The 113,274-nt window shown below is 75.1% G+C and carries 110 protein-coding genes and 1 riboswitch (2 of these 111 cut by a window edge); of the genes, 40 read left to right on the top strand and 70 right to left on the bottom strand.

The features are described from left to right. Positions 1-603 carry the beginning of a circularly permuted type 2 ATP-grasp protein gene (locus HOP40_RS16460; RefSeq protein WP_240157795.1) on the bottom strand. The gene continues 1,035 nt to the left of window position 1, outside the view, so the window shows 603 of its 1,638 coding nt (coding positions 1-603); the start codon lies at positions 601-603; its stop codon lies beyond the left edge, outside the window. A gap of 230 nt (positions 604-833) precedes the next feature. Here HOP40_RS16460 and HOP40_RS16455 point away from each other — a divergent pair, with 230 nt between their 5' ends. Together HOP40_RS16455 and rpsT are read left to right on the top strand one after the other, a co-directional pair. Continuing rightward, entirely contained in the window at positions 834-2,018 is a 1,185-nt protein-coding gene (locus HOP40_RS16455; protein WP_172159546.1) for an MFS transporter, read from the top strand. 92 nt (positions 2,019-2,110) lie between these two features. After that, complete coding sequence (rpsT, locus tag HOP40_RS16450; RefSeq protein ID WP_172159544.1) at positions 2,111-2,374, top strand: 30S ribosomal protein S20; 264 nt, start codon at positions 2,111-2,113, stop codon at positions 2,372-2,374. A 136-nt stretch (positions 2,375-2,510) separates the two neighbouring features. Here the strand turns inward: rpsT and holA are convergent, their stop codons facing one another. Next, entirely contained in the window at positions 2,511-3,476 is a 966-nt protein-coding gene (holA, locus tag HOP40_RS16445; protein WP_172168464.1) for a DNA polymerase III subunit delta, read from the bottom strand. A gap of 103 nt (positions 3,477-3,579) precedes the next feature. Next, positions 3,580-3,701: riboswitch (SAM riboswitch) on the top strand. A gap of 8 nt (positions 3,702-3,709) precedes the next feature. Here holA and thrC point away from each other — a divergent pair. Further along, a complete protein-coding gene (gene thrC / locus HOP40_RS16440) occupies positions 3,710-4,978 on the top strand; it encodes a threonine synthase (RefSeq protein ID WP_172159542.1) in 1,269 nt (422 codons plus the stop codon). On the opposite strand, the gene HOP40_RS16435 is transcribed toward thrC, so the two are convergent. From HOP40_RS16435 to HOP40_RS16385, 11 genes are all read right to left on the bottom strand, one after another. Then, positions 4,884-7,301, bottom strand: coding sequence for a ComEC/Rec2 family competence protein (locus HOP40_RS16435; protein WP_172168455.1), 2,418 nt, complete (start codon positions 7,299-7,301; stop codon positions 4,884-4,886). The genes thrC and HOP40_RS16435 overlap by 95 nt on opposite strands. Before the next feature lie 206 nt (positions 7,302-7,507). Then, positions 7,508-8,584 (bottom strand): ComEA family DNA-binding protein, encoded by a 1,077-nt coding sequence (locus HOP40_RS16430; protein WP_240157710.1) that lies wholly within the window; start codon positions 8,582-8,584, stop codon positions 7,508-7,510. Between the two features lie 139 nt (positions 8,585-8,723). Further along, the gene (locus tag HOP40_RS16425; protein ID WP_172159540.1) at positions 8,724-9,614 is read right to left on the bottom strand and encodes a DegV family protein; all 891 of its coding nucleotides are present in this window, start codon (positions 9,612-9,614) and stop codon (positions 8,724-8,726) included. Between the two features lie 9 nt (positions 9,615-9,623). Then, complete coding sequence (gene octT / locus HOP40_RS16420; RefSeq protein ID WP_172159538.1) at positions 9,624-10,358, bottom strand: diglucosylglycerate octanoyltransferase; 735 nt, start codon at positions 10,356-10,358, stop codon at positions 9,624-9,626. Beyond that, a complete protein-coding gene (locus HOP40_RS16415; protein ID WP_172159536.1) occupies positions 10,359-10,985 on the bottom strand; it encodes a histidine phosphatase family protein in 627 nt (208 codons plus the stop codon). Continuing rightward, a complete protein-coding gene (gene rsfS, locus HOP40_RS16410) occupies positions 10,982-11,380 on the bottom strand; it encodes a ribosome silencing factor (RefSeq protein WP_172159534.1) in 399 nt (132 codons plus the stop codon). The genes HOP40_RS16415 and rsfS overlap by 4 nt, the downstream gene beginning before the upstream one ends. Before the next feature lie 114 nt (positions 11,381-11,494). Next, positions 11,495-12,316: a hypothetical protein gene (locus HOP40_RS16405; protein ID WP_172159523.1), complete on the bottom strand. Its 822-nt coding sequence runs from the start codon at positions 12,314-12,316 to the stop codon at positions 11,495-11,497. An 8-nt stretch (positions 12,317-12,324) separates the two neighbouring features. Then, positions 12,325-12,921: a nicotinate-nucleotide adenylyltransferase gene (gene nadD / locus HOP40_RS16400; protein WP_172159521.1), complete on the bottom strand. Its 597-nt coding sequence runs from the start codon at positions 12,919-12,921 to the stop codon at positions 12,325-12,327. A 25-nt stretch (positions 12,922-12,946) separates the two neighbouring features. Beyond that, on the bottom strand, positions 12,947-13,537 hold the full coding sequence (locus HOP40_RS16395; RefSeq protein ID WP_172159519.1) for an alpha-ketoglutarate-dependent dioxygenase AlkB: 591 nt from the start codon (positions 13,535-13,537) through the stop codon (positions 12,947-12,949). 112 nt (positions 13,538-13,649) lie between these two features. Further along, positions 13,650-15,074, bottom strand: a complete 1,425-nt coding sequence (locus tag HOP40_RS16390) for a M20/M25/M40 family metallo-hydrolase (RefSeq protein WP_172159517.1) — start codon at positions 15,072-15,074, stop codon at positions 13,650-13,652. A gap of 55 nt (positions 15,075-15,129) precedes the next feature. Further along, on the bottom strand, positions 15,130-16,527 hold the full coding sequence (locus HOP40_RS16385) for a vWA domain-containing protein (RefSeq protein ID WP_240157793.1): 1,398 nt from the start codon (positions 16,525-16,527) through the stop codon (positions 15,130-15,132). A 74-nt stretch (positions 16,528-16,601) separates the two neighbouring features. Here HOP40_RS16385 and HOP40_RS16380 point away from each other — a divergent pair, with 74 nt between their 5' ends. From HOP40_RS16380 to HOP40_RS16350, 7 genes are all read left to right on the top strand, one after another. Next, the gene (locus HOP40_RS16380) at positions 16,602-17,036 is read left to right on the top strand and encodes an SRPBCC family protein (protein ID WP_172159513.1); all 435 of its coding nucleotides are present in this window, start codon (positions 16,602-16,604) and stop codon (positions 17,034-17,036) included. 63 nt (positions 17,037-17,099) lie between these two features. Beyond that, entirely contained in the window at positions 17,100-17,777 is a 678-nt protein-coding gene (locus HOP40_RS16375; protein ID WP_172159511.1) for a response regulator transcription factor, read from the top strand. Then, positions 17,777-18,799, top strand: a complete 1,023-nt coding sequence (locus HOP40_RS16370; RefSeq protein WP_172168451.1) for a HAMP domain-containing sensor histidine kinase — start codon at positions 17,777-17,779, stop codon at positions 18,797-18,799. Before HOP40_RS16375 ends, HOP40_RS16370 begins: the two co-directional genes overlap by 1 nt. After that, positions 18,796-20,247 (top strand): DUF4153 domain-containing protein, encoded by a 1,452-nt coding sequence (locus HOP40_RS16365; protein ID WP_172159509.1) that lies wholly within the window; start codon positions 18,796-18,798, stop codon positions 20,245-20,247. The genes HOP40_RS16370 and HOP40_RS16365 overlap by 4 nt, the downstream gene beginning before the upstream one ends. A gap of 57 nt (positions 20,248-20,304) precedes the next feature. Continuing rightward, a complete protein-coding gene (locus HOP40_RS16360) occupies positions 20,305-20,643 on the top strand; it encodes an ArsR/SmtB family transcription factor (RefSeq protein ID WP_172159507.1) in 339 nt (112 codons plus the stop codon). After that, a complete protein-coding gene (locus tag HOP40_RS16355; RefSeq protein WP_172159505.1) occupies positions 20,640-21,116 on the top strand; it encodes an SRPBCC domain-containing protein in 477 nt (158 codons plus the stop codon). The genes HOP40_RS16360 and HOP40_RS16355 overlap by 4 nt, the downstream gene beginning before the upstream one ends. Then, positions 21,113-21,733 (top strand): dihydrofolate reductase family protein, encoded by a 621-nt coding sequence (locus HOP40_RS16350; protein WP_172159503.1) that lies wholly within the window; start codon positions 21,113-21,115, stop codon positions 21,731-21,733. The genes HOP40_RS16355 and HOP40_RS16350 overlap by 4 nt, the downstream gene beginning before the upstream one ends. Before the next feature lie 29 nt (positions 21,734-21,762). On the opposite strand, the gene HOP40_RS16345 is transcribed toward HOP40_RS16350, so the two are convergent. Beyond that, positions 21,763-22,401, bottom strand: a complete 639-nt coding sequence (locus HOP40_RS16345) for a TetR/AcrR family transcriptional regulator (protein WP_172159501.1) — start codon at positions 22,399-22,401, stop codon at positions 21,763-21,765. A gap of 77 nt (positions 22,402-22,478) precedes the next feature. Here HOP40_RS16345 and HOP40_RS16340 point away from each other — a divergent pair, with 77 nt between their 5' ends. Both HOP40_RS16340 and HOP40_RS16335 read left to right on the top strand, forming a co-directional pair. Continuing rightward, positions 22,479-22,988, top strand: coding sequence for an ester cyclase (locus HOP40_RS16340; RefSeq protein ID WP_240157709.1), 510 nt, complete (start codon positions 22,479-22,481; stop codon positions 22,986-22,988). Positions 22,989-22,998: 10 nt separating this feature from the next. Then, the gene (locus HOP40_RS16335) at positions 22,999-23,217 is read left to right on the top strand and encodes a hypothetical protein (protein ID WP_172159499.1); all 219 of its coding nucleotides are present in this window, start codon (positions 22,999-23,001) and stop codon (positions 23,215-23,217) included. Here the strand turns inward: HOP40_RS16335 and HOP40_RS16330 are convergent. From HOP40_RS16330 to HOP40_RS16320, 3 genes are all read right to left on the bottom strand, one after another. Further along, the gene (locus HOP40_RS16330; protein ID WP_172159497.1) at positions 23,188-23,352 is read right to left on the bottom strand and encodes a hypothetical protein; all 165 of its coding nucleotides are present in this window, start codon (positions 23,350-23,352) and stop codon (positions 23,188-23,190) included. The genes HOP40_RS16335 and HOP40_RS16330 overlap by 30 nt on opposite strands. A 67-nt stretch (positions 23,353-23,419) precedes the next feature. After that, positions 23,420-24,304 (bottom strand): AAA family ATPase, encoded by an 885-nt coding sequence (locus HOP40_RS16325; protein ID WP_172159495.1) that lies wholly within the window; start codon positions 24,302-24,304, stop codon positions 23,420-23,422. Positions 24,305-24,419: 115 nt separating this feature from the next. Continuing rightward, on the bottom strand, positions 24,420-25,316 hold the full coding sequence (locus HOP40_RS16320) for a hypothetical protein (protein ID WP_172159493.1): 897 nt from the start codon (positions 25,314-25,316) through the stop codon (positions 24,420-24,422). Positions 25,317-25,479: 163 nt separating this feature from the next. Between HOP40_RS16320 and HOP40_RS16315 the strand changes: the two genes are divergently transcribed. Continuing rightward, on the top strand, positions 25,480-27,630 hold the full coding sequence (locus HOP40_RS16315) for a RecQ family ATP-dependent DNA helicase (protein ID WP_172159491.1): 2,151 nt from the start codon (positions 25,480-25,482) through the stop codon (positions 27,628-27,630). A 6-nt stretch (positions 27,631-27,636) separates the two neighbouring features. Here HOP40_RS16315 and HOP40_RS16310 read toward each other — a convergent pair whose 3' ends face one another. Continuing rightward, positions 27,637-28,698 (bottom strand): phosphotransferase family protein, encoded by a 1,062-nt coding sequence (locus tag HOP40_RS16310; RefSeq protein ID WP_205347208.1) that lies wholly within the window; start codon positions 28,696-28,698, stop codon positions 27,637-27,639. Positions 28,699-28,822: 124 nt separating this feature from the next. Here HOP40_RS16310 and HOP40_RS16305 point away from each other — a divergent pair, with 124 nt between their 5' ends. From HOP40_RS16305 to HOP40_RS16290, 4 genes are read left to right on the top strand one after another with little or no spacing between them, the layout of a single operon-like run. After that, positions 28,823-29,851, top strand: a complete 1,029-nt coding sequence (locus tag HOP40_RS16305; RefSeq protein ID WP_172159487.1) for an LLM class flavin-dependent oxidoreductase — start codon at positions 28,823-28,825, stop codon at positions 29,849-29,851. Next, positions 29,848-31,383 carry a long-chain-fatty-acid--CoA ligase gene (locus HOP40_RS16300; protein WP_172159485.1) on the top strand — a complete coding sequence of 512 codons (1,536 nt, stop codon included), beginning with the start codon at positions 29,848-29,850 and terminating at the stop codon, positions 31,381-31,383. Before HOP40_RS16305 ends, HOP40_RS16300 begins: the two co-directional genes overlap by 4 nt. 41 nt (positions 31,384-31,424) lie before the next feature. Next, on the top strand, positions 31,425-32,234 hold the full coding sequence (locus HOP40_RS16295; protein ID WP_172159483.1) for an alpha/beta fold hydrolase: 810 nt from the start codon (positions 31,425-31,427) through the stop codon (positions 32,232-32,234). Between the two features lies 1 nt (position 32,235). Further along, the gene (locus HOP40_RS16290; RefSeq protein WP_172159481.1) at positions 32,236-32,979 is read left to right on the top strand and encodes an SDR family NAD(P)-dependent oxidoreductase; all 744 of its coding nucleotides are present in this window, start codon (positions 32,236-32,238) and stop codon (positions 32,977-32,979) included. Here the strand turns inward: HOP40_RS16290 and HOP40_RS16285 are convergent. Further along, positions 32,969-33,577, bottom strand: coding sequence for a TetR/AcrR family transcriptional regulator (locus tag HOP40_RS16285; RefSeq protein WP_172159479.1), 609 nt, complete (start codon positions 33,575-33,577; stop codon positions 32,969-32,971). The two genes, HOP40_RS16290 and HOP40_RS16285, sit on opposite strands and share 11 nt — an antisense overlap. Before the next feature lie 100 nt (positions 33,578-33,677). Further along, a complete protein-coding gene (locus HOP40_RS16280) occupies positions 33,678-34,769 on the bottom strand; it encodes an LLM class flavin-dependent oxidoreductase (protein WP_172159477.1) in 1,092 nt (363 codons plus the stop codon). A gap of 116 nt (positions 34,770-34,885) precedes the next feature. On the opposite strand from HOP40_RS16280, the gene HOP40_RS16275 reads away from it, so the two are divergent. Genes HOP40_RS16275 through HOP40_RS16265 form a run of 3 tightly spaced genes read left to right on the top strand, consistent with a single transcriptional unit; the run spans position 34,886 to position 38,297 of the window. Beyond that, positions 34,886-36,547 (top strand): PucR family transcriptional regulator, encoded by a 1,662-nt coding sequence (locus tag HOP40_RS16275; RefSeq protein WP_172159475.1) that lies wholly within the window; start codon positions 34,886-34,888, stop codon positions 36,545-36,547. A gap of 10 nt (positions 36,548-36,557) precedes the next feature. Next, entirely contained in the window at positions 36,558-37,853 is a 1,296-nt protein-coding gene (locus tag HOP40_RS16270; protein WP_172159473.1) for an acyl-CoA dehydrogenase family protein, read from the top strand. Positions 37,854-37,865: 12 nt separating this feature from the next. Beyond that, positions 37,866-38,297 (top strand): nitroreductase/quinone reductase family protein, encoded by a 432-nt coding sequence (locus HOP40_RS16265; protein ID WP_172159471.1) that lies wholly within the window; start codon positions 37,866-37,868, stop codon positions 38,295-38,297. 903 nt (positions 38,298-39,200) lie between these two features. Here HOP40_RS16265 and HOP40_RS36430 read toward each other — a convergent pair. From HOP40_RS36430 to HOP40_RS16205, 11 genes are all read right to left on the bottom strand, one after another. Continuing rightward, positions 39,201-40,361, bottom strand: coding sequence for a methyltransferase domain-containing protein (locus HOP40_RS36430; RefSeq protein ID WP_172159469.1), 1,161 nt, complete (start codon positions 40,359-40,361; stop codon positions 39,201-39,203). A gap of 39 nt (positions 40,362-40,400) precedes the next feature. Further along, on the bottom strand, positions 40,401-41,456 hold the full coding sequence (locus HOP40_RS16250; protein WP_172159467.1) for a class I SAM-dependent methyltransferase: 1,056 nt from the start codon (positions 41,454-41,456) through the stop codon (positions 40,401-40,403). Between the two features lie 86 nt (positions 41,457-41,542). Then, positions 41,543-43,426: an ATP-binding protein gene (locus HOP40_RS16245; RefSeq protein ID WP_172159465.1), complete on the bottom strand. Its 1,884-nt coding sequence runs from the start codon at positions 43,424-43,426 to the stop codon at positions 41,543-41,545. 62 nt (positions 43,427-43,488) lie between these two features. After that, on the bottom strand, positions 43,489-44,622 hold the full coding sequence (proB, locus tag HOP40_RS16240; protein WP_172159463.1) for a glutamate 5-kinase: 1,134 nt from the start codon (positions 44,620-44,622) through the stop codon (positions 43,489-43,491). Continuing rightward, positions 44,619-46,193, bottom strand: coding sequence for a GTPase ObgE (gene obgE / locus HOP40_RS16235; protein WP_172159461.1), 1,575 nt, complete (start codon positions 46,191-46,193; stop codon positions 44,619-44,621). The genes proB and obgE overlap by 4 nt, the downstream gene beginning before the upstream one ends. Before the next feature lie 82 nt (positions 46,194-46,275). After that, positions 46,276-46,533: a 50S ribosomal protein L27 gene (gene rpmA / locus HOP40_RS16230; protein WP_172159459.1), complete on the bottom strand. Its 258-nt coding sequence runs from the start codon at positions 46,531-46,533 to the stop codon at positions 46,276-46,278. 29 nt (positions 46,534-46,562) lie between these two features. Continuing rightward, positions 46,563-46,871 (bottom strand): 50S ribosomal protein L21, encoded by a 309-nt coding sequence (gene rplU, locus HOP40_RS16225; RefSeq protein ID WP_172159457.1) that lies wholly within the window; start codon positions 46,869-46,871, stop codon positions 46,563-46,565. A 122-nt stretch (positions 46,872-46,993) separates the two neighbouring features. Continuing rightward, positions 46,994-50,536 carry a translation initiation factor IF-2 N-terminal domain-containing protein gene (locus tag HOP40_RS16220; protein ID WP_172159455.1) on the bottom strand — a complete coding sequence of 1,181 codons (3,543 nt, stop codon included), beginning with the start codon at positions 50,534-50,536 and terminating at the stop codon, positions 46,994-46,996. Between the two features lie 126 nt (positions 50,537-50,662). After that, entirely contained in the window at positions 50,663-51,445 is a 783-nt protein-coding gene (locus HOP40_RS16215; protein WP_172159453.1) for a TIGR03936 family radical SAM-associated protein, read from the bottom strand. Further along, entirely contained in the window at positions 51,433-51,975 is a 543-nt protein-coding gene (locus HOP40_RS16210) for a GNAT family N-acetyltransferase (protein WP_240157707.1), read from the bottom strand. The genes HOP40_RS16215 and HOP40_RS16210 overlap by 13 nt, the downstream gene beginning before the upstream one ends. Positions 51,976-51,983: 8 nt before the next feature. Further along, positions 51,984-53,924, bottom strand: coding sequence for a TIGR03960 family B12-binding radical SAM protein (locus HOP40_RS16205; RefSeq protein ID WP_172159451.1), 1,941 nt, complete (start codon positions 53,922-53,924; stop codon positions 51,984-51,986). 101 nt (positions 53,925-54,025) lie between these two features. On the opposite strand from HOP40_RS16205, the gene HOP40_RS16200 reads away from it, so the two are divergent. Genes HOP40_RS16200 through HOP40_RS16190 form a run of 3 tightly spaced genes read left to right on the top strand, consistent with a single transcriptional unit; the run spans position 54,026 to position 57,346 of the window. Next, complete coding sequence (locus HOP40_RS16200) at positions 54,026-54,841, top strand: class I SAM-dependent methyltransferase (RefSeq protein WP_172159449.1); 816 nt, start codon at positions 54,026-54,028, stop codon at positions 54,839-54,841. A 38-nt stretch (positions 54,842-54,879) separates the two neighbouring features. Beyond that, a complete protein-coding gene (locus HOP40_RS16195) occupies positions 54,880-56,424 on the top strand; it encodes an AfsR/SARP family transcriptional regulator (RefSeq protein ID WP_172159447.1) in 1,545 nt (514 codons plus the stop codon). Positions 56,425-56,470: 46 nt separating this feature from the next. Beyond that, positions 56,471-57,346, top strand: coding sequence for an alpha/beta fold hydrolase (locus tag HOP40_RS16190; RefSeq protein ID WP_172159445.1), 876 nt, complete (start codon positions 56,471-56,473; stop codon positions 57,344-57,346). Positions 57,347-57,434: 88 nt separating this feature from the next. On the opposite strand, the gene dapA is transcribed toward HOP40_RS16190, so the two are convergent. Continuing rightward, positions 57,435-58,313: a 4-hydroxy-tetrahydrodipicolinate synthase gene (gene dapA / locus HOP40_RS16185; RefSeq protein ID WP_172159443.1), complete on the bottom strand. Its 879-nt coding sequence runs from the start codon at positions 58,311-58,313 to the stop codon at positions 57,435-57,437. 130 nt (positions 58,314-58,443) lie between these two features. Between dapA and HOP40_RS16180 the strand changes: the two genes are divergently transcribed. Then, on the top strand, positions 58,444-60,741 hold the full coding sequence (locus HOP40_RS16180) for a hypothetical protein (RefSeq protein WP_172159441.1): 2,298 nt from the start codon (positions 58,444-58,446) through the stop codon (positions 60,739-60,741). Between the two features lie 16 nt (positions 60,742-60,757). Here the strand turns inward: HOP40_RS16180 and HOP40_RS16175 are convergent, their stop codons facing one another. From HOP40_RS16175 to HOP40_RS16125, 11 genes are all read right to left on the bottom strand, one after another. Then, a complete protein-coding gene (locus HOP40_RS16175; protein ID WP_172159439.1) occupies positions 60,758-61,549 on the bottom strand; it encodes a tryptophan-rich sensory protein in 792 nt (263 codons plus the stop codon). Positions 61,550-61,624: 75 nt separating this feature from the next. Beyond that, positions 61,625-62,416, bottom strand: a complete 792-nt coding sequence (locus HOP40_RS16170; protein WP_172168447.1) for an ABC transporter permease — start codon at positions 62,414-62,416, stop codon at positions 61,625-61,627. 14 nt (positions 62,417-62,430) lie between these two features. Continuing rightward, positions 62,431-63,270, bottom strand: coding sequence for an ABC transporter permease (locus HOP40_RS16165; RefSeq protein ID WP_172159437.1), 840 nt, complete (start codon positions 63,268-63,270; stop codon positions 62,431-62,433). Then, the gene (locus tag HOP40_RS16160) at positions 63,270-64,193 is read right to left on the bottom strand and encodes an ABC transporter ATP-binding protein (RefSeq protein ID WP_172159435.1); all 924 of its coding nucleotides are present in this window, start codon (positions 64,191-64,193) and stop codon (positions 63,270-63,272) included. The genes HOP40_RS16165 and HOP40_RS16160 overlap by 1 nt, the downstream gene beginning before the upstream one ends. A gap of 52 nt (positions 64,194-64,245) precedes the next feature. Further along, positions 64,246-64,758, bottom strand: coding sequence for a GNAT family N-acetyltransferase (locus tag HOP40_RS16155; protein WP_172159433.1), 513 nt, complete (start codon positions 64,756-64,758; stop codon positions 64,246-64,248). Then, positions 64,743-65,153 carry a nucleoside-diphosphate kinase gene (gene ndk / locus HOP40_RS16150; RefSeq protein WP_172159431.1) on the bottom strand — a complete coding sequence of 137 codons (411 nt, stop codon included), beginning with the start codon at positions 65,151-65,153 and terminating at the stop codon, positions 64,743-64,745. Before ndk ends, HOP40_RS16155 begins: the two co-directional genes overlap by 16 nt. A gap of 67 nt (positions 65,154-65,220) precedes the next feature. Beyond that, positions 65,221-65,784, bottom strand: a complete 564-nt coding sequence (locus HOP40_RS16145; RefSeq protein WP_172159429.1) for a DM13 domain-containing protein — start codon at positions 65,782-65,784, stop codon at positions 65,221-65,223. Positions 65,785-65,819: 35 nt separating this feature from the next. Further along, positions 65,820-66,224: a DUF4233 domain-containing protein gene (locus HOP40_RS16140; RefSeq protein WP_172159426.1), complete on the bottom strand. Its 405-nt coding sequence runs from the start codon at positions 66,222-66,224 to the stop codon at positions 65,820-65,822. Beyond that, positions 66,221-67,681, bottom strand: a complete 1,461-nt coding sequence (locus HOP40_RS16135; protein WP_275691358.1) for a bifunctional folylpolyglutamate synthase/dihydrofolate synthase — start codon at positions 67,679-67,681, stop codon at positions 66,221-66,223. Before HOP40_RS16135 ends, HOP40_RS16140 begins: the two co-directional genes overlap by 4 nt. After that, a complete protein-coding gene (locus HOP40_RS16130; RefSeq protein WP_172159424.1) occupies positions 67,678-70,308 on the bottom strand; it encodes a valine--tRNA ligase in 2,631 nt (876 codons plus the stop codon). Before HOP40_RS16130 ends, HOP40_RS16135 begins: the two co-directional genes overlap by 4 nt. A gap of 58 nt (positions 70,309-70,366) precedes the next feature. Then, on the bottom strand, positions 70,367-71,104 hold the full coding sequence (locus HOP40_RS16125) for a hypothetical protein (protein ID WP_172159415.1): 738 nt from the start codon (positions 71,102-71,104) through the stop codon (positions 70,367-70,369). Between the two features lie 132 nt (positions 71,105-71,236). On the opposite strand from HOP40_RS16125, the gene HOP40_RS16120 reads away from it, so the two are divergent. After that, a complete protein-coding gene (locus HOP40_RS16120) occupies positions 71,237-71,659 on the top strand; it encodes a PPOX class F420-dependent oxidoreductase (RefSeq protein ID WP_172159413.1) in 423 nt (140 codons plus the stop codon). A 4-nt stretch (positions 71,660-71,663) separates the two neighbouring features. Here HOP40_RS16120 and HOP40_RS16115 read toward each other — a convergent pair whose 3' ends face one another. From HOP40_RS16115 to HOP40_RS16080, 8 genes are all read right to left on the bottom strand, one after another. Continuing rightward, positions 71,664-71,978 (bottom strand): DUF6457 domain-containing protein, encoded by a 315-nt coding sequence (locus HOP40_RS16115; RefSeq protein ID WP_172159411.1) that lies wholly within the window; start codon positions 71,976-71,978, stop codon positions 71,664-71,666. A 38-nt stretch (positions 71,979-72,016) separates the two neighbouring features. Continuing rightward, complete coding sequence (locus tag HOP40_RS16110) at positions 72,017-72,157, bottom strand: MFS transporter small subunit (RefSeq protein ID WP_172159409.1); 141 nt, start codon at positions 72,155-72,157, stop codon at positions 72,017-72,019. Beyond that, positions 72,154-73,545 (bottom strand): OFA family MFS transporter, encoded by a 1,392-nt coding sequence (locus tag HOP40_RS16105; protein ID WP_172159407.1) that lies wholly within the window; start codon positions 73,543-73,545, stop codon positions 72,154-72,156. Before HOP40_RS16105 ends, HOP40_RS16110 begins: the two co-directional genes overlap by 4 nt. Positions 73,546-73,683: 138 nt before the next feature. Then, positions 73,684-74,964, bottom strand: a complete 1,281-nt coding sequence (clpX, locus tag HOP40_RS16100) for an ATP-dependent Clp protease ATP-binding subunit ClpX (protein WP_172159405.1) — start codon at positions 74,962-74,964, stop codon at positions 73,684-73,686. Between the two features lie 189 nt (positions 74,965-75,153). After that, positions 75,154-75,798, bottom strand: coding sequence for an ATP-dependent Clp protease proteolytic subunit (locus HOP40_RS16095; RefSeq protein WP_275691357.1), 645 nt, complete (start codon positions 75,796-75,798; stop codon positions 75,154-75,156). Further along, positions 75,795-76,424, bottom strand: coding sequence for an ATP-dependent Clp protease proteolytic subunit (locus HOP40_RS16090; RefSeq protein WP_172159403.1), 630 nt, complete (start codon positions 76,422-76,424; stop codon positions 75,795-75,797). Before HOP40_RS16090 ends, HOP40_RS16095 begins: the two co-directional genes overlap by 4 nt. A 172-nt stretch (positions 76,425-76,596) precedes the next feature. Beyond that, on the bottom strand, positions 76,597-78,099 hold the full coding sequence (gene tig / locus HOP40_RS16085) for a trigger factor (protein ID WP_172159401.1): 1,503 nt from the start codon (positions 78,097-78,099) through the stop codon (positions 76,597-76,599). 117 nt (positions 78,100-78,216) lie between these two features. After that, complete coding sequence (locus tag HOP40_RS16080) at positions 78,217-78,549, bottom strand: hypothetical protein (protein WP_172159399.1); 333 nt, start codon at positions 78,547-78,549, stop codon at positions 78,217-78,219. Positions 78,550-78,734: 185 nt separating this feature from the next. Between HOP40_RS16080 and HOP40_RS16075 the strand changes: the two genes are divergently transcribed. The 3 genes from HOP40_RS16075 to HOP40_RS16065 are packed head-to-tail and all read left to right on the top strand — an operon-like array spanning position 78,735 to position 80,307. Further along, complete coding sequence (locus HOP40_RS16075; RefSeq protein WP_205347207.1) at positions 78,735-79,358, top strand: RNA polymerase sigma factor; 624 nt, start codon at positions 78,735-78,737, stop codon at positions 79,356-79,358. After that, positions 79,349-79,933: an Asp23/Gls24 family envelope stress response protein gene (locus HOP40_RS16070; protein WP_172159397.1), complete on the top strand. Its 585-nt coding sequence runs from the start codon at positions 79,349-79,351 to the stop codon at positions 79,931-79,933. Before HOP40_RS16075 ends, HOP40_RS16070 begins: the two co-directional genes overlap by 10 nt. A gap of 5 nt (positions 79,934-79,938) precedes the next feature. Further along, positions 79,939-80,307: an Asp23/Gls24 family envelope stress response protein gene (locus tag HOP40_RS16065; RefSeq protein ID WP_172159395.1), complete on the top strand. Its 369-nt coding sequence runs from the start codon at positions 79,939-79,941 to the stop codon at positions 80,305-80,307. A gap of 66 nt (positions 80,308-80,373) precedes the next feature. On the opposite strand, the gene HOP40_RS16060 is transcribed toward HOP40_RS16065, so the two are convergent. Beyond that, positions 80,374-81,099 carry a (2Fe-2S)-binding protein gene (locus tag HOP40_RS16060; protein ID WP_172159393.1) on the bottom strand — a complete coding sequence of 242 codons (726 nt, stop codon included), beginning with the start codon at positions 81,097-81,099 and terminating at the stop codon, positions 80,374-80,376. Positions 81,100-81,476: 377 nt separating this feature from the next. Here HOP40_RS16060 and gltB point away from each other — a divergent pair, with 377 nt between their 5' ends. Together gltB and HOP40_RS16050 are read left to right on the top strand one after the other, a co-directional pair. Next, on the top strand, positions 81,477-86,027 hold the full coding sequence (gltB, locus tag HOP40_RS16055; RefSeq protein ID WP_205347206.1) for a glutamate synthase large subunit: 4,551 nt from the start codon (positions 81,477-81,479) through the stop codon (positions 86,025-86,027). Then, on the top strand, positions 86,020-87,471 hold the full coding sequence (locus tag HOP40_RS16050; protein ID WP_172159391.1) for a glutamate synthase subunit beta: 1,452 nt from the start codon (positions 86,020-86,022) through the stop codon (positions 87,469-87,471). The genes gltB and HOP40_RS16050 overlap by 8 nt, the downstream gene beginning before the upstream one ends. Positions 87,472-88,793: 1,322 nt before the next feature. Here HOP40_RS16050 and HOP40_RS16045 read toward each other — a convergent pair. Then, positions 88,794-89,051, bottom strand: a complete 258-nt coding sequence (locus tag HOP40_RS16045) for a hypothetical protein (protein WP_172159389.1) — start codon at positions 89,049-89,051, stop codon at positions 88,794-88,796. Positions 89,052-89,190: 139 nt separating this feature from the next. Here HOP40_RS16045 and HOP40_RS16040 point away from each other — a divergent pair, with 139 nt between their 5' ends. The 3 genes from HOP40_RS16040 to HOP40_RS16030 all read left to right on the top strand — a co-directional run bounded on the left by HOP40_RS16040 (position 89,191) and on the right by HOP40_RS16030 (position 93,253). Continuing rightward, complete coding sequence (locus HOP40_RS16040) at positions 89,191-89,940, top strand: 3-hydroxybutyrate dehydrogenase (RefSeq protein ID WP_172159387.1); 750 nt, start codon at positions 89,191-89,193, stop codon at positions 89,938-89,940. A 17-nt stretch (positions 89,941-89,957) separates the two neighbouring features. Then, positions 89,958-91,295 carry an MFS transporter gene (locus tag HOP40_RS16035; protein ID WP_172159385.1) on the top strand — a complete coding sequence of 446 codons (1,338 nt, stop codon included), beginning with the start codon at positions 89,958-89,960 and terminating at the stop codon, positions 91,293-91,295. Positions 91,296-91,456: 161 nt separating this feature from the next. After that, positions 91,457-93,253 (top strand): helix-turn-helix domain-containing protein, encoded by a 1,797-nt coding sequence (locus HOP40_RS16030; RefSeq protein ID WP_205347205.1) that lies wholly within the window; start codon positions 91,457-91,459, stop codon positions 93,251-93,253. Between the two features lie 39 nt (positions 93,254-93,292). Here HOP40_RS16030 and HOP40_RS16025 read toward each other — a convergent pair whose 3' ends face one another. After that, positions 93,293-94,108 (bottom strand): DedA family protein, encoded by an 816-nt coding sequence (locus HOP40_RS16025; RefSeq protein WP_172159381.1) that lies wholly within the window; start codon positions 94,106-94,108, stop codon positions 93,293-93,295. Between the two features lie 176 nt (positions 94,109-94,284). On the opposite strand from HOP40_RS16025, the gene HOP40_RS16020 reads away from it, so the two are divergent. From HOP40_RS16020 to HOP40_RS35475, 3 genes are read left to right on the top strand one after another with little or no spacing between them, the layout of a single operon-like run. Further along, complete coding sequence (locus HOP40_RS16020) at positions 94,285-94,620, top strand: STAS domain-containing protein (protein WP_172159379.1); 336 nt, start codon at positions 94,285-94,287, stop codon at positions 94,618-94,620. 56 nt (positions 94,621-94,676) lie between these two features. Continuing rightward, on the top strand, positions 94,677-95,177 hold the full coding sequence (locus HOP40_RS16015; RefSeq protein WP_172159377.1) for an ATP-binding protein: 501 nt from the start codon (positions 94,677-94,679) through the stop codon (positions 95,175-95,177). Positions 95,178-95,205: 28 nt separating this feature from the next. Further along, on the top strand, positions 95,206-95,724 hold the full coding sequence (locus HOP40_RS35475) for a hypothetical protein (RefSeq protein WP_205347204.1): 519 nt from the start codon (positions 95,206-95,208) through the stop codon (positions 95,722-95,724). Between the two features lie 5 nt (positions 95,725-95,729). Here HOP40_RS35475 and HOP40_RS16005 read toward each other — a convergent pair whose 3' ends face one another. Beyond that, a complete protein-coding gene (locus tag HOP40_RS16005) occupies positions 95,730-96,122 on the bottom strand; it encodes a hypothetical protein (RefSeq protein WP_172159375.1) in 393 nt (130 codons plus the stop codon). A gap of 394 nt (positions 96,123-96,516) precedes the next feature. On the opposite strand from HOP40_RS16005, the gene HOP40_RS16000 reads away from it, so the two are divergent. The 4 genes from HOP40_RS16000 to HOP40_RS15985 all read left to right on the top strand — a co-directional run bounded on the left by HOP40_RS16000 (position 96,517) and on the right by HOP40_RS15985 (position 100,674). Beyond that, positions 96,517-97,419 carry a TauD/TfdA dioxygenase family protein gene (locus tag HOP40_RS16000; protein ID WP_172159373.1) on the top strand — a complete coding sequence of 301 codons (903 nt, stop codon included), beginning with the start codon at positions 96,517-96,519 and terminating at the stop codon, positions 97,417-97,419. 138 nt (positions 97,420-97,557) lie between these two features. Beyond that, positions 97,558-98,517, top strand: coding sequence for a glycine betaine ABC transporter substrate-binding protein (locus tag HOP40_RS15995; RefSeq protein ID WP_172159364.1), 960 nt, complete (start codon positions 97,558-97,560; stop codon positions 98,515-98,517). Continuing rightward, a complete protein-coding gene (locus HOP40_RS15990; protein ID WP_240157705.1) occupies positions 98,502-99,746 on the top strand; it encodes a quaternary amine ABC transporter ATP-binding protein in 1,245 nt (414 codons plus the stop codon). Before HOP40_RS15995 ends, HOP40_RS15990 begins: the two co-directional genes overlap by 16 nt. A 1-nt stretch (position 99,747) precedes the next feature. Further along, a complete protein-coding gene (locus HOP40_RS15985; RefSeq protein WP_172159363.1) occupies positions 99,748-100,674 on the top strand; it encodes an ABC transporter permease in 927 nt (308 codons plus the stop codon). Positions 100,675-100,683: 9 nt separating this feature from the next. On the opposite strand, the gene HOP40_RS15980 is transcribed toward HOP40_RS15985, so the two are convergent. The 15 genes from HOP40_RS15980 to HOP40_RS15910 form a co-directional block, all read right to left on the bottom strand. Next, the gene (locus HOP40_RS15980; RefSeq protein WP_172159362.1) at positions 100,684-100,818 is read right to left on the bottom strand and encodes a LuxR C-terminal-related transcriptional regulator; all 135 of its coding nucleotides are present in this window, start codon (positions 100,816-100,818) and stop codon (positions 100,684-100,686) included. A gap of 68 nt (positions 100,819-100,886) precedes the next feature. Continuing rightward, entirely contained in the window at positions 100,887-102,236 is a 1,350-nt protein-coding gene (locus HOP40_RS15975; RefSeq protein WP_172159361.1) for an MFS transporter, read from the bottom strand. A 43-nt stretch (positions 102,237-102,279) separates the two neighbouring features. Then, positions 102,280-103,755, bottom strand: a complete 1,476-nt coding sequence (locus tag HOP40_RS15970) for a class I adenylate-forming enzyme family protein (protein ID WP_172159359.1) — start codon at positions 103,753-103,755, stop codon at positions 102,280-102,282. After that, a complete protein-coding gene (locus HOP40_RS15965; protein WP_172159357.1) occupies positions 103,752-104,072 on the bottom strand; it encodes an EthD family reductase in 321 nt (106 codons plus the stop codon). The genes HOP40_RS15970 and HOP40_RS15965 overlap by 4 nt, the downstream gene beginning before the upstream one ends. Positions 104,073-104,095: 23 nt before the next feature. Beyond that, positions 104,096-104,461 (bottom strand): hypothetical protein, encoded by a 366-nt coding sequence (locus tag HOP40_RS15960; RefSeq protein WP_240157704.1) that lies wholly within the window; start codon positions 104,459-104,461, stop codon positions 104,096-104,098. Then, positions 104,458-104,823 (bottom strand): nuclear transport factor 2-like protein, encoded by a 366-nt coding sequence (locus HOP40_RS15955; RefSeq protein ID WP_172159355.1) that lies wholly within the window; start codon positions 104,821-104,823, stop codon positions 104,458-104,460. Before HOP40_RS15955 ends, HOP40_RS15960 begins: the two co-directional genes overlap by 4 nt. 93 nt (positions 104,824-104,916) lie before the next feature. Further along, positions 104,917-105,579 carry a TetR/AcrR family transcriptional regulator gene (locus HOP40_RS15950; protein ID WP_172159353.1) on the bottom strand — a complete coding sequence of 221 codons (663 nt, stop codon included), beginning with the start codon at positions 105,577-105,579 and terminating at the stop codon, positions 104,917-104,919. Positions 105,580-105,665: 86 nt separating this feature from the next. Beyond that, on the bottom strand, positions 105,666-106,769 hold the full coding sequence (locus HOP40_RS15945; protein WP_172159351.1) for an acyl-CoA dehydrogenase family protein: 1,104 nt from the start codon (positions 106,767-106,769) through the stop codon (positions 105,666-105,668). Next, positions 106,766-108,076, bottom strand: a complete 1,311-nt coding sequence (locus HOP40_RS15940) for an acyl-CoA dehydrogenase family protein (RefSeq protein ID WP_172159350.1) — start codon at positions 108,074-108,076, stop codon at positions 106,766-106,768. Before HOP40_RS15940 ends, HOP40_RS15945 begins: the two co-directional genes overlap by 4 nt. Positions 108,077-108,090: 14 nt before the next feature. Next, complete coding sequence (locus tag HOP40_RS15935) at positions 108,091-109,236, bottom strand: thiolase family protein (protein ID WP_172159349.1); 1,146 nt, start codon at positions 109,234-109,236, stop codon at positions 108,091-108,093. Next, positions 109,233-109,655 carry a Zn-ribbon domain-containing OB-fold protein gene (locus HOP40_RS15930; RefSeq protein ID WP_172159348.1) on the bottom strand — a complete coding sequence of 141 codons (423 nt, stop codon included), beginning with the start codon at positions 109,653-109,655 and terminating at the stop codon, positions 109,233-109,235. Before HOP40_RS15930 ends, HOP40_RS15935 begins: the two co-directional genes overlap by 4 nt. After that, positions 109,652-110,446, bottom strand: coding sequence for an SDR family NAD(P)-dependent oxidoreductase (locus HOP40_RS15925; protein ID WP_172159345.1), 795 nt, complete (start codon positions 110,444-110,446; stop codon positions 109,652-109,654). The genes HOP40_RS15930 and HOP40_RS15925 overlap by 4 nt, the downstream gene beginning before the upstream one ends. Before the next feature lie 52 nt (positions 110,447-110,498). After that, complete coding sequence (locus HOP40_RS15920) at positions 110,499-111,722, bottom strand: acyl-CoA dehydrogenase family protein (protein WP_172159343.1); 1,224 nt, start codon at positions 111,720-111,722, stop codon at positions 110,499-110,501. Next, positions 111,719-112,498, bottom strand: a complete 780-nt coding sequence (locus HOP40_RS15915) for an SDR family NAD(P)-dependent oxidoreductase (protein WP_172159341.1) — start codon at positions 112,496-112,498, stop codon at positions 111,719-111,721. Before HOP40_RS15915 ends, HOP40_RS15920 begins: the two co-directional genes overlap by 4 nt. After that, positions 112,495-113,274, bottom strand: partial view of a phosphotransferase family protein gene (locus tag HOP40_RS15910; protein ID WP_172159339.1) — the 3' portion only. The gene runs 249 nt beyond the window's last position; only the last 780 of its 1,029 coding nucleotides appear in the window; the start codon falls outside the window, past its right edge; its stop codon occupies positions 112,495-112,497. Before HOP40_RS15910 ends, HOP40_RS15915 begins: the two co-directional genes overlap by 4 nt.

Genomic DNA, 113,274 nt, shown 5'->3' with positions numbered 1-113,274 from the left:
GTCGCCGACGGCGCGCACGCGCTGGCGGCTGAACAGGTCGGGGAAGACCCGCGCCATCGTGCGGCGGTTCTCCATCACGTACGACACGCCCGAGGGGTTGCGGAGGTTGTCCTCCAGCACCCGGAACGTGCCGGCCTCGTCGCGGACCAGGTCGATCCCGGCGACGTGGATCCGCACGCCGTTCGGCGGGTTCAGCGCGTGCGCGGCGCGGTGGTAGTGCTCGCAGCTGGTGATCAGCCGGCGCGGCAGCACGCCGTCGCGGACGATCTCGGCGTCGCCGTAGATGTCGGCGAGGAACGCCTCCAGCGCCTGCACCCGCTGCACGATGCCCTTCTGCAGCTTGGCCCACTCCCCCGCGCTGATGACGCGCGGCACGATGTCGAGGGGGAACGGCCGCTCCTGGCCCGACAGCGAGAACGTGATGCCCTGGTCGACGTAGGCGCGGTCGAGCGCCTCGGAGCGCACGGCCAGGTCGGCCGCCGCGGTGGGGGCGATGGCGTCGTGCAGGGCGCGGTAGTGCGACCGGATCCGGCCGTCGGAGTGGAACATCTCGTCGTACGCACCGGCGTAGGGGCGGTCGGGCTCCAGGTAGCCGTCGAACAGTGCGGAGCCCTCGACCGGCGCGCCCTGCTCCGCGACGTCCCCCGACCTGGGATCGCCGGTCCGCTCGGTGGCCTTGGCGGGCGCGGGGCGACGGCGCTCGGTTGCGCGGCTCACGGTCCTCCTCGCCGCGGCCGCAGGGTGCGGCCGACGGTGGTCATCCTCGCCCAGCGCGGCGCGCCCGAGCCAGTTCGGGATGCTACGGCCACGTAACGGCACGTAGTGTCCCCGCGGTGGACGGGCGCAGCGGGTGGATCACCGTCGCGGTGGCGTTCACGTCCATGGCCGTCGTGTTCGGGGTCGCGTACAGCTTCGGGGCGTTCTTCGCGCCGATGGCCGCCGAGTTCGGCACCGGCAGCGGCGCCACCTCGCTCGTCTTCGGGGTCACGGCGTGCTGCTGGTTCGTGCTCGGGTCGGTCAGCGGCCGCGCGGTCGACCGGTTCGGGCCGCGCCCCGTGCTGCTGGTCGCGGCGCTCGCGCTGGGCGCCGGGCTGCTCGTCACGGCGGCGGTGCGCGACCTGTGGGTCGGCTACCTCACCTACGGCCTCGGCGTCGGGGTCGCCGTCGCCTGCGGGTACGTGCCGATGGTGGCGGTCGTCGGCGCCTGGTTCGAGCGACGGCGGGCGATCGCGCTCGCCGTGGCCGTGTCCGGCATCGGGATCGGGACGCTCGCCGGCGCGCCGCTGGCCGCCGCCCTGATCGACGCCGTCGGCTGGCGGCAGACGCACGTCGTCTTCGGGATCGGCGGCGCGGCGCTGCTGCTGGTGTGCGCGCTCGTCGTGCGCCGCCCGCCCGCGCCCACGTCGGGCCCGTCGATGCCGGTCGGGGAGCTCGTGCGGACCGTCGCGTTCCGCTCGATGTACGCCGCCACGCTGCTGTCCTCGCTCGCGCTGTTCGTGCCGTTCGTGTTCCTGCCCGCCACCGCGCTCGCCCTCGGCGCGTCGGCGGTCGCCGCGGCCGCGCTCGTCGGCGTCATCGGGGTGTCGAGCGTCGTCGGGCGGCTGGCGATGGGCACGGTGGCCGAGCGGTTCGGGCGGATCGCCACGTTCCGGGCGTCGTTCGCGGTGCTCGGCGCGAGCTTCGCGATCTGGTTCGTGGCGGGCTCCTACCCGGTGCTCGTGGTCTTCGCCGCCGTGCTCGGGGTGGGCTACGGCGGGTGGATCGCGCTGCAGCCCGCCGTCATCGCCGAGCTGTTCGGGCTGCGCGGACTCGGCGGCGTCGTCGGGCTCGTCTACACCTCCGGCGGGATCGGCGCGCTGCTCGGCGCGCCGGTGGCCGGCCTGCTGGTCGACGTCACCGGCGGCTACGGGTGGGCCATCGTGTTCGCGGGCGTGTGCGGGGTGGGGTCGTTCCTGGCGCTCATCCCGCTGCGGGGCCCTGCACGGGGTGATGTCGTGTCCGCGGAGACCCCGCTGTAGCATGGATCGTCGAGCGCCCGGCGAGATGTGTGAAACCGCCGCCAGGGCCTTCCGAACAGACACCAGCGGCAGGAAGAACCGAGGCACAGCGCGTGGCGAACATCAAGTCCCAGATCAAGCGGGTCAAGACCAACGAGAAGGCGCGTCAGCGCAACAAGTCGGTCAAGTCCGCCGTCCGCACCGCGGTGCGCCGCTTCCGCGAGGCCGCGGCCGCCGGCGACACCGAGAAGGCCGTGGAGCTGCAGCGCGCCGCCGCCAAGGCTCTGGACAAGGCCGCCAGCAAGGGCGTCATCCACAAGAACCAGGCGGCCAACCGCAAGTCGGCGATGGCCAAGAAGGTCACCACCGCCGCCTGATCACGGCATCCACGACGGCGCCGTCCCCTGTGGGGACGGCGCCGTCGTCGTGCGCGGGCCGGGTCGTCGTGCGCGGGCCGTGCCGCGCACGGGCCGCGGCGACGCGCGCGGGCGCCGGCGGCGCCGGCGTCGTGCGTCAGCGCCGGTCCCGGGCCGCGCAGATGCCGAGGACCGCGCGCTCGAGCGCGTAGCCCGGCTCCGGGGACGCGCCCTTGACCTCGGCGTTGAGCCGCGCCGTCGCGGCGAACGCCTCCACCAGACCGTTCGGGTGCCAGTCGCGCACCTGCTGCTGAGCGCGGCGGACCTTGCCCGGCGGCATCCCCAGCGCACCCGCGATCCGGTTCGGGTCGCCGCGGCCGGCGGAGCTGACGCGGGCCAGCGCGCGGATGCCCGCCGCCAGCGCGTCGGCGATCACGACGGCCGGCACGCCCAGGGACTCGGCGGACCGCAGGGCCTCCAGCGCGCCGGCGCGGTCGCCCGCCACCGCCAGGTCGGAGATGTCCCAGCCGAAGACCTCGGCCCGACCGCGGTGGTAGCGCCGCACCGCGGCCTCGTCGATCCGGCCCCCGGTGTCGGCGACGAGCTGGGACGCCGCCGAGGCGAGCTCGCGCAGGTCGGAGCCGACCGCCTCGACGAAGACCTCGGCCGTGCGCGCCGACATCGTGCCGCCCAGGCGCTTGATCTCCGACCGCACGAACGCCGTGCGCTCGTTGGGCCAGCGGACCTGCGGGCACACGACCACCTCGGCGCCCCGGGCGCGCAGCGCCTCCACGAGGGCCTTGTTGCGGGCGCCGCCCGCGTGCGTGACGACGAGCGTGATGCCCTCCGCGACGTCGGCGGCGTGCTCCGCGATCGCCGTGGCGAGGTCCTTGCCCGCCTCGTGCGCGGACGCCACCACGACGATCCGGGCCTCGGCGAACAGCGAGGGGCTCAGGGCGTCGGCCAGGTCGACCGGCGAGAGCTCGGTGGCCCGGTAGCGCCGCAGCTCCGCCCCCGCCTCGCCGGCGCGCACCTCCGACGTGACGTCCTGCACGGCGCGTTCGACCAGCAGTTCCTCCTCGCCGAGGACGAGCCGGACCGGTGCGGGAGCCACGCCCGCCATCGTCGCGCACGGCACCGACGACCGGTGATCCGGCTCCCACATGCCGGACAAGTGTTGGGATCGGGGTCGCTCATGTCGTAGCGTCATCGGCACAACTGCACATGGCTCATCCAGAGGGGCAGAGGGAACGGCCCGTTGAAGCCCCGGCAACCGGCGAGACACGCACCAGCGGCGTGCTCGATCACGGTGCCAATTCCGACCCGCACGGTGCGGGGAAGATGAGGAGATCTTCGATGTCGCTGCTCGCTGACGTGTCCACGTCCACCTCCACGTTCGATCTCGGGCCCGCTCGTGCCCTGTCCTGCCGGGAGTGCGGCCACCGCATCCCGCTGGCCGCCGAGTTCGCCTGTCCCCAGTGCTTCGGCCCGCTCGAGGTCGCCTACGAGTTCGGCGACGTCACCCGCGCCTCCATCGAGGCCGGCCCGCAGTCGATCTGGCGCTACCGCGGCCTCCTGCCCGTGCCCAGCACCGTGCAGGACGTGCCCAACACCGAGCCGGGCATGACCCGCCTGATCAAGGCCGACCGCCTCGGCGCCGCCCTCGGCATCCGCAACCTGTGGGTCAAGGACGACACCGGCAACCCGACGCACTCGTTCAAGGACCGCGTCGTCGCCGTCGCGCTGGCCGCGGCCCGCGAGCTCGGCTTCACCGTCCTGTGCTGCCCCTCCACCGGCAACCTCGCCAACGCCGTGGCCGCCGCGGCCGCCCGCGCCGGGTGGGACTCCGTCGTCCTCATCCCGAAGTCGCTGGAGCAGGCCAAGGTCCTCACCACCGCGGTGTACGACGGCACGCTGCTCGCCGTCGACGGCAACTACGACGACGTCAACCGCCTGGCCACCGAGCTGGCGGCAGAGCACGAGGACTGGGCGTTCGTGAACGTCAACGTGCGGCCCTACTACGCCGAGGGCTCCAAGACCCTCGGCTACGAGGTCGCCGAGCAGCTGGGCTGGCGCCTGCCGGAGCAGATCGTGGTGCCGGTGGCGTCGGGCTCGCAGCTCACGAAGGTCGACAAGGGCTTCCAGGAGTTCGGCTCGCTCGGGCTCGTCGAGGCCACGCCGTACACGATCTTCGGCGCCCAGGCCACCGGCTGCTCGCCGGTCGCGAAGGCCTTCGACGACGGCCACGACTGGATCCAGCCCGTGCGGCCGGACACCATCGCCCGCTCGCTCGCGATCGGCAACCCGGCCGACGGCCCCTACGTCCTCGACGCCGTGCGCCGCACCGGTGGCGCGGTCGGGCACGTCAGCGACGAGGAGGTCGTGGAGGGGATCCGGCTGCTGGCCCGCACCGAGGGCGTGTTCGCCGAGACCGCGGGCGGGGTCACCGTGGCCACCACCCGCAAGCTGCTCGCCGAGGGCAAGCTCGACCCGGACGCCGAGACCGTCCTGCTGATCACCGGCGACGGCCTCAAGACCCTCGACGCCGTGGCCGGGCAGATCGGGCCGACCGCCACGGTGCCCGCCACCAGCGCGGCGGTGCGCGAGGCGCTCGAGAACCGCTGACGAGCACGCGGCGGCGGCGGGCCGGCAACGGGTCGCCCCGCCGCACCAGCTCGGCCGTCCCCGTGCCCTCGGGCCCGAGCACGGCGACGTCGCCGGCCTGGTCGGTGCGCGCCACCGCGACCCCGGCGCGCTCCAGCCCGGACATCAGCCCCGGGTCGGGGTGGCGGTAGATGTTGCCCTGCCCGACGCTCACCAGCACCGCGCGCGGCGCGACCGCGTTGAGGAACTCGACGCTGGTGTAGCGGCTGCCGTGGTGCGGCATCTTCAGCACGTCGGAGCGCAGGTCCGTCCCGGACGCCACGAGGTCGGCCTGCGCAGCGAGCTCGACGTCGCCGCTGAGCAGGACCGTGCCGGCGGCCGTGCGGGCGCGCAGCACGAGCGAGCCGTCGTTGACGGCGGTGCCGTCGTCGGGGTCGAGGTGCGGGTCGGGCCGCAGCGGGCCGATCACGTCGAGGACGAGGCCGGGCCACTCCAGGCGCTGCCCGGCCGCCAGCGCCACCACCGCGACGCCGTGCGCCGCCGCCGCCCGCCCCACCCCCGCGAGCCCGCCCGCGGGCAGGAGCACCGGCCCCACGGCCACGCCGCCGGTCGGCCGCCCGCGCAGCGCGCCGTCGAGCCCGCCGATGTGATCGGCGTGCAGGTGGCTGAGCACCACCAGCGCGAGGCTCCGCACCCCGAGGCGGTCGAGGCACGCGTCGACCGGGCCGGTGTCGGGGCCCGCGTCGACGAGCACGGCCCGGCCCGGCTCCCCCGTGGCGAGCACGATGGCGTCCCCCTGCCCGACGTCGCACGCGACCACCGCCCAGCCCGGCGGCGGCCAGCCCGGCGGCACCACCCGCGTCGGGACCAGCACGAGCGCCAGCCCCAGCAGGACCGCGAGGAGCAGCGCCCGCCCGCGTCGCGCCCGCCAGAACAGGACGAGCACGACGAGAGCCACGGCCAGCAGCAGGGCGCCCGGCACGCCGTCGGGCCAGGGCAGCGCCGCGTCCGGCACGGCCGCCGCGCGGTCGGCCACCTCCACCAGCCACCCGGCGAACGGCCACGCGAGCCAGGCGCACACCTGCGCCGCGCCCGCGCTCACCGGCGAGACCAGGGCGGCCAGCACGCCGAGGACCGTGGCAGGCGCGACGGCCGGCACGGCGAGCAGGTTGGCCAGCACCGCCACCGGCGCGACCTGACCGGACAGCCCCGCCACCACCGGTGCCGTGGCCAGGAACGCCGCCGCCGGGACGACGACGGCCTCCGCCGCCCACCCCGGCGTCCCGCGCGCCCGCAGCGCCGCCGCCCAGCCCGGCGCGACGAGCACCAGCGCGCCCGTGGCCAGCACCGACAGCGCGAAACCCGGGTCGACGGCCAGGGCGGGGTCGGCGAGCAGGAGCGCGAGCACGGCGACGGCGAGCGCCGGCACCGCCGAGCGCCCGCGGCCCAGCGCCAGGGCGAGCAGCACCACCGCCCCCATCGCGGCAGCCCGTACCACGCTGGGCGAGGGCCGGGCCAGCACGACGAACCCGAGCACCGCCAGCCCGCCCGCGACGGCCGACACCCGGGGGTCGGCCCGGAACAGGCGCAGCAGCGCGAGCACGGCCCCTGCGACGATGGCGAGGTTGGCGCCCGACACCGCCGTGAGGTGCGTGAGACCGGACGCGCGGAAGTCGTCCTGCACCTCGGTGGTCATCCGGGTCGTGTCGCCGACCGCGAGTCCGGGCAGCAGCCCGCCCGGGGCCTCGGGCAGCGCGGACGCGGCGTCGCGCAGGCCGGTGCGCAGCGCGCCGGCGCCGGTCTGCCACCACGGCGGCGGCGTGACGTCGTCGGGTGCGCCGCGGGCCCGCAGGACGGCGACGGTGAGGTCGGCGCGCCCGGCCGGAGCGAGCAGGCCGTGCGCGGTGAGGGCCTGGCCGGGCAGCAGCCCGCGCCACTCCTCGCCCGGCGCGATGAGCAGGACCCGGCCACCGGCGTCCCACACCCCGCCCGCCGCCTCGGCGCGCACCAGCCGGGCCGCGACGAGCACCTGCGGCTCCCCCGGCACGGCCGACCGGATGGGCTGCGGGTCGTCGGTGGTGACGACGTGCAGCGTGGCCGCCGCCCCGGCCTCGGCCGCCGCGCGCACGGGGTGCCCGGCGACGAGGACGCCGTGCGCCGCGACCACCAGGCCGGCCGCGGCGGCGCACCCCGCGGCCGCGAGCAGCACCGCCGACCGGCGGCGCACCCCGACCGCCGCGGCCACGGCGGCCAGGGCGGTGACGACGGCCGCGGCCACCGGCCCGAGCACCAGCCCGACGAGGACCACGGCCCACGCGGCCAGGGCGGCCGGGACCAGGCGCAGGTCGGGCGGGCGGAGCTGGTCGGGCGTTCGGCGCTGGTCGGCTGGCCGGCGCGGGTCGGCCGGGCGGCGCGGGTCGGCCGGGCGGCGCGGGTCGGCCGGGCGGCGCGGGTTCGCTGGACGCCGCGGATCTGCCGGACGGCGCGGGTCGGACGGCCGGCCCTGGCCGGGTGGCGGACGTGGCGCCGGCGGCGGGCGCCCGGGCGTGCTCACACGACCACCAGCTCGCGGAGCTGCGCGAACCGGCGCTCGCCGATCCCCTCGATCTCCCGGAGCTGCTCCACCCGGGTGAAGCGCCCGTTGCGCCCGCGCCACTCCAGGATCCGCTGCGCGGTGACCGGCCCGACCCCGGGCAGCGCGTCGAGCTGCGCATGCGTGGCGGTGTTGAGGTCGACCGGGCCGGCCGCCGCGCCCACCCCCGCGGCGTCGCCACCCCCGCCGCCGGGGTCCGCCGGCGCCGGGGCGGCGTCCACGGCCGCCGGCACCCCGACCGCGATCTGCTCCCCGTCGACGACGCGGCGGGCCAGGTTGAGCGTGGAGAGGTCGGTGCCGGGCAGCGCGCCGCCCGCGGCCTGCAGCGCGTCGGCCACCCGGGAGCCGTCGGGCACCTCGACCAGGCCCGGGCGCGCGACCTTCCCGGACACGCTGAGCACCAGCGGCCCGGCCGGGGCCGCGACCGTCGCCGAGGCGGCCGGTCCGGCGCTCGGCGCGGGCGCGTCCGGCGCCGACGTCACCACCACGGCCGGCAGTGCCGCCACCGGTTCGGACCGCGGCCGGTCGAGCCACACCCCCGCGGCGGCGACGGCCGCGGCCAGGGCCGCCACCAGGGCCAGCGCCGTGGCGCCCGGCCGGCCCGGGTCGACCCGGGCCCCGCGCCAGGCCGCGGGGACGACCGCGGCCAGAACCCGAGCCCGCCACCCCGACGGCGGCTCGCCGCCGAGCCCCCCACCATCGGACCCGCCACCATCGGACCCGCCACCGCCGGACCCGCCACCGCCGAACCCGCCACCGCCGAACCTGCCACCGTCGCCCGCGGCGCCGCGGGACACCGCACCGGCGACGCCACGGCGGCCGGAGACCGGGCCACGGCCGACGCCGGAGCCGGCATCGGCGTCAGGGGTCGGACCAGGCGCGAACCCCGCCAGCAGCAGCGGCACCGTCGGCGGGTCGATGGAGCCCCCGGGCTCCCGCAGCCCCGGCGGCCACGCCCCGCCCGGTGGCATGCGCTCGGGCACCGGCCCGACCGCCGCCGCGAGCCGGCCACCGGGGTCTCCTCGTCTGGCCACCCCCCGACGCTAGGACCGGATCGGCCCCGCGGACGGACGAGTCGTTCCCCTGTGGACGGAGCGGGCCCGATGTGGACAACTCCCCCGCGACGGCCCGTGGCCCGCCGGTCCGCCTGCGACGATCGTGCGGCGGCCGGGGTCAGCCCGAGCCGACCGCCGGCGCCGGCGGCTCACCCGGCACCACCACGACCCCGAGCACCCCGAGGCCCACGTGCGCACCGATCACCGCTCCCACCTCGCTCACCAGCAGCCGGGCGATCGCCGGCACCCGCTCCCGCAGCCGGGCCGCCACCTCCTCGGCCCGCGCCGCCGCCCCGAGGTGGTGCACGGCGAGGTCGACCGGGCCGTCGCCGGCCGCCCGCACCGCCAGGTCGACGAGACGCTGCGCCGCCCGCGCCGTGGTGCGCACCTTCTCCAGCGGCACGATCCGGCCCTGCACGACGTGCAGCAGCGGCTTCACCGCGAGCGCCGTGCCGAGCAGCGCGGCGGCGGCGCCGATGCGGCCCCCGCGGCGCAACCGGTCGAGCGTCTCCACGGAGAAGAACACCCGGCACCGCGCGGCGACAGCGGCGGCGGCCGCCTCGGCCTCGGCACCCGAGGCTCCGGCGTCGGCCGCGTCGGCGGCGGCCAGCACCGCGTACCCGAGCCCCATCGCCGCGGCGCGCGAGTCGACCACCCGCACGCGGTCGGAGCCCACCTCGTCGGCCGCGATCCGCGCGGCCTCCCACGTGCCCGACAGCTCCCGCGACAGGTGCACCGACACCACCGACGCGGCCCCGGCGTCGAGCGCCTCCCGGTAGCACGCGGCGAACTGGGCCGGCGCCGGCCGCGAGGTCTGCACGTCGACGCGGTGGTCGGCGAGCGCCGCCGTGAGCGCGGCGGTGTCGATGTCGACGCCCTCACGCCCCGTGCGCGACCCGAGGCGGACCTCCAGCGGCACGATCCGCACGCCGCGCTCGTCGGCCACGCCCGGGGGCAGGTACGCGGTGGAGTCGGTGACGATCGCCGTCGGACCGGAGGAAGGGGACACGGGCGGACACTAACCGGCCCGGAGCAGGCCGCGCACGACGTCGGCGCAGGCCCGGCCGACGGCGGCGTGGGCCTCCCAGCCCCAGTGCATGCCGTCGGGGTTGCCGTGGCCGCCCAGCACGTGCTCGCCGACGAGTGCGCGCAGGTCCAGCAGCGGCACGCCGGCCGGCCCCGCCCAGGCCCGGATCGCCCTCTCCGCCGCGGGGCGCCCGGGGTGCACCGGCCCGTAGACCGCCGCCCGGTGCACCGGCGGCACCGACGCGACGACGGGGATCCCGGGGCGGATCGCCCGCACGGCCGCGGTGGTCCGCTCGAGGTACTCGACGGTGAGGCGCGGGGGCAGCGCCACCGGCCCGCCGCCGGGCAGCGTCCGCGCGAACGCCCGCGCCAGCCGCGGCTGGGCACGCAGGTACCCGGACCGGACGCGGCGGCGCAGGCCCTCGGGGCGCAGCACCGGGATGAGCTCGCGCAGCGCGGTCGGCAGCGGCGAGGGCAGCGTGTCCATCCCCCCGATGCCGAACACCAGGACGTCGACGTGCGGCAGCAGCGTCCAGACGTGCGGGTCGTGGGTGAGCGCGTGCCAGGCGTGACGCGCCGTCCACCCGATCCCCGCCACGAGGTCTGCCCGTCCGCCGAGCGCGGCGGCGGCCACGTTGGGCCACAGCCGCGGCTCGTCGGCGGGCTCGGCGCGGTCGGGGCCGTGGAAGCTCAGCGAGTCGCCGAACACCAGGAGCCGGGGGGACACCTACCCCTCGGTGCCGACGTTGTAGGCGACGAGGCGCCAGCGGGGGTGGTCGGCGCGGCGGGCGAGCGCGGCCCACCGGCAGTTGCCGATGCCCCCGATCGCGGGCCACGACTCGATCGGCATGGCCAGCAGCCCGCAGACCAGTCCGGCGATCATGCCGCCGTGCGCCACCAGGACCGCGGTGGACGACTCGGAGCCGTCGGCCAGCGAGTCGTCGAGCTCGTCGACGACCGGCGTGCACCGGCGGACGACCTCGATGCGCGACTCCCCGCCGGGCGGTGCCCAACCCGGGTCCTGGCGCCACGCGGCGATGGCGCCGGGCCACTGCTCCTCGATCTCGGGGACCGTGCGGCCCTGCCAGTCGCCCAGGTGGGTCTCGCGCAGCCGCGGGTCGATCTCGACGTCCAGCGCGCACGCCTTGGCGACGATGTCGGCCGTGGCCGCGGCCCGCAGCAGGTCGGAGCTGATCAGCCGCGCCGGCTTGAGCCGCGCGACCTCCGGCGCCACCACGGCGGCCTGGGCGAGGCCCTCCTCGGTGAGGTGGGAGTTGAGGTGCCCCTGCATGCGGCCGGTGGCATTGAAGTCGGTCTGCCCGTGCCGCAGGAGCACGAGCTGGCGCAGGGTCACTCGACGCCGGTCTCGAGCGCCGGCCCGTCGGGCGTGAGCGCCTCGGGGAACTCGATGCGCGGGCAGTCCTTCCACAGGCGGTCGAGCCCGTAGAAGCCGCGCTCCTCGGTGTGCTGGACGTGCACCACGACGTCGACGAAGTCCAGCAGCACCCAGCGGCCCTCGCGGGTGCCCTCGCGCCGGGTCGGCTTGGCGCCGTGCAGCCGCAGCTTCTCCTCGACCTCGTCGACGATGGCCTGCACCTGGCGCTCGTTGGGCGCCGAGGCGATCACGAAGCAGTCGGTGATGACGAGCTGCTCGGACACGTCGAGCACGACGATGTCCTGGGCCTTCTTGTCCGCGGCGGCCGTCACGGCCACCCGGGCCATGTCCAGCGCCTGGTCGGTGGCGGTCACGCGTCCCCTCTCCCGCGGGTGGGGCCACCCGGGTCTCACCCGCCAGTGTCCCAGCCGCCGGTCGAGCCGACCCGACGGGTGGGGGCCGACGGGTCCGGCGGAGGTGACGAGGACCTACGCGTGCCCCACCAGCGCCGAGATCCGCTCGCGGAACCCGGCCAGCAGCTCGTCGCGCTGAGCCGGGGTCATCGTGGTGGGGCGCACCTCGTCGCGCCAGCGGTAGTCCTCGAGCCAGGTGGCGACGGGCAGGGCCTCCCAGCGCAGGCCGCCGGTGCCGACGAACTCGCGCAGCGCGTCGATGCTGCGCGCCGCGGGCGAGGACCCGCCGGGGCCGTGAGTGGCCCGCAGCGCCGGCAGCTCGGGCACGTAGAGGTCGCTCTTGGCCAGCGCCAGCACGAGCCAGCGCGGGCGTCGGTGCGCGGCGATCGCCATCTTGAGGTGCGTGAGCGTCTCGTCGAGCTCGGCCTGCTCCTCGCGGCGGTGGTGCTCGACGAGCTCGTCGAGCGAGAGCGCGGCGGTGGCCGGCTCGGCGCCGTCCTCGCGACGGCTGCGGAACCCGTTGGCGACGACGTGCACCACGCCGACGACCGGCTCCGTGTGCAGCAGCCGCGCCAGCGACGCGTAGCGCACGCCGCCCTCGCCGTGCCCGGGGACGACCCGGAACCGCACGCCCCGGCCGCGCCACAGCGGCTGGTCGATGTGCTCCTCCTGCTCCGACCGCGCCTGCGACGGCGTGTAACTCCGCAGACGCGAGCGCTGCAGGTGCTGGGCGAGCACGGTCTTGCCCGACCCCGCCGCCCCCGTCACCACGACGAGCGGGAAGCGCTTCCCGCGGGCCTCGGTGACGGCCCCGAGCGCGTCGCGCCCGGCCTCGGCCGCGAGCCGCGCGAGCCCCGCCGCGGTGCCGATGACGGCTCCGCCCCCGGCCCTGCTCACTGGTCTGGTCACTGCTCCCCCTGCTCCCGGTACAGCCCGCGCTTCGCGATGTACTGCACCACGCCGTCCGGAACGAGGTACCAGACCGGGTGCCCCTCCGCCACGCGGCGACGGCAGTCGGTGGACGAGATCGCCATCGCCGGCACCTCGACGAGCGTGACCGCGCCCTCGGGCAGGTGGTCGTCCTCGAGCTCGTAGCCGGGCCGCGTGACCCCGACGAAGTGGGCGAGGGAGAACAGGTCCTCGACATCGCGCCACGACAGGATCGCGCCGAGCGCGTCGGCGCCGGTGATGAAGAACAGCGACGCGTCGGGCATCTCCGCGTGCAGGTCGGTCAGCGTGTCCTTGGTGTAGGTGGGGCCGGAGCGGTCGATGTCGACGCGGCTCACCCCGAACCGCGGGTTCGACGCCGTCGCCACGACCGTCATCAGGTAGCGGTCTTCGGCCGGGGTGACCGACCGCGCGCCCTTCTGCCACGGCTGCCCCGTGGGCACGAAGACGACCTCGTCGAGACCGAACAGGTCGGCCACCTCACTGGCGGCCACGAGGTGGCCGTGGTGGATCGGGTCGAACGTCCCGCCCATCACTCCGATCTTGCGCTGCACGGGCGAAGCGTAGTGCGCGACGGGATCAGCGCTGGTAGGCGTGCCGGAACTGCACGCTGATCCGCGGCCCGGACACCGCGCACCGCGGCACCGCGTGCTGCCAGGTGCGCTGGCAGGACCCGCCCATGACCAGCAGGTCCCCCGGCCCGGGGAGGTAGCCGACCGACGCGCCACCGCCGTGCGGGCGCAGCCGGAACGGGCGCACCGCACCCAGCGACACGAGCGCGACGACGGCCGAGGGCAGCTCCCGCGCGACCCGGTCGCCGTGCCAGGCCACCGCGTCGTCGCCGTCGCGGTAGAGGTTGGCGCCGACCTGGGTGAACGCGACGCCGTAGCGCTCCCCCAGCCGCGCGGCCATGACCCGCAGCCGCTCCGGCGCGTCGACGGCTTCCCAGCGGTGCGTCAATCGCGGCTCGGCGACGACCCGGTCGTACATCCGGACCCGCCGCTGCGGGCCCCAGGGCGTGTGCGCGAGCAGGTCGGCGAACAGGTCGTCGGCGTCGGGGCACCAGCCGGGCTCGTGGTCGACCCACGCGCCGCCGGCCAGCTCCTGCCGCACGCACCCGCCGCCGACCTCCGCACCGTCGAGGAGGGCGGGCTGCCAGGCGAGGTCCACGAGCCCAGGTTAGCCGATATCGAACATCAGTTCGACCCCCTTCTCGCGAGCGAACGGCACTCTCGCCCAAGCACGTTGGGAGAAAGTGCCGTTCGCGCGGGGAGGGGGTGGGTCAGGAGGCCAGTGTGTACGTCGCGTACGCCACCGCATCGGCGTTCTGGTCGAGCACCGCGGTGTCGACGTTGTCGAAGGTGTCGCACGCGGCGTGGTAGCAGGGGTCGTAGGCCTCCCCCGCCGTGCCGCCGTGGCGCTGCGCCTGCTCCGGGGTCTTCACGCCCTCGGCCCCGGTGAACAGCCCGCCGGCCGGGATGCCCGCGGCGATGAAGGGGCCGTAGTCGGAGCGGCCGTTGAAGTCGGTGCCCTCGTGGGTCAGGCCGCGGTCGTCGTAGAACTCCTCGAACACGTCCTCGATCGCCGCGGAGCCCTCCGGGCCGGCCGGGGCGCCGACGGCGTCGGAGTCGTCGCCGTCGTAGACGAAGCGGACCGCGTTGGGCGAGCCGACCATGTCGAAGTTGAGGTAGGCGCTGATCCGCGCGCGCTCGGGCTCGGGCAGGTTCGTCACGTAGGAGGTGGCGCCGACCAGGCCCAGCTCCTCGGCGCCCCACCAGGCGAACCGGACGGTCCGCGCGGTCTCCGCTCCCGCCATGGCCTGCGCGACGGCGAGGACCGCGGCGCTGCCGCTGCCGTTGTCGTTGATGCCGGGACCCTCGGGCACCGAGTCGAGGTGCGCGCCGACCATCAGCACCTCGTCGCCGGTGCCGGGCTTCTCCGCGAGGACGTTGGTGGTGGTGCGGGTGCCGCTCTGCGAGGTGGTCGCCAGCGAGACGGTGGCCCCGGCCAGCGCGTCGGCGAGCGCCGCCGTCGCGCCGACGACGGGGAGGTCGACCGGCTCGCCCAGGGTGGCCTGCAGGAGCCCGGAGTTCTCCGGCGTCTCCCCGGAGTTGACGACGATCGCAGCCGCGGCACCGGCGTCGAGCGCGTTGGCCGCCTTGACCCCGAACGGGCACGTGCCGCGCTGCAGCAGCGCGATCTCGCCGTCGGGGAAGTCGGCGAAGTCGACCGGCTCGCACCCGCTGGTCGACGAGCCGCGCGGCGGGACCTGCAGGTCGACGGGCACCGCGGTGCCCGTGACGTCGCCGCTCCCGGAGAACGACATCGTGGCGAAGTCGGTGCCGGCCACGTACTCGGTGCCGTCGGACTCCAGCGACTCGCTCTCCACCTCGAAGAACGGGAACTCGAGGGCCTCGGTGGTGACGGTCAGCCCGGCCTCGCGCGCGGTGCGCACCACGTACTCCACCGACGCGTCGTAACCCGGCGTGCCCGACGCGCGGTTGCCGCCGTTCGCGTCGGCGACGTCCTGCAGCGCCCGCTGGTGCGCCCGCACGGTGTCGACGGTGACGCACTCCAGCAGCGCCGCCGCGTCCGCGGGCGCGGCGCCCTCGCACCCGGGAGCGCTCGACGCGGCGGTGGTGGCGACGACGGAGGCGGCGAGCCCCACGACCGTCGTGACCGCGATGGCCCAGCCTCGTACCGACATCCGTCAGACAGTGCCGACACCGCCCGTGGGCCGTCAAATCGGCTCGCCCGGCGGCTCACACGGGCAGCAGCGCCTCCACGACGTCGGCCAGCTGGGCGGCCGTGCGGCACTCGTGCATCGGGAGGACGTCGGCGTAGCGCAGGGCCGCGGAGTCGCCGCTGCCCCACTGGCGGCGGGGTTCGGGGTTGAGCCAGTGGGCGTGCCGGGCCGCGCCGGTGATGCGGCGCAGCACCGTGAGGTTGGGGTCGCGGTAGTTGGTGCGGCCGTCGCCGAGGATGAGCAGCGAGGTCTTCGAGGTGATCGCCTCGCCCCAGTGCTCGGCAAAGCCGCCGAAGGAGCTGCCGTAGTCGCTGTGGCCGTCGAAGGCGACGAGCTCGGCCTCGCGCAGCACCCGCTGCATGACGCCCGACAGCTCGGCCCCGGGCTCGAACAGGTGCGTGACCTCGTCGGCGCGCTCGACGAACGCGAACACCCGCACCTTGGAGAACTGCTCGCGCAGCGCCTGGACCAGCAGCAGCGTGAAGTGGCTGAACCCGGCGACGGACCCGGACACGTCGCAGAGGATCACCAGCTCGGGGCGCCCGGGGCGGCGCGTGCGGTAGGCCGGGCGCATCGGCACGCCGCCCGTGGACATCGAGCGCCGCAGCGTCCGGCGCATGTCCAGCGTGCCGCGCTTGGCGTGCTTGCGGCGCACCGCGAGCCGCGACGCGAGGCGCCGGGCCAGCGGGTGCACGGTGCGGCGCAGGGCCGTGAGCTGCTCGGCGTAGGCGGAGAGGAACTCGACCTGCTCGGTCTGCTTGGGCACCGCGGTCTTCGCGACCTGGTCGCGCCCGCGCGTCTCGGCGGTCCTGCGGCGCACCTCGTCGGTGATCATCTTCCGGAAGGCGGCGATCCGGTCGCGGATCTCGCGGCGCAGGACCTCGTCGGCGAAGGCGTTCTCCCCGTCCTCGCCGGACCGGAGGTCGGCCATGATCCGGGCCAGCAGCGTCTCCGGGGAGAGCATCCGCAGTGCCTGGTAGGCCGACCAGCTCGGCTGCCCGCCCGTGCCGCGGATGCCGGTGCCCGCCGCGCCGGCGCTGCCCAGGGCGTCGACGACGGCGCGGGCGAGGTCCTCCAGCGCGGCGGTGTCGCCGTCGCGGAGCAGGTCGGCGAGGATGTCGCGCAGGGCGTCGATGTCGACGGGACCGCCCTCGGCGTCGTCGACGCGCGGCACCTCCACCTCCCCGACGCCCCCGCCCAGCGCGGCCGGGAAGTACAGCTCGAAGAGCGTGTCGAACACCTGCCGCTGCCCCGACCGGCGCAGGACCGCGCTCGCGAGGCCCTCGCGCAGGTGCTCGCGGTGCAGCAGGTCCAGGGCGGCGAGCACCCGGGCGGCGTCGATCGTCTCCCCCGGCCCGACGGCGACGCCGTGGCGGCGCAGCGCGGCCACGAAGTCGACCAGGTGCCCGGGCATACCGTGGTCGGAGGCGATGCGCGCGGTGTCCACACCACCATCATGCATCGCGGGGAGCGACGGGAGGAGGTCCGATGGGTGTCGACGTCCGCACGGAGACCGTGATCCGCAGGCCGGTCGAGGAGGTGGCGGCGTTCGCGGCGGACCCGTCGAACGCGCCGCGGTGGTACGCGAACATCTCCTCGGTGGAGTGGGAGACGGCCCCGCCCGCCGCCGTCGGCTCGCGGATCGCGTTCGTGGCGCGGTTCCTGGGCAGGCGCATCGCCTACACCTACGAGATCACGGAGCTGGTCCCCGGCGAGCGGCTGGTCATGCGGACCGCGCAGGGCCCGTTCCCGATGCGGACGACCTACACGTGGGAGCCCGTCGAGGGCGGCACCCGGATGACCCTGCGCAACGACGGGGAGCCCGGCGGGTTCGGCGCCCTCACCGCTCCGCTCCTGGAACGGGCGATGCGTGGCGCCAACCGCAAGGACCTGGCCGCGCTCGCCGCGATCCTGGAGGGCTGACCTCCACAGGATCTCCACACCGGTCCCGGGACCCCTCCACGGATCCTCACTAGGTTTCCCGGCATGGCTGCACGCAGGGTCCTGGTCGTCGACGACGAGCCGACGATCGCCGCGTCGGTCGCCGCGCGGCTGCGGTCGGAGGGGTTCGCGGTCGAGGTGGCGCACGACGGGCCCTCGGCGATGGCCGCGTTCGAGGCCGTCGAGCCCGACCTGGTCGTCCTCGACGTCATGCTCCCCGGGTTCGACGGCCTCGAGGTCTGCCGCCGCATCCAGGCCCGCCGGGCGGTCCCCGTGCTCATGCTCACCGCGCGCGACGCCGAGACCGACCTGCTCGTCGGGCTCGCCGTCGGCGCCGACGACTACCTCACGAAGCCGTTCTCGATCCGCGAGCTCGCCGCGCGGGTGCACGTCCTGCTGCGGCGCGTCGACCGGGCGCAGGAGCGCGCGGAGACCCGGATCGTGCTGGGCGAGCTGGAGATCGACGTCGCGCAGCGCCGGGTCGCGCGCGCCGGGGAGGCCGCGCACCTGACGCCGCTGGAGTTCGACCTGCTCGTGCACCTGGCCGGGCGACCGCGCACGGTCGTCACGCGGGAGGCGCTGCTGGCGAGCGTGTGGGGCTGGTCGGACGGCGCGGGAGCGCGGACCGTCGACTCCCACGTCAAGGCCCTGCGCCGCAAGCTCGGCGCCGACCTGATCCGGACCGTGCACGGCGTCGGCTACGCGTGCGAGGTGCCGGCGTGATGCGACCGCCGAGCATCCGACCGCTCGACCGCGTGCGGTCGATCAAGCTCAAGATCAGCATCCTGCTGCTCGTGTCGGGCGGGGTGGGCCTGGCCTACCTCTACCTCGAGTTCCGGTGGCAGCCGCCGATCCCGACGACGCTGGTGACGATCGCACTGGTCCTGCTGACCGCGCAGGTGCTGGGCAACGGGATGACCCGCCCGGTGCGCGAGATGATCGACGCCGCGCGCGCGATGGCGTCGGGCGACTACACCCGGCGCGTCCGCGCGACCTCCCGCGACGAGGTCGGCGAGCTGGCCGCGGCGTTCAACCGGATGGCCGCCGACCTCGCCGAGGCCGACCAGCGGCGCCGCGAGCTGATCGCCAACGTCTCCCACGAGCTGCGCACGCCGATCGCGGCGCTGCAGGCCGTGCTGGAGAACGTCGTCGACGGGGTGGCCGAGCCCGACCCGGCCACGCTCGGCACGGCGCTGGCGCAGACCCAGCGGCTGGGGCGGCTGGTGACCGAACTGCTCGACCTGTCCCGGATCGACGCCGGCACGCACGTCCTCGACGCCCACGACGCCGACCTCGAGCCGCTGCTGGCCCAGGCCGTCGCGGAGGCGGAGGTGGCGGCGCGGGTGGCCGGGCGCGGCATCCGGTTCGTCGTCGACGTCCCGCCGGGCACGTCGGTGCACGCCGACCCGGAACGACTCCACCAGGTGGTGGTCAACCTGCTCGACAACGCGGCGCGGCACGGGCCGCCCGGCAGCGAGGTGCACGTGAGCGGACGGCGCGAGGGAGGGGACATCGTGATCGAGGTGCGCGACGAGGGCCCGGGGATCGCCCCGGAGGACCGGGAGCGGGTGTTCGGCCGCTTCACCCGCGGCGAGCGGGCGGTCGGCGGCGGCACGGGGCTGGGGCTGGCGATCGCGCGGTGGGTCGTCGACCTGCACGGCGGGCGGATCCAGGTCGCGCCGACGACGCCCGGCTGCCGGATCCGCGTGACCCTGCCCGTCGCCGGTGTGCGGAGCGCCGCGTGAGCGCCCCGGCCGTCGACCTCGTCAAGCGCGCCCCGGAGCGGCTGCTGCCGCCGGCTCCCCCGCTGTTCCCGGCGCGCTGGCCCGGCCCGCCGCCGCCCGCGCCGCGCACGGTGCTCGCGGTGTGCGGCGTCGCGGGGCTGGGGGCGGCCGTCGCGGTGCCGGCGGGGGCGCCCGGGCTGGGCTGGGCCGTCGTCGCCGTGCTGCTGGCCGCGCTGACGGCAGTGGTCCGGCGCCGTCCGCACCCCGTCGACGCGGCGTGGGGGCTGCTCGCCGTCGCGCTGGCGTCGGTGGCCGCGGTGCGCGACGCGCAGTGGCTCGTGGAGCTGTGCCTGCTGGCGGCGTGCGGCGCGGGGTCGCTCGCCGTCGCGGGCCGCTCGTTCCGCGGCGTCCTCACCGGCGCGCTGGTGCTGCCGGTGGCCGCCGTGCGCGGGCTGCCGTGGGTGGTGCGGGGGCTGCCGGGATTGCGCGGCCACGCCCGGCTGCTCGTCTCGGGCGCCGTCGGGATCGGGCTGGTGGCGGTGTTCGGGGCGCTGCTGACCTCGGCGGACGCGGCGTTCGCCGGCCTCGTCGACGGGCTGGTGCCCGCCGTCGACCTCGACGGCGCCGCCCGCGGCCTGTGGCTGTCCGGGCTGGGCGCCACGGGGATGGCCGGCGCGTGCTTCCTGCTGGCCGCGCCGCCCGACGCGCCCGAGCCGCGCGCGCCGGCGCCGTCGCGGCTGCGCCCGGCGGAGTGGGCGCTGCCCGTCGGGCTGCTGGTCGGGCTGTTCGCGGCGTTCGTCGCCACGCAGTTCGCGACGCTGTTCGGCTCCGACGCCCACGTCCTCGCCACCACCGGCCTCACCTACGCCGAGTACGCCCGCAGCGGCTTCTGGCAGCTCCTCGCGGTCACCGTGCTCGCGCTCGGCGTCATCGTGCTCGGGGCGCGCTGGGCGCCGCCGCGGGCCGGGCGGCGCGGGCTGCTCGCGGCCCTCGCCGTGCTCACGCTGGTGATCGTGGCGTCGGCGCTGGGCCGGATGTGGCTCTACCAGGAGGCGTACGGCTTCACGGTGGCGCGGCTGCTCGTGCTGGCCTGCGAGCTGTGGCTGGGGTTCGGGTTCGTGCTGGTCCTGGGCTCGGTGCTGGCCCGGCGCCCGCGGCGGCCGCTGCGCGGGATGGTCGTCTCGGGGGCGGTGGCCCTGCTCGCGCTGGCCGTGCTCGACCCGGAGCGGTTCGTGGCGCAGCGCAACGTCGAGCGGTTCGCGGTGACCGGGCAGATCGACGTCGGCCACCTCTCCGGGCTCTCCGCCGACGCGGTGCCGGTGCTGGCCGGGCTGCCCGAGCCGCTGCGCCTCTGCGCGCTGGGGCCGATCGCGGCGAGCACGGGGTCGGGTGACTGGCGGTCGGCCAACCTGAGCCGGGCGGCGGCGCAGGAGGTGCTGACCGGCGTTGCGCCGTCGCGGGGGTGCTGAGCACGGCTCGATGCTGTGCCCTTGAGCTAAGTGTGTTCCTCTGCCACACTTAGCCGCGTGGCACAGTATTCGACGGAGCTCGACGGCGTGCTCGTCGCACTCGCCGACCCGACGCGGCGCGGCGTCATCCGACGCCTCGGCCGCGGCCCGAGGAGCGTGGGCGACCTCGCCGGCGAGTTCCCGATGACCCTGCCGTCCTTCATGAAGCACGTGCGCGTGCTGGAGACGAACGGCCTGATCAGCACGGTCAAGCACGGCCGGGTGCGCACCTGCGCGCTGCGGCCCGGACGCCTCGCGCTCGTCGACGACTGGCTCGCCGAGCAGCGCCGCATCTGGGAGGACCGCACCGACCGGCTCGAGCACCTCCTCACCGATCCCCCGGAGGAACGACGATGAACCCCGATCTCGACCTGACCCTGGAACGGGTCATCCGCGCCCCGCGGGACGCCGTGTGGAGCGCGTGGACCGACCCGTCCCGCCTGGAGCAGTGGTGGGTCCCGGCCCCGACGGCGTGCCGCGTCGACCGCCTGGACGTCCGGTCCGGCGGCGCGTTCGTGACGCGGATGAGCGAGGACGGGGCGCGGTTCGTCCCGCAGATCGACGCGACCTTCCTCGTCGTCGACGAGCGGGAGCGGATCGTGTTCACGAACGCGATCGACAGCGCGTGGCGGCCCGCGGTCCCCGCCCCGGTGGCCATGACGGCCGAGATCACGCTCGCCGACCACCCGGACGGCACCCGCTACCGGGTGCTCGTCCGGCACGGCGATCCGGCCGCCCGCGCCCTCCACGCGGAGCTCGGGTTCGCCGACGGCTGGGGCACGGTCACCGGCCAGCTCGCCGGGGTCGTCGAGAGCCGGGCCGTGCGATGAGGGTCGTCCTCACGGAGTTCGTCACCCTCGACGGCGTCAGCCAGGGCCCCGGCTCGCCGACCGAGGACACCAGCGACAGCTTCACCATGGGCGGCTGGCTCGTCCCCCACCTGGACGACGTGTTCGTCCAGCGCACCTCCGAGTGGCTGGACCTCGCCGACGGCCTGCTGCTCGGGCGGCGCACCTACGAGGCGTTCGCCCGGGACTGGCCGCGCATCACCGACCCGGACCCGTTCACCGAGCGGATGAACGCGCTGCCGAAGTACGTGGTCACCAGCACCCTCACCGAGGGGTCCTGGCACCCGACGACCGTGCTCCGCGGCGACCCGGTCCGGACCGTCGGGGAGCTCCGGGACCGTCCGGGACGGGAGCTGCAGATCCACGGCAGTGCGCGCCTGGGCCGCACCCTGCTGGCGGCCGGCCTCGTCGACGCGCTCCGGCTCGTCGTCGCACCGACCGTCGTCGGGTCCGGGCGGCGGCTGCTCGACCCGGGCGGGCCCGTCGGCCTCCGGCTCGTCGGTCACGAGGTGACGGGGAACGGCCTGCTGCTGCTGGAGTACGAGGCGGTCGGCGCCGCCCCGGTGGCGGAGTACGAGGGCCTCGCGGCCTTCGTCTGACGCCGGACAGGCCGCCCCCTCGCCGTGCGTCAGGCCGTCACGGGGGCGCCGAGCAGGGCGTCGGCCGTCGTCCGAGCCAGCCAGGACTCGAAGCGGTCCCAGCCCCAGCCGCGGCGGCGGACGAGCCGGTCGGCGAGGTCGGGGGCGGTCAGGGCCCAGAGCACGGCCGCCGCGTCCTCGACGTCGAGGGCGTCGCGCAGCCCGAACCGCTGCGCGACCAGCCCCGCCACGGCGCGGGTGCCCATCGCGCGCTCCTCCTCCACGGTCTCGGCGAACGCCCGCAGGTCGGGGTCGTCGGCCGTGAGCAGCACCCGGAGCAGCGGATGGGTGCGCTCGCCGACGGCGCGGGCCGTGCCGGCGTAGAGGGCCAGGCACTCCCGTCCGTCGACGGCCGCCCGCATCGCCCGCGCGGCCGGGCGCTCCGCCATCGGCACGGGGTCGTCGTCGCCCGCGAGCGCCACGTCGTAGACCGCCTTGAGCAGCGCGGGCTTCCCGCCCACCGCGTTGTAGACGGTCTGGACGCTGACCTGCGCCGCCGCCGCGACGGCGGCGAGCGTGGTCCCGGTGTAGCCGCCGTCGACGAAGGCGGCGTGCGCGGCCTCCAGGACGCGGCGGCGGGCCTGCGCGGCCTGCTCGGTGCGCAGGGCCGTGGAGTAGCGGCGGACCATCCGGACCCCCTTGCGTTCTCGGTGGAACCAGGATCAAATGGATTGAAGCAGGTTCCATCGTAACTCCGGGAGCGACCGTGATCAGCACCGATGTCCGCGAGGTCGCCGTCCGCTCGATCGGGCTGATGGCCCGGGGCACCCTCGCCGAGTTCGCCGAGGTCGTGCACCCCGACGCCGTCAACCGCGAGGCCGCCTCGGAGCCGCCCGCCTGCCGTGGCCGGGGCCCCGCCGCCTTCCACGCGACGGCGGAGTGGATGCGCGGGATCTTCGACGACCTGGCCTGGGAGGTCCACGAGGCGGTGGTCGACGGCGACCTGGTGGCCGTGCACACGACGATGTCGGGCCGCCAGACCGGCGTGTTCGTCGGCTACGGCGCCGACGGCCGGCCCGCGCAGGCGTTCCCGGCCAGGGGGCGGTCCTTCGCGACCACGCAGACGCACTGGCTGCGCGTGCGCGACGGGAAGGTCGTGGAGCACTGGGCGAACCGCGACGACCTGGGCACCTCGCAGCAGCTCGGCTGGACGCCCCCGTCCCCCGCGTACCTCGTGCGCGTGCTGCTGGCCACGCGCAAGGCCCGGCGGGGCTAGCCTCTCCGTCGTGGAGGCCCTGCTCACCGTCGCCGTGCTGGGTGCGCCGCTGGCCGGGCTGGTCTGGCTCGCGCGCCGCGTCCGGAACCGGGGCACCTCCGGCGGCTACTCGCTGATGGGCCCGTTCGACGAGCTGTGGCACCCGGCGGCGGTGGCCGCCCGGGTGGAGGTGCAGGTGCAGGAGGAGCGCCAGGAGCCGTCACCGGCTCCCGGCGACCGCCTCCTCTGAGGCGCGCTCCCACGCCCCGCGCCGCTGCGCGGCCAGCTCACGGCGGGCCGGGGCCCCCACGACGTCGACGACGGTCACGACCAGGGCCAGCAGCACCATCAGGGCCGCGCCCACGCACATCAGCAGGATCACCATGCGCAGAGCGTGCGCCGGTCGAGCGCTCCGGAGATCGTCCCCGGACCGGCCCGAACGTGCATTTCTCCTAGTTGAGCCGCAGCTCCGACGCCGCCTTCACGGTGTCGGACTGGTGCTTGAGCACGACGCCCAGGGTGGCGCGGACGGCGTCGTCGTCGAGGGTGTCGAGGCCCAGCGCGAGCAGGGTGCGGCCCCAGTCGATCGTCTCGGCCACGCTGGGCGACTTGCGCAGCTCCAGCGTGCGCAGCACCCGGACCGTGCGGACCAGCGCGTCGACCATCGCCTCCGTCAGCTCCGGCACCCGCGACGCCACGATGCGGCGCTCCAGGTCGGCGTCGGGGAAGTCGAGGTGCAGGAACAGGCAGCGGCGCTTGAGCGCCTCCGACAGCTCGCGGGTGGAGTTCGACGTCAGCAGCGCGAACGGGCGGCGGGTGGCGCTGATCGTGCCCATCTCCGGGACGGTCACCTGGAAGTCCGACAGCACCTCCAGCAGCAGGCCCTCGACCTCGACGTCGGCCTTGTCCATCTCGTCGATGAGCAGCACCGTCGGGTCGCTGCGCCGGATCGCGGTGAGCAGCGGGCGCGGCAGCAGGAACTCCTCGGAGAACACGTCGTCGCGCGTCTCGTCCCACGACTCCTGGCCCTGGCCCGCGGTGATCCGCAGCAGCTGCTTGGCGTGGTTCCACTCGTAGAGCGCGCGGGCCTCGTCGATGCCCTCGTAGCACTGCAGGCGCACCAGGCCCGAGCCCGTCGCCTGCGCCACGGCCTTGGCCAGCTCGGTCTTGCCGACGCCCGCGGGGCCCTCGACGAGCAGCGGCTTGCCGAGGCGGTCGGCCAGGTAGACCGTGGTGGCGACGGCGGTGGAGGCGAGGTACCCGACCCCGGCCAGCCGCTCGGCCACGTCGGCCACGGACCCGAACAGCGGCGACTGGGGAGCACTCACGCGGCCCATCCTGCCTTGAGCGCCGCCGATCCGCCCAGGGCGGCCGTCACACGTCACTGCACCGCCGTCGTGGGGTCCGCACCGCTGTTGCGGCGGCGGTGCGGACGACGAGACGGCGGTGCGGTCAGCGCGGCAGCCGGCGCGCCACCTCCGCGAAGGCGGCGAGCTCGCCCCACGTCCACCGGGTGAACCCGCGCAGGACCGTGCGCATGGCGTCCTCGCGGCGCTTCTCGGCCACGACGACGTCCGCCGCCTGCTGCCCGGTCCGTCCGTACTTCACGAGACCGTCGAACTCCCCCGCCCACCCGTGCTCCGGCCAGCCGAAGTCGGCCGTGCCGAGCACCACGCCGCCGGGCGAGCGCACCTCCCACTGCAGCACCGGCGTCGCCACACCGAGCCGGGCCATCGCCACCCGGCTGCGCGACTCCCCCGGGCTGTCGGCACCCGGGTCGGCGAACGCGACGGCGCGGCGCGCCGCCGGGACGCCCGGCCAGCGGGGCATCCGCGCGAGCACGGCCTGCAGCTCCTCGCGGGTGACCAGGTGCCGGCGCAGCGCCGCGTCGAGGACCACGACGGCCTGCTCGAACGCTGACGTGCGGGCGACGTCGGCGAGCGTCCGCGCCACCGACGTCGCGCGGACGCCGCCGACCTCGCAGACGTCCTCCGCGCGGAGCGGGGCGGTGTGGACGTGCAGCCGCCCGGTGCGCACGGCGCTCGTGCGCCGCGGGCGGGTCGTGTGGACGCGGTCCAGCGCGATGGCCCAGACCGGCAGGCCGTGCAGCACGGCCGCGGACACGTGGCTGACGACCGCGTCGGCCGCGACCCGCGGGACCGCGGCGGCGACGAGCAGGGCGTGCCGGTCCTCGGGACGGCGCAGGCGGGGGTCTGCGGGGTCGGCGTACGCGCCGCGGGCCAGCACGGCCAGCCCGCCGGTGCGGCGCAACCGGCGCAGCTCGTGATCGGTGACGCCGGCGGCGAGCAGGCCGGGCCTCAGCAGGGGCCCGGAGAGCGGGAGGTCCACCGGCGCAGCATGCGCGGGGCACCACGTCGTCCGTGGCCGTTCCGCAGATCCCCTCCACCGCACCGCCGCCCTGGGCACCGCACCGCCGTCGGAGCGGCGGTGCGGACGCGGCAACGGCGGTGCGGTGCCCGGACTGTCGGACCCCTGGTGAACCATCGACGCCATGACCACCACCGAGCAGGACCTGCGCGCCCGGGCCGAGGAGGTCCTCACCACCCTCGCCGGGCCGGAGGCGCGGCTGCGCGAGGACCAGTGGACGGCGATCCACGCGCTCGTCGCGGAGCGGCGGCGGGCGCTGGTGGTGCAGCGCACGGGGTGGGGCAAGTCCGCGGTGTACTTCGTGGCCACCGCGCTGCTGCGCGAGCAGGGCGCGGGCGCCACGGTGATCGTCTCCCCGCTGCTCGCGCTGATGCGCAACCAGATCGACGCCGCCGCGCGGGCCGGGATCCGCGCGGCCACGGTCAACTCCGCCAACACCGCCGACTGGGAGCGCACCTACGCCGCGGTCGAGGCCGGGGAGGTCGACGTGCTGCTGGTCAGCCCGGAGCGGCTCAACAACCCCGACTTCCGCGACCGCGTGCTCCCCCGGCTCACCGCGTCGGCGGGGATGCTCGTCGTCGACGAGGCGCACTGCGTGTCCGACTGGGGCCACGACTTCCGCCCCGACTACCGCCGCCTGCGCGCGCTGATCGCCGAGCTGCCCGACGGCATCCCGGTGCTCGCCACCACGGCCACGGCCAACGACCGCGTGGTCGTCGACGTCACCGAGCAGCTGGGGTTGGCGGCGGGTGAGCCGCTGGTGCTGCGCGGCTCGCTCGACCGCGAGAGCCTGCGGCTCTCGGTCGTCACGCTCCGCACGGCGGCCGACCGGCTGGGCTGGCTCGCCGCGCAGATGGACGCACTGCCGGGCGCCGGCATCGTCTACACGCTCACGATCCAGGCGGCCGAGGAGGTCGCGGAGTTCCTGCGCGAGCGCGGCCACCCGGTCGCCTCCTACACCGGCAAGACCCCGCCCGAGGAGCGCCTCGCCGCGGAGGGCGACCTGCTGGCCAACCGCGTCAAGGCGCTGGTGGCCACGTCGGCGCTGGGCATGGGGTTCGACAAGCCCGACCTCGGCTTCGTCGTGCACCTGGGCGCACCCGCGTCGCCGGTGGCCTACTACCAGCAGATCGGCCGCGCCGGCCGCGCCGTGGAACGCGCCGAGGTGGTCCTGCTGCCCGGCCACGAGGACCAGGACATCTGGCGCTACTTCGCCTCCCTGGCGTTCCCGCCCGAGCCCGTCGTGCGCCAGACGCTGGCCGTGCTCGGCGACGAGCCGCTGTCCACCGCCGCCATCGAGACGCGCGTCGACCTCTCGCGCACGCGGCTGGAGATGCTGCTCAAGGTCCTCGACAGCGACGGCGCGGCGAAGCGGGTCAAGGGCGGGTGGGTCGCCACCGGCCGGGACTGGGTCTACGACGAGGAGCGCCACCGCCGGATCGCGCAGGCCCGCAAGGCCGAGCAGCAGGCGATGCTCGACTACCTCGCCACCGACCGCTGCCGGCTCGTGTTCCTGCGCGAGCAGCTCGACGACCCGGGCGCCGCCCCGTGCGGGCGCTGCGACGTGTGCGCGGGCACGGCGTGGAGCACCGACGTCGACGCCGGGGCGGCCGAGGCGGCCGCCGAGCGGATCGCGCGCCCGGGCGTCGAGGTGGCGCCCCGCAAGCAGTGGCCCACCGGCATGGCCGAGCTCGACGTGCCCGCGTCCGGGAAGATCCCGGCCGGCGAGCTGGCCGGCACCGGCCGGGTGATCGGGCGCCTGTCCGACATCGGCTGGGGCACCCGGCTGCGCGAGCTGCTCGACCCCACCCCGCCCGCCGACGACGAGTTCGGGCCCGACGTCGACCCGGAGACCGGCGAGGCCGTCAGCGGTACCGACCTCCCCGTGCCCAAGGACGTGCTCGACGCCGTCGTGCGCGTGCTCGCCGGGTGGGGCTGGGAGGAGCGACCGGTCGGGGTCGTCGGCATCGGCTCGCGCACCCGCCCGCACCAGCTCGAGCACCTGGCCCGCCGGATCAGCGAGATCGGCCGCCTCCCCCTGCTCGGCACGCTCGTGCCGGCCGGGCCGCGGCCCGGCGCGCACGCCAACTCGGCGCAGCGGCTCGCCGCGGTGTGGCACGGGTTCGAGGAGCCGTCGTTCGCGCTGCCCGACGGGCCGGTCCTGCTCGTCGACGACCTCATCGACTCGGGCTGGACGATGACGGTCGCCGCCCGGCTGCTGCGCCGGGCCGGGGCCGGGTCGGTGCTGCCGTTCGCGCTGGCGCAGTCGGGGTGAGCCGGGTCAGACGCCGGCCACCGAGGCGGCCCGCTCCAGCAGGTCGACGGCGTTGCGGTGCAGCCGGTCGCCGACCGCGCGGTCGGCCTGCCCGGCCTGCGCGCGGGCGTGCGTGCCCTCGATGACGATGGCGAGCTTGAAGCCGGCGAGGACGGTGTACCAGTCGAGCGCGGAGAGGTTGCGGTCGCTGCGGGCGCCGTAGTGGGCGGCCAGGTCGGCGGGGGCGGGCAGGCCGCCCAGCGCGGCCAGCGCGCCCCCCGCGATCGGGTCGGCGAACCCGTCGGGCCAGGTGACGAGCAGCCAGCCGAGGTCGAGCAGCGGGTCGCCGATGGTGCACATCTCCCAGTCGACGACGGCCGCCACGCGCGGCGCGTCGAGCGCGAGCAGCACGTTGTTGAGGTGGTAGTCGCCGTGCACGATGCCGGGCCGCCCGTCGGGCGGGCGGTGGTCGGTGAGCCAGCGGGCCAGCGCGTCGACGTGCGGCAGGGTGGAGCCGGGGTAGCCCTCGATCCGGTCGTAGGACGCCAGGTGCTCGACCCAGCGCGGCACCTGCCGGGCCAGGAACCCCTCGGGTCGACCGAGGTCGCCGAGCCCGACGGCCTCGTGGTCGAGGGCGGCGAGGCGGGCCAGCGCGGCCGCCGTGTCGAGCGCGGCGGCGTGCCGGGCGGCCGGGTCGGTGGCGCAGACGCCGCGGATCCCGTCGCCCGGGTTGATCCCGTCGACGGCCTCCATCAGGTAGAACACGACGCCGCCGAGCACCGACTCGTCGTCGCAGCCCAGGACGAACCCGGGGTGCGGCACGTCGGAGCCGGCGAGCGCGGCCAGCACCCGCATCTCGCGGCGGAGCACGCCGTTGCTGGAGGGGCGCGGGTGCTCGGGCGGGCGGCGCAGCACGAGGTCGCGCCCCGCCCACGTCATCCGCAGCACGATGTTCTGCGTGCCGCCGCCGATCCGCCGCACGTCCTCGACCGGGCCGTCGGGCAGGCCGCACTCCGCGCCCCAGCGGACGACGGCGGCGAGGTCGACGACCTCCGGGGGGAGCCAGTCGGGCTGGGCCGTGGTCGTCACGCCCGCCACCGTATCGGCGGCGCCGGGCGCGGGCCGGGCACCGGGAGCGCGGCGTTGGTGGAGTCGACAACGGCCCGCACCCGGCGGTCGTGACACGCGCCACAGGGGCGGCCACGCTGCGGGCATGACCGAGCAGAGCGCGGCGAGCGGCCCGACCTTCGGACTCTGGTACGACTTCCGCAACCCCGACCCCGACCGGCCGTTCAGCTCCTTCTACGCGGAGGTCCTCGACCAGATCGCGTGGGCCGAGCAGCGCGGCCTGGACTCGGCCTGGCTCACCGAGCACCACTTCTGCGCCGACGGCTACAGCCCCTCGCCGTTCGTGCTGGCCTCGGCGATCCTGCAGCGGACCTCGCGGATGCACGTCGGGACGAACCTCATCGTGTCGCCGCTGCACGACCCGGTGCGACTGGCCGAGGACTCCGCGACGCTGTCGCTGCTCTCGGGCGGGCGCTTCGACCTCGGCGTCGGCCAGGGCTACTGGGTGCGCGAGTTCGAGGCGTTCGGCAAGCAGGTCCGCCAGCGGCCGAGCCTGCTGGAGGAGGGCGTCGAGGTCATCCGGCGCGCGTGGTCGGGATCGGCCGAGGGCTTCGCGGGCAAGCGGTACACGCTGCCGCCCGTCGCCGTCACGCCCGTGCCCGAGCGCACGCCGCAGCTGCTGGTGGGGGCCATGGCCGACGTCGCGATCGAGCGCGCCGCCCGCATCGCCGACGGCTTCCTCAGCACCCAGAACGCCCACCACGCCACCTACCTCGCCGCCGTCGAGCGGACCGGCGGGTCGGTGGCCGACGCGAGGATCTACGCCGGGCAGTGGTCGATCATCGCCGAGGACCCGGAGGAGGTCTGGTCGCGGATCGGGAAGCACGCGCTCTACCAGCTCAACGAGTACATCTCCTGGGGCGCGTTCGGCCCGCCGGACGACGTCCCGCGCTTCGCCGACCCCGCCCAGATCCTGGAGGCGGGCGCCTACCGGCTGATGGACGCCGAGACGGCCGTGACCGAGCTGACCGACATGCTGCGCGCCTGTCCGCAGATCAAGGACGTGCACTTCTGGGCGCAGCTGCCCGGCGAGCCCGTCGACTCGGGGTCCGAGCGGATCGCGTACCTGGCCGACAAGGTGGTGCCGGCCGTGCGGGAGCGGCTGGCGGGATGAGCGAGCTGCTCGTCACCGACTTCCTGGAGCGCGCGCGGCGCCACCACCCGCGCCGCGCGATCGTCGGCTACGACGACGGCGCCGAGGTCGTCCGCTACGACTACGGCGCCTACGCGGCACGGGTGTCGCGGCTGGCCGGGGCGCTGCGCGCGCTCGGGGTCCGGCCGGGCGACCGCGTGGCGAGCCTGTCCTGGAACCACCACCGCCACCTCGAGCTGTACGCCGCGGTGCCGCTGGCCGGGGCCGTCCTGCACACGCTCAACCTGCGCCTCTCGGCAGAGGAGATCGCCTACATCGCCGGCCACGCCGACGACCGGCTGATCCTCGCCGATCCCGACCTCGTGGGCCTGCTCGACGGCGTGCACCCGGAACTGGGCGTCATCGACACCGGCGACGCCTACGAGGCGCTGGTCGCGGCCGGGCCGGAGCTCACCGAGCCGCCGCCGCGCTCCGAGCACGACCTCGCCGTCCTCTGCTACACCTCGGGCACCACGGGCCGGCCCAAGGGCGTCGGCTACACCCACCGCGGGCTCGTCCTGCACACCTTCGCCGCCTGCCTCGCCGACGGCCACGCGATCTCCGCGCGCGACACCGTCCTGCACGTCGTGCCGCTGTTCCACGCCAACGGCTGGGGCGTGCCGTTCGCGGCGACGATGGCCGGGGCGGCGCAGGTGCTGCCCGGCCCGCACCCGACCGTCGCGCAGATCGCCGACATCATCGCCCGCGAGCGCGTCACCTACGTCGGGATGGTGCCGACCGTCGCCGTCGACCTGCTCGACCACGTCCGCACCCACGGCGGCGACCTGTCGAGCCTGCGGGCGCTGGTGCTCGGCGGGTCGACGCCCCCGCTGGACCTGGTCCGCGGCCTCGACAAGCTCGGCGTGCCGGTCTTCCAGGGCTGGGGGATGACCGAGATCTCGCCGATGGCGACGTTCACGCGGCCGCCCGCGCCGATCGAGGACGCCGAGGAGCGGTACCGCGACACCCGCACCCAGGGCAGGCTGCTGCCCGGGCTGCGGTGGCGGATCGTCGACGACGCGGGGCACGAGCTGCCCTGGGACGGCACGGCCGTCGGCGAGCTGCACGTCCGCGGCCCGTGGGTGGCCACGTCCTACTACCTCGGGGAGGCGCCCGACCGGTTCGACGACGGCTGGCTGCGCACCGGGGACGTCGCGACGATCGACGGGCAGGGCCGGCTGCACGTCGTCGACCGCACCAAGGACCTCATCAAGAGCGGCGGCGAGTGGATCAGCTCGGTGGCCCTGGAGCAGGCGCTGCTGGCCGACCCGGACGTCGCCGACGCCGCGGTGGTGGCGGTGCCCCACCACCGCTGGCAGGAGCGGCCGCTGGCGGTCGCGGTGCTGCGCCCGGGCGCGGGCGCCACCGGGGCGGAGCTGCTCGCGCGGCTGGAGGAGCGCGTACCGCGCTGGTGGCTGCCCGAGGAGGTGCTGGTGGTGGACGCGCTGCCGCGGACCAGCGTGGGCAAGACCGACAAGCGGCGGCTGCGCAGCCGGTACGCCGGACGCACCTGACCCGACCACGAACCCGATCACGACGACGAAGGAGGCAGGACATGGCGTTCCTCGAGGTGGAGGACGGCAAGCGGGTCTACTACGAGCACCACGCGGGCGCGGGTCGCCCGGTGGTCCTCGTGCACGGCTGGGGCGTGACCTCGCGCTGCTGGGACACGACGCTGCCCGCGCTGCGCGCCGCGGGCCACGCGGTGGTGACGTTCGACCACCGCGCCTGCGGGCGGTCGGACAAGGACTTCGCCGACACCTCGATCGCGGCGATCGCCTCCGACGTGGTCGCGCTCGTCGAGCACCTCGGGCTGCGCGCGCCGGTGCTGAACGGCTGGTCGCTGGGCGGCGCGGTCGCCACCGAGGCCGCGGCCCGGCTGGGTTCGAACATCAGCGGCCTGGTGCTGACCGGTGGCGCCACGCCGCGGTACACGTCGGCGGAGGGGTGGCCCTACGGCGGCACGCCCGCCGACGTCGAGGGCGTGCTCGCCGGGCTGGCCGCCGACCGGGCGTCGACGTTCCGGGCGGTGGCGGGCGCGGTCTGCGTGAAGCCGGTCGGGGCCGACGTCGTCGAGTCGATGTGGCTGCAGTTCATGGAGTCCGGCCCCCGCGCCGACGACACGCTGCGCGACCTCGCCGGCATCGACCAGCGCGAGATCCTGCCGGAGCTGCCGTGCCCGGTGCTGCTGCTGTGCGGGCGCGAGGACGGGTTCGTGTCCTTCGACGGCGTGAGCGCGTCCCGCACGCTCTTCCGCGACGCCCGGCTGGTCGAGTTCGGCGGGGTCGGGCACGCGCCGTTCGCCGAGGACGGCGAGACCTACCGCACCGAGCTGCTCTCCTTCGTCGGCGGGCTGCCGGACTGACATGGGTCGCACGTGGGTGGTCACGGGGGGATCCCGCGGGATCGGGCGCGCGGTCGTCGACCGCGCGCTCGCCGCGGGCGACGCGGTCTACGTGCTGGCCCGGTCGGCGGCGCGGGCGGGGTGGCCGGCCGGGGGGCGGGTCGTGCCGGTGCCCGTCGACGTGGCCGACCCGGAGTCGGTGGCGGCCGCGTTCGCGCGGGTCCGGGAGGGCACCGGCTCCGTCGACGTGCTCGTCAACTCCGCGGGGGTGCACCGCGGCGGGCTCATCGAGCAGGTCGGCGACGCCGCCTGGAACGAGGTGCTCGCCACCAACCTGACCGGCGCGTTCACCGTGGTCCGGGCCGCGCGTCCGCTGCTCGCGGCGGGCTCGTCGGTCGTCAACATCGGGGCGGTGGTCGGGCTGCGGGGCTTCGCGGGCGACGTCGCCTACGGCTCGGCGAAGGCCGGGCTGTCCGGGCTGACGCAGACGCTCGCGATGGAGTTCGCGCGCGACGGCGTCCGGGTCAACCTGGTCGTGCCCGGGTTCGTGGAGACCGACATGACCGACGGCATCCCGCCCGCCGCGAAGGCGCGCATCATGGCCGGCATCCCGCTGGGGCGCCCCGCGCGGGCCGAGGAGATCGCCGACGTCGTGTGGTCGGTGGCGGGGTCGTCGTACATGACCGGTTCGACGGTCGCGGTCGACGGCGGGCTGCTCGCCTCGTTCGGCGCGCCGGCGGGGCGGCCGAGGACCGTCAGGGAGTGAGCTGGCGCACCGCGAGGGAGGCGTAGCGGTCGGCGATCTCGTCGATCGTGAGCCGTCCGGCGGGGTCGAACCACTCGTTGAGCCCGTTGATCATGTCCAGGATCGCGAGGCTGACCAGCCGCGGGTCGTCGCAGTCGAACTCGCCGGCGCGGACGCCGTCGGCCAGGTGCTGCGCGATCCGGTGCTGGTAGCGGCGGCGGTAGACCTGCACCTCGTCGAACCGGTCGGGCGAGAGCGCCCGCAGCTCGCGCGCGGCGACCCACCAGGCGTCGCGGTTGTCGGCGATGTGGCGGACGTGCCCCCGCACGAGCCGGACGAGCCGCTCGCGGTGCGTGCCGGGGCCGTCGAGGATCGGGAGCTGGTCGGCGATCAGGTCGCGGTCGACGACGAAGATCGCCTCGAGGAGCAGCTCCTCCTTGTTGCGGAAGTGGTGGTAGAGCGAGGCGGCCTGCATGTCGGCGGCCTCGGCGAGGGTGCGCATGCCGACGCCGTGGTAGCCGCGCTCGCGGAACAGGCGGCTGGCCAGCGCGACGAGCTCCGCGCGCCGGGCGCCGCCGCGGCGGGCCGGGGGCGTCTCGCGCTCCTCGGCGGTGGTCATCCCCGGTCCTTCCGGTCGTGGTGGCGCGGGACCCGGTGCGCCGGGGCGCACCAGGATCCCACCCCGGGACGGGCGGCGGTCACCGCCCGCCCCGCGACCGTCAGGCCGGTACGGCGGTCTTGACGCCCATCTTGTGCAGCTCGGGCACGACCTTCTCGGCGAACAGCTTGAGGCTCGCGCGCACCTTGTCGAACGGCAGCCCGGCGAACGAGGGCGCGACGTTGGGCTGGTGGTCGCCGAACAGCTCCACGCGGTGGCGGTACTTCTCCACGATCTGCTCGGGCGTGCCCCAGATCTGGGTGTCGGCGTAGCCCGCGCCGGCCGCCTCCATGCCCGCCTCGCGGATCATGTCGGCGCCGGACTGGTAGGCCTCGTAGCCCTTGGTCTCGCGCCAGTGCTTCCCCGCGAAGTCGTAGTGCTTGATGACGGAGAGGAAGTAGCGGCTCAGGTGCTCGCGGGCGGTCTGCTCGGCGACCTCGGCGTCCTCGTGGCAGTAGATGAAATCCTGGGTGAGGACCGGGCCCGGCTCGCGGTGGTGGGTCTCGCGGTAGACCTCGCGGTAGCGCTCGATGGCCGGCACGTGCATCTCCGCCGGGTACTGCATGAACGTCATCATCCGGGCGCCGAGCTTGGCGACGGCGGGCACCGAGTCCGGCGACATCGCGACGCCGTAGATCCGGTCGGCCCACTGCGTGCCGGCCTCCGGGCCGGGGCGGACGTCGACCCGCGGCTGCACGTAGATCGGGCCGTCGTTCTCGACGTAGCCGTTCTCCAGCCCGCGGATGATCAGCTCGGCGGCCTCGTCGAACCGGCCGCGCGAGGTGTTCATGTCGACGCCGAAGCCCTCGTACTCCATCTTCGCGAGGCCGCGGCCCATGCCGAACAGGGTGCGCCCGTTGGACAGGATGTCGAGCATCGTGACCTTCTCGACGACCCGCAGCGGGTCGTTCCACGGCAGGATCACCGCGCCCGTGCCGAGCTTGATCCGGCTGGTCCGCGCCGCGAGGTAGCTCATCAGCTGCAGGTTGTCCGGGCACATCGAGTAGTCGTCGAAGTGGTGCTCGGCGGCCCAGACCGAGTCGAAGCCGTACTCCTCGGCCAGCACGCCCAGCTCGGCCTCCTGGCGGAACATTTCGCCGTCACTGAGGTTCTCGTGCCAGTTCTGGAAGACCAGCAGTACACCGACGTCCATGGGGGTGTCCTTTCCCGACAGATCGAGCCCAGGGGCTTGCCTAACGATCGTTAGGGCTGTCACGGTAGTGCGGTTGCTCACACGGGGCAAGCACACCGACGGAGGTGACCGGACGCATGCCGAGCCCGACGGCGGTCGACCCGGTCGCGCCCGCAGCCCCGACGCCGGGGGCGGACCCGGTGCTGTCGTTCCTGGTCGGGGCCGTGCGCGACCGCCTGCGCCTGGCCCGCTGCGCCGTGCTCCTCGGCGAGGACGGGGGCGCGTCCGCCGGTGACGGCGACGTCTCCCCCGCCGCCCGCGCCGCCCTGCGCGACCGCGTCACCGTGCGGGACGCGGGTGCGCTGGCCGTGGCGCTGCGGGTCGGCGGCGAGGTGCGCGGGGTGCTGGAGCTGGTGCCCGGCCCCGTCGACGGGCCGGACCTGGCGGGCGCCGTCGCGCTGGCGGAGGCGGCGCTCGGGCGGTGCGCGCGGCCGTCCCTCCCCGATCCCCTGCGCTCGCTCCCGGCCCGGCTCTCCCGCGCGGTGCTCGGCGGCGCCGAGCCCGACGACGTCGTCGCGCTGCTGGCCGAGCTGCTCGGCCGGCCCGTCGCCCTGCTCGGCCCCGACCTGCGCGTCCGCACCTGGGCGGCGCCGCCCGTGCTGCACCTGGTCGAGCCGCCCGCCCTGCCGGCCGCACTGCCCGCCGCCGCGGCCGGGGAGCTCGACGCGCTCGGCCCCGACCGGCCGTCGACGGTGCTGCTGCCCCGTCCGCTGTCCGGGCTCACCCGCCGCCACCTCGTCGCGGTGCTCGTCGCCGAGGGCGCGACCGCGGGCTACCTCGACCTGATCGAGATGGGGCGCCCGCTGGCCCCCGCCGAGACCCCGCTCGCCGAGCACGCCGCGACGCTGCTGTCGCTGCAGGTCCTGGGCGAGACCCGGCGGCTGCGGGCTGCCGCGCTCGCCCGCGACGACGTGCTGGCCGACCTGCTGCTCGGCTCCCGCGGGGGCAGTCCCCGGTCTCTGGACGACCTGCGCCGCCTCGCCGCGCACGTCGGCCTGGACCTGACGCGCCCGCAGCTCGTCGTCCGCCTGCCGGTGGCACCGCACCGCTCCCCCGCCGCGTGCCGCGACGCCGTCGCCGACGCGCTCGCGCCCGTCCTCGACGGGCCGCCGCCCGCCCACGCCGGGCCCGACGACGTCGTCCTGCTCGTCGCGCTGCCCGCCGACGCCGACCCGTCGGCGCTGCGGCGGGTGCACGCGGCCCTGCGGACCGGCCTGGACGCGGTGGCCCGGCACACAGGCGTCCGGCGGGCGGTGGTGTCGGGCGTCTGCCACGACCTGCCCGACCTCCCGCCCGCGCTCGCCGAGACCCGGGAGGTCGACCGGATCGTCGACGCGCTGGGCGGGCGCGCCGACGTCGTCGCGGTCACCGAGCTGTCGACGCTGCGGCTGGTCGTCAACGGCGACCGGGCGGACGTCGCCCTGCGCTTCGCCGAGCAGTGCCTCGGGCCGCTGCGGCGGAGCGACGAGACGGGTGGCGGCGACCTCGTCGAGACGCTGCGGCGCTACCTCGACTGCGGCGCGCAGGTCCGCGCGACGGCGAAGGCGCTGGGCGTCCACGAGAACACCGTGCGGTACCGGCTCGGGCGTATCGAGCACGTCACGGGCATGGACGTCCGCCGCTTCGACACCCTGCTCGCCGCGCAGCTCGCGTTCCAGGTCGAGGGGCTCGGAGCCGGCCTGGAGACCTCCACAACCGCCGCGGCCGACGCGGTTGCCGCCCGCGGCGCCCGCTCCTAGCGTCGCGACGATGTGGGACTTCGAGACCGAGCCCGGCTACCAGCGCGACCTGGACTGGGTCGACGCGTTCGTGCGCGACGAGGTCGAGCCGCTCGACCTCGTCCTCGGCGACCCCTACGACAAGACCGACGAGCGGGCGCGGCGGCTGGTCCGCCCGCTGCAGGACCAGGTGCGCGAGCGCGGGCTGTGGGCGTGCCACCTGCGTCCCGAGCTCGGCGGCCAGGGCTACGGGCAGGTGCGCCTGGCCCTGCTCAACGAGCTGCTCGGGCGCTCGCGCTGGGCGCCGTCGGTGTTCGGGTGCCAGGCGCCCGACTCGGGCAACGCCGAGATCCTCGCCCGCTACGGCACCGAGGAGCAGAAGGCGCGCTACCTGCAGCCGCTGCTCGACGGCGAGATCTCGTCGTGCTACTCGATGACCGAGCCGCACGCCGGGGCCGACCCGACGCTGTTCACGACCCGCGCGGTCCGCGAGGGCGACGAGTGGGTGATCGACGGCGAGAAGTGGTTCTCCTCCAACGCCCGGCACGCCGCGTTCCTGCTGGTCATGGTCGTGACGAACCCCGAGGCCGGGCCGCACCGCAGCATGTCGATGTTCATCGTGCCGGCCGGCGCCCCGGGGCTGGTGAACGTCCGCGACGCCGGGATCGGCACCGAGTCCCCCGAGCACTCCAGCCACGGCTACCTGCGCTTCACCGGCGTGCGGGTGCCGGCGGAGAACCTGCTCGGCGAGCCCGGTGAGGCGTTCGCGATCGCGCAGACCCGCCTGGGCGGCGGGCGGATCCACCACGGCATGCGGACCATCGCGCAGATGCGGCGCGCCTTCGACCTCATGACCGAGCGCGCGGTCTCGCGCACCACCCGGCACGGGCGCCTCGCCGACATGCAGTCGACGCAGGACAAGATCGCCGAGAGCTGGATCGACATCGAGCAGTTCCGGCTGCTCCTGCTGCGCACGGCGTGGCTGATCGACCGGCACCAGGACTACCGGGCCGTGCGCAAGGACATCGCGGCGGTGAAGGTCGCGATGCCGCGGGTCTACCACGACGTCGTGCAGCGGGCGATGCACCTGCACGGGGCGCTGGGGATCTCCAACGAGATGCCGTTCTCGGCGATGATGGTCGACGCGCAGGTGATGGCCACCGCCGACGGCCCCACCGAGGTGCACCGCCAGACCCTCGCGCGCCAGGTGCTGCGCGACGTCGCCCCCGGAGAGCCGCTGTTCGGCTCGGGCCACCTCCCCACCCGCACCGAGGCGGCCCGGCGCCACGTCGCCGCCCGGCTCGAGCACGAGGTCGCCGCGCTCTGACAACATCGGGGAATGCCCGCCGACTTCGTGCTCAAAGCCATGAACACCGCGCACCGCCTGCTGGTGAAGGTCACCGGCGGCCGGGTGGGCTACGACGCCATGGGCATGGACGTGGTCGAGCTGACGACCGTGGGCCGCAAGTCCGGCGAGCCCCGCTCGGTGATGCTCACCGTGCCGCTGCACGAGGACGGCCACCCGGTGGTCGTGGCCTCGCGCGGCGGCGACGACCGCCACCCCGCCTGGTTCCACAACCTGCGCGCCCGGCCGGAGGTGGAGGTCTCGGTCAAGGGCGGCCCCCGCACCCCGATGACCGCCCGCGTCGCCTCGCCGGAGGAGCGGGCGCGGATGTGGCCGCAGATCGCGGGGAAGTACCGCAACTACGCGGGCTACCAGCAGCGGACGGAGCGCGAGATCCCGCTGGTGGTGCTGGAGCCGCGAGCCTGACGCCCGCCACCCCTCCCGCCCCTCCCGCCCCCGCCCCCCGCCCTCCCCGCCAGTCCCTCCCCACCCTGCCCCCGCCCCGCCCCCGCCCCGCCCCGCCCCGCCCCGCCCCGCCCCGCCAGAACTTTGCAGCAAGGCCACCTTGTGGACGCTTCATGGCATGAAGGTGGCCTTGCTGCAACGGGGGACGGGTCGCGTTCCGCGGAACGCACGGATCGGCGGTCGGCGCATCCCTCCGGGGTGACAGCTGCCGAGGAGCGGCCCGGTGATGCCGCCAGCCGCACCTCACGGTCCTCACCGCGACGGGTGTTGTGCGGTTCGCGGTCGATCCGCGTTCCGCGGAACGCGACCTGCGCGCGACGGCAGCGTTCCGCGGAACGCACTCGACGTCGGCAGTCCGCCCCGCCAGGACTTGCAGCAAGGCCACCTTGGGGACGCTTCCCGTCATGAAGGTGGCTCTGCTGCACCGGGGTCAGGGCTGCGCTTCCCGCCGACCTCCCGGCCTGCGTTCCGCGAAACGCGATCCACTCCGCGTCGGCAGCGTTCCGCAGAACGCACGGATCGGCGGTCGGCGCATCCCTCCCGCATGACGGCTGCCGAGCACCGGCCCGGTGATCACCGTCGACCGCACCTGACGGGGGTCCGAGCAGCCGTGGTGTGCGTCCGGCGACGACCACCACCGCGGCGATCACCACGCACCGCACCTCACGGTCCTCACCGCGACGGTGCTGTGCGGTTCGCGGTCGGTTCGCGTTCCGCGGAACGCGACCTGCTCCGTGGCGACTGCGTCCCGCGGAACGCACTCGACGTCGGCAGCCCTCCCCGCCCGAACTTGCAGCAAGGCCACCTTGTGGACGCTTTACGTCATCAAGGTGGCCTTGCTGCAACAGGGAGTGGGGCGCAGGGCTACCGCGCCAGCTCCAGCAGCAGGTGGTTGTGCGCCGTCCGCACGACCCGTGAACCCGACGGCGGATCGCCGAGCCCCGGCACCACCACCACCCTCCAGTCCGGTCCACCCGGCGAGCCGGCCGCGCTCCACGCCCGCAGCGCCGATCCCAGCCGCCGGCCCACCTCGGCACCCTCCGACCCGAACACGTGCACCCGCGCCCCCGCCCCGGGCACGACGGCGGCCACGCCCGCGGGCTCCACCAGCACCAGTGCCGGCGAGTCGAGACCCGGTGGCGGCTCGGCGGCCGGCAGCAGGCGCCCCGCACCCGGCTCGGTCAGCGCGAGCCACAGCCCGAACCCGTCCCACAGGTCGGCGCGGCCCAGGGAGACCGGCGGGCCGGAGGCTCCGCGGGGGTCGGCCAGCACCGCCGCCACCGCCTCGGCGTCCACCCGCGGGCCGTCGGAGGGCACCAGCAGCGACCCCACCCCGGGCACCTCGACCGCCCCCTCGTCGACCGCGCCCATCCCCCGCAGCCGGATGAACCCGCAGCTGCGCACGGAGTGGCTGCGCAGCACGCCGTCGGGGCCGAGGTCCAGCGCGGTCGAGAGCTGGGTGCCGCGCACGGCCAGCGGCAGCAGCAGCCGCCCGCCCGGCGCGAGCTGCTCCACCCAGGCCGGCCAGACGTCGTCGCTGCCGACGGTCAGCACGATCCGGTCGTAGGGCGCGCCGTCGGGGACGCCCAGCACCCCGTCGCCGCTGCGCAGCCGCACGTCGGTGACGCCCGCCGCGGCGAGGTGCCGGCCGGCGGAGTCGACGAGGTGCGGGTCGATGTCGACGGTCGTGACCGACCCGGTCGGCCCGACGATCCGCGCCATCAGCGCGGCGTTCCAGCCCGTGCCGGCGCCGATCTCGAGCACGCGCATCCCCGGCCGCAGGTCGAGCTGCTCCAGCATGATCGCCACCATCGACGGCTGCGACGCCGAGCTGGTCGCCACCCCTTCGACGTGCTGCACCGCGATCGCGTCGTCGGCGTAGGCGGTCTCGACGGTGGCGTCGGGCAGGAACAGGTGCCGCGGCACCGACCGGAACGCGTCCTCGACGGCCGGGCTGCGGATGCGGCCCGACGCCCTCAGCGCATCGACGAGAGCGGCGCGGGCGACGTCCTCGGCGGCGGGCACCCCACCGAGTCTGCCGCTCCGCGCCGATCACGCAACCCGCTAGGGCCGTATCTCGTAGACGTGGTTGAAGGGGGTCTCGGCCGCGCGCCGGAACCGGGTGAAGCCCGCGTCGGTGGCGACCTGGCGGATCGCGGCCTCGCCGGCCTGCGCGCCGAGCGCGTAGCCGCCGGGCTGCGACAGCCCGTTGGGGACGCACAGGAACGTCGACGCCGAGTAGTACAGCCGGCCCACCGGGTTCATGTTGTCCTCGGGCCGGTCGGCCGCCGCGGGCTCGACCACCATCCAGGTGCCGTCGTCGGCCAGCGCCCCGCGCACGTGCTGCGCGGCACCGAGCGGGTCGCCCATGTCGTGCAGGCAGTCGAAGGAGGTGACGAGGTCGTAGCCGGTGCCGGTGAACGTCTGCGCGGACGCCTCCTCGAAGCCCACGCGCGACGCCACACCGGCCTCGGCCGCGGCCTTGCGCGCCCGCTCGATCGACGGGCCGTGGTAGTCGGAGCCGACCAGCCGCGCGCGCGGGTAGGCCTGCGCGAGGAGCACCGTCGACGCCCCGAGGCCGCAGCCGATGTCGGCGACGGCGGCCCCGTCGATGAGCTTGTCCACCACGCCGTCCAGGGCGGGCAGCCAGTTCGTCGTCAGGTTCGCCAGGTAGCCGGGCCGGAAGAACAGCTCGGTGCCGATGAAAAGGTCCTCGTGGTGCTCGTGCCAGCCGACGCCCTCGCCCGTGCGGAACGCCTGCGTGATCGCCGGCTCCGACCGGAGCATCGCCAGCGCCAGGACGAACGCCCCGGGCAGGTACACCGGGCCGTTCGGGTCGGTCAGGGCGAAGGCCTGCTCCTCGGTCATCGAGAACGCGCCGGTGGCGGCGTCGTACTCGACGTAGCCGCCGGCGGCCTGGCCGCGCAGCCACTCGGTGAGGTAGCGCGGGTGGCACCCGGTGCGCCCGGCGAACTCCTCGGGCGTGGCGGGACCCTGAGCCAGGGCCGCGTAGAGGCCGAGCCGATGCCCGACGACCACGTTCCCGGCGGCGGCCGTCGCACCCATGTCCCCCACGAACTTGCCCAGCAGGTCCATCAGCCTGCCCTCGTCGACGGCCATCCCGGCGCTCCCGTCCTCCCGGGCGGCGCGCCGGGCGGACGGCCCGCCGGTCACGCTCGCCGCGCGCCACCCTCGGCCGGAGTGTTTCACCGCTGTCGCAGCCGGACCGCAACCTCGCGTGGCCGCACCGGCCCGGCGCGCGGCCCGGCGAGGACGGACGCGTGGTCGGCGGCCCGCACCGCGACGGGCGTCGAGGCGCGCAGGACCTCGTGGACGACCTCGTTCGCGAACGCGTAGGAGCGCCCGGCCGGCACGAGCAGCCCCGCGTCGGCGGCCCGCTGGCACCTCCGCGCGGCGACGTGCGGGGCGACGGCGAGCACGCCGGCCAGGACGAGGGGGTCGACGACGTCGCCGAGCACCGCCCCCGCGCGCAGCAGCTCCTCGACGCCGGCACCGAGGCGTCGGGCGCGCGCGAGCACGACGGCCCGCACCACCTCCGGCACGCCGCGCTCCCCCGCGGCCCGGCGGCGCAGCTCCTCGACGACGAGCAGCGTGTGCCCGCGGGTGCGGCGCAGCACCTCCGGGGCCCGCGCGCCCTGCCCCGCGTCCGCGGCCAGCACCGCCACCGCCTCGGCGGGCAGCGGGCCCAGGTCGATCCGGTCGACGAGGCCCCCGAGGGCGTCCCAGACGGCCGTGCCCTCCTCCGGGCGCACCGTGGCGAGGACCAGCAGCCGCGAGCGGCCCCGGTGCCGGGCCAGGAAGTGCAGGAACTCGACGGTCGCCGGGCCCGCGTCGTGCAGGTCGTCGAGCACGAGCAGCGTCGGCCGCAGCGCCGCCATGCCGCGCAGCGCCGCCGCCACGACCTCGTAGGCCCGCCGCACCGCGACGTCGGCCGGATCGGGGCCGGCGGCCGGGCCCACCGCGTCGGCGAGGTCGGGGAACAGCCCGGCGAGCGCGGCCGCCCGCGGGCCGGCCAGCTCCCGCAGCCGCGCCACCGGCAGCCCCGCCAGCGCCGGCCCGAGCCCGTCGACCAGCGGCTGCAGGAACATCCGGCGCTCGCTGCGGAAGCACCGCGCGCCGACGACCTGCCCGCCGGTGGCCCGCACGACGGCCTCGACCTCGGCCACCAGCCGCGTCTTGCCGATGCCGCACTCGCCGACCACCAGCACGACGCCGCCCTCGCCCCCGGTGGCGGCCGCCCAGGCGCGGGTCAGCGCGGCGATCTCGCCCGACCGCCCCGGGAGCGGCCGGGAGGTCGGCACCGCGACCGGGCGCGCGGCGGGCGGCCCGGCGTCGGCCAGCACGGCGAGGTGCAGGGCGCGGGTCTCCGGGGCGGGGTCGACGCCCAGCTCCTCGGCCAGCTCGGCTCGCAGCCTCTCGAACTCCGCGAGCGCCCGCGCGGGCTCGCCCGCGGAGCGGTGCGCGGCCATGAGCAGGCGGTGCGCGGTCTCGTCGAACCGGTCGGCCGCGACGGCCGCGGCGGCGATCCCGGCCGCGCCGACGGGGTCGGCGGCCTCGAGCAGCGCCCGCGCGGTGGCGTGGCGCGCCGCGCGCAGGAGGGCGCCGTGGCCGGTGCGGACGTCGCGGACCCACGCCGCGTCCGGCTCGCCGGCCAGCGCCGGACCGTCGCCGAGCAGGTCGCAGGCGCGGCGACCGGCTGCGGCGGCCAGCCGCGGGTCACCGCGCGTCCGGCACTCGCCCACGAGCCGCGCCGCCTCGTCGACGTCGACGTGGATCGCGGGCGGGCGGCCCAGCCGGTAGCCGTGCGGGCCGCCCTGCACCGCGTCGGGCCCCAGCGCCGCCCGCAGCCGGCTCACGAGCGTGGCGACCGCGCGGGGTGGCCGTGCCGGCGCGCCGGCCGGCCAGAGGACCTCGACGATCGTGTCGACGGGAACCGGCCCGCCCCCGCGGGCGGCGAGCAGCGCCAGCAGTGTGCGGGCCTTCCGACCGCACACTGCCGTCCCGGAACCCGGAGCACCGTCCCGCAGCACCTCGACGGGCCCGGCCAGCCGGACCGTCGGCCCGCCCATCCGGAGAGGGTAGCGACGCCGGGACCCGCCGCGGGAGGGCCGGACGGCCCATCCCGGCGTCCCTAGGGGCCGGTGAGCGGCACCAGGTCGTCGGCGTGGACGACCTCCCGGCGCTGCTCGGGGGCCAGGTCGCGGCTGCGGCGCCCGATCAGGGCGGGCAGCTCGGCGGCGTCGAACCCGACCACCCCGCGCGCGACGACCGTGCCGTCGGCCCCCACGAGGTCGACGACGTCGCCCGCCACGAAGTCGCCGGAGGTGCCGTGGATGCCGGCCGCGAGCAGCGAGCGCCGCTTGCCGATCACCGCGGCGACCGCGCCCTCGTCGAGGTCCAGGCGCCCGCGGACGTCGGCGGCGTGGCGCAGCCAGAACCGCCGGGCCGACATCCGCCGACCCGACGGCCGGAACGCGGTGCCCACCTTCGGGCCCGCCGGATCGAGCGCGTCGGCGACGTCCTCGGCCGCGGCCAGCAGCACCGGGATCCCCGACGCCGACGCCATCGCCGCCGCGGTGATCTTCGTGGCCATCCCGCCGCGGCCCAGGCTGCCCTGCCCGGGGGCCGCGATCCGCACCGCGTCGAGCTCGTCGGGCGCCCCGACCTCGGGGATCAGCGCCGACCCCGCGCGGCGGGGGTCGCCGTCGTAGAGGCCGTCGACGTCGGAGAGCAGGACGAGCGCGTCGGCGCCGATCAGGTGCGCGACCAGCGCGGCGAGGCGGTCGTTGTCGCCCACCCGGATCTCGTCGGTGGCCACCGTGTCGTTCTCGTTGACGACCGGCAGCACGTCGAGCCCGAGCAGGCGCTCCAGCGTGCGCTGGGCGTTGCGGTAGTGCGCGCGCCGGATCATGTCGTCGGCGGTGAGCAGCACCTGCCCGATCGCGCGGCCGTGCCGGGCGAACGACGCCGCGTAGGCCTGCGCGAGCAGCAGCTGGCCGACGGCGGCCGCGGCCTGCTGCGTGGCGAGGTCGCGGGGGCGCCTCGTCAGCCCGAGCGGCGCGAGGCCGGCCGCGATGGCCCCGGAGGAGACGAGCACGACCTGGCTGCCGGCCGCGCGGCGGGCGGCGAGGGCGTCGACGAGCCGGTCGAGCCTGGCGGGGTCGAGCCCGCCCGACAGGGACGTCAGCGACGACGACCCGACCTTGACGACGACCCGCCGCGCCGCGCCCAGCAGCGCCCGGGGCGCGGGCGCGGCGCCCGTCATCGGGTGGAGGGCGGGGCGGCCTCGGCCGGGCGGGCGTCGTCCCAGACGCCCTCGTCCCAGGCGTCCTCGCGCTCGGCGGCGGCGAGGCGGTCGCGCTCGTCGGCCGCCTCCGCCTCGGCGCGCTCCTCGGCCAGCTCCGCGTCGGTGCGGTGCAGGCGGCGCGCGTTGCGGGCGACCTTGCGCTCGGAGGCGGGGATGCGGTCGTCGGTCTCCAGGCGCCGGTCGGTGCCGCGCCCGGACATGAGGACCGAGACCCCGGCCGGGGTGGTCGGCTCCCAGTCGAACGTGACGTCGCCGATCGTGACCGGCGAGCCGCGGTGCGCCCCGGCCCGGGCCAGCGCGTCCTCGACGCCGAGGCGGGCGAGGCGGTCGGCCAGGTAGCCGACGGCCTCGTCGTTGTCGAACGACGTCTGGCGGATCCAGCGCTCGGGCCGCGCGCCGAGCACGAGGAACCCGCCCTCGTTCTCCGGGTCGGGCTCGATCGTGAACCCGGCGTCGTCGACGGCGGTGGGCCGCAGCACGATCCGGGTGGCCTCGACGACCGGCTGGGCGGCGCGGAACGCCGCGACCTCCTCGGCCATCGCGAACGTCAGCTCGCGCAGGCCCGCGTGGCTCGCCGTGGAGATCGGGAACACGCGCCAGCCGAAGCGCTCGTGCAGGTCGGCGGCGACGATGTCGGCCATGTCGCGGGCGTCCGGGACGTCGATCTTGTTGAGCGCGATCAGCCTGGGCCGGTCGGACAGCTCGCCGCCCAGCGCGGGCGTGTACTGCGCGAGCTCGTCCTCCAGCGCCTGCACGTCGGCGGCCGGGTCGCGGCCGGGCTCGAACGTGGCGCAGTCGACGACGTGCACGAGCACCGAGCAGCGCTCGATGTGACGCAGGAAGTCCAGGCCCAGGCCGCGGCCCTGCGAGGCGCCGGGGATGAGCCCGGGCACGTCGGCGACGGTGAAGACCTCGGAGCCCGCGGTGACGACCCCGAGCTGCGGGACGAGCGTGGTGAACGGGTAGTCGGCGATCTTCGGCCGGGCCGCCGACAGCGCCGCGACCAGGGACGACTTGCCCGCGGACGGGAACCCGACCAGGCCGACGTCGGCCATCGAGCGCAGCTCCAGCACGAGGTCGCGCTGCTCGCCGGGCTCGCCGAGCAGGGCGAAGCCGGGCGCCTTGCGCGCGGCGGAGGCCAGCGCGGCGTTGCCCAGCCCGCCGCGACCGCCCTCGGCGGCGACGAACCGCGTGCCGGGCCCCACCAGGTCGGCGACGATCTCGCCGTCCTCGGAGAACACGACCGTGCCGTCGGGCACGAGCATCTCGACGTCCTCGGCGTTGGCGCCCGCCTTGAACCCGCCCTGCCCCTGCTTGCCGTTGCGCCCCATCGCGTGCGGGCGGTGGTGGAAGTCCAGCAGCGTGTGCACGCCGGGGTCGACGACGAGCACGATCGACCCGCCGCGCCCGCCGTTGCCCCCGTCGGGACCGCCCAGCGGCTTGAACTTCTCGCGGTGCACCGAGGCGCAGCCGTTGCCGCCCGCCCCCGCCGTGGCGTGCAGCACCACGCGGTCCACGAACCTCGACATCGACCTACTCCTTCAACAGACGAACGGCGGGCCACCCCCAGGGCGGCCCGCCGTCGTCAGGAACTCTGTGGTGGTGCTGGTCTCAGACCGAGACCGGCACGATGTTGATGACCTTGCGGCCACGCGTGTAGCCGAACTCGACGGCGCCCGCGGCGAGGGCGAACAGCGTGTCGTCGCCGCCCCGGCCGACGTTGACGCCCGGGTGGAACTTGGTGCCGCGCTGGCGGATCAGGATCTCGCCGGACTTGACGACCTGGCCGCCGAAGCGCTTGACGCCCAGGTACTGGGCGTTCGAGTCGCGGCCGTTGCGGGAGCTGGACGCACCCTTCTTGTGTGCCATGGAACTAGTCTCCCCTGCGCAGTTAGTCGTTACCGCGAGATCTTGGTGACCTGGACCTTCGTCAGGGGCTGACGGTGCCCCTGACGCTTGTGGTACCCGGTCTTGTTCTTGAACTTGTGGATGCGGATCTTCGGGCCCTTGGTGTGCTCGACGACCGTGGCCGTCACCGCCACCGAGGCCAGCGCGTCCGCGGCGCTGGTGACGTCGTCACCGTCGACCAGGAGCACGGCCGGGAACGAGATCTCCGCGCCGGGCTTGCCGACGATCTTCTCGACGGTGAGCACGTCGTCGACGGCCACCTTGTACTGCTTGCCGCCGGTCTTGACGATCGCGTACATGGACGCACTGCTCCTGAAGCTCGGGGGACGAAGCGGGGAGTCACCTCTCCGCGGGCCGCGACTCGCAGGGTGCACGGAGTGCGGCGCAGGGGTCCCAGAGTACGGAAGGGCTCACGCAGGGGTCAAACCGGGTCTCCCCCACCCGTCTGCGCGGTCGTGCCCGCGTCGGCGGGCGGCGGTCCGGCCGGCCGTGACGCGGTCCGCCGGGTGCGGCGCACCCGGGTCGTGGCGGGGGCGGGCTCCGGCTGCGGGGGCACCGCGGCGAGCGCGGGGTCCACGACCGGGGCCGGGGCCGGGTCGGCCACCGGGGCGGCGGCCGGGGCCGCCTCCGGGGTGCTCGACGAGGTGGCCGACGGCGTGCTCGGCGGGGTGGCCGGCACCGTGAGGACCACGGCGGCCGGGGTGTCGCCCGCGGTGGCCGTGGGGGCCCCCGCGGTGCGGGTGACGCGGCCGCGGCGGCGGGCGGGCCGGGCCTGGTGGCCGGCCTCTTCGCCGATGCCGGGGTCGACGTCGGTCAGCGCCGCCGGGGCGGGCGAGGCGGCCGCGGGCGCAGCAACGACCGGCACGGGCTCGGCGACGGCGGGCTCGGCCACGGCGGGCTCGGCGACGGCGGGCTCGGCCACGGCGGGCTCGGCCACGGCGGGCTCGGCCACCGGCTCGCTCCGCGCCACCGACCGCTCCACCACGGCCTCCTCCACGGCGTCCTCGACTCCCCCGGCGACGACGCCGGTGGTCTCGGGCTCCGGGGCGGCCGCGGGCGCGCCCACGTCCAGGGAGGCGGTGGCCGACGACGCGGCGACCGTGGACCCGGCGACCGTGGACCCGGCGACCGTGGACGCGGCACCGGCGATCGCACCGGCCGACGCCGCCGCCACCTCGGCCACGCCGTGGCGGGCGTGCCCGTTGCGGCCGTTGTCGGCGGGAACCGGGTCGTGCCCGTTGCGGTCTGTGCCGTTGCGCTCCTCGTCGCGGCGCCCGCGGCCCCCGCGGGAGCGACGGGCGGGGCCCTCGCCCGGGCGGGGCTGCTCGCGCCCGGCGTCGACCTTCTCCGGCGCCGGGTCGGCGTCGATGAGGACGCCGCGGCCGCGGCAGTGCTCGCAGGTGGTCGAGAAGTGCTCGAGCAGCCCGCCGCCGACGCGCTTGCGCGTCATCTGCACCAGGCCCAGCGAGGTGACCTCGGCGACCTGGTGCCGCGTGCGGTCGCGCGAGAGGCACTCGGTGAGGCGCCGCAGCACGAGGTCGCGGTTGGCCTCGAGCACCATGTCGATGAAGTCGATGACGATGATGCCGCCGATGTCGCGCAGCCGGAGCTGGCGGACGATCTCCTCGGCCGACTCCAGGTTGTTGCGCGTGACCGTCTCCTCGAGGTTGCCCCCGGAGCCGGTGTACTTGCCGGTGTTGACGTCGATGACCGTCATGGCCTCGGTGCGGTCGATCACCAGCGTGCCGCCCGAGGGCAGCCAGACCTTGCGGTCGAGCGCCTTGAGCAGCTGCTCGTCGATGCGGTACTCGGCGAAGACGTCCTTCGTGCCCACGTGCCGGTGCATCCGGTCGACGAGCTCGGGCGCCACGTGGCCGATGTAGTTGTGCAGCGTGTCCCAGGAGTCGTCGCCCTGGATCACGAGGCTGGAGAAGTCCTCGTTGAACTGGTCGCGGACGACCTTGATCAGCAGGTCGGGCTCCTCGTAGAGCAGCACGGGCGCCTTCGGCTTGCTCGGGCCGGTGGCCTTCGCCTTGGCGTCGACGACCTCCCACTGCGCCTGCAGGCGGCGGACGTCGCGCTCCAGCGCCTCGTGGCTGACGCCCTCCGACGCGGTGCGGATGATCACCCCGGCCTCCGGCGGGACGATCTCCTTGAGCATGTCCTTGAGCCGCTTGCGCTCGACGTCGGGCAGCTTGCGGCTGATCCCCGCCGCACCGCCGCCGGGCACGTAGACCAGGAAGCGGCCGGCCAGGCTGATCTGGGTGGTGAGGCGCGCGCCCTTGTGCCCGACCGGGTCCTTGGTGACCTGCACCAGGACGCTGTCGCCGCTGCTCAGGGCCTGCTCGATGCGCCGGGCCTTGCCGCCGAGACCGGCGGCGTCCCAGTCGACCTCGCCCGCGTAGAGCACGGCGTTGCGGCCGCGGCCGATGTCGACGAACGCGGCCTCCATCGACGGCAGCACGTTCTGCACGCGGCCGAGGTAGATGTTGCCGACCATGGAGCCGCCGTCGCGCCCGGCGACGAAGTGCTCGACGAGGACGCCGTCCTCCAGGACGCCGATCTCGACGCGGTCGCCGCGCTCGCGGGCGACCATCACCCGGTCGACGGCCTCGCGGCGCGCCAGGAACTCGGCCTCGGACAGGATCGGGACGCGGCGGCGGCCGGCGTCGCGGCCGTCGCGGCGGCGCTGGCGCTTGGCCTCCAGGCGGGTCGACCCGCGGACGCCCTGCACGCCGTCGCCCTCGACGTCCTCGGAGCGCTCGGAGCGCTCCGGACGCTCGCGCGGGGCGCGGATGCGCGTGACGGTGCCGGGCGGGTCGGACTCGTCGCCCGCGTCGTCACCCGATCCGCGACGGCGGCGGCGACGCCGGCGGCGCGACCCGGAGGCGCGCTCGTCGTCGCCGTCCTCGTCGGAGCCCTGGTCGTCGGAACCCTGGTCCTCGGACCCGGAGTCCTCGGAGCCTGACTCCTCGGACGACCCGCCGGACCCGTCGGCGTCGGACTCCTCGTCGGCCTCGGCGTCGCCGGTGGAGGCGTCGTCGTCGGCCCCGGACTCGGCGCCGTCGGTGGTCTCGTCGTCGGACTCGTCGTCGGCACCGCGGCCGCGGCCCCGGCCGCGACGGCCCCGGCGACGGCGGCGGCGCGCGCCGTCGTCCCCGTCGTCGTCGCCCTCGGGCCCGCCTGCGGGCGCCTCGGACGCGGCCTCGGGCTCGTTCTCGGGGGCGGCCTCGGCGGGCTCCACGACCTCGGGCTCGGGGGCCGCCTCCTCGGCGGGCTCCTCCACGACCGCGCGGCGGCGGGTGCGCGTGGGCCGCGACGGGGCCTGGAACAGCGGCGCGGGCGGCGCGAACAGCGGCGCGAGCGCGGAGGGCTCGGCCGTGGCGGAGGGGGCGGGCTCGTCGGCGCCGAACGGCACGGCGACGCCGGGCACCGGCACGCCGGACGCGGCGGGGACGGCGTCGGCGAGGTCGGAGAGGGAGAGCTCGGAGAGGGCGGCGTCGACGGAGGCCTGGCCCGGGTCCGCGGGGGCCTGCTCGGCGGGCGTCGTGTCGGCGGGCGGCGCAGCGGCGGAGGCCGGCTCGGCGGTGGCCGGCTCCCCGGGCGCCGTGGTGGCGCCGGCCGCCCGCGTGGCGCGGCGGCGGCGGGCCCGGGGCGCCGGGGCGTCGGCGGGGGCCTCGGCGGGGGCCTCGGCGGCCGGCTCCTCGAGGACGGGCGCAGGCGCCTCGACCACCGGGGCCTCGGCCACCGGCGACTCGGCCACCGGCGCGGCGGGCTGCAGCGCCGACACCACCTGCTCGGCGGCCTTGCGGTCGATGCTCGACTGGGGGCTGCGCGCCGCGATCTCGAGGTCGGCCAGTGCGGCCAGGACCTCCTTGCTGGTGCGGCCCAGCAGCCGGGCGAGCGCGTGCACCCGCATCTTGTCGGGCAGTTCGGGCAGTTCGGGTACTGCGTTGTCAGACATCGAGCTCCTCCGCCCCCGGGCGCCTCCGGTGAGGGGGGCGGCCGCTCAGGGGCCACGTGCGTCTCTCCCCGCGCGGTGCGCGGGCAGCAATCCTGGTCTGCTCGGCGGCGTGGGCGTCCGGGCCGCTCAGGCCTGGGTGGTGACCCGGGGCGGACCGAGCGGATCGGCGAGGTCACCCCGGTCGTCGAGCAGTCCCTGAGCCATCCGGGTCGCCTTCGCGGGGACCGGAGGCCTGAGGCCTGCGACAACGTCGAGTGCACCCAACACGTCGTCGGGCCGAACGGCGGGTGTCGTCTGCCGCACGACCGCGGTCAGTATCGCACAGACTCCGGCTCCCCCGGTCGTGCTCGCGCGAGAGTCGTCCGACGTCACGTCGACCGAGGCCGAGGCGACGGCGGCCCGGACGTCGATCTGGCGACGTCCCGAGGGCATCACGCGGTCGACGACGAGCGTCTCCAGCGCGAGCAGCGCGTCGACCGCGGCGCGCAGCTCGGCGGGGTCGACGCCGGGCAGCTCGACGACCCAGCGGCTCGCGTCGATCCGGTCGGGCAGCGACGGGGCCTCGGCGACCACGGCGTCGAGGATGTCGAGGCCGTCGGGCAGCGCGGCGTCCAGCGCGGAGACCAGCGCCGCGGGCTCGACGGGCGAGGTCAGCCCGATCTCCAGGTACTCGGCCTCGCTGGCCGTGCCGGTGGGGGCGGCGCCGACCCAGGACAGCCGCGGGTGCGGGCTGAAGCCGTGGGAGTGCGCGACGGGGACGCCGGCGCGGCGCACGGCCCGCTCGACCGAGCGCGCGACGTCGCGGTGGGACAGGAACCGCAGCCGCCCGCGCTTCGCGAACCGGATGCGGATCCGCTGCACCGTGGGTGGGGCGGGGTTCGCCGCCTCCCCCGCCTTCACTCGGGCCATGGGCCCAGCCTACTGACCGCGGTCGCGCCCCTCGGCGGGCGCCGCGGACTCCGGGCCCAGTACCAGCAGCGTCTCGCCCGCGGGGGCGACCCGGCGCGCCGGTAGAACGGGGCGCTGCCCGGCGTGGGCGCGAGGACGAGGCGGCGGTAGCGCCGCTGCCGGGCGTGCGCGACGGCGCGGGCGAGCAGCGCGCGGGGCACCCCGCGGTCGGCCCAGGAGGCGATCACGAACGCGTTGCCGACGTGCCCGATCGCTCCTCCGCGCGCGCCCGGGCGGGGCATGTGCACGATCTCGACGACGTTGAGCGAGCCCACCGCGACGAACCCGGTGCGCTCCGTGCCCGTCTCGGCGATCCAGAACGTCCGCCGGGGCAGCTCCGAGCGCCACCACTGCGCGAACGCGGGCTCGAACGCCGGGTCGTCGACGGGCCGGCCGACCCGCTCCTCCAGCCAGGCGCGCCGGAGCCGGGCCAGCGCGTCGACGTCGCGCTCGTCGGCGACGCGGACGGTGAAGTCCGGCCTGTCCGCCACCCCGCCGGTCAGCGCTGCGTGAGCGGGTTGACGACGGTCAGCGGGAGCAGGGTCGTGCCGCTGGGGCCCACCTCGATGTCGGTGCCGGTCGACGGGCACACGCCGCAGTCGAAGCACGGCGTCCAGCGGCAGTCGTCCTGCTCGCGGCCGGCCAGCGCGTCCTGCCAGTCGTCCCACAGCCAGTCGCGCTCGAGGCCGGAGTCGAGGTGGTCCCAGGGCAGGACCTCGTCGCGGCCGCGCTCGCGGGTGGTGTACCAGTCGACGGAGACGCCGAGCGGCTCGAGCTCCGCGGCCGCCGCGGTCATCCAGCGCTCGTAGGAGAAGTGCTCGCTCCAGCCGTCGAACCGGCCGCCCTCGCGCCACACCCGCTCGATGACCGCGCCGACGCGCCGGTCGCCGCGGGCCAGCAGGCCCTCGACCAGCGACGGCTGCCCGTCGTGGTAGCGCATCCCGATGTTGCGGCCGATCTTGCGGTCGGCGTTGACGGCGGCGCGCAGCTTGCGCAGCCGGTCGTCGACGACGTCGGGGTGCGCCTGCGCGGCCCACTGGAACGGGGTGTGCGGCTTGGGCACGAACCCGCCGATGGAGATGGTGCAGCGGACGTCGTTGCGCCCCGACGCCGCGCGCCCGGCCTTGATCACGCGGTGCGCCATGCCCGCGATCTCCAGGACGTCCTCGTCCTCCTCGGTGGGCAGCCCGCACATGAAGTACAGCTTCACCTGCCGCCAGCCCTGGGCGAACGCCTCGGAGACGGTGCGGATCAGGTCCTCCTCCGACACCATCTTGTTGATCACGCGGCGGATGCGCTCGGAGCCGCCCTCGGGGGCGAAGGTGAGCCCGGAGCGGCGGCCGTTGCGGGAGATCTCGTTGGCGAGGTCGATGTTGAAGGCGTCGACGCGGGTGCTCGGCAGCGACAGCGAGGTGTTGGTGCCCTCGTAGCGGTCGGCGAGGCCCTTGGTGATCTCGGCGATCTCGGAGTGGTCGGCGCTGCTCAGCGACAGCAGGCCGACCTCGTCGAACCCGCTCGCGCGCACCGAGGCGTCGACCATCTTGCCGATGCCCTCCAGCGACCGCTCCCGCACCGGACGCGTGATCATCCCGGCCTGGCAGAACCGGCAGCCGCGGGTGCAGCCGCGGAAGATCTCGACCGACGCGCGCTCGTGCACCGTCTCGGCCAGCGGCACCAGCGGCGCCTTCGGGTAGGGCCACTCGTCGAGCTCGGTGGTGGTGCGCTTGGTGACCGTGCGCGGCACCCGGGCGTCGACGGGCTCGACCGCGGCGATCCCGCCGTCCTCGCCGTACGTGACCTCGTAGAGCGAGGGCACGTAGCAGCCGTCGGTGGCCGCGAGGCGCAGCAGCAGCTCGCGACGCCCGCCGGGGCGGCCTTGGGCCTTCCAGTCGCGGACGACGTCGGTGATGTCGCCGACGACCTCCTCGCCGTCGCCGATCGCCGCCACGTCGACGAAGCGCGAGACCGGCTCCGGGTTGAACGCCGCGTGCCCGCCCGCGACGACCACGGGGTGGGTCTCGTCGCGGTCGACCGCGTGCAGCGGGATGCCGGCGAGGTCGAGCGCGGTGAGCAGGTTGGTGTAGCCGAGCTCGGTGGAGAAGCTGACGCCGAGCAGGTCGAACGCGCCCAGCGGGCGGTGGCCGTCGACGGTGAACGCGGGGACGCCGTGCTCGCGCATCAGCGCCTCGAGGTCGGGCCACACGGAGTAGCAGCGCTCGGCGAGGGCGTCGACGCGCTCGTTGAGGACCTCGTAGAGGATCTGGACTCCCTGGTTGGGCAGCCCCACCTCGTACGCGTCGGGATACATGAGCGCCCACCGGACGTCCGCGGCGTCCCAGTCCTTCAGCTGCGCGTTCAGCTCACCGCCCACGTACTGCACGGGCTTGGAGACGCGCGGGAGCAGGGCTTCGAGGTCAGGGAACACGGACGCGGCAGTCACGCTGCCCCAGGGTAGCCCCCGACCCGGAGGCGCACGCCCCCGCACGACGCACACGCCCGACGCACACGCTCCCGCACACGCCCGGCCGCCACGGTGGGCCCATGACCACGACCACCACCCCAGACCTGTCCGCCATCGGCACCAAGCACCGGGCCCTGTGGGCGTCCGGCGACTACCCGGCCGTCGCGGCCGACCTCATCCCCGACCTCGGGCCGACCCTCGTCGAGGCCGCCGGGGTCGCCGCGGGCCAGCGCGTCCTCGACATCGGCGCGGGCACCGGCAACGCGGCCATCCCGGCCGCGCTCACCGGCGCCGACGTCGTCGCGTCCGACCTCACCCCGGAGCTGCTCGCCGCGGGCGAGCGGATCGCCGCGGAGCGCGGGGCGCGCCTGCAGTGGGTCGAGGCCGACGCCCACGCGCTGCCGTTCGAGACCGGCGAGTTCGACACCGTGCTGTCCTGCGTCGGCATCATGTTCGCGCCCTTCCACGACCGCTCCTCGGCCGAGCTGCTGCGCGTCTGCCGGCCCGGCGGCACGATCGGCCTGCTCAGCTGGACGCCGGAGGGCTTCGTCGGGCGGCTGTTCGCGACGATGAAGCCGTTCGCGCCCGCGCCCCCGCCCGGCGCCTCGCCCGCGCCGCTCTGGGGCAGCGAGGACCACCTGCGGACGCTGTTCGGCGACGGCGTGCGCGAGCTGCGGGCAGAGCGGCGCACCACGACCTTCGCCGTGTCCGACTCCCCGGAGGCCTTCCGCGAGTGGTGGAAGCAGAACTACGGGCCCACCATCGCCGTCTACCGCAGCCTGGACGCCGAGCGGGCGGCCGAGCTCGACGCGTCGTTCCTGCGGATGCTGGAGGAGACGCGGTCGGACGGCACGTGGGAGGCGGAGTTCCTGCTGGTCACCGCCGTTCGGGCCTGATCAGGGGTATCGTCCGGCCAGCACCTTTCGGAGGCGCCATGACCGTCGTGCGTCTGCTGGGCCCACCCCACCTGCCGGGGGCCGCGCCCGTGCCCGGGCGCGGCCGCAAGCCGTGGGCGCTGGTCGCGCTGCTGCTGTGCTCCACCGGTCCGGTGCCGCGCAGCCGCGTGATCGACCTGCTGTTCCCCGACGCCGCCGACCCGCAGGCGGCGCTGCGCTGGACGCTGAGCCAGGCGCGGCGCACCCTCGGCGACGCGGTGCGGATCGGCGGCGACCCGCTCACCTGGGAGCTCGCCGACGGCGTGCGCGTCGACCTGCTCGACGTGCTCGCCGGCCGCACGCCGGTCGGGTGGCCGACGTCGGAGGCCACGCTGCCGCTGCTGGAGGGCGCCGAGCCCGACGTACCGGAGTTCTCGGCGTGGCTGCACGGCCGCCGGCTCGACCTCGCGGCGGCCGGGGCGCGGCTGCAGCGTGCGCAGCGCTCGCGGACCTGCTCCCCCGCGGGGCGGGGGGCGGTCCGCGACCTGGTGCGGGTCGGCGAGCAGGTGATGGACGCCGGCGCGCCCCGCGACGGGGCCTCGATCCTCGCCGGGGCCGTGCGGCGGGCCCGCGCCCTGGGCGACGACGCCGTGCTGGCGGAGGCGCTGGCGCACTACGGGCACGGGGTCGTGCACGCCGTGGCGAGCACCGACCCCGGCGCGGCCGCGGCGCTGCGGGAGGCCGACCGCCTGGCCACCCGCCACGGGCTGGCCGACGTCGCCGTGCTCGCGCGCCGCGAGCTGGGGTTCGTCGCCACCGCCACCGGCGACCAGGCGGGTGCGCTGCTCCAGCTCGCCCGGGCCGACGCCGCCGCGGAGGGCCGCCCGGAGCAGGAGGCCGGCGTGGCCTGCGGGCGCGGGTTCGCGCTCGTCGACACGCTCGCCTCGGGCGGCGCGGTGCGGGAGCTCGACCGCGCGGTCGCGCTCACCGAGGCCGCCGACCGGCCCCGCGCCGCGGCCGCCGCGCTCGCCATGCGCGCGCGGGCCCGGCTGCAGCGCGACGAGGAGGAGCTCGCCGAGGAGGACGTCACCCGGGCGCGCGTCCTGGTCGGCGAGCTGGGCTGGACCGCGATCCGCCCGTGGGTGGAGTTCCTGCACGGCGAGGTGCTGATGCGGGCCGGCCGGCCCGCGGAGGCCGAGGCGGTGTTCGCCGACGCCCGCACGCTGGCCGAGGTCCTCCACGACGCCTGCTGGATCGCGCTGAACGCCCGCGGCGTGGCGTCGGCCCGGGCCCGGCTGGGCGACCCGGCCGGCGCGGCGGCCGCGCTGCGGGCCGTCTGCGACGCGCTCGTCGCCGACGCCGACATCTGCTGCTGGATCGAGCTGCACGTGCGCGACACGCTGTGCGCGGTCACGGGGTCGTTCGACGGGCCCGCGGCCGTCGCGGAGTCCCGCCTGCTGGCGGAGCGGGCCGAGCGGACCGGGTTGGGCGAGTTCGCCGTCCGCGCGGCGCGCCACCGGGCCCGTCTCGGCGATCCGGACGCCGCCGGCGAGCAGCGGGTGCGGGCCGGGCGGTTCGACAACCCGGCGCTGCTGCGCGTCTGACCGCGTCCCCCGAACCGGACCGGGCGCGGCGCCGAACGCCGGGTCGATGAACGAGCGATTCGTGCGGGTCGGGGACGTCGAGCTCTGCTACGAGTCCCTCGGCGACCCCGCGCACCCCACCGTCCTGCTGGTCATGGGCCTGAACCTGTCGATGGACTGGTGGCGCGACGACTTCTGCGCCGACCTCGCCGGGCGCGGGTTCCACGTCGTCCGCTTCGACAACCGCGACGTCGGCCGCTCCACGCACGTCGGCGGTCCCGGGATCACGGCGTGGCAGTTCCTGCGCCGGCGGGCCACGCCCGTCTACACGCTCGGCGACATGGCCGACGACGCCGCGGGCCTGATCGCGCACGTCGACCCGCGCGGCGCGCACGTGGTCGGGGCGTCACTGGGGTCGATGGTGGCGCAGGAGGTGGCGATCCGGCACCCGCGGCTGACGCGGTCGCTCGTGTCGATCATGGGACGGCCCGGCGACGGGCGCACCGGCAGGGTGCACTGGACGCGCGTGCCCGACTTCCTGCGCCCGCCCGCGGCCGACCCCGTCGAGGGGATGGTGGCGGCGTTCCGCCGGATCGGCTCCGAGGACCGGACCGCGCAGGACGACGAGGACGTGCGCGTGACGATGCGCCGGTCGATGGCCCGGGAGACCGGCGACGGCAGCAGCCGCCAGCTCGCGGCCTGCGTCGGCGAGCGCGACCGCACCGCCGACCTGCGCGGGCTCCGGGTGCCGGCGCTGGTGCTGCACGGCGAGCGCGACCGGGTGATCGTCCCGTCCGGCGGGCGCGCGACGGCCGCGGCGATCCCGGGCGCGGAGCTCCTGGAGGTGCCCGACATGGGCCACGACCTGGCCCGCTGGGTGTGGCCGACGGTGCTCGACGGGATCGAGCGGACGGCGCGGCGGGCGCCGGTGGCGCCGGGTTGAGTCCGGCTCGCACACACCTCCGGGGGCTCGCACACAGCTCCGGCCCTGTGTGCGGACCCCGGAGCCTGTGTGCGAGCGCTGCACACCGTCAGCTCAGCAGGCCCGCCGACCGCAGCGCCGCCCGCACGTCCTCGTGGTGCACCGGGTCGAGCGGCACCAGCGGCAGCCGGATGCCCGGCGGGATGAGCCCGAGCTCGGCCAGCGCCCACTTCACCGGGATCGGGTTGGGCTCGGCGAACAGCGAGCGGTGCAGCCCGGCCAGGTCGGCGTCGATCTGCGCGGCGAGCTCGGCGTCGCCCGCGAGCGCGGCCGCGCACATGCGCGCCATCGCCCCGGGCGCGACGTTCGCGGTGACGGAGATGTCGCCGTGGAAGCCCGCGAGGATGCTCGCGCGGGCCGTGGCGTCGTCGCCGGAGTAGAGGGCGAAGTCGGGCAGGCCGAGCGCGACGAGGTCGCGGACGCGGTCGAGGTCGCCCAGCGCCTCCTTGAGCCCGACGATGTTGGGCACGGCGGCGAGCCGCTCGACGGTGGAGGGCAGCATGTCGCAGGCCGTGCGGCCGGGGACGTTGTAGAGGATCTGCGGGATGTCCACGGCCTCGGCGACGGCCTTGAAGTGCCGGTACAGCCCCTCCTGCGGGGGCTTGTTGTAGTACGGCGTGACGAGCAGGGCGGCGTCGGCACCGGCGGCCTTAGCGGCGGCGGTGAGGTGGATCGCCTCGGCCGTGGAGTTCGCGCCGGTGCCCGCGACGACCGGCACCCGCCCGGCGGCGACGTCGATCGTGCGGCGGATGACGTCGGTGTGCTCGGAGACGTCGAGCGTGGCCGACTCCCCCGTCGTGCCGACCGACACGATGGCCGCGGTGCCCGCCTCGATCGCGCGGTCGACGACCTTCGCGAGCGCCTCGTGGTCGACCGCACCGTCCTCCCGCATCGGGGTGACCAGGGCGACCAGACTTCCGGTGATCATGACTCTCCTCCGCGCTCCGTCGGACCGGCACGCTACCTCCTCGCGCCCCCGCGGTCACACGATCGTGACCCGGTACCGGCGCGGGGGCGGCTACCGTCGCGGCGCCGGTCCACACCGGCCGGGAGGGGCGATGGCGGGGCGAGCGGAGGGCCGTCCGGGACTGCCGTGGGTCGTCGCGGCGACGGTCCTGGCCGCGGGTTCCGCAGCGGCGCTGCTCCTGCCCTGGTGGCGGGCCGGTGGGCCGCCCCCGGTGCTGCTGACCGACGGCCTCCCGCTCCCCCTCCCACCGGACGCCCGCGCCGGGTGGGAGGTCGTCGGGGGGCCGGTGGCGGTGCTGCTCGTGGCGCTCGCACCGGTGGCCGTGGTGGCGACGGCGGTGGCCGTGCTCGCGCGGACCGGGCTCGCCGGGGCGCGGACCGCTGCCGCCGCAGCGGGCGCGGCCGGTGTGGCCGCGGCCGGCACCGGGCTGGTGGCGTGGCCGGGCAGCACCGCGGGCGGGGCGTGGGTCACGGGACTCGCCGGGCTGGCGGCGGTGGTCCTGGCCGTGCTCACGCCGGGCGGGAACGGCCGGCGCACCGGGCGGGAGCGGCGAACCCGGCGGGTGGGGGTGGTGGTCACCGCGGTCGCCCTCGTCACCGCCGTCCTCACGGCGCTGCTGCCCGGCGTCCCGCGCGTGCCGGGGCCCGCGGCGGAGGGCCCGTTCGTCCGCCTCGCCGTCCTCGACGCCCGGGCGCCGCTGCGGGCGGGTGAGCCCGCACTCGGCCTCGACCCGGGCTCCGCCCTCACCCTCGCCCTCGACGACGGCGGGCCGGTCGTCGTCGGCGACCGCGGCGTCGTCGGCCTCGACCCCACCGGCCGGGCGCGGGTCGTGGCGCGCACGGAGGAGGACGTGCGGGTCGGGGACGGTGGCCGGGTGCTCGGCGTCGCGGCCGGCCGGGTGGCGCGCCTGCTCGGCGACACCGTGCTCGTCACCGGCCTCGCCCCGGGCGACCCGACGCTCGTCGCGGTGCCGGAGGTGGCGGCGACGAGCCCCGTCGGCTCCGACGGCTCCGTGTGGCTGCGCGGTCGCGCCGACCCGCCCGGCACGCTGCGCCGTCTCGACCTCGACTCCTACGACGGCGGGCAGCGCCTCCCGGTCGTCTACCTGCCGGTGGTCACCGTCCGCGAGCCCGAGGACGGCGTGCCGGTGGACGTCACCGAGGTCCGGCCGGTCGACGCCGGCGCGCTCCGGGTCGTGCGCGAGGGACCCGGCACCCGTCTCGAGCGCCTCGCCCCGACCGCCACCGGCCTCGACGCCACTAGGCTCGCCGGCGCTCCCGACCCGGCGTGCGGGCTCACCTCCGGCGGCCCGACGAGCCTGCTCCCCGACGGTGGTCCGGTCGCCGTCGACGCGGGCGGCGGCACCTGGCTCCCCGCCGGCGGGCGGCTCGTCCGCCTCGCGCCCGACGGCGTGCTCCGCGCGGTGCCCGCCGCGCTCCCCGGCCCCGTCACCGCCCTGCTCGCGACGCCCGACGGCGCCGTCGTGCTCGCCACCCGCGGCCCCGGGGCGGCGCTGTGGCGCATGCCCGACGCAGCCGCCGCGCTCGCCGACCTCCCGCCGGTCCCCGCCGACTGCGTCGCCGACCCCCCGGCCGTCGGGCCGCCGGTCGTGCTCGTGCCGGTGGCGAACACGGCGGGCGACCCCGTCGGCTCCCCGCTCGGTGCCGACGGGCGCTTCGCGAGCGGCGACCGCGGCACCGGCGCCGTCGCCGCGGTGCCCCCGGGCGGCGCTCCCCCGGTGCCCCTGGGCACCCGCGACGACGGCGCGACCGGCCCGGTCTGGCCCGACGGCAGCGGCGGGGCGTGGTGGCTGGAGACCGCCGACGAGCTCCTGACTCCGGTGCACGCGCCCGCCGGCGGACCGCTGCAGCGGCTGGCGCCCGTACCGGACCCGGCACCCCGCGAGGGCGCGGTCCTGCTCCCCGACCTCGGCGGCGCCGTCCCGCTGCTGGCCGGCGTCGCCGGGGCGTTCGCGCTCGACGGCGGCACCGCCGCCCGGGTCGCCGACGGCCCCGTGACGGGCGGGGTCGTGCGGGCCGACGGCCGCGGCTGGGTCCTGTCCGACGGCCGCCTGCTCGCCCTCGACGCCGGGCGCGTGACCGGCGCGGTGATCGACGCCGGCCCGCAGCGCGGGGCCGGCGTCCCGGTCGTCGTGCAGCTCGCCCGCGGCGTCGCCCCGGACCGGCTCGACCTCCCCGGCGCCTCGGTCGGCCTCGACGCGACCGGGCGGGCGGTGGTGCTCAGCGGCGGGGTGGTGCTGGCCGTCGACGACGCGGGCGCGGTGCGCGTGGTGGCGCAGGACCGCCGGCTCGACCGGCTCGTCACCGTCGAGGGCGGGCTGGTCGACGTCGAGGACGGCGTGCTGCGCCGGGTGGAGCTGCCGGGCTGACGCCCGGGCGGGAGGGTCAGCCGAAGGCCGCGCGCACCGGGTTGCCCGCCGTGGTGATGCGGCGGGCGGTGGCGGCCAGCACCGCGATGATCGCGACGAGCGCGGTGGCGGCGACGGCGGCGGGCGGCTCGTTCAGCGCGATCCCGGACAGCGCCCACACGGCCGCGGCCGTGTAGCCGACGACGGCCGTGCCCGACAGCACGACCCACATCAGGATCGCGGCCGCCGCCAGCAGGACGACGACGGCGGCGATGGTCGCCAGCGCTCCGGTGCCCGGGAGCCCGGCCCACACACCGGTGGACGCGGTGCCGAGCACCGTGGCCAGCGAGACCCACCCGGTGTAGAGCGCGATCGACCCGCGGAAGACCACCCGCTCGAGCACCCCGGAGGCGGGCTCGCGGCTGAGCCGGCCGAACACGACCGCCAGGCAGACCAGCAGCGCGATGATGAGCAGCTCGGCGACCGGCACCCAGCGCGCCCCGAACGCGAGGATCCACGCGGGGTTGAGCACGGCCGACGCGACGAGCCACCAGCCCGTGGTGCGGTGCACCTGGCGGCCGCGCTGCGACGGGAGGAGCTGGTAGCCCGCGTAGGCGAGGAACCCCAGGTAGATGAGGCCCCAGATGGAGAACGCCCAGCCGGCGGCGAGCAGCGGCGTGGCGTAGTCACGGGCGACGACGCCGACCGACTCGCCGACCGTCCCGCTGCCCCCGAGGGCGGACACCACGATCTGCACGACCGCGAGCACCGCCACGGTGGAGCTCCGGACGAGGTCGCTGGTGGCGGAGCGCCGGGACGTGACGGTCATAGGGCCATCATCGCCCCGATCCGACGGCCCCGGCCACCCGAGTCGCCCGACGGGCGCAGTACCCGGCGCGTCGCGCTACCGCAGGAGCAGCGCGTCGAGCCGCCGGGCCGCGACCGCCACCCCGACGACGATCATCACCCCGAAGTAGGCCAGGTTGCCGAGCATCCCGACGTGCACCGCCCCGGTCGTGAGGCCCCGCATCAGCTCGACGGCGTGGTAGAGCGGCAGGCACTGCACCACGGTCTGCAGCACCGGCGGGTACACCGAGAGCGGGTAGAAGGTGGTGGAGAACAGGAACATCGGCAGGATCGCGAGCGTGACCAGGTCGAAGTCCTGCCAGGACCGCATGAACGACGTGGCCGCCATCCCCACCGCGGCGAACGCGAACGCCACCACCAGCGCGGCGGGCAGCGCGAGCAGCGCCCACGGCGAGACGAGCAACCCGAAGCCGGCCATGACCGAGAGGAAGCCGAGCGCGTAGAGCCCGCCGCGGATCAGCGCCCAGCCGATCTCGCCCAGGGCGATGTCGACCGGCCCGAGCGGCGTGGCCAGCATCGCGTCGTAGAGCTTGGCGTACCTGAGCTTGAAGAAGACGTTGAAGGTGGAGTCGAACACCGCCCCGTTCATCGCCGACGCCGCGAGCAGCCCGGGCGCGATGAAGGCCGCGTAGCTGATCGGGCTGCCGTCGGGGCCGGGCAGCGTGCCGACCAGCGACCCGAGCCCCTGCCCCATCGCCACGAGGTAGAACACCGGCTCGAAGAACCCGGACACGAACGCCAGCCAGCCCCGCCGCGACACGATCGCCGAGCGCTCCAGCAGCACGCCGGGCCGCCCCGCGTAGTTGGTGCCCGGCATGAGCCGCAGCATCCCGACCGCCCCCGTCACCGCGTCAGCCTCCGCCGGTAGAGCCGCGTGACCAGCACGGTCCCGACGGCGAGCAGCCCGAGCAGCACCGCCGTGTGCCCGAGCACGGCGAGCGGGCGCCACACGCCGAGGGCGGCGTCGCGGGCGAGCTCGGTGCCGTGCCACAGCGGCGAGAGGACGGTGAGCGGGCGGATCCACTCGGGCAGCCGGTCGACGGGGAAGAACGTGCCCGAGAACAGCGTCATCGGGATGACGACGAACCGGAACAGCGCGTTGAACGGCCCGCCCTCGTTCTCGACGGTGGACGCGAACGCCATCACCAGCGACGCCACGGCCGCGCCGGTGAGCACGGCCGCCAGCAGCGACAGCACGATCCCCGGCCCGACGACGCCGCCGAACACGGCGATGACCGCGACGTAGATCGCACCGGACAGGGCCATCTTCGCGACGGTCCAGGACAGGTGCCCGAGCGCGATCTGCGCCGGCGTGATCGGCCCCGCCGCCATCGCGTGGTAGACCCGCTGCCACTTGAACGCCGAGAGCACCGGGTAGGTCGACTCGAACGCGGCGCTCTGCACGGCCGACACCGCGAGCAGCGCGGGCGCCAGCCACACCAGGTACGGGGCGCCGCCGGTGGCCTGCGCGGCCTGCCCGCCGCCGGCGACGAGCGAGCCGAACCCCACCCCGAACGCGAGCAGGAACAGCAGCGGCTGCAGCACCGACGAGACGGCGGTGGCCCGCCAGTTGCGCCGGTACCAGGTCCAGAAGCCCTCGACGACGATGAGCACGCCGCGCGGCCAGGACGGGACGCGGCCGGTGGAGCGCGGGGCGAGGACACCCGCGGGGACGACGGCCATCAGTCGACCAGCGTCCGGCCGGTGAGCCGCAGGAACACGTCCTCCAGCGACGCCCGGCGCACCAGCGCCGAGAGCGGGTGGTGCCCCGCGGCCGCCACCTCGGCCTGCGTGCGCTCGCCGTCGGCGGTGTAGAGCAGCAGCCGGTCGGGCAGCTCCTCCACGCGGTCGGCCACGCGGGCGAACGCGTCGGCCGGGGGCCGGTCCTCCGGGGCGAACCGCAGCTCCAGCACCTCGCGGGTGGCGTGGCGCTCGATCAGCTCGGCGGGCGAGCCCTCGGCGGCGATCACCCCGCCGTCCATGACGACGAGCCGGTCGCACAGCTGCTCGGCCTCGTCCATGTAGTGCGTGGTGATGATCTGGGTGACGCCCTCGCGCTTGAGCCGGTAGAGCCGCTCCCACAGCAGGTGGCGGGCCTGCGGGTCGAGCCCCGTGGTGGGCTCGTCGAGCAGCAGCAGCTCGGGGTCGTTGACCAGGGCGCGCGCGATCGTCAACCGCCGCTTCATGCCGCCCGACAGCGGCTCCACCGCGTCGTCGGCGCGGTCGGTGAGCTGTGCGAACTCCATCAGCTCGACGGCCTTGCCGCGCACGTGCCGCTTCGACAGCCCGAAGTAGCGCCCGTAGACCTGCAGGTTCTGGCGGACCGTGAGCTCGGCGTCGAGGTTGTCGAGCTGCGGCACGACGCCGATCCGGGCGCGGATCCGCGGGCCGTCGACGTCGGGGTCCATCCCCAGGACCTGCAGCGTGCCGCCGGTGCGCGGCGACACGCACGCCACCATCCGCATCGTCGACGACTTGCCGGCGCCGTTGGGCCCGAGGAACCCGAAGACCTCCCCCGGCGCGACGTCGACGTCGATGCCGCGCACCGCCTCGAACTCCCCGAAGCGCTTGCTCAGGCCGCGGGCCTGGACCAGTCCGTCCCCCATGCAGGCACGGTAACCGCCACCCCCGACACCCGCCTTGGACGTTCCGGAGCTGCTAGAGGGCGAGCTGGAACCAGTGCTCGTCGCGGAACTCCCCGGGGTGCAGCTGCAGGGCGTCGGGGAAGACGCCGACCTCGGTCCAACCCCGGGCGGCGTAGAACGCGGGCAGCGCGGTGCCGCCGCGGGTCGAGAGGCGCAGCTGGCGGAGCCCGAGCCGGCGGGCGTGCGCGGCGGCCGCGTCGAGCAGGGCGCCGCCCCACCCCCTGCCCTGGAGGCCGGGGTCGACCATCAGCCGGACCACGTCGGCCCGGTGGGTCATGCGCGGACCGGTGCCCGGGCGCAGGAAGACGGTGCCGACCAGCGCCGGCCCGTCGTCGAGGGTGAGCAGGGCCAGTTCGCCGGACCGGACCTCGGCGACGGCGGCCTCCGCGGCCGTGCGGATCTCGGACTCCGGGGAGTCGGTCAGGAAGTTCACGGCCCCGCCCGCCCGGCTGACGGCCAGCCACAGCCGGTGCAGCTGCTCCACCGGCGGCGGCTCGGACCGCAGGCGGATCAGAGGTTCGGCCACCAGAGCTTGATCTCCCGGGCGGCGGACTCGGGCGAGTCCGAGCCGTGGACCAGGTTGAACTGGGTCTCCAGGCCGAAGTCGCCGCGGATCGTGCCGGGCGTGGCCTTCTCGACGGGGTCGGTGCCACCGGCGAGCTGGCGCCACGCCGCGATCGCGCGGGGTCCCTCGACCACGGCCGAGAGCACCGGGCCGGAGGTGATGAACTCCAGGAGGGACTCGAAGAAGGGCTTGCCGTCGTGCTCGGCGTAGTGCTGGGAGGCCGTCTCGCGGTCGACGGTGCGGAGCTCGAGGGCCACGAGGTGCAGGCCCTTGCGCTCGATGCGGGCGAGGACCTCGCCGACGAGCTTGCGCTCCACGCCGTCGGGCTTGACGAGGACCAGGGTGCGTTCAGTCACGCGGACGAGGGTAGCGAGGGGCTCTGCGGCCGACCGCACCGCCGTCACCCCGGACGGGGTGCGGTGCTCAGGCGACCGGACGCAGCTCCGCCGCGGCGAAGGAGACGTCGAACCGGTCGCACCAGATGCTGACGCTGGTGAGGGCGTCGAGGTCGGCGTCCGCCGGGACCGGGTAGTTCGAGCTGCCGATGTTGCCCTTGAGCTCGCCGAGCTCCACGTGCGCGCCGTCGTCGAAGACGTGCCAGCCCGCCCGGCCCTCGACCACCGGGGCGTCGGTCAGCCACACCTCCAGCTGCGGGCCGTCGCTGGTCTCGAGGTCCTCCAGCCGCAGCACGCGCGAGCCGTCGGGCAGCTCCAGGAGCACCACCGCACCGCTGCTGGCGTGCTCGTGGCTGATCAGCTCCCCGCGCGCGAGCTCCACGGGCCCGGACGCGACGGCGGGCGCGGCGACGGGTGCGGCGGCGACCGGTGCCGCGGCGACCGGGGCCGCGGCCACGGCCACGGGCAGCGCCTCGTCCACCGTGCGGTCGACGAACAGCTTCCACGGCTGGAACACCGACAGCGCGACGACGAGGAGGACGGCGGCGACGCCGAGCCCGGTCAGCACGACGGGGCGGCGGAGGAGGGTCACGAGCCGATCCTGCCGCGTCCGGCCCCCGGTGCTCCTTACGGCTCGCGTACCTGCTGGCTCGGCAGCTCGCCGCGCTCCATCCGCAGGGCCACGTCGCGGCGCAGGAGCAGCAGGCCCGCCCAGACCAGCACGAACACCACCCCCACGATCACCAGGGCCGGCACCAGGAACCCGCACAGCAGGACGGCGACCTGCAGCGCCAGCGCGAGCCCGAGGCCCCACGGCCGCCGCTGCAGCCCCGCGGCGACGATCATGCCGACGGCCACCGCCGTGATGGCGAGGACGGCGGGGGCGGTGGCGCCGCCGCCGAACTTGGGCAGCACCAGCAGCGCCAGCAGGACCACGATCGACTCGAGGACCAGCGTGGCCGCGAAGACGCCCCGGATCCCCTTCATCGGGTCCGGTGGGGCCGGGGTCGCCGAAGGGTCGGGAGCCGTCACGACGGCTCCTTGCCGAAGACCGTGCGCGTCTCCCCCGCCGTGACGACCGACCCGGTGACGACGACGCCGACGCCGGACTCCCCGCCCTCCTCCGCGAGCTCGCCCGCCTGCTCGACGGCGGCGCGCAGCACCGGCTCGACGCTCACGCGGTCGGGCCCGAACACCTCGGTGGCCAGCGCGCCGAGCTCGTCGGCGTCCATCGCGCGCGCCGAGGAGCTCGAGGTGACGACGACCTCGTGCAGCACGGGCTCCAGCTCGGTGAGGATGCCGCGGGCGTCCTTGTCGCGCATGACGGCCAGCACGCCGACGAGCCGCGTGAAGCGGAACTCGGTGGTGAGCGCGGCGGCCAGCGCACGGGCGCCGTGCGGGTTGTGCGCGGCGTCGACGAGGACCGTCGGCACGCCCTGCCCGGCCGCGAGCCGCTCCAGGCGCCCGGGCGAGGTGACGCCGGCGAACGCGGCGCGCACGGCGTCGGGGTCGAGCGGCTGCTTGGGCCCGGCGCCGATGAGCGCCTCGGCCGCGGCCAGGGCCAGCGCCGCGTTCGACGCCTGGTGCTCGCCGTGCAGCGGCAGGAAGATGTCGTCGTACATGCCGGACAGGCCGCGCAGCGCGATCCGCTGCCCGCCCACCGCGATCTCCCGCTCGGCCACGCCGAACTCCGCGCCCTCGCGCGCCACCTGGGCATCGACCTCGACGCAGCGCTCCAGCAGCACCGCCGCCACGTCCTTGTCCTGGGTGGCGAGCACCGCGACGGAGCCGGGCTTGATGATCCCGGCCTTCTCGCGCGCGATCCCCAGGATGTCGGAGCCCAGGAACTCGGCGTGGTCGAGCCCGATCGGCGTGATCACGGCGACCGTGGCGTCGGCGACGTTGGTGGCGTCCCAGCGCCCGCCCAGCCCGACCTCGACGATCCCGGCCTCGACGGGCGCGTCGGCGAACGCCGAGAAGCCCATCGCGGTGAGGACCTCGAACTTGCTGAGCCGGCCCGCCTTCGCGTCGATGATGTCGAGGAACGGCTCCACGTCGCGGTAGACGCCGACGTAGCGCTCGGGGGTGATCGGCCGGTTGTCGATGTTGATGCGCTCGGTGGCCCGCTGCAGGTGCGGGCTGGTGTAGCGGCCGGTGCGCAGGCCGATCTCGGTGAGCAGCGCGTCGACCATCCGGGCGGTGGAGGTCTTGCCGTTGGTGCCGGTCAGGTGCACGACGGGGTAGCCGCGGTGCGGCTCGCCGAGCACGTCGACCAGCGCCGCGATCCGCTCCGTCGAGGGCTCCATGACCGTCTCGGGCCAGCGCCGGTCGAGCTCGGCCTCGACGGCCAGGAACTCCGCGAAGCTCGCGACCGTCGACGTCGGCGGGACGACGTCGGGCGAGTCGCCGCCGCGGATGGCGTCGAGGACGTGGGAGATGACCGCGTCCTCGGGCTCCGGGACCTCCCCCTCGCCCTCGGGGCCGGTCACGACGACGGGTCGGCGGGCAGCGCGGCGAGGCGCGCGGTGACCCGCTCGATGTCGGCGACGGCCGTGGCCCGCCGCGCGCGGATGCCCTCGACGACGCTCGAAGGGGCACCCCCGACGAACTTCGGGTTGCCGAGCTTCTTGTCGGCGGCGTCGAGCTCCTTCTGCGCGGCGGCGAGGTCGCGGCCCAGCCGGGCGCGCTCGGCGGCGACGTCGATCGCCCCCGAGGTGTCGAGCTCGACGTGGACCGACGTGCCGCCCAGCGCGACCTCCAGCGTGGCCGTGGCGGCGAAGTCGTCGCCCGGCGCGTCGAGCCGGACCAGCGACGCGATGGCCGCGCGGTGCCCGCCGAGGCCGGCCTCGTCGAGCCCGACCAGGCGGGCGGCGACGCGGCGGCTGTCGGGGACGCGCTGCTCGGTGCGGAATCGGCGCACCTCGGTGACCAGCTTCTGCAGCGCCACGATCCGCTCGGTGGCGGCGGCGTCCACGGGCCGCCCGGCCGCCGTCGGCCACTCGGCGACGACGACGGAGCTGCCGTCGCCGTGCAGGCCCTGCCACAGCGCCTCGGTGATGAAGGGCATGACGGGGTGCAGCAGCCGCACCAGCGCGTCGAGGACGTGGCCGAGCACGGCGCGCGTGCCGTCGGCGGTGGCCCCGTCGGCGAGCTGGGGCTTGGCCAGCTCCAGGTACCAGGAGCAGAACTCGGTCCACGTGAAGTGGTAGAGCGCCTCGGTGGCCTTGGCGAACTGGTAGTCCTCCAGCAGCGCGTCGACCTGCTCGCGCACCTGCGACAGGCGCCCCAGGATCCAGGCGTCGGCGTCGGTGGGCTCGGCCGGCAGCGGCAGGGCGGGCGAGGCGTGGTGGCTCAGCGCGAGGCGCGTGGCGTTCCACAGCTTCGTGCCGAAGCTGCGCGCGGCGAGCACGGCGTCGTCGCCGATGGGCATGTCGGTGCCGGGGTTGGCGCCGCGGGCGAGCGCGAACCGCAGCGCGTCGGTGCCGTAGGCGTCCATCCACTGCAGCGGGTCGACGGTGTTGCCCGCCGACTTCGACATCTTCTTGCCGAACTGGTCGCGCACCATGCCGTGCAGCGCGATGGTGTCGAAGGGCCGCTCGCCCATCGCGTAGTGGCCCATCATCATCATCCGGGCGACCCAGAAGAAGAGGATGTCGTAGCCCGTGACCAGCACGGACGTCGGGTAGAACTTCTCCAGGTCCGGGGTCTGCTCCGGCCAGCCCAGCGTGGAGAACGGCCACAGGCCCGAGGAGAACCAGGTGTCGAGGACGTCCTCGTCCTGGGTCCAGCCCGCGGGCGGCTCCTCGTCGGGGCCCAGGCACACGACCTCGCCGTCGGGGCCGTACCAGACCGGGATGCGGTGGCCCCACCACAGCTGCCGGGAGATGCACCAGTCGTGCATGTTGTCGACCCACGCGAACCAGCGCGGCTCCATCTCCTTCGGGTGGACCGCGACCGACCCGTCGCGGACGGCGTCGCCGGCGACCTGGGCCAGCGGCCCGACCTTGACCCACCACTGCAGCGACAGGCGCGGCTCGATGGGCTCCTTGTTGCCGCGGCTCGAATGCCCGACGCTGTGCAGGTAGGGCCGCTTCTCGGCGACGATCCGGCCCTGGGCGGCGAGCGCCTCGCGGACCTTCACCCGGGCCTCGAACCGGTCCATGCCGTCGAACTCGGTGCCCGTGCCGCTGATCCGGCCGGACTCGTCCATGATCGTCGGCATCGGCAGGTCGTGGCGGCGGCCGATCTCGAAGTCGTTGGGGTCGTGCGCCGGCGTCACCTTGACCGCGCCGGTGCCGAACTCCGGGTCGACGTGCTCGTCGGCTACGATCCTGATCATGCGCCCGACCAGCGGGAGCTCGATCTCGGTGCCGACGAGGTGGGCGTACCGCTCGTCGTCGGGGTGCACCGCGACGGCCGTGTCGCCCAGCATCGTCTCGACCCGGGTGGTGGCGACGACGACGGCGTTCTCGCCGTCGCCGTAGCGCATCGAGACGAGCTCGCCCTCGACCTCGCGGTGCTCGACCTCGACGTCGGAGAGCACGCTGCGCATCTCCGGGGACCAGTTGACCAGCCGCTCCGCGCGGTAGATCAGGCCCTCGTCGAACAGCCGCTTGAAGATGGTGCGGACCGCGCGGTTGGAGCGGTCGTCCATGGTGAAGCGCTCGCGGGTCCAGTCGACGCTGTCGCCCAGGCGCCGCATCTGGGCGAGGATCGCGCCGCCGTGCTCGGCCTTCCACTCCCAGGTGCGCTCGATGAACGCCTCGCGGCCGAGCTCGCGGCGGCTCGTGCCCTCGGCGGCGAGCGCCTTCTCGACGAGCGCGTGCACCGCGATCGAGGCGTGGTCCATGCCGGGCAGCCACAGCGCCTCGTAGCCCTGCATGCGGCGGCGCCGGACCAGGACGTCGATGAGCGTGTGCTCGAAGGCGTGCCCGATGTGCAGGCTGCCGGTGACGTTCGGCGGCGGGATGACGATGCAGAACGGCGGCTTGTCGCTCGTGGCGTCGGCGGTGAAGTAGCCGGCGTCGACCCAGCCCTGGTACATGCCCGCCTCCACCTCGCCCGGGTTCCACTGGGCAGGGAGGTCGGCAGTGCGCGGAGGGAGGGTGTCGGTCACCCCGCCAAGTCTACGAGCCGCCGTCGAACCCCTTGCCCAGGAGGGTTCGGCAGGGGTGTCAGGAGGGCAGCAGCGCCGCGTGCAGCCGGTCGAAACCGAGCAGCCTCCCGAGCGTGCGGCGCCCCACCAGGGACGGGTCGACCGCGCGGATCTGCCCGCTCGTGGGCTCGTAGACCTTCCACGCGCCCTCGTGCAGGCCCACGGCCATGACGTAGTGGCGCGGCACCATCGCCCCGACCAGCAGCGGCACCGGCCGGCCGGACCGCAGCGCCGACTCCACCGCCGCGACGACGCCGGCGACGTCGCGGGCGTCGACGTCGTCGACGAGCCGGACGCGGTAGGGCCCCGCCGACGGCAGGTGGCGCCGCAGCCACGCCACCATCCCCCACGGCGACGTGCCCAGCGCCTGCGGCCAGAACCGCGTGGACTCGCGGTGGACCTGCTTCTGCCGGGCGTCGTAGCGGGAGCCGAAGAGCACCGGCGCGGTGGCGGGCGCGGCCACCGGTGCGCCGACCGCGGCGCGGCCGTCGGGGGCGTCGTCGCCGGGGCCGTCGAGGCGGCGCACCTCGGCCGGGTCGGCCCACGCCGCGAGGGCCACGAGCACGGCGCTGCCGCACGTCGTGCCGTCGACCTGGTCGAGCGGCACGCCGGCGCGGCGCTGGTCGCCGAGGCGCTCGGAGAGCAGGGGGTTGCGCCCCGCGGCGAGCGGCCGCACCGCCGCCACCGGGACGACGGCGGGGCGCCAGGCCCCGACGAGCACCTGCACCCGCCGCGCCGTGCCGCAGACCGTCCGCATCGCCCGTGCTCCCCTCGCCGACCCGGTGCCGATCCTAACGATCCGCGGGCCCCGTGCGCGCGCCGTGCGACGGCTCCGCGACGGATCGTCACCACCCGGGGACCGGGTCCGCCTCGGGCCTACGCTCGCCCCATGAACGAACTGACCCCCGAGATCCGCGCGTTCCTCTCGGCCGGCACGCGGACGGGCAAGCTCGGCTTCGTCGCCGCCGACGGCCGGCCGCTGGTGGCGCCGGTCTGGTTCGTCGTCGACGGCGACGACCTGCTGTTCAACACCGGGGCCGGCACCGCCAAGGGCCGGGCGATCGCGCGCGACCCGCGGCTGGTGGTCTGCGTCGACTCCGAGGTGCCGCCGTTCGCGTTCGTCCAGGTCCAGGGCGTCGCGGAGACGTCGGAGGACCCGGACGAGCTGCTGCGCTCGGCCACCGAGATCGGCGGCCGCTACATGGGCGCCGACCGGGCCGAGGAGTTCGGGCGGCGCAACGGCGTGCCCGGGGAGCTCCTCGTCCGGCTGCGGCCCACGAAGGTCATCGCCGAGCTGGACATGACGGCCTGACTCCTCAGCCGCGCTGCTCCTGGTCGTTGGCCGGCTCGGCGCGCTCGGTGTCGGCGCCCCAGCCCTCGGCCAGCTTGCTGATCTTCCCGGCGTAGTCGCGCGCGGCGACCGCCGGGTCGTCGGCGCGGCCCGCGGCCACGCCGATCAGGAACGCTGTCACGGGCGCCCCGGGACGGCTGACGCCGTGGGCGACGTCGGAGGTCAGGTCGAGCACCATGTCCACGGTGCTCGCCGACTCGACGGCGTCCTCGAGGCCCAGCTCCCGCGAGACCGCGGTGACCCACTCGGACAGGGCGTTGGCATCTGCGCTTCCACTCACGCCTCCGACGGTAGCCGCGATGCCGCGACCCCGCCGGGTCAACCGGCGAACAGCGCCGGGATCTTGACGACCAGCTGGTAGAGGCCGTAGCCGAAGGGCACGACGACCCAGAGCCAGGCCAGGACGAGCAGGACGTAGTAGACCGGGGTGCGGTTCCCCGTGGTGCCGAGTGTGCTCATGCCTGCGCTCCCGCGGTCGCGGAGTCCGTCGTCTCGGTCTCGTGGAACTTCTCGTTCACCGGCCTGATCAGCTCGTTGCAGACGAACGCGACCACCAGCAGCCCGATCATGATCGAGAACGCCAGCGTGTAGCGCCCCGGCCCCTCGACCCCGGCGGCGATCTGCGCGTCGGCGATCGCGTTGACGATCACCGGCCCGAGCACGCCCGCCGTCGACCACGCCGTGAGCAGGCGGCCGTGGATGGCGCCCACCTGGTAGGTGCCGAACAGGTCGCGCAGGTAGGCCGGCACGGTGGCGAACCCGGCGCCGTAGAAGGACAGGATGAACAGCGCGCTGATCAGGAAGACGGCGCGGTTGGTGTTCGTCGTCAGCGTGATGAGCAGGTACAGCAGCGCGCCGACGCCCAGGTAGATCCGGTACATGTTCTTGCGGCCCAGCACGTCCGACAGCGACGACCACAGGATCCGGCCGAGCGCGTTGGCCAGCGACAGGATCGCGACGAAGCCGGCGGCCGAGGCCGCGATGGTCTCGGCGGGGCTGGAGTCCTTGAAGAAGTCCTGGAAGATCGGCGAGGCCCGCTCCAGGATGCCGATGCCGGCCGTGACGTTGAAGCAAAGCACGACCCACAGCAGCCAGAACTGCGGCGTCTTGATCGCGTTGGACGCCGACACGTTCGCCGTGCTGATCAGCGAGCCGGTCTTCTGCTTCTCGGGCTGGAAGCCCTCGGGCTTCCAGTCGGGCGCGGGCACGCGGATCAGCAGCCAGCCCACCGACATGAACACCGCGTAGATCAGGCCCATGACGAGGAACGTCTGCCCGATGCCGGCGGCCTGCGCGCCGTCGCCGGAGCCGCCGAACGCGCCCAGCAGCGACGTCGTCAGCGGGGTGGCGATGAGCGCGCCACCGCCGAAGCCCATGATCGCGATGCCGGTCGAGAGACCGGGGCGGTCGGGGAACCACTTGATCAGCGTCGACACCGGCGAGATGTAGCCGACGCCCAGCCCGATGCCGCCGACGAAGCCGTAGCCGACGATCACCAGCCAGTACTGGCCGAGGTACATGCCGGCCGCGGAGATGAGGAACCCCGCGACGAAGCACGAGCTGGCGACGACCATCGCCCAGCGCGGCCCGTTGGCGTCGACCTTCGTGCCGAACAGCGCCGCCGAGAGGCCGAGCATGATGATGCCGAGCGTGAACGGCAGGGCGCTGAGCACGCCCGCGCTCGGGTTGCCGGCCAGGATCGTGTCGGCGAGCGGCGTCTTGAACACGCTCCACGCGTACGCCTGCCCGATCGCCAGGTGGATCGAGAGGGCGGCCGGGGGGATCAGCCACCGGCTCCAGCCCGGAGGGGCCACGATCCGCTCACGTTGCAGGAAACCTGCTGCCATCGTCTCGCCCCTCTGCGGCCGGCGTACCGGGTCGGGCCGAAACTAGGTGCGACCCGGGTCACCCGCAACCGCAGGCCCGGGACGTGCCGAACGCCGGCCCCGACGTGCGGGACCGGCGTTCGGAGGGTGATCGGACTGCTACGCGGAGCGCTCGCGCCGCTCCCGGCGGGCCGGGGTGCGGGGCACGATCGTCGGGTTCACGTTGCTGCGGACCGTCTGTTCGGTGACCACGACCTTGGCGACGTCGTCGCGGCTCGGGATGTCGTACATCACGGGGAGCAGGACCTCCTCCATGATGGCGCGCAGCCCGCGGGCCCCGGTGCCGCGCAGGATGGCCTGGTCGGCCACCGCCTCCAGCGCGCCCTCGGTGAACTCGAGCTCCACGCCGTCCATCTCGAACAGCTTGCAGTACTGCTTGACCAGCGCGTTCCGGGGCTCGGTCAGGATCTTGACCAGGGCCTCCTTGTCGAGCGACGTCACCGAGGCGACGACCGGCAGGCGGCCGATGAACTCGGGGATGAGGCCGAACTTGATGAGGTCCTCGGGCATGGTGTCGCCGAAGCTCTCGGCCGCGTCGAGGTCGTTCTTCGAGCGGATCTCCGCGCCGAAGCCCAGCCCGCGCCGGCCGACCCGGTCGCCGATGATCTTCTCGAGGCCCGCGAAGGCCCCGGCCACGATGAACAGCACGTTCGTCGTGTCGATCTGGATGAACTCCTGGTGCGGGTGCTTGCGCCCGCCCTGCGGCGGCACGCTCGCCGTGGTGCCCTCGAGGATCTTCAGCAGCGCCTGCTGGACGCCCTCGCCGGACACGTCGCGCGTGATCGACGGGTTCTCGCTCTTGCGGGCGATCTTGTCGACCTCGTCGATGTAGATGATGCCGGTCTCGGCGCGCTTGACGTCGTAGTCGGCCGCCTGGATGAGCTTCAGGAGGATGTTCTCGACGTCCTCGCCGACGTACCCGGCCTCGGTGAGGGCGGTGGCGTCGGCGATCGCGAACGGCACGTTGAGCAGCTTCGCCAGCGTCTGCGCGAGGTAGGTCTTGCCGCAGCCGGTCGGGCCGAGCATGAGGATGTTGGACTTCGACAGCTCCACGCCGTCGCCGTCGGCCCCGCGCGCCTTGTCGCCCGCCTGGATGCGCTTGTAGTGGTTGTAGACCGCCACCGAGAGCGTCCGCTTGGTCCGGCTCTGGCCGACGACGTACTGGTCGAGGAAGTCGTGGATCTCGGCGGGCTTGGGCAGCTCGTCGAGCTTGACCTCACCGGCCTCGGCCAGCTCTTCCTCGATGATCTCGTTGCAGAGATCGATGCACTCGTCGCAGATGTAGACGCCAGGTCCGGCGATCAGTTTCTTGACCTGCTTCTGGCTCTTGCCGCAGAACGAGCACTTGAGCAGGTCACCACCATCACCGATGCGTGCCATGAGTGCAGACCCCAAATCTCATCAGCGCGACCCCAGCCGGCGTGCCCGGTAGGCGCGGCCCTCGTGACGGTACCCGCCCGACCCGTCCCCCGGGGAGCACCAGCGTGCTCCGATCCGGGGGCGTGTCGGCGGACGGCCGGTGCCGGGCGTCAGGAGCCCCGCACCGACCGGGTGGTGCAGCCGGCCCGACTAGGAGACGGCGGACAGCTTCCGGCTCTGGATGATCTCGTCGACGATCCCGTACTCCTTGGCCTCGACGGCCGTCAGGATCTTGTCGCGCTCGACGTCGCGGCGGACCTGCTCCTCGCTCTTGCCCGTGTGCTTGGCGAGCGTGGCCTCCATCAGCTTGCGGACCCGGGAGATCTCCGCGGCCTGGATCTCGAGGTCCGAGACCTGGCCGTAGGTGCCCTCGGTGGCCGGCTGGTGGATGAGGACCCGCGCGTTCTGCACCGCGAGGCGACGCCCCGGGGTGCCGGCGGCGAGCAGGACGGCCGCGGCCGACGCGGCCTGCCCGAGGCAGACCGTCTGGATGTCGGGACGGATGAACTGCATCGTGTCGTAGATCGCCATCAGCGACGTGAACGAGCCGCCGGGCGAGTTGATGTACATGCTGATCTCGCGGTCCGGGTCGGCCGACTCCAGGCACAGCAGCTGCGCCATGACGTCGTTGGCCGACGCGTCGTCGATCTGCACGCCGAGGAAGATGATGCGCTCCTCGAACAGCTTGTTGTACGGGTTCGACTCCTTGACCCCGTAGCTCGTGCGCTCCACGAAGGACGGCAGCACGTACCGCGACTGCGGCGAGTGGAACTGGCTCCCGCTGGAGATGGTCACTGTGCGCTCCCGTTGCCGTTGCTCTCGACGCCGATGCTCTCGTTGCCGGCGGGCAGCTGCCCGGCGCGGGTGATGACGTGGTCGACGAAGCCGTACTCCAGCGCCTCCGGGGCGCGGAACCAGCGGTCGCGCTCCGAGTCGGCCGTGACCTTCTCGACCGTCTGCCCGGTGTGCTGCGCGATGAGCTCGGCGAGCTCCCGCTTGAGCAGCCGCGACTGCTCGGCCTGGATGACGATGTCGGACTCCTGACCACCCACGCCGGAGGACGGCTGGTGCATCATGATCCGCGCGTGCGGCAGGGCGTAGCGCTTGCCCCGGGCACCGGCCGAGAGCAGGAACTGCCCCATCGACGCGGCCAGGCCCATCGCGAACGTGGCCACGTCGCAGGGCACGAACTCCATGGTGTCGAAGATGGCCATGCCGGCCGACACCGACCCGCCGGGTGAGTTGATGTAGAGCTGGATGTCCGACTCGGGGTCCTCCGCGGACAGCAGCAGCATCTGCGCGGCGATCCGGTTGGCGATGTCGTCGTCGACCTGCTGGCCGAGCACGATGATCCGCTGCTGGAGCAGGCGCTCGTAGACCGAGTCCGACAGCGTCAGCGACGAGGGCGCGCCCCGTCGCATCGACGCTCCGTCGAGGCGGTCCGCGGTACGCGAACCGGTTTCGTGGGTCGTCACTTCACCCTCTGCTTTCTGGTGCTGGTCAGCTCGCGTGTGCATCGTGGCCGACCCTACGCGGACGGGCGTCGCGCCCGCCGCGTTCGGACCGGTTGTTCGCTCTGGGCGTGTCCGCGGCTCAGGAACCGCTGGTCTTCCCGTCCTCGGTGGACGCGGTGGCGGCCTCGTCGGTGGCCTCGTCGGCGTCCTCGTCGGTGACCTCGTCGCTCGCCTCGACGGCCGCGGCCTCCTCGGCAGCGGCGGCGTCCTCGGCCTCCACGACCTCGCCGGGGACCTCGGTGACCTCGATGCCGTCGCCCTCGTCACCGAGGAGGTCGGACAGGTCGACCGGGGCGCCCGAGGCGTCGGTGACCGTGGCCGCGCGGACCGCGGTGATGAGGGCCTTGGTGCGGCGGACGTCGGCGTAGATCGCGCCGAGCTGGCCGGCCTCCTGGATGCGGCGCACGAACTCCTCGGGCGGCATCCGGTACTGCTGGGCCTGGTAGACGATGCGCTCGGTGAGCTCCTGGTCGTTGACGCTCACCTGCTCGGCGTCGGCCAGCGCGTCGAGGACGAGGCGCGTGCGGACCGACTTCTCGGCCTCCTCGCGCGTCTCGGTGTCGAACTGCTCGCGGGTGCGGCCGTCACTGGCCAGCGCCTGCGCGAAGCGCTCCTCGTCGTGGTCGAAGCCGTGCACCGCGTCGTGGGTGACCGACTCGACCTCGGCGGCGACGATGCTCTCGGGCAGCGGCACCTCGGTGCCGTCGACGAGGGCCTCGAGGATCCGGTCGCGGGCCTGCGAGACCTGCTCCATCCGCTTGACGCGCCCGAGGCGCTCGCGCAGGTCGGCGGTGAGCTCGTCGAGGGTGTCGAACTCGCTCGCCAGCTGGGCGAACTCGTCGTCGGCCTCGGGGAGCTGGCGCTCCTTGACCGCGGTGACCTTGACGGTGACCTCGGCGTCGGAGTCGGCGTGCTCGCCGGCCACCAGCTTCGTGGTGAAGGTCTTCTCCTCGTCGGCCGACAGGCCCTGGACGGCCTCGTCGAGGCCGTCGATCAGGCCGCCCTGGCCCACCTGGTAGGAGAAACCGCTGGTGGTGGCCTCCTCGACGGGCTCGCCGTCGACGGTGGCGGAGAGGTCGATGAGCACGAAGTCGTCGGTGCCCGCGGCGCGCTCGACGCCGGTCAGCGTGCCGAAGCGGGCGCGCAGGCTCTCGAGCTGCTCGTCGACGTCGGCGTCGGTGACCTCGACGTCGTCGACGGTGACGGCCAGCGTGGAGAGGTCGGGCAGCGCCAGGTCGGGGCGGACGTCGACCTCGGCGGTGAACGCGAGGCGCTCCCCGTCGGCGATCTCGGTGACCTCGATGTCGGGGCGCCCGATCGGGTTGACCTCGTCGGCCGCGGTGACGGCCTCGGTGTACTTGTTCGGGACGGCGGCGTTGACGACCTCGTCCAGGACGACCCCGCGGCCCAGGCGGGCCTCGATGATGCGCGCCGGCACCTTGCCCTTGCGGAAGCCGGGGACGGAGACCTGCTGCGCGATCTTCTTGTAGGCGCGGTCGAAGTCCGGCTTGAGCTCGTCGAACGGCACCTCGACGTTGATCCGGACCCGCGTCGGGCTCAGCCGCTCGATGGTGCTCTTCACGGTGGGGACACTCCTCATTCTGCGAACACGGCGCATGGCGGGGCACGGGCACGGGACCCGTGCCGACGGCAGTCCGCCGAGTCTAGGTGAACCGGCGCCGGGGCCGTCGCGCGGCCGCTACGCCCTGGGGGCGGCGGTGACCGCGGCGACCACGTCGGAGAACGTCACGTCGACGGGCACCGGGCCCAGCACCCCGCGCACGGCGGCGGCCAGCTCGTCGGCCAGCTGCGGCAGCGGGACGCCCAGGCGGGCGACGACGGCGATCTCCACGGGCTCGGTCCCGGCACCGAGGCGGACGCCGTCGACGCGGGCGCGGCCGGGCAGGTGCGACGCGACCGTGCCCCACGGGCCGCCGTCCAGGCGGGCGACACCGGGGTGCGCCGACACGGCCGCGGCGACCGCGAGCGCGGTGGCGGCGGTGGGGTCGGGGGCGCGGTGGGCCGGGTGCACGTGATCACGGTAGACGTGGTCGCGGTGGTCCGGGGACGACGACCGGCGGCGCGCCCCGGGGCGCCGGTCCTCCTCGTCGCCAGTGGTGCCGGGAGGGACTACCGTGGCCGGTGGTGGTGGGACCTCGCGCCGACCGCCGTCATCCCGGTGGAGCGCGTCGCACGCGGTCCACGGATCGGAGCGCGGTGCAGCTGAGCCAGGGTGTCGCGGCCTCCGCCGCACCGGTGCGGCGCGCGCCGGAACCCCCCGTCCCGGAGGCCGGACCGCCCGTGCCCGACGAGCTCGACGAGCAGACGCTGGTGGTGCGCGCCCAGGAGGGCGACGCGCGGGCCTTCGAGGCCCTGGCCCGGCGCCACCAGGACGCGCTCTACCGCGTCGCCGTGCGCGTGATGGGCGACCGCGCCGAGGCCGAGGACGCGCTGCAGGAGGCCCTGCTGGACGCGTGGCGGCGGATCGGGCGGTTCCGCGGCGAGTCCGCGTTCTCCACGTGGATGTACCGCGTCGTCACCAACCGGTGCCTGGCGATGCTGCGCAAGCGGCGCCCGGTCCCGGTCGAGGAGATCGAGGCCCCGGCACCCGCGCAGGACTCCCCCGAGCGCACCGCCGAGCGCGACGCCGGCATGGCCGCGCTGCACCGCGCGATCGCCGCACTGCCCGACGACCTGCGGGTCTGCTGGGTGCTGCGTGAGGTGGAGGGCCAGGGGTACTCCGAGATCGCGGAGATCACCGGGGCCACCGAGGACGCGGTGCGCGGGCGCATCCACCGGGCCCGCACGAAGCTGGCGGAGGCGATGCGCTCATGGCGGTGAACCCCGCTCCCCTGCCCGGCCCCGACGGCCGACTGGCCTGCGGCCGCGACGCCGCGCTGGTCTGGGACCGCGCCGCCGCGGGCGAGGCCCCCGACGAGCACGAGCGCGGGTGCCCGCACTGCCGCGCCGCGGCGGCCGACGCCCGGGGCCTGGACGCGCTGGTGCACCGGCTGGCCGACGAGCGGCCGCAGCCGCCGCCGTCGGTGCTCGACACGGTGATGGTCGCGGTGCGCACCGAGCTGCGCCCGCACGACGTCCTCACCCTCCCCTCGCCGTACGGGCCGGCCCGGCTCTCACGCGCCGCGGCGGCCGCGGTGCTGCGGCACACCGTCGACGCGATGGAGGGCGTGCGCGCCCGCAGCTGCCGGATCGAGCAGGTCACCGACACGTCCTCCGGCGGGCCCGGCCACGCCGCCGACGTGCGGATCACGGTGACCGCGCGGTTCGGCGTCGACCTGGCGTCGGTCACGGCGCGCGTCCGCCAGATGGTGGCGGCGGCGGGCGAGCAGGCGCTCGGGGTGCCCGTGCGGCGGGTCGACATCGAGGTCGTCGACGTGTTCGGGGGCGAGTGGTGAGCGGGGTGGCGGAGGGCGCCCCGGAGGTGCGCGTGCACGTCGGCGACGCCGTCGTGGCGCGGGTGGCCGCGCACCGCGCCCGCCGCGTGCCCGGGGTCGTGGCCCTGCGCGCCGACCTCACCCAGGCCCTGCTCGGGCTGGCCGGCTCCTGGCTCGACCCCGCCCGCGACCGCGGCTCCCTGCCCGCCGGCGGCGTGCACGCGGAGGTGCGCGGCCACACCGCGGACGTCACGATCACCCTGGCCACCCGGCTGGGGTTCACCTGCCGCGACGTCGCCCAGGCCGTGCAGCGCGAGGTGGCCGCCGAGGTCGGGGCCTACACCGGCCTCGACGTCGTCGTGACCGTCGTCGTCGCCGAGGTGCTGCTCGACTAGGAGCGTGCTGAAGAACTCCGGTCGTAGCGAGCGGCGCGCAGTAGGCCCGAGTTGTTCAGCGCGCTCCTAGTCCGCCGGGCGCGGCGCGAGCACGCAGTCGCCGCACAGCCCGCCGTCGCGGGCCCGGTAGTAGAGGCAGCAGGACCGGCGGCGGAAGCTCCACCCGCGGTCCGGCGGCCGCGGCGCGAGCCGCTCCCCCGTGCCCGCGAGCACCCCGGTGTCGAGCAGGCGCTCGGCCACCTCGGTGGCCCGGTCGTGCACCGCGGGCCACTGCGCGACGACCAGCCGCCGCGTCGCGGCCACGGTGGACGCGGTGTTGCCGTGCAGCACCTTCTCCGACACCGCCACCCGCTCCCGGACCGCCGCCGCGAGCGGGCGCAGGTGCTGGTCGAGCAGCAGGTCGGCGAGGCCGGCCGCGGCGTCGGCCGGGTCCGGCACCGGACGGCCGCCGGGGTCGGCGCACCACAGCTCCCACGGCCCGTCGGTGCGCGGGGCCCAGTGCAGCGCCGACGGGCTGAGGGCGGGCAGCACCCCGTGCACGACGGCCGCCGCGAACGGCGCCGCCACGAGCAGCGCCGCGAGCCCCTGGAACGTGACGGACGCCGCGACGCGGTCGTCGGAGCCGAGGACGGTGCGTACGTGCGCGATGCGCCGGACGAGTGCATCGGTGCGGCCTGCACAGGCGTCGGCGACGGGGTGGGCGCCGTCCGGGGCGGAGCCGGCGGGGCCGGTGGCGACGGTGAAGAAGGGGCCGGCGCGGGCCACGTCGTGCAGGGCTCCGGCGACGTCCACGGCGCCAGTCTGACGGGTCGGGCGCGGTGGCGCCCCCACCGGCGCCGCTGCAGGTCACCGGGCTCACGTCCCTGACCACTGGCGGATCGTCGGCGTCGCGTGCGACGCTGGTGGGCGCGCCAGAGCACCCACTGCAGCGTGCCTGCGCACCACGGAGCACCACCGGCCGACGCCCACCCCCGGCGTCAGGTCGTCGTGCCGGCACCGGGTCTCCACCACGACCTCTCGTCGGCGCATCCAGATGCACCCGTTCGGACCAGGACCGGCCAGCGGACGGGCGTGTCGCTTATCCTTTCCCCTCAACCATCACGTCGTCCCGATTGCCCCAAGCAGTAGTGGGTCAGTGTCGGGGTGCACCGAGACGACAGGAGGCACTGTTGGCTGCCACGACGAACGCGACCGGCACCGCGGTCCCCTCGGAGGGGCTGTACGCCCCGGACTTCGAGCACGACGCGTGCGGTGTCGCCATGGTCGCCGATCTCTCCGGGCGGCGCGGCCACTCCATCGTCCGCAAGGCCCTGACCGCGCTGCTGCGCCTGGAGCACCGCGGCGCACGCGGCGCCGAGGCGAACACCGGCGACGGCGCGGGCATCCTGATCCAGCTGCCGGACGCCTTCTTCCGCGAGGTCGTCGACTTCGCGCTCCCCGAGGACGGCTCCTACGCCGTCGGCACGGCGTTCCTGCCGGCCGACCGCGAGGCCGCCGACGCCGCCGTCACCGAGATCGACCGCCTCGCCGCCGAGGAGGGCCTCACCGTCCTCGGCTGGCGCGAGCTCCCCGTCGACCCGGACGGCGCCGACATCGGCCCGTCCGCGCGCGCCGCCATGCCCGGCTTCCGCCAGCTGTTCGTCGCCGGCGCGCAGGGCGAGACCGGCATCGCGCTCGAGCGCCTGGCGTTCTGCCTGCGCAAGCGCGCCGAGCACGGCACCGGCACCTACTTCCCGTCGCTCTCGCCGCGCACCATCGTCTACAAGGGGATGCTGGCCGAGCCGCAGGTCGAGGCGTTCTACCCCGACCTCTCCGACGAGCGCGTGACGTCGGCGCTGGCCGTCGTGCACTCGCGCTTCTCCACCAACACGTTCCCGGCGTGGCCGCTCGCGCACCCCTACCGCTACGTCGCGCACAACGGGGAGATCAACACCCTGCGCGGCAACCGCAACTGGATGGCCTCCCGCGAGGCGCTGCTGCAGTCCGACGTCATCCCCGGCGACCTGGCGCGCCTGTCGCCGATCGTCACGCCGGACGCGAGCGACTCCGCCACGTTCGACGAGGTCCTCGAGCTGCTGCACCTGGGCGGGCGCAGCCTGCCGCACGCGGTGCTCATGATGATCCCGGAGGCGTGGGAGAACCACGACGAGATGGACCCGGCCCGCCGGGCCTTCTACGAGTTCCACTCCACGCTGATGGAGCCGTGGGACGGCCCCGCGCTCGTCGCGTTCACCGACGGCACGCTCGTCGGCGCGGTCCTCGACCGCAACGGCCTGCGCCCCGCGCGCTACTGGGTCACCGACGACGGCATCGTCGTGCTGGCCTCCGAGGTCGGCGTGCTCGACGTCGAGCCGTCGTCCGTCGTCCGCAAGGGCCGCCTCGAGCCCGGCCGGATGTTCCTGGTCGACACGGCCGCGGGCAAGCTCGTCGACGACGCCGAGATCAAGGGCGCGCTGGCCGCCGAGCACCCCTACGCCGACTGGCTGCACGCCGGCCTGATCCGGCTCGAGGACCTGCCCGCGCGCGACCGCGAGGTCCCGAGCCACGCCGCGCTGACGCACCGCCAGCAGTCCTTCGGCTACACCGAGGAGGAGCTCTCGCTCCTGCTCAAGCCGATGGCGGCGGCGGGTGCGGAGCCGATCGGCTCGATGGGCAACGACGCCCCGATCGCGGCGATCTCGGAGCGGCCGCGGTCGCTGTTCGACTACTTCATCCAGCTGTTCGCGCAGGTCACCAACCCGCCGCTGGACGCGATCCGCGAGGAGCTCGTCACCTCGCTGCAGAGCCAGCTCGGGCCGGAGCAGAACCTGCTCGACGCCACCCCGGCCAACTGCCGCACGATCCTGCTGCCGTTCCCGGTGCTCGGCAACGACGACCTGGCCAAGATCGTCCACATCAACGACGACGGCGAGCTCCCCGGCTTCGCCTGCGTCACGGCCAAGGGCGTGTTCCGGGCTGCCGACGGCGGTGCCGGCATGAAGGCGCGGCTCGCGGAGATCTGCCGCGAGGTGTCCGAGGCCATCGAGGACGGCGCGCGGCTGATCGTGCTGTCCAACCGCGGCGTCGACGCCACCCACGCGCCGATCCCGTCGCTGCTGCTCACCGGCGCGGTCCACCACCACCTGGTGCGCGAGAAGACCCGCAGCCGGGTGGGCCTGGTCGTCGAGTCCGGCGACGCCCGCGAGGTGCACCACATCGCGCTGCTCATCGGCTACGGCGCGGCCGCCGTCAACCCGTACCTGGCCATGGCCACCGTCGAGGACCTCGCCGAGCGCGGCGACATCCCCGGCGTCGACCCGGCCACCGCGGCGAAGAACCTCGTCAAGGCGCTCGGCAAGGGCGTCCGCAAGACGATGTCGAAGATCGGCGTCTCCACCGTGGCGTCGTACACGGGCGCGCAGATCTTCGAGGCGATCGGCCTGGGCAAGGAGGTCGTGGACGAGTGCTTCTGCGGCACCACCTCGCGCCTGGGCGGCGTCGGCTACGACGTCCTCGCCGAGGAGGTGCTGCGGGCCCACCGCCGCGCCTTCCCGCGCGACGAGGTCCGCGCGCACCACCGCGCGCTGGAGGTCGGCGGCGAGTACCAGTGGCGCCGCGAGGGCGAGCTGCACCTGTTCAACCCGCAGACGGTGTTCAAGCTGCAGCACTCCACGCGGGCCGGGCGCTACGACATCTTCAAGGACTACACGCGCGCGGTCGACGAGCAGGCGCACCGCCTGATGACGCTGCGCGGGCTGTTCGCCTTCAAGGAGGGCCTGCGCCCGCCGGTGCCGCTCGACGAGGTCGAGCCGGTCGAGGAGATCGTCAAGCGCTTCGGCACCGGCGCCATCTCCTACGGCTCCATCAGCCAGGAGATGCACGAGACGCTGGCGATCGCCATGAACCGGCTCGGCGGCCGGTCCAACACCGGCGAGGGCGGCGAGGACTCCGAGCGCTGGACCCCCGACGCCAACGGCGACTCCCGCCGCTCCGCGGTCAAGCAGGTGGCCTCGGGCCGCTTCGGCGTCACGAGCGAGTACCTCGTCAACGCCGACGACATCCAGATCAAGATCGCGCAGGGCGCCAAGCCCGGCGAGGGCGGCCAGCTGCCCGGCGGCAAGGTCTACCCGTGGATCGCCAAGACCCGCTACGCCACCCCCGGCGTCGGGCTGATCTCGCCGCCGCCGCACCACGACATCTACTCCATCGAGGACATCAAGCAGCTCATCCACGACCTGAAGAACGCCAACCCGCGGGCCCGCATCCACGTGAAGCTGGTCAGCCAGGTCGGCGTCGGCACGGTCGCGGCGGGCGTGGCGAAGGCCTACTCCGACGTCGTGCTCATCTCGGGCCACGACGGCGGCACGGGCGCGTCGCCGCTGTCGTCGATCAAGCACGCGGGCGGCCCGTGGGAGCTCGGCCTGGCCGAGACGCAGCAGACGCTGCTGCGCAACAACCTGCGCGACCGGATCGTCGTGCAGGCCGACGGGCAGCTCAAGACCGGCCGCGACGTCGTCATCGCCGCGCTGCTGGGCGCGGAGGAGTTCGGCTTCGCCACGGCCCCGCTCGTCGTCAGCGGCTGCATCATGATGCGCGTCTGCCACCTCGACACCTGCCCGGTGGGCGTCGCCACGCAGAACCCGGAGCTGCGCAAGCGGTTCGACGGGCGTCCGGAGTACGTCGTCAACTTCATGCGGTTCATCGCCGAGGAGGTGCGCGAGTACCTGGCGGCGCTGGGCTTCCGCTCGATCGACGAGGCCGTCGGCCACGCCGAGGTGCTGGAGACCGACGACGCCGTGCGGCACTGGAAGACCGAGGGCATCGACCTGTCCCCGATCTTCGCGACGCCCGACGTCGGCCCCGACACGGTCCTGCACCGGACGAAGGCGCAGGACCACGGCCTGGAGAAGGCGCTCGACAACACGCTGATCCAGCTGTGCGAGGGCGCCCTGCGCTCGGGCGACAAGGTGCACCTCGACCTGCCCGTCCGCAACGTCAACCGCACCGTCGGCACGATGCTGGGCTACGAGCTCACGAAGCAGTGGGGCGGCGAGGGCCTGCCCGACGACACGATCGACGTCACGCTCACCGGCTCGGCCGGCCAGAGCTTCGGCGCGTTCGTGCCGCGGGGCATCACGCTGCGGCTGGTCGGCGACACGAACGACTTCTTCGGCAAGGGCCTGTCCGGCGGGCGGCTCACGCTGCGGCCCGACCCGACGGCGCCGTTCGCCGCCGAGGACAACATCATCGCCGGCAACGTGATCCTGTACGGGGCCACGTCGGGCGAGATCTTCGTCCGCGGCATCGTCGGCGAGCGGTTCTGCGTCCGGAACTCCGGTGCGCTGGCCGTCGTCGAGGGCGTCGGCGACCACGGCTGCGAGTACATGACCGGTGGGCGCGTCGTCGTGCTCGGCCGGATCGGGCGCAACTTCGCGGCGGGCATGTCCGGCGGCGTGGCCTACGTGCTCGACCTGCCGGCGCACCGCGTCAACCCCGAGATGGTCGACCTCGACCCGCTCGACGACGACGACCGCGCGTTCCTGCGCGAGGCCGTCGAGAAGCACTACGCGGAGACGGAGTCGGCCGTCGCGAAGAAGCTCCTCACCGACTGGGACGACAACGTAGCCCGCTTCGGCAAGGTCATGCCGCGCGACTTCAAGCGGGTGCTGCAGGCCCGCGAGGCCGCGGAGCGCGAGGGACGGAACGTGGACGAAGCCGTTATGGAGGCCGCTCATGGGTGACCCGAAGGGATTCCTGACCACCAAGCGGGAGGGGCCCACCCGCCGCCCGGTCGACCTGCGGCTGATGGACTGGCGGGAGGTCTACGAGGACTTCCCCCGCGACCACCTGGAGAAGCAGGCCGGGCGCTGCATGAACTGCGGCATCCCGTTCTGCCACCAGGGCTGCCCGCTGGGCAACCTCATCCCGGAGTGGAACGACCTCGTCTACCGCAAGGACTGGCGCGAGGCCACCGAGCGGCTGCACGCCACGAACAACTTCCCGGAGTTCACCGGCACGCTCTGCCCCGCCCCGTGCGAGGCGGCCTGCGTGCTGGCGATCAACGACGACGCCGTCACGATCAAGCAGGTCGAGATCGAGATCGTCGACCGGGCGTGGGACGAGGGCTGGGTGCCGCCGCAGCCGGCGCGGACGAAGACGGGCAAGAAGGTCGCCGTCGTCGGTTCCGGGCCGGCCGGGCTGGCCGCCGCGCAGCAGCTCACGCGCGTGGGCCACGACGTCGTGGTGTTCGAGCGCTCCGACCGCATCGGCGGCCTGCTGCGCTACGGCATCCCCGAGTTCAAGATGGAGAAGGCGCGGCTCGACCGGCGCCTCAAGCAGATGCAGGACGAGGGCACGATGTTCCGGGCGTCGGTCGACGTCGGCACGGACATCACCGTCGAGCAGCTGCGCGACGAGTTCGACGCCGTCGTGCTCGCGGGCGGGGCCACGGCGTGGCGCGACCTGCCCGCCGCCGGCCGCGAGACCGAGGGCGTCTACCAGGCGATGGAGTTCCTGCCGTGGGCCAACCACGTGCAGCAGGGCGACATCGACGCACCGCCGATCACGGCCGAGGGCAAGGACGTCGTGATCATCGGCGGCGGTGACACCGGCGCCGACTGCCTCGGCACGAGCCACCGGCAGGGCGCCCGCTCGGTCACCCAGCTCGAGATCATGCCGACGCCCCCGGAGAAGCGCACCGAGGGCATGCCCTGGCCGACGTACCCGATGGTCTACCGGGTGTCGAGCGCGCACGAGGAGGGTGGCGACCGGCTGTTCTCGGTCAACACCACCGAGTTCGTCGCCGACGACGAGGGCAAGCTCGCCGGCATCCGCATCGTCGAGGTCAAGCGCGGCGAGAAGGGCTTCGACCCCGTCGAGGGCACCGAGAAGCTCCTGCCCGCGCAGCTCGTGCTGCTCGCGATGGGCTTCGTCGGGCCGGAGAAGGGCAAGCTGCTCTCCGACCTCGGGGTGGAGCTCGACGAGCGCGGCAACGTCGCGCGCGACCGCAGCTTCATGACCAGCGTCGACGGGGTGTTCTCCGCGGGCGACATGGGCCGCGGCCAGTCGCTGATCGTGTGGGCCATCGCCGAGGGCCGGGCCGCCGCGGCCGGGGTCGACGCCTACCTCACCGGGCGCGACGTCCTGCCCCGGCCGATCGAGCCGACCGACCGGCCGCTGACGTGACAGCGCTGTTCTGACGTGACGGTGCGGGCCGGGGGCGTCTACGCCTCCGGCCCGTACCCCTTCCCCACCCTGCTCGACCTTCAGCCCGCGCCCGGCGTGCGCCAGCCGCGCGATGAGCAGGTGCTTGTTCGTCGGCCTCGGTGAGCACCGCGGCGGAGCCGGTGAGGATCCCGGCCATCCGGGCCGGTGATCACCGAGACCGCACCAGCACGGCCCTCCCGACGACCCTGACGTCACACTCTCGACGATCACCGCCCGGTGATCACCGAGACCGCACCGGCAGGGCCCTCCGCACGACCCCCACGTCACACTTCCGACGATCACCAGATCGGGCCGCGGGCTGGCGCGGTGGGGCGCGGGCGGCGGAGCGCGGGCGGCTGCCGCGAGGCGGTGGGGCGCGGGTTGGTGGGGCGCGGGTTGGTGGGGCGCGGGTTGGTGGGGCGCGGGTTGGCGGGGCGCGGGTTGGCGGGAGCTTCCGGTGATCACCGAGACCGCACCGCCAGGGCCCTCCGCACGACCCCCACGTCACACTCCCGACGATCACCGCCCGGTGATCACCGAGACCGCACCACCAGGGCCCTCCGCACGACCCCCACGTCACATTCCCGACGATCACCGGTGGGCCCGGGCCCGGGGGCGGGGTGGTGGGGCGGTTGGCGATGGGGCGCGGGGCGATGGGGCGCGCAGTGAGTGCGGCCGGCAGGCCGCGACGCGATCAGGCGCCCCGTTGCGGATCACGACCCGCACCACGTCGCGCGGAGCGGACGCGGCGGTGGGGGTTGGCGGTGGAGGCCGGGCGATGGAGCGCGAGCGGCCGGCCGCGGGGCGATCAGGCGCAAGCCGATCAGGCGCGGAAACCCGGAACCCAGGGACCGAGGGCGGTGATCACCGGGACCGCACCACCACGGCCCTCCCCACGACCCTGGCGACACACTCCCGGCGATCACTGCCCGGTGATCACCGAGACCGCACCCTCAGCGCCCTCCGCAAGACCGCCAGGTCACACTCCCGACGATCACCGGTGGGTGGGCGGGTGGGGCAGGTGCCGGACGGGCGCGAGGGCGAGCGGGGGCGGCCCCGAGGACCCGACCCCGCGTGCGGAGCGGCGGCACCGGTCGAGACGGGCTCCCCGATGCCCCGCACACCAGCCACGTACGCCCCACACCGGCTCCAGACGGTGCGTGGGGTGCGGAACCGGTGTGCAGCCGCGTCCGGCGTCGGGGGGCAGCACCGCTACCCAGGTCGGCAACCCCGCCGTCGGCACACAGGTCACCTGGCCGCAGCCGCCCGACGGTCGCCGACGGCCCCCGCCGCCGAGCGCGTCAGACCTCGATCTCCTCCAGCTCGAACGCGTCGTCCCCGATCCACACCCGCAGTCCCTCGGCGTCGTCGGTGAGGTAGCCGTCCTCCTCCTCCCCCAGCTCGCGGGCCGAGCCGAGGGCGCGGTAGCTGTAGCTGATCCGGCCGTCGCCCAGGTCCACCGGGCGGTACTCGCGGGCGAGGCGGGCGGTGCGGCTCTCGGTGGCGAGCCAGGTGGCGTTCTCGGCGCCGACGTCGGCGACCCAGCTGCTAGTGCGCATGCGGCGCAGTATGAGCCGCCCGCTGCCGCAGATGGATCTCATCCTGAGATCGTCGGGGCGCGGACCACATGATCGGCACCGGGAATGTGGGTGCGCGCCACACAGCGGAGCGCCTCACTCTGTCTTAACGTTCCCGGTCATGACGATCCTGGACGGTCGGACGGCGCTGGTCACGGGCGCGGCGTCCGGCATCGGCAAGGCCATCGTGCAGCGCATGGCCGCCGACGGTGCGCACGTCGTCGCCGTCGACCGTGACGAGGCGGGCCTCAAGGCGCTGGCGGACGAGGTGGCGGGGGTCGAGACGGTCGTCTGCGACCTCTCCGACCTCGACGCCGTCGACGCGCTGCCGTCCGCCGTGGACGTGCTCGTCAACAACGCCGGCATCCAGCACGTGGCGCCGGTGCACGAGTTCGACCCCGAGCGGTTCGGCCTCATCCTGCGCGTGATGCTGGAGGCGCCGTTCCGGCTCTCCCGGCGGGTCCTGCCGCACATGTACGAGCGCGGCTGGGGGCGGATCGTCAACGTCTCCAGCGTGCACGGGGTGCGCGCGAGCCCGTTCAAGTCGGCCTACGTCAGCGCCAAGCACGGGCTGGAGGGGCTGTCGAAGGTGATCGCGCTGGAGGGCGCCGCGCACGGCGTCACCAGCAACTGCCTCAACCCCGCCTACGTGCGGACGCCGCTGGTCGAGAAGCAGATCGCCGACCAGGCGCGCACGCACGGCATCGACGAGTCGCAGGTCCTGGAGCAGATCATGCTCACGCCCGTGGCCGTGAAGCGGCTCGTCGAACCCGCCGAGGTCGCCGAACTCGCCGCCGTGCTCTACGGCCCGGCGTCCGGCTCGATCTCCGGCACCTCCTACCTCATGGACGGCGGCTGGACCGCCCACTAGCCAGAAAGGGTTGCCCCATGGCTGAGAACCAGCCGCGCAGCTCCATCGTCAAGATCGTCGGCGCGAGCATGGCCGGCACCACCGTCGAGTGGTACGACTTCTTCCTCTACGGCGTCGCCGCGGCGCTGGTGTTCCCGCAGGTCTTCTTCCCCGGCAACGACCCCGCCACCGGGACGCTGCTGTCGCTGGGCACGTTCGCCGTCGGGTTCATCGCGCGGCCGGTCGGCGGCCTCGTCTTCGGCCACTACGGCGACAAGATCGGCCGCAAGACGCTGCTCGTCGTCAGCCTGCTGATGATGGGGGTGGCGACGTTCCTCATCGGCGTCCTGCCCGGCTACGCCACCATCGGGCTCGCGGCGCCGATCATCCTCGTGCTGCTGCGCCTCGTGCAGGGCTTCGCCCTCGGCGGCGAGTGGGGCGGCGCGGTGCTCATCGTCTCCGAGCACGGCGACCCGGCCCGCCGCGGCTACTGGGCGAGCTGGCCGCAGGCCGGCGCCCCCGGCGGGCAGCTGCTCGCCAACGGCATCCTGGCGCTGCTCGCGGCGTTCCAGAGCGAGGCCGACTTCCTGGCCTGGGGCTGGCGCATCCCGTTCCTGCTCTCGGCGGTGCTCGTGCTGATCGGGCTCTACATCCGGCTCTCGGTCGAGGAGTCGCCGGTGTTCCGCGAGGCGCAGCGGCAGGCCGAGGAGCGCGCCGCCGCCGGCACCGCCGACGCCATGCCAATCCTCGAGGTGCTGCGCAGCTACCCCCGCGAGGTGCTCACGGCGATGGGCGCGCGGTTCGCGGAGAACGTCTCGTACTACATCTTCACCATCGTCGTGACGACGTACGCGACGACGCAGCTGGGGCTGTCGAGCTCGTTCGTGCTGGGTGCGGTGCTGATCGGCGCGGCCGTGCACTTCGTGACGATCCCGGTCTGGGGCGCGCTGTCGGACCGCTTCGGCCGCAAGCCGCTCTACATCCTGGGCGCCGCGGGCGTCGGGATCTGGGCGTTCGCGTTCATCGCGCTGCTCGACACGCGCAACTTCGGCGCGGCCGTGCTCGCGGTCGTCGGCGGGCTGCTGTTCCACGGCGCCATGTACGGGCCGCAGGCCGCGTTCCTGTCCGAGCTGTTCGGGACGAAGGTGCGCTACTCGGGCGTCTCGATCGGCTACCAGCTGGCCTCGATCCTGGCCGGCGGGCTCGCCCCGATCATCGCGGTCGCGCTGATCACCACGTACGGCAGCGGCTACCCCGTGGCCGTCTACGTGGCGGCGTCGGCGGTGCTGACGATCATCGCCGTGGCGTCCTACTCCGAGACCCGCCACCGCGACCTGGCCGACGACCCGGCCCTGCCGAAGTCGGCGGCGCGCTGAGCCGACGGGCCCGGGGCATGTTGCAGGAAGGCCACCTTGATGACAATAACCGTCAGCAAGGTGGCCTACCTGCAACTCCGGACGAGCGCACCCTCGACGATCCAACCCCGGACGAGGCGCAGCCCACTGCCCACGGCACGGCGGGTGGCATCATCCCCGCCGTGCCGCAGACCGCGCTGGACCTGCTGCGCCTGCTCGCCCAGGACGCACCCGCCGACCTCATCGAGGCCCGTGCGCTGCAGGCCACCGACAGCGAGACCGCGGCCGTCGCGCGGGCGCTGGCCCTGCGCGTCCGGGCCGGCATCGACGAGCACCGCCGCCGCGAGGCCGAGCTCTCGGCGCTGGTCGAGACCGCCCGCGACCTCGCCTCGGCCGCCGACCCCCGCGGCGTCCTCGACGCCATCGTCCGCCGCGCCCGCGGCCTGATCGGCACCGACGTCGCCTACCTGACCCTGTACGACCCGCAGCGCGGCGACACGTTCATGCGCGCCACCGCAGGCTCGGTGTCGGCGCGGTTCCAGGGCCTGCGGCTGCCGCTGGGGGCCGGGCTCGGCGGGCTCGTCGCGCAGACCCGCCGCCCCTACTGGACCGCCGACTACCCCGCCGACGGCCGCTACGCCCACACCTCCGAGATCGACGACGCCGTCGACGAGGAGGGGCTGGTCGCGATCTGCGGCACGCCGCTGCTCGTCGACGGCGAGTTCGTCGGCGTGCTGTTCGCCGCCAACCGCACGCGCCGCCCGTTCACCCGCGAGGAGGTCGCGCTGCTCGGCTCGCTGGCCGCGCTGGCCGCCGTCTCGCTCGTGCAGGCCCGCCGGACGGCCGAGACCGCCGACGCCCTCGCCGCGCTGTCCGCCGCCCACGCGGGCATCGAGAGCGCCGCCACCGCACACGACCGGTTCTCCGAGGTCGTGCTCTCGGGCGGCGGCGTCGACGACATCGCGGCCACCCTCGGCGAGCTGCTCGGCTGCTGGGTCGCCGTCCTCGACGTCGACGACGGGCGCCTCGCCGCGCACGGCCCGGTGCCGCCCGGCGACCTCGCCGCCTCCCCCGCCGTGACGCGCTCCGCCGAGACCGGCCGCCTCGCCGGGGCCGACGGGCGCTGGGCGGTCTCGGTGCACGCCGCCGGGCAGCGGCTGGGCTCGCTGGTGCTCGGCGGCCGCGGCGACCTCGACGACGGGCAGGGCCGCACCGTCGAGCGCGCGGCCATGGTCACCGCGCTCGTGCTGCTGTTCCGGCTGCGGGCCGCCGAGTCCGACCAGCGCGTCCGCGCCGACCTGCTGGCCGAGCTGCTCGCCCGTCCCGAGGGCGGGCCCGACGCCGGGCTGGTCGAGCGCGGCCGCCTGCTCGGCCTGCGCCTGGGCGTCCCGCACGTGGTGGCAGTGTGCCGCGGCCCGGTCCGCGGCCTCGCGGTCACCGCGGGCGGGGGCGGCGGACTCGCGGGCCCGCACGGCGAGGACCTCGTCGCGGTCGTGCCGGGCACCGACCCGTCCGCCGTCGCCGAGGCCCTGTCCCGGCGCCTGCCCGACGGCGTCACGACCGGCACGGCGGGCCCGGTCGTGCCGGGCTGCGGGCTGCGCGAGGTCCACGAGCGGGCGCAGCGGACGACGGGGGCTCTCGTCGCGCTGGGGCGGCCGTTCGGGTCGGCGCGGGAGCTGGGCTTCGCCGGGCTGGTCGGGCCGGGCGACGTCGGCGCCTTCCTCGACGACGTGCTCGGCCCCGTCACCGGGTACGACGCCCGCCGCGGCAGCGACCTCCTCGGCACCCTCGACGCCTACTTCGCCGCCGGCGGGAGCCCGAGCCGCGCGGCGGGCGCGCTGCACGTGCACGTCAACACCGTGACCCAGCGCCTCGACCGCGTCGCCACCCTGCTCGGCGACGACTGGTCGACCCCGGCGCGCGCCCTGGAGCTCCAGCTCGCGCTCCACCTGCGCCGCCTCGGCGGCCCCCCGACGTGATCACCGGGGTGATCGCCCCGGCGTGACCGCCGCGGGGCTCTACTCCCCCACGTGAGGGACGGGCGCGCCGAGCACTCGCCCGTCGGCCGCCGCCCGTCGCTCGGCGGAGACCGTTGATCCGACAACCGCCGCCCGACCGGTCACCGATGGTGATGAGCCGCTCGACGGAGAGCGAGAAAGCGCCGCATCCCCGGCGAGTGCGATCCGTTGGAGGCTATGACCGGTGTCGGTGGAACGGGGAGCCTCCGCCGACACCGGTCGATCCACGTCCGGGCTCCGGCGGCCCCGCCGGCGCAGCACCCGCCGGGCCAGCGCGAACACCACGGCCGTCACCGCCGCGAGCACCCCGGCACCGACGACGCAGAGCAGCGGGTTGCCCCCCGTCATCGGCTCCAGGATCCGCCCGACGACCAGCATGTAGACCGCCCAGGCCGCCGAGCTGGCCAGCGACCAGCCGACGAACCGGTGCAGCGGCAGCCCGAAGCGACCGGCGGCCGCGGTGCTCACCAGGCGCCCTCCGGGCACGAACCGGGCCAGGACCAGGACCGGCCCCGGCCGGTTGAGCAGGTGCCGGCGCACCCACGCCGAGCCGTGGCCCTGCGAGGAGCCCGCGATCAGCTTGTGGGACGTGCGGCCGAGCCCGTAGACGAGCAGGTCGCCGATCGCCGACCCGAGGACGGCGGCCACGAACAGCCCGACCAGCAGGGCCACGTCACCCTCGGTGAACGCGACGGCCGCGGCCGTCATCAGCAGCGTCTCGCTCGGCAGCATGGGCACGGGCCCGTCGGCCGCGATCATCAGCACCAGCACCGGCAGCAGCCAGGCGCTGTGCACGACGGCATCGAGACCTGCCACGACGTCCACTCGGCCGTCCCCTCCCGTGAACCCCGCGACCCGATCGGGGTCCAGAGTGACAGACGCCGGCGGCGTCCCACCACTGGCGTCGTCGCCCGACCCCGCAGGGTTACCTCTCCCGGGCGTCCGCCCACCGGGGCCCGTCGGCGCGGTAGCGTCCGTCCGTGGAGGAACTGATGACGATCCGGAGCGCCGAGGTCCGGGGGCACGTCGTGGTGCACGTGCGGGGCGAGGTCGAGGCGCTGACGGCCGAGCGGCTCGGCGCGGCCGTCGCCGCCGCGCTCGACGGCGACCTGCCCGTCGTCCTGGATCTCACCGACGTCCACTTCCTCGACTCCGCCGGCCTGTCCACGCTCGTCCGCGTCACCGAGCGCGGCGAGGAGCTCGGCGAACCCCTGCGCATCGCGGTCGACTCCAACCGCCCGGTCGTGCGCCCGATCGAGATCACCGGCCTGGAGCGGCGCCTCGCGCTCTACGACTCCGTCGACGACGCGATCACCGGACCGGTCTGATCCCGCTCGCTGGTCCGTCCGGCGGAGCCGCGGGAACCTTGGCACACTCGCGGGCGATGGCCCCCGTGGAACGCGACACCAGCACCTTCCGGGTGCGGCTGCTCGGTGTGCCTGCGGCCGCCTCGATCGTCCGGGAGCGGCTGCGGGCCTGGCTCGACGGGTTCGGCTGGCCCGAGTACGAGGCCGACGACGTCGTGCTGGCGGTGCACGAGGCCGTCACCAACTCCGTCGAGCACGGGTACGGCGGCCGCGAGCCGGGCGAGGTCGACGTCACCGGCGTCCGCATCCTCGACGACGACGGGCAGCGCGTCCGCCTCCTCGTCCACGACGACGGGCGCTGGCGCCCACCGGGCGACCCCGGCTACCGCGGCCGCGGGATCGCCGTGATGCGCGGGTGCGTGGCCGAGGTGGGGGTCCACCCCGGCGACGAGGGCACCGAGGTCGTGCTGGTCAGCCGGCCGGTGCCGGTGCCGCGCGCCAGGGGGGCCGCGCCGATGTCCGTGGCGGTGCTGCAGGTGCGCAGCCGGGTGCGCGCCCCGGGGGAAACCGGTCGCTGACGCCGGCCGGCGGGCCTACCGTCGGGGCGTGCTCGTCACCTTCACCCGCACCGGGGAGCGGCGCTACGCGGTCACGGCGGAGCGGCCGGCCGGCGACCGCGTCGCGGCGGACCCGGCACCCGGCTTCCACACCCACGTGCCGCACGACCTCGTGCACTTCGTCGTCGAGCGGCACCTCGGGCTGCGCGAGGGCATCTACGGCACGCTGGCCGACGGCGGCGACGCGGGCACGTTCCGGCCGCTCGACGAGCCGTACTCGAAGAAGTGGGCGCGCCGCAACGCCCGCCCGACCGGCCGCCCGGACATGGCCCGCTCCGAGCGGTTCGCCCAGCTCGTGCAGGGTGCGTGGGAGGTTCGCCACGCCGCGCGCCCGACCCCGTCCGGCGTCCGGGCCTGGCTCGACGAGCGGGCCGCGGGCGTCGACCCGGCCCTGGTCGACGCGCTGGTCGACCGGCTCGACGAGCTCGCGCCGCGGTGGCACGCCCTGGGCGTGGGCGGGTCGCTCGCGCTCGACTGGCCCGCCCCCGCCCGCTCCGGACGCCGGTAGCGGGGTCAGGACGACGGGACCTCGAAGACGTCGTCGCCCGAGGGGCCGCTCCAGCTCTGGCCCCAGGTGCCGCCGTAGGGGTTGGAGTCGGCGAGGACCGTGCCGGGGCCGGTGGTGACGTCGTCGAAGGTCCCGTCGAGGTCGGTGTCGTCGAGGATCACGTCGGCCACGCCGTCACCGGTGTGGTCGACCGCCACGACGTCGGGCACGAACTCGCCGTCGGGCGCGTTGTCGAACGCCGCCACGTCGTCGTACCCGTCGCCGTCGACGTCGGTGAGCGCGGTGTCGACGTAGCCGTCGGAGTCGGAGTCCACGAGGGTGGTCTCCAGGTGGCCGTCGCCGTCGAGGTCCACGAACTCGGTGGCGAGGGCGGTGTCGGGGCCGAGGAAGTCGGACATCTCGTTCTCCTGCGTGGTGGGGCGTCGCGTGCTGTCCCCCGTAGGACGCTCGCGGGCGCCCGGGGGTTACACCCCGGATCCGCGAGGCGTTCCGCGGAGTGAATGTCCGGACCGGCGGACGTCACTCCCAGGCGCTGGACGACCGGCGCCGCGGCGTTGCGGACGCGTCCGGACGCGGGAAAGGATCGGGCCCATGACGGCCGGAGTGCCCCTCGTGGGACGCATCACCCTGGACCTGTGCCGTCTGCACTCGGTCGGGCTCTGTAGCTGACGCACCCGTCGCGGGCACCACGCCGCGACCGGCCGCTCGACGGCCCCCCGACCCACCGCCCCTGGAGTACCGGACGTCCGGCCGCGCCCCGCCGCGCGCCGGACTCCGGGAGAGGACTGCCCGATGACCACCCTGGCCGCACCCCTGACCCACTCCCCCGCATCCGCGGGGATCCTCGACGTCGACCGGCTGGGCCCGCGCTTCGGCGCGCGGGTGCGCGGCCTCGACCTGGCCGCCGCCTCCGACGCCGAGGTCGCCGCCGTCCGGGCCGCCCTGACCGAGCACAAGGTGCTGTTCTTCACCGGCCAGCGCCTCGACCCCGACAGCCACGTCGCCCTGGGCAACCGGCTGGGCCGCCTCACCGCGTCGCACCCGGTCGTGCCCGGCATCGACGACGCGCACGCCGAGATCTACGCCCTCGACAGCGCCGACAACGGGTTCGCCGACGTCTGGCACACCGACGTCACGTTCGTCCGGCGCCCGCCGCTGGGCTCGATCCTGCGCGCGGTCACCGTGCCCCCGCAGGGCGGCGACACCAACTGGGCCGACCTGGAGCTCGCGTTCTCCTCGCTCTCGGAGCCGCTGCAGCGCCTGGCCGAGCAGCTCACCGCGGTGCACGACGGCACCCGCGAGTTCGGCTACTACCTCGCGCAGCGCCGCCAGGGCGAGGGCAGCCTGTGGGAGGGGGAGCGCTTCACCGCGCTGGAGCCCGTCGAGCACCCCGTGGTGCGCGTGCACCCGGAGACCGGGCGCCGCTCGCTGTTCGTCAACCCGGGCTTCACCAGCCACATCGCCGGGGTGTCCGACGCCGAGAGCCGCCACCTGCTCGACCTGTTCTACGCCCACATCACCAAGCCCGAGCACATCGTGCGCCACCGCTGGACCGCCGGTGACGTGGCCATGTGGGACAACCGCGCCACCGCCCACTACGCCAACCGCGACTACGGCGACGCCCGCCGCGTCATGCACCGCATCACGATCCAGGGCGACGAGCCCGTCGGCGTCGCCGCGCTGCGCCGGGCCTGACCCCCACCCCGCCCGACCCCGCCGCGGCGGCCCGGCCCGGTCCGGCGCCGCCGCTGCGCGCTGCCGCCTGCCCCGAACAGACCTACCGTGGCTCACTCCGGCCCGCCCCCGCCGCAGGACCACCGAGAGGACACACCGATGCCCGCCCCGTACCGACGCCGCCCAGCCGGCCGTGCGCTCGCCTCCCTGCTCGTCGCCGCCGCGGCCCTCACCGCCTGCGGCGGGGCCGAGCAGGCCTCCGGCGGCGGCGGCGAGGGCATCACGATCACCGCCGCCGAGTTCCCGTGGAGCGCCGCGGCGCTCACCACCGCGCTCATCACCGAGGTCACCGCGCAGCACCCCGAGCTGGGCGTCGCGGAGATCGAGACGACGGCCCTGGGCCCGGCCCCGGCCTGGGCGGGCGCGCAGCGCGGTGACGTCGACCTGCTCACCGAGGTCGCCCTGCCCAACCAGCAGGAGCTGGCCGACCAGGCCGCCGCCACCGTCCAGATCGTCCACCAGACCTACGGCGACGCCGAGCAGGGCTGGTTCGTGCCCACCTACGCGACGCAGCCGGGGCAGCCGCTCGCCGGCCTGACCAGCGTCACCCAGCTCAACGACTACGCCGCCGCGCTCGGCGGCAAGCTCGTCGACGCCGACCCGAGCTTCATCACCACCGAGCAGAACGCGAAGCGGCTGCAGGGCTACGGGTTGGACCTGGAGCAGGTCACCTCCAGCGAGGCCGCCCAGCTCGCCGAGCTGCGCCGCGCCTACGAGCGCCAGGAGCCGATCCTGGTGTACCTCTACCACCCGCACTGGGTCTTCGGTGAGTTCGAGATGACCCAGCTCGAGGAGCCGACCCCGAACACGCCCGACTGCCTCACCACCGGCGACGGCGCCTGCGCGATGCCCTCCTACTCCGCCTCCGTGGCCGCCAGCAACCGCGTCCGCGACGAGGCCCCGGCCTTCTACGCGATGCTGCAGCGCTTCGAGCTGCCGCTGGCCGACATCGAGCCGCTGCTCAAGCGGATCGACGTCGACAACGAGGACGCCGAGGACGTGGCGAAGGACTGGCTGTCCGCCAACCCGGACGCGGTGGCGCAGTGGCTCGCGAGCTGACGCCGGACGCCTCCCCGGACGGGCCGCTGATCTCGGTCAGCGACCTCGGGAAGGTCTTCGGCACCCCGCAGCAGATCGCGCAGGCGCAGGAGCTCGCGGCGGCGGGCGTCCCGCGCGCCGACATCCAGCGGCGCACCGGCGCCACCCTGGCCGTCCACGACGTGTCGTTCGACATCCACCCCGGTGAGCTGTTCGTCGTGATGGGGCTGTCGGGCTCGGGCAAGTCGACGCTCGTGCGGCTGCTCAACCGGCTCATCGAACCGACCAGCGGCTCCATCCGCATCGACGGCCGCGAGCTCGGCGGGCTCGGCGACGCCGACCTGCGCACGCTGCGCAACCGGCGGATGAGCATGGTGTTCCAGCAGTTCGCGCTGCTGCCGCACAAGACCGTGCTGGACAACGCCGGCTACGGCCTGCAGATCCGCGGCGTCGCCGACGGGGAACGCCGGGAGCGGGCGCAGTGGGCGCTGGACGAGGTCGGGCTCGGCGACCGCGGCGACGCGTTCCCGGCGCAGCTCTCGGGCGGCATGAAGCAGCGGGTCGGGCTCGCGCGGGCGCTGGCCAGCGACACCGACGTGCTGCTGATGGACGAGCCGTACTCCGCGCTCGACCCGCTGATCCGCCGCGACATGCAGGCGCTGCTGATCCGCCTGCAGAAGGACCTGCGCAAGACGGTCGTGTTCATCACCCACGACCTCAACGAGGCGATGCGCCTGGGCGACCGGATCCTGCTGCTCAAGGACGGGCGGCTGGTCCAGTTGGGCACCGGCCCGGCGATCCTCGCCGAGCCGGCCGACGACTACGTGGCCGACTTCGTCTCCGACGTCGACCGCAGCCGGGTGCTCACCGCCGAGGACGTCCTCGCCGAGCCGCGCGTGGTCGTGCGCCTCGACGAGCGCCCCGGTGACGTGCTGCGCCGCCTGGGCGCGGCCGAGGCGAACGGCGCGTACGTCGTCGACGCCGAGCAGCGCCTGCTCGGCGTCGTCCGCGACGACTGGCTCGCGCACTCGGCGAGCCTGGGTGCCGAGACCATCGGGCGCGACGGCCTGGTGGCCGACTACCTCACGACCGAGCGCGACCGCCCGCTGATCGACATCCTCGGGCACCTCGGGCGCCACGTCGTCCCGCTGGCCGTCGTCGACGAGGAGCGGCGGCTGCTGGGCGTCGTCCCGCGCGCCGCCGTCCTCGCGTCGCTGGCCGGCGCCCCGCAACCCGCGACCAGGAGCTGACGTGCCCCGCATCCCCCTCGGCGACTACGTCGACGACGGCATCTCCTGGCTCCTGGTCACCATCCCGGGCCTGCTCGACGCGATCAGCGCCGTGATGACGCTGCTCGTCGACTCACTGACCGACCTGCTCACCGGTCCCCCGTTCTGGGTGTGGGTGCTGGTGTTCACCCTCGGCTCGCTGCTCGTCAGCGGGTACGGGCTGGCCGGGTTCACGCTCGTCGCGTTCCTGCTGGTCGACGCGCTCGACCTGTGGAAGGAGACGATGGAGTCGCTCGCGGTGGTGCTGGTCGCCGCCGTGATCGCGACGGCGATCGGGGTGCCGCTGGGCATCTGGGCGGCCCGGCGGCGCAGCGTCAGCACGGTGCTGCGCCCGGTCCTGGACTTCATGCAGACCACGCCGGTGTTCGTCTACCTGATCCCGGCCGTGTTCTTCTTCGGCATCGGCGTGGTGCCCGGCGTCGCCGCCACCACGATCTTCTCGATCCCCCCGGCGGTCCGGCTCACCGAGCTCGGCATCCGCGGGGTCGACCCCGAGGTCGTCGAGGCCGCGCACGCGTTCGGCGCCCACCCGCGCCAGATCCTGCGCGAGGTCCAGCTCCCGATGGCGCTGCCCTCGATCATGGCCGGCGTCAACCAGGTGATCATGCTGGCGCTGTCGATGGTCGTCGTCGCGGGGCTGGCGGGTGCGGGCGGGCTCGGCACGGTCGTCGTCAGCGCGGTGACCCAGCTCGACGTGGCGGCGGGCTTCGAGGGCGGGCTCGCCGTCGTCATCCTGGCGATCTTCCTCGACCGCTTCACCGCGGCGCTCGCCCGGCGGCCCAACCGCGGCCTGTGGGGGACGCTGCGGCGCCGCCGGGTGCCGGAGGAGGCGGTGGAGCCGACGCCGGTGCCGGTCACGACCGGTGTGCCGGCGCGGGAAGGGGTCTAGGAGGAGGGCTCACGGCAGGAGCGCGAGGCCCTCGCGCTCCGCCGTCGCGGCGGCCTCCGCGCGGGATCCGACGCCGAGCTTGCCGAAGATCCGCTCGAGGTGGTGGGCGACCGTGCGCTCGCTGAGCTGCAGCCGGCGCGACATCCCTCGAACCCGCACCTCACGCTGCCGACGACACTGTGCCGTCGGCCGACAAGTCGGTGCGGCGGGCCTCAACGGGCAGAACTGCCCCTGGCCGGGGCGGGCGCGGCGGTCACCGCCGGCGCCGCGACGCCGCCGAACCTGTCCCGCGAGGTCTCCCGCGTGATCGCGACGACCACCAGTCCGACCAGGGCTGCGACGATCAGGTAGAAGGACGGCGCGAGGGTGTTGCCGGTGAGCGAGACCAGACCGGTGGCGACGACCGAGACGAGCCCGGAGCCGAGCACGCCGCCGATGTTGAAGCCGATGGAGATGCCGGTGTAGCGCACCTTCGTCGGGAACAGTTCCGGGAGGACCGTGTAGAGCACGCCCTGCTGGATCGCGAACGGGACGTTGAGGACGACGGCCGCGACCATGGCCCAGAACAACGAGCCCTGCTGCATCACCCAGAAGCACGGCACGGCGAGGACGATGAAGCCGGTCATGGCGACCGCGAGGACCCGCCTGCGGCCGAACCGGTCGCTGAGCGCTCCGGACCACGGCACGAGCCCGATCGGGAGGAGCACGATCAGCACGACCAGCCACAGCGAGCCCGTGAGCGGGTACTCCAGCACCGCGGACAGGTGCACGAGGATGTAGACCGAGGCCAGGCTCCCGGCGGTGAGGGCGGCGTAGACGATGCCGATGGTGCGCAGCACCGCCGGCCCGTGGTGGCGCAGGACCTCGGTGATCGGCGCCTTCTCCGGTTCGGACTCCTGGACCAGCTCCTGGAAGACCGGTGAGTCCTCGACCCGCATCCGGTACAGCACGGCGCCGACGAGCAGCGGACCCGCGATCAGGAACGGGATCCGCCAGCCCCAGGCGGCCAGCTGCTCGGCCGTGGTCAGGGCGGTGACCGTGCCGACGACCGCCGCGGCACCCGCCAGCCCGAGGCTGACGCCGATCGAGGTCGCCGACCCGAACAGGCCGCGCCGCCCCTCCGGGGCGGACTCGGTGGCCAGCGACGCGGCGCCGCCGATCTCGCCGCCCGCGGAGAGCCCCTGGGCGATGCGGAGCACGGTCAGCAGCACCGGCGCGGCGACACCGATGGACGCGTAGGTGGGCAGCAGCCCGGTGAGGACGGTCGAGACGCCCATCAGGGCCACCGTCACCAGGAGCACGGCCCGCCGGCCGCGCCGGTCGCCCAGCCTGCCGAAGATGAGCCCGCCGACCGGTCGTGCGGCGAAGCCGCTCGCCACCACCACGAGCGTGGCGAGCAGCCCGACCAGGCCGTCGCCACCGGGGAAGAACAGCGGGGCCAGGACCACGGCCAGGTAGCCGTAGATGGCGAAGTCGTAGTACTCGATGGCGGTGCCCACCGCCGCGGCGGTGCTCGCCCGCCGTCCGGTACGGGTCGCTTCCTCCGTCGTGACCTGGGACATCGACGCTCCTTCGCGCTGGTACGGGTGGGTCGGGCCGGTCGCCTCAGGCGGTCGCGCCGTCGCGCAGCTCACGGGCGATCCGGGCGGCGTCGGGCCGGGAGAGCTTGCCCACCCGGTTCTGCGGCAGGGAGTCCACGCGGAACAGGAACTCGGGCCACTTGCCCTTGGTCAGGCCGGTGTCCGCCAGGTGCCGCTGGATCTCCACGAGGTCCAGCTCCTCCCCGTCGGTCACGGCGAGCAGGGCGATCCGCTCGCCCAGGAGCTCGTCCGGAACGGGCACCACGCACACCTGCTCGACGTGCGGGTGACGGGCGACCGCGGACTCGACCTCGGTGATGTCGATGTTGCGACCGCCCCGGATGATGATGTCCTTCTCGCGCCCCTTGATCGCGACGGTGCCGTCGGCCGCGACCTCGACCAGGTCGCCGGTGGGGAAGAAGCCGTCGGCGGTCAGCTCGGGCGGCACGACCGCCCCGTCGCGCGCATAGCCCGCGAACAGCGACGGCCCCCGGACCTGCGCCCGGCCCGTCACGCCGACCGGCAGCGGAGCCCCCGCGGCGTCGACGGCGCGCAGCTCCGTCCCGGGGAACGGTGTCCCGTCCGTGCCGAGCCGGACAGCGACCTCCTGGTCGGGCAGGGAGGTGGTGTGCCCCAGGCACTCCGACATCCCGAAGACGCGCAGGATCCGCGTGCCGAGCCGGCGCTCGGCGCGACCGAGGGCGCCGGCATCCATCGGGCCGCCGCCCACCGTCATCGCCGCCATCGGGGTCAGCAGACCCTCGGTGCGGGCGGCGGAGCCCATCTGCAGGGCCATGGTGGGCACGCACATCGTCCAGCGCGCCTCGTGCTCGGCCATCAGGTCGACGGCGGCAGCGGGGTCCCAGCGGTCCGCCAGCAGCACCCGTCCCCCGATCATCAGGGGCAGGTAGAGCCCGAAGCAGATCGCGGCCGCGGAGGACAGCGGCACCAGGGCCGCGACGGTGTCCCCGGCGCGCAGGCCGACGGCGTCGACCGTGGCGCGTCCGGCATAGCGCAGCGCCGCCTCGGTCTGGACCACGCCCTTGGCCCGGCCGGTCGAGCCGGAGGTCAGGCCGATGACGACCCCGTCCCGCCAGCGCCGCCCGCCGCGGGCCGGCCTGCCGGTGAGGGACCAGCCGTCGAGGACGGCGTCGCCGGCCGACGGATCGACCGCCCACGCGTCGGCCGTCGGGCGCGAGGCGAGGACCGCGTCCGGGTCCAGGTCCTCGCGGGCGGCCTCGAACTCCTGACGCGTGGCGTGCCTGCTCAGGAGGGCGAGCGTGCCCCCGACCCGACCGAGGGCGAGCGCGGCGACCACCGTGCGCCAGGAGTTGTCGGCCTGCACCAGCAGGGTGGGAGCCCCGCCCGTCCGCGCGGTGAGCGCCGCGGCGAGGTCGTCCGCGGCGGCACGCAGCTCGCCGACGGTGTGGGCGCCGTCCGCGTCGAGGGCGAGGACGTCCCCCGGGTCGCGCCGGTCGACGTCCGAGACGAGCTCCCTCATCCCCGGAACATCTCGCGCTCGTCGCCCAGCAGGGCGATCCGCTTGCCGCGCATCGACCCGACGTGCCGGATCGCGGCCTGCCACTGCTCGCTGGCGAGCGCGGCACGGGCGGCGGCCTCGTCGTCGAAGCTCAGGACCGACAACCCGTCCCAGCCCTCCGAACGCGGCTCGAGCGCGCTCGACACCGCGGTGTGCCGCCAGGCCCGGAGGCCGGGGAGCGGATAGGTGACCTCGGCGTGCTCGCCGCGCCACCAGGTGATGAACTGCTCGTGGGTCCAGTCCGAGGGCCGGGCGGCGAGCAGGGCGAGGTTGAACATGGGGGCTCCTTGTCCGGGAACGGTCAGGCCTCGATGTCGAGCAGGGGCGAGCGGCCGATCATCAGTGACGCCACCTTCCCGTCCTCGTCGATCCGGGCGACCGCCACGAAGGTCGACTCGAAGGCCGCGCCGCGGCGTGCCTGGCCGAGCACGTGCTCGTCGCTCCCGACCGTGGCCGCGGAGAGGACGTGGTGGGTGAGGACGCTCTTCTCGCGCTGGGCGAGGTAGCCCTCCATCGCCTCGCGGCCGCCGGCGAAGTCGCGCGCCTCGCCGCCGCCGGTGCCGAAGACGATCGAGAACCGGAATCCGGGGGCGATCATGCCGAGGACGTCCTCGGGGCTGTCCGAGTCCATCGCCGCGAACCACCGGGTCAGGACGTCGGCGGTCACCGCCCCCCTCCGGGGAGGGGGAACATGCCGAAGCTCGGGTGGAAGAAGGCCTGGTACCGCGCGACCCGCTCGTCGGCCGAGATCAGCGCGACCGAGGAGAACGAGCCGGTGCCGCGCCCGTCGCCCTCGGTGATGATCCCGTAGACCATCTCCAGGTCGCCGTCGACGCTGCGCCGCAGGACGGTGTGCCGTCTGCCGACCGCCGGGCGGCCCTCGATGTAGTCCCGCAGAGCGGCGTGTCCGGTGCCGGTGACCTCGGTGCCCGGCAGGGCGATCAGGAACGAGACGTCCGGCTCGACGAGGTCGAGTGCGGTGAGCGACTCGGATCCGTCCAGACGGGTGTAGTACTCCTCGATGATCATCGTGCCGTCCTCCCTGACGACTACCGCCTGAACTGACTTGAGTTCAGTTCGATGTGCCTACTGTAGTTCCCCCCACCGCGTGGGACAAGGGACTCAGCTCGCGGCGGCCGTGGCGTCCGTCGCGGGGAGCTCCCCCGCGACCATCCGGACGCAGCAGCCCACGACGAACTCCGACACCGCGGCCAACGGCTGCGGTCCGCCCGGCCGGTACCAGCGCCACACGCTCACCAGCAGTCCGAGCAGGGTGCGCGACATGATGACCGGGTCGTGCGCGGGGAACTCCCCGGACCGGGTGCCGCGCTCGATCAGGTCGACCCAGTTGCGTTCGACACGGGCCACCAGCTCCCGGCACGCCTGCCGCTCGGTCTCCTCCCGCTCCGAGGAACGGGGATTCGCCAGCAGGGCGATGTTCGCCTGCAGGATCCGGTTCTGCTGCACCTCCTGGGGCGAGAGGGCGTACGCCGCTCCCGCCGCCGCGCGCAGCGCCGCCAGCGCGGTCGGCGAGTCCTCGGTGGCCCGCCGGAAGGCGGCGTCGGAGTTGCGCAGGCCCAGCCGCATGATCGTGAGCAGGCAGTGGGCCTTGGACTCGAAGTAGTGGTAGAGCGCGGTCTGCCCGATCCCCACCCGGTCGGCCACCTCGGACCACTTCGTGGCCTCGTAGCCCACCTCGCCGAAGCACTCCACGGCCGCGGCCAGGATCGCCGGCCGCTTCGACCGCGGACCGTCCGACGCGTCGGTCAACGCCTCGATGCTCACTGAACCACTCCCTCGGGCCGCTACGAGGGCCAGGGTAGCCGTCGGACCCGAACCGGGTTCACCTCGGCGCGGGCTGCCGGGCACGCTCACACCCCCAGGTGGTCGAGCACCGCGTCCCGGTTCGTCGCGGCGGTGCCGAACAGGGCGGCACCGGTCGCCGCCCGGCGGACGTGCAGGTGGGCCGGGTGCTCCCAGGTGAACCCGATGCCGCCGTGCACCTGGACGGTCTCGCCCGCGACCCAGGTGTAGGCGTGCCCGCAGACGAGCGCCGCGGTCGCCGCGGCGACCGGGAGCTCGCCGACGTCGTCGGCGGCCGCCGCCGCGGCCCACGCCGCGGCGGACCGCGCGGCCTCCACCTGCACCGCCATGTCCGCGCACCGGTGCTTGACGGCCTGGAAGGTCGCGATCGGCCTGCCGAACTGGACGCGCTGCCCCGCGTAGCGGACCGTCATGTCGAGTGCGGCCGCGGCTCCGCCGACCTGCTCGGCGGCGAGCGCGGCCCGGGCCCGGTCGAGGACCTTCGGCACGACGGAGCGCGCACCCCCCACGAGCAGCGCGGCCGGTGTGCCGTCGAGCAGCAGCTCCGCGAGCGGACGGGTGGGATCGAGGCTCGGCAGCGGCCTGCGCACGAGCCCTTCCGCGCCGTCGTCCACGACGAAGATCGCGGGCGCGCCCTCGATCGAGGCCACGACGAACAGGACGTCCGCCGTGTCCCCCTCGACCACCAGCGTCTTCGTCCCGGACAGCCGCCAGCCGTCGGCACCGTCGGGTTCGGCGACCGTGCGCACGGTGTCGGGGTCCCAGCCGTCGAAGCCCTCGAGGTGCGCCAGTGTCGCGGTCACCTCCCCGGAGGCCAGCTCCGCGAGCAGGTCGGGCGCGTCGCCGTGCAGCAGCACCCCGATTCCGAGCACCGCGGTGGAGAACCACGGGAGCCGCACGAGGGACCGTCCGAGCTCCTCGGCGACGATCGCGACCTCGCGGAACGTCGCGCCCGCACCCCCGCGCTCCTCGGGGACGTCGAGGCCGACGACGCCGAGCTCGCCGGCGAAGCGGCGCCACGCCTCCCGGTCCCAGCCGCCGCTCCCGATCCCGCGGAACACCGTCTCGGTGTCCCCGTGCCGGGCGAGGAAGTCCCGCACGACCTCGCGCAGGTCCTCGGCATCGGCGTCCGGGGTGAGTCGGAGGCTCATGCGGGATCCTCCCCGTCGTCGGCGGCCGCCACGAGCACCTCGGCGAAGCGCTCCTGCGCCTCGGCCCGGCGGGTCGGGAGGATGTAGGGCGGGAACAGACCATCATCGGGCTCGGTACCGCGCAGCAGGAACTGGGCCAGGTTGACCTTGTGCACCTCGGTGGCGCCGTCGGCCAGTCCCATGTGGAAGGACTCCATGACCCACTTGCCGAAGGGCAGCTCCTTGGAGATGCCCAGCGAGCCGTGGATCTGGATCGCCCGGCCGGCGACGTCGAGCAGCACCTTCGGCATCGCCGCCTTGACCGCCGAGATGTCGGCGCGGACCCGGCGGTAGTCGTCGTACCGGTCGATCCGCCACGCCGTGCGCAGCACGAGCAGCCGGAACTGCTCGATCTGGATCCAGGAGTCGGCGATCATCTCCTGGACCAGCTGCTTGTCCGCGAGCCGCCCACCCCTGCTCGAGCGCGACACGGCACGGCGCTTCATCATCTCGAAGGCGCTGGTCACGAGCCCGACGGTGCGCATGGCGTGGTGGATCCGGCCGCCGCCGAGGCGGGTCTGCGCGACGGCGAAGGCCTGGCCGCGCTCACCGAGGATGTTCTCCGCGGGCACCCGGACGTCGGTGTACCGCAGGTAGTTGTGGGTGCCGACGGGCTCGTCGTGCCCCCACACGCTGACGTCACGGACGCGCTCGATGCCGGGGGTGTCGGCGGGAACGACGAACATCGACATCGACTGGTGCGGCGGGGCGTCGGGGTCGGTGACCGCCATGACGATGAGGAACTCCGCCCACAGCGCGTGGGAGGAGAACCACTTCTCGCCGTTGATCACCCACTCGTCGCCGTCGAGGACCGCGGTGGTGCGGAACCCGGTGGGGTCCGATCCGCCGTGCGGCTCGGTCATCGAGAAGCACGACACGATCTCGCCCTCGATGAGCGGCTCGAGGTAGGTCTTCTTGAGGTGGTCCGTGCCGTAGTGCGCCAGGATCTCGGCGTTGCCCGAGTCCGGGGCCTGGCAGCCGAACACGACCGGGCCGGAGTGGGTCCGGCCGAGCTTCTCGTTCAGCAGCGCCAGGCGCAGCTGTCCGTACCCGGGCCCGCCCAGCTCCGGGCCCAGGTGGCAGGCCCACAGCTTCCGCTCGCGGACCCGCTGCTGCAGCGGCTTGATCACCGCGTTGCGCACCGGGTCGCGCGGGTTCCACGCGTGCTCGACCACCTGGTCCACGGGCTCGATCTCGTCCCGGACGAACGCCTCGACCCAGTCGAGCTCCTCCTGGACCTCGGGGTCGTTCTCGAATCCCCAGCTCATCTTCTCGCGCCCCCTCAGCGGGTCAGGACGGTGCAGGCGGAGATGCCCGGCGCCCCGTAGACGTGGGTGAACCCGACGCGCGGGTCCCCCGGTACCTGGTGCTCCCCCGCGTCCCCGCGCAGCTGGAGCACGTTCTCGTAGACCTGCCGCAGCCCCGACGCGCCGATCGGCTCGCCGTTGGCGATGCAGCCGCCGTCGGTGTTGACCGGCAGCCGGCCCTCGATGGCGGTGGCCCCGGAGGTGATCAGCTCCTCCTGCTCGCCGTGGGCGCACAGCCCGGTCTCGGCCATGTGCATCAGCTCCGCGCCGGACTCGGTGTCCTGGATCTGCGCCACGTCCACCTCGGACGGGGCGATCCCGGCCGCGGCGAACGCCGCCGCCGACGCCTCGACCGTCGGCGAGTCCGCGCGGTCGGTGGCGAGCCACGGCGAGAACACCTCGAAGGAGCCGTACCGCCGGCTGCGGAACGCCGCGCCCTGCAGGAACACGGGATGCCGGGTGTACGTGTGGGCCCGGTCGGCGCGGCAGAGGACCAGCGCGACCGCCCCCTCGCCGGGCGAGCAGTACATGTACTGCGTGAGCGGGTCGGAGATCATCGGGGCCGCGGCGATCTCCGCGGCGTCGATCTCCTTGCGCCGCCACGCCATCGGGTTGCGCGCGCCGTTGCGGAAGGACTTCTCCGCGATCGTCGCCAGCACGCCCGGCCCGAGGTCGTGGTCGTGCAGGTAGCGCTGGATCTTCATCCCGAAGAACTGGGTGGTGACCATCAACCCGGTCTCGCCGTACCAGGCCCCGATGCCGTGCTCGGCCGGGTCGGTGTTGAACGCGCCCCGGGCGTGCTTGTCGAAGCCGATGACGATCCCGACGTCGTGCTGCCCGGAGCGGATCGCCGCGTCCGCCGCGATGAGGGCGGACCCGCCGGTGGCGCAGCCGTTGGCCACGTTGATGAACGGCAGCCCCGTCAGCCCCAGCTCGGAGACCAGCGTGTCCGCGTCCCCGGCGGAGTGCGAGCCGCCGAACCCGAACTGCATGTCCGAGAAGCGCAACCCGCTGTCGCGCAACGCCTCCCGCGCCGCGTGCACGGCCTGGGCCCGTCCCGACACCCCGTCGGCGCGTCCGAACCGGTGCATGCCGATCCCGACGATCGCGACCTCGCTCATGCCGCCACCCCCACGAAGGCGAAGGTGTGCACGGGCCGGCCGGACTCGTCGTCCCGGAAGGGGGTCAGCGTCAGCTCAACGGGCATCCCGATCTCCAGCTGCTGCGGGTCGGTCTGGACGAGGCGGGCCTCCACGATCAGCTGCCCGGGCAGCTCCACGTAGGCCACGCCGTAGGGCTCGTAGGCCTCGGTCCCGGTGTACGGCGTCTTCGGGCGGAAGCCCTGCACCGTCCAGGACCACAGCGTCCCGGTCCGGGAGAGCGGCACCTCCCGCATCGACGATCCGGTGCAGCGCGGGCACCCGCCCTGGCGGGGGAACGTGTACGCCGCGCAGTCGGTGCAACGGCTGCCCAGCAGCGCCGGCCCCTCGGCCGTCTCGACGAACAGCGCGTCGTCGACGGTCTGCTTCCCGGCGATCACGGCGCGGCCAGCCTTCCACCGTCGACGGCGAGCAGCGCGCCCGTCGTGTAGCCCGCGTCCGGCCCGCACAGGTACAGCGCCGCGCCGGCGATCTCCGACGGCTGCCCCACCCGCCTCGACGGCCAGTCCCGTGCCATCCGCTCCACCGCGGCCGGGTCCCACGCCCTGCTGATGTCCGTCGCGAACGGCCCGGCCAGGATCGTGTTCACCCGCACGCTCGGCCCGTACTCCTGCGCGAACCCCGCGGTCAGCGTGTTCAACGCCGACTTCGCCGCCGTGTAGGGCAGGTCGCCCGCGGTGGGGCGCTGCGAGCCCATCGACGAGATGTTCAGCATGACCCCGCCGTCCCGCGCGGCCATCCGGGCTCCCGCCACGGCCAGCAGCCGGAACGGGCCCTTGACGTTGACGGCGAACACCTTGTCGAACAGCTCCTCGGACACCTCCTGCAGCGACGGGTAGGTGGGCGCGATGCCGGCGTTGTTCACCAGCACGTCCACCGGGCCCAGGTCCTGCTCCACCTCGTCGAGCAGCGTGCCCAACCGGTCCCAGTCCCCGACGTGCGCGGCGTGCGCCGTCACCCGCTGCCCGGTGGCCGCGGCGAGCTCCTCGGCGAGGGCCTCGCAGGCGTCCTTCTTCCGGGACACGACCGCCACGTCCGCACCGGCCGCCGCGAAGGCGATCGCGATCTCCCGGCCCAGCCCGCGCGATCCGCCGGTGACCAGCGCCGTCCGTCCTGCCAGCGGCCGCCGCGTCGCCCGGACGGCGGCGACGGCCTCGTCGACCGTGCTCACGACCCCGTCCTCATGACACTGTCCTCATGCCACGGTGTTGATGACACTGTGCTCATCTCGGGATGTCCTTCCACGCCACGCCCCGGTCGGCGCGCGGCTCCGGCGGCAGCCCCAGCAGGCGCTCCGCGATGATCGTTCGTTGCACCTCGTCCGAGCCCCCGGCGATCCGGTAGCCCGGTGCGCCCAGGTAGTGCTCGATCCAGCGATAGGTCCCGTCCCCGGCATCGGCCACCAGCCGCGGCCCCAGCACCACGGCGGCCGCCTCGGAGACCAGCTTCAGCCGCTGCGCCCAGTCCAGCTTGCGCAGCGACCCGATGGGCCCCGGTTCACCCCCGGCCAGCCGGGTCTCGCGGTCCCGCTGCGCCGACAGCGCCGCGACCTTCTCGGCCACCCACACCTCCGCCAGCACCCGGCGGACGTCGGGGTCGCGGGTGCGGCCCGTCCGCCGGGCGTCGGAGAGGAGCTGGGCGTAGCCGCCGCCCAGGTCCAGGTTGGCCCCGGACGACCCGCGCTCGAAGCCGAGGGTCGCCAGCGTGACGCCCCAGCCGCCGCCGACCTCGCCCAGGCGCAGGGAGTCCGGGATCCGGACGTCGTCGAGGAACACCTCGCAGAAGGAGGTCCCGCCCGACATCTGGCGCAGCGGCCGCACCTCCACCCCCGGGGTGTCCATCGGCAGCAGGAAGGCGGTGAGCCCCTGGTGCTTGGGCACGTCCGGATCGGTCCGCGCGATCAGCTCCCCCCACCCGGCGAACTGGGCGCCCGAGCTCCACACCTTCTGCCCGTTGACCACCCACCCGTCGCCGTCGCGGACCGCCCGCGTCGAGAGCCCGGCCAGGTCCGACCCGGCCGAGGGTTCGGAGAACAGCTGGCACGCCAGCGCGTCCCCGCGCAGCAGCGGCCGGACCAGCCGCTCCTTCTGCTCCGGTGTCCCGAACAGCTGCACCGTGGGCGCGATCAGCTCCGTGGACACCGACGTCAGCTCGTGCTGGCCGGGGTGGGCGAACTCCCGCTCGACCTCGGCGTACGCCTCCTCGTGCAGCGCCGACAGCCCGGCGCCGCCCTGGTCCGCGGGCCAGGAGATCGCGCCGTACCCGGCGTCGAACCGCGTGCTCAGCCACCCCTGGATGCGGCCGATCAGGGCCTTCTCCTCGTCGAAGGGCAGATCGTGGAAGACGGCCACCGACCCGCGGGGATCGTCCTCGCGCGGGGCGAGCTGCTCGGTCAGCCACTTCCGGGCGGTGTCCGCGTACTCGGCGGGCGTCTGCTCGGCGGTCATCGCGCCGTCCACCCCCCGTCGACGGCGAGCACCTGTCCGGTGCAGTAGGTCGACGCGGCGGAGGCGAGGAAGAGCAGCGCGCCGTCGAGCTCGCCCGCGTCCCCCGGCCGGCGCAGCATGGTGTTGCGCTCGATCCACCGGTTCGACGCGTCGTCGGTGAACATGGCGTCGTTCATCTCCGTCCGGAACCAGCCGGGAGCCAGTGCGTTCACCCGCACGCCGTCCCGGCCCCAGTGCCCGGCGAGCTGCCGGGTCAGCCCGATGAGGCCCGCCTTGCTCGCCGCGTAGCTCGCCCCGCCGCGCGGGGCGGTGGACACCAGCCCCACGATCGAGCCCACGTTGACGATCGAGAGCGGCCGCCCGGCCGAGGCCGCGGCCACCAGCTGGGCCAGGTGGAAGGGCGCCACGAGGTTGGTGCCCAGGACGTCGACGAACTGGCTCGACGACTCGGCGTGCGGCTTCGCCGGACTGCCGGTCCCCGCGTTGTTGACCAGCACGTCCAGCGGCCCGGTCGCCTCGACCACCCGCTCGACCAGCGCCGCCCGGTCCGCCTCCGACGACACGTCGCACGGCACCGGGCGCACCCCCGTGACCTCCGCGGCCAGCCGCTCCAGGCGCTCCTTGCGACGGGCGGTGGCCCACACCGTCGCCCCTGCCGCGGCGAGCACCCGGGCGAACCGCTCCCCCAGTCCGGACGACGCCCCGGTGACGAGCGCGGTGCGCCCGGTCAGGTCGAACAGTCCGGCCGGGTCGACCGATGCGGCGGTCCCCGTCATCGGAGGCCCTCCGCCAGGAGCCGTCGACCGTCGGCGATCAACGCGGCGATGGCGGGCGGCAGCTGTTCCTGCACGGGATCGTGGTGCGCCCCGGTCCGGTGCCGCAGGAGGTTGTGCCCCATGATCGCGGCCATCTTCATCCGGCCCAGGGCACTGAACCAGGCGGCGTCGGCGGTGGTGCCGCCGTCCTCGCCGCGGGCCTCGCGGTAGGCCTCGCCCAGCTCGCGCTCGGTCGGCAGGCCCTCGACGACCCGGCCCGATCCCGGGAACAGCCGGCCGTCGGTGAACACGCCGAACCAGCCGAGGTCCACCCGGGGATCGCCGACGCCCCAGATCTCCCAGTCCACCAGCGCGACCGGGTCCGCGCCCTCGAACAGGAGGTTGCCCAACCGGAAGTCCCCGTGCACGACGACCGCGGGCACCGGCCCGGGCACGGTGGTGAGCAGCTCCTCGACCAGGGCGGCACCACCGGGCCGGAGGTCCTCCGGGACCGCCTGCATCGTCTGCGCCCACCGGTCGACCTCGGCACCCGCGCCCGCCGCGGGCGGCACGTCGCGACCGCTCGCGGCGACCGCGTGCTCCACCGCGTCGAGCGGCACGGCGTGCAGGGCGCCGAGCACCCTCGCCGCCACCAGCATGCGGGTGCGGGCCAGCGCGGGCGCGGTCTCGGCGTCCACGAGCAGGATCGGCTCCGCCGCGCCGCCGCGGGCGAACTCCATGGCGAACCAGGCGGGAGGCTCGGCGTCCACGGCCCGCACGCCGGGCACCGGCACCGC

The sequence above is a fragment of the Pseudonocardia broussonetiae genome, assembly GCF_013155125.1.
Taxonomy (GTDB): domain Bacteria; phylum Actinomycetota; class Actinomycetes; order Mycobacteriales; family Pseudonocardiaceae; genus Pseudonocardia; species Pseudonocardia broussonetiae.
This window is presented reverse-complemented; position numbering and strand designations above follow the sequence as displayed.

Excerpts from the sequence above, each read along its gene's own strand:
- holA (WP_172168464.1), bottom strand. The coding sequence starts at position 3,476 with ATGGCGGGCGTGGCTCCCGCACCGGTCCGGCTCGTCCTCGGCGAGGAG.
- thrC (WP_172159542.1), top strand. The coding sequence starts at position 3,710 with ATGTCGCTGCTCGCTGACGTGTCCACGTCCACCTCCACGTTCGATCTC.
- HOP40_RS16390 (WP_172159517.1), bottom strand. The coding sequence starts at position 15,074 with ATGTCGGTACGAGGCTGGGCCATCGCGGTCACGACGGTCGTGGGGCTC.
- HOP40_RS16385 (WP_240157793.1), bottom strand. The coding sequence starts at position 16,527 with ATGCCCGGGCACCTGGTCGACTTCGTGGCCGCGCTGCGCCGCCACGGC.
- HOP40_RS16380 (WP_172159513.1), top strand. The coding sequence starts at position 16,602 with ATGGGTGTCGACGTCCGCACGGAGACCGTGATCCGCAGGCCGGTCGAG.
- HOP40_RS16375 (WP_172159511.1), top strand. The coding sequence starts at position 17,100 with ATGGCTGCACGCAGGGTCCTGGTCGTCGACGACGAGCCGACGATCGCC.
- HOP40_RS16370 (WP_172168451.1), top strand. The coding sequence starts at position 17,777 with ATGCGACCGCCGAGCATCCGACCGCTCGACCGCGTGCGGTCGATCAAG.
- HOP40_RS16355 (WP_172159505.1), top strand. The coding sequence starts at position 20,640 with ATGAACCCCGATCTCGACCTGACCCTGGAACGGGTCATCCGCGCCCCG.
- HOP40_RS16350 (WP_172159503.1), top strand. The coding sequence starts at position 21,113 with ATGAGGGTCGTCCTCACGGAGTTCGTCACCCTCGACGGCGTCAGCCAG.
- HOP40_RS16345 (WP_172159501.1), bottom strand. The coding sequence starts at position 22,401 with ATGGTCCGCCGCTACTCCACGGCCCTGCGCACCGAGCAGGCCGCGCAG.
- HOP40_RS16330 (WP_172159497.1), bottom strand. The coding sequence starts at position 23,352 with ATGGTGATCCTGCTGATGTGCGTGGGCGCGGCCCTGATGGTGCTGCTG.
- HOP40_RS16325 (WP_172159495.1), bottom strand. The coding sequence starts at position 24,304 with ATGGGCCGCGTGAGTGCTCCCCAGTCGCCGCTGTTCGGGTCCGTGGCC.
- HOP40_RS16315 (WP_172159491.1), top strand. The coding sequence starts at position 25,480 with ATGACCACCACCGAGCAGGACCTGCGCGCCCGGGCCGAGGAGGTCCTC.
- HOP40_RS16305 (WP_172159487.1), top strand. The coding sequence starts at position 28,823 with ATGACCGAGCAGAGCGCGGCGAGCGGCCCGACCTTCGGACTCTGGTAC.
- HOP40_RS16300 (WP_172159485.1), top strand. The coding sequence starts at position 29,848 with ATGAGCGAGCTGCTCGTCACCGACTTCCTGGAGCGCGCGCGGCGCCAC.
- HOP40_RS16295 (WP_172159483.1), top strand. The coding sequence starts at position 31,425 with ATGGCGTTCCTCGAGGTGGAGGACGGCAAGCGGGTCTACTACGAGCAC.
- HOP40_RS16290 (WP_172159481.1), top strand. The coding sequence starts at position 32,236 with ATGGGTCGCACGTGGGTGGTCACGGGGGGATCCCGCGGGATCGGGCGC.
- HOP40_RS16285 (WP_172159479.1), bottom strand. The coding sequence starts at position 33,577 with ATGACCACCGCCGAGGAGCGCGAGACGCCCCCGGCCCGCCGCGGCGGC.
- HOP40_RS16280 (WP_172159477.1), bottom strand. The coding sequence starts at position 34,769 with ATGGACGTCGGTGTACTGCTGGTCTTCCAGAACTGGCACGAGAACCTC.
- HOP40_RS16275 (WP_172159475.1), top strand. The coding sequence starts at position 34,886 with ATGCCGAGCCCGACGGCGGTCGACCCGGTCGCGCCCGCAGCCCCGACG.
- HOP40_RS16270 (WP_172159473.1), top strand. The coding sequence starts at position 36,558 with ATGTGGGACTTCGAGACCGAGCCCGGCTACCAGCGCGACCTGGACTGG.
- HOP40_RS16265 (WP_172159471.1), top strand. The coding sequence starts at position 37,866 with ATGCCCGCCGACTTCGTGCTCAAAGCCATGAACACCGCGCACCGCCTG.
- HOP40_RS16250 (WP_172159467.1), bottom strand. The coding sequence starts at position 41,456 with ATGGCCGTCGACGAGGGCAGGCTGATGGACCTGCTGGGCAAGTTCGTG.
- HOP40_RS16245 (WP_172159465.1), bottom strand. The coding sequence starts at position 43,426 with ATGGGCGGGCCGACGGTCCGGCTGGCCGGGCCCGTCGAGGTGCTGCGG.
- proB (WP_172159463.1), bottom strand. The coding sequence starts at position 44,622 with ATGACGGGCGCCGCGCCCGCGCCCCGGGCGCTGCTGGGCGCGGCGCGG.
- obgE (WP_172159461.1), bottom strand. The coding sequence starts at position 46,193 with ATGTCGAGGTTCGTGGACCGCGTGGTGCTGCACGCCACGGCGGGGGCG.
- rpmA (WP_172159459.1), bottom strand. The coding sequence starts at position 46,533 with ATGGCACACAAGAAGGGTGCGTCCAGCTCCCGCAACGGCCGCGACTCG.
- rplU (WP_172159457.1), bottom strand. The coding sequence starts at position 46,871 with ATGTACGCGATCGTCAAGACCGGCGGCAAGCAGTACAAGGTGGCCGTC.
- HOP40_RS16220 (WP_172159455.1), bottom strand. The coding sequence starts at position 50,536 with ATGTCTGACAACGCAGTACCCGAACTGCCCGAACTGCCCGACAAGATG.
- HOP40_RS16215 (WP_172159453.1), bottom strand. The coding sequence starts at position 51,445 with ATGGCCCGAGTGAAGGCGGGGGAGGCGGCGAACCCCGCCCCACCCACG.
- HOP40_RS16200 (WP_172159449.1), top strand. The coding sequence starts at position 54,026 with ATGACCACGACCACCACCCCAGACCTGTCCGCCATCGGCACCAAGCAC.
- HOP40_RS16195 (WP_172159447.1), top strand. The coding sequence starts at position 54,880 with ATGACCGTCGTGCGTCTGCTGGGCCCACCCCACCTGCCGGGGGCCGCG.
- HOP40_RS16190 (WP_172159445.1), top strand. The coding sequence starts at position 56,471 with ATGAACGAGCGATTCGTGCGGGTCGGGGACGTCGAGCTCTGCTACGAG.
- dapA (WP_172159443.1), bottom strand. The coding sequence starts at position 58,313 with ATGATCACCGGAAGTCTGGTCGCCCTGGTCACCCCGATGCGGGAGGAC.
- HOP40_RS16180 (WP_172159441.1), top strand. The coding sequence starts at position 58,444 with ATGGCGGGGCGAGCGGAGGGCCGTCCGGGACTGCCGTGGGTCGTCGCG.
- HOP40_RS16175 (WP_172159439.1), bottom strand. The coding sequence starts at position 61,549 with ATGACCGTCACGTCCCGGCGCTCCGCCACCAGCGACCTCGTCCGGAGC.
- HOP40_RS16170 (WP_172168447.1), bottom strand. The coding sequence starts at position 62,416 with ATGCTGCGGCTCATGCCGGGCACCAACTACGCGGGGCGGCCCGGCGTG.
- HOP40_RS16165 (WP_172159437.1), bottom strand. The coding sequence starts at position 63,270 with ATGGCCGTCGTCCCCGCGGGTGTCCTCGCCCCGCGCTCCACCGGCCGC.
- HOP40_RS16160 (WP_172159435.1), bottom strand. The coding sequence starts at position 64,193 with ATGGGGGACGGACTGGTCCAGGCCCGCGGCCTGAGCAAGCGCTTCGGG.
- HOP40_RS16125 (WP_172159415.1), bottom strand. The coding sequence starts at position 71,104 with ATGCGGACGGTCTGCGGCACGGCGCGGCGGGTGCAGGTGCTCGTCGGG.
- HOP40_RS16120 (WP_172159413.1), top strand. The coding sequence starts at position 71,237 with ATGAACGAACTGACCCCCGAGATCCGCGCGTTCCTCTCGGCCGGCACG.
- HOP40_RS16110 (WP_172159409.1), bottom strand. The coding sequence starts at position 72,157 with ATGAGCACACTCGGCACCACGGGGAACCGCACCCCGGTCTACTACGTC.
- HOP40_RS16105 (WP_172159407.1), bottom strand. The coding sequence starts at position 73,545 with ATGGCAGCAGGTTTCCTGCAACGTGAGCGGATCGTGGCCCCTCCGGGC.
- clpX (WP_172159405.1), bottom strand. The coding sequence starts at position 74,964 with ATGGCACGCATCGGTGATGGTGGTGACCTGCTCAAGTGCTCGTTCTGC.
- HOP40_RS16090 (WP_172159403.1), bottom strand. The coding sequence starts at position 76,424 with ATGCGACGGGGCGCGCCCTCGTCGCTGACGCTGTCGGACTCGGTCTAC.
- HOP40_RS16070 (WP_172159397.1), top strand. The coding sequence starts at position 79,349 with ATGGCGGTGAACCCCGCTCCCCTGCCCGGCCCCGACGGCCGACTGGCC.
- HOP40_RS16050 (WP_172159391.1), top strand. The coding sequence starts at position 86,020 with ATGGGTGACCCGAAGGGATTCCTGACCACCAAGCGGGAGGGGCCCACC.
- HOP40_RS16045 (WP_172159389.1), bottom strand. The coding sequence starts at position 89,051 with ATGCGCACTAGCAGCTGGGTCGCCGACGTCGGCGCCGAGAACGCCACC.
- HOP40_RS16040 (WP_172159387.1), top strand. The coding sequence starts at position 89,191 with ATGACGATCCTGGACGGTCGGACGGCGCTGGTCACGGGCGCGGCGTCC.
- HOP40_RS16035 (WP_172159385.1), top strand. The coding sequence starts at position 89,958 with ATGGCTGAGAACCAGCCGCGCAGCTCCATCGTCAAGATCGTCGGCGCG.
- HOP40_RS16020 (WP_172159379.1), top strand. The coding sequence starts at position 94,285 with ATGACGATCCGGAGCGCCGAGGTCCGGGGGCACGTCGTGGTGCACGTG.
- HOP40_RS16015 (WP_172159377.1), top strand. The coding sequence starts at position 94,677 with ATGGCCCCCGTGGAACGCGACACCAGCACCTTCCGGGTGCGGCTGCTC.
- HOP40_RS16005 (WP_172159375.1), bottom strand. The coding sequence starts at position 96,122 with ATGTCCGACTTCCTCGGCCCCGACACCGCCCTCGCCACCGAGTTCGTG.
- HOP40_RS16000 (WP_172159373.1), top strand. The coding sequence starts at position 96,517 with ATGACCACCCTGGCCGCACCCCTGACCCACTCCCCCGCATCCGCGGGG.
- HOP40_RS15995 (WP_172159364.1), top strand. The coding sequence starts at position 97,558 with ATGCCCGCCCCGTACCGACGCCGCCCAGCCGGCCGTGCGCTCGCCTCC.
- HOP40_RS15980 (WP_172159362.1), bottom strand. The coding sequence starts at position 100,818 with ATGTCGCGCCGGCTGCAGCTCAGCGAGCGCACGGTCGCCCACCACCTC.
- HOP40_RS15975 (WP_172159361.1), bottom strand. The coding sequence starts at position 102,236 with ATGTCCCAGGTCACGACGGAGGAAGCGACCCGTACCGGACGGCGGGCG.
- HOP40_RS15970 (WP_172159359.1), bottom strand. The coding sequence starts at position 103,755 with ATGAGGGAGCTCGTCTCGGACGTCGACCGGCGCGACCCGGGGGACGTC.
- HOP40_RS15965 (WP_172159357.1), bottom strand. The coding sequence starts at position 104,072 with ATGTTCAACCTCGCCCTGCTCGCCGCCCGGCCCTCGGACTGGACCCAC.
- HOP40_RS15955 (WP_172159355.1), bottom strand. The coding sequence starts at position 104,823 with ATGATCATCGAGGAGTACTACACCCGTCTGGACGGATCCGAGTCGCTC.
- HOP40_RS15945 (WP_172159351.1), bottom strand. The coding sequence starts at position 106,769 with ATGAGCCTCCGACTCACCCCGGACGCCGATGCCGAGGACCTGCGCGAG.
- HOP40_RS15940 (WP_172159350.1), bottom strand. The coding sequence starts at position 108,076 with ATGAGCTGGGGATTCGAGAACGACCCCGAGGTCCAGGAGGAGCTCGAC.
- HOP40_RS15935 (WP_172159349.1), bottom strand. The coding sequence starts at position 109,236 with ATGAGCGAGGTCGCGATCGTCGGGATCGGCATGCACCGGTTCGGACGC.
- HOP40_RS15920 (WP_172159343.1), bottom strand. The coding sequence starts at position 111,722 with ATGACCGCCGAGCAGACGCCCGCCGAGTACGCGGACACCGCCCGGAAG.
- HOP40_RS15915 (WP_172159341.1), bottom strand. The coding sequence starts at position 112,498 with ATGACGGGGACCGCCGCATCGGTCGACCCGGCCGGACTGTTCGACCTG.